This is a genomic window from Brucella sp. GW823-FHT04E01, from assembly GCF_058796175.1.
In genome coordinates, this window is record NZ_JBXAIK010000002.1 from 282899 (window position 1) to 398241 (window position 115343).

Sequence of the window (115343 nt, forward strand, 5' to 3'; positions counted from 1 at the left end):
CCTGTTCTGGTAGCGCGCGCATTGCGGAACTGCCTGGCGCGTGGCACGGAGCCGATGATTGCCAATATCAGCAGCCGGGCCGGCTCGATCTCAGAGGGTCTGCTGGACGATGACGACGACGATTATGCCTATCGGTGCTCTAAAGCCGGATTGAACATGGCGACCGCCCAACTGGCCTTGGATCTTCGGGCCGAAGGCATAAAGGTGATTGCACTTCACCCCGGCTGGGTAAAGACGGATATGGGCGGTGAAGGAGCAGTCGTGAATGCGGAGAACAGCGCGTGTGGATTGAGAGCGTTAATCGCCGGTGCTCCCAAAACCGGGGCCTTCCTGTCCTATGATGGTGACGAAATCCGCTGGTAAGCTGAAAGATCAGGACACTACGCCCGGCCATCATCTTCGAAAAGAAGTTGGCGACGGCCACTGCAATTCTCCGAGGTTGGTTTCTCAGCTCCTTTAAAAGGAGTTTGAGCCGGGCATTTTCGGCTTCCAACGCTTCCGGTTCTTCAACCCTGCAACGAGACGCTTACCCAGTGTTGCATCGTCGGGCGACCTTCCTGCTCGCGCCGGGATGGATTGCATAGATGCTGTTTGTCTAAGACAGGCGGCACCACGGCCTCAGCGACGATAACCGATCACAGCTGCTTGAGCGGAACGCAAGGAACGTGTTGGTAGAATTTGTCTCCATTGAGAAGATACCGATTCAATCGCAATATTTATGATTATATCGATTTCATTTTAATGTATTTATTCAATATTATTGATATAATTATTAGTAATTTAAGTTTTATAATAGAATTATTTTTTATTGGAATGGTGGATTTAATTCATATACATTGATAAAAAATCAATTATTTTCTCTGGAAATATTATGAGCAAATTATATACTTTCTTCTTAAATAGTACATCATATTTGGCTCTGACCATTTCCGTTGTGTTTCCACTGACGGTTACGCCTCTCATTGGCGGTGTCAGTATCGCTCACGCCGACGATCTGCCGGGGAATGCCGGAGGGGCGGGAACGACAAATTTTGCGGACGACACATCGAATGTCATAACGGCCACTGGTGGTCGAGGCAACGGCTATGGAGGCGGGGGAGCTGGCGGTAGTATAGGCGCCACCAATACTCTGGGCGGGGATCCATCAATGGATGGCGTTGGTGGAGACGGTGCCTTCGCTATTGTTAACGATCAGATTTATGCGGGTGGCGCAGGAGGGAGTGTCGGCCAGACGGCTCTTGGAATGGATACTGTATATATAACTGGCGGAGCCGGCAGTCAGGGTATTGATAGTCAGGCTTCGGGCGGCGGCGGTGGTGGCGCTGGTCTGTTTCTCTCGGGTAGAGGCTCCTTCTCGCTTGCAGCCAATTCGACGATTGCGGGAGGAACCGGAGGCAATGGTGGCGCCGGTATTTATGGCACTGCTAACGGAGCAGGTGGTGGTGGCGGCGCCGGTGTACTATTGCGTGGCGCAACCCTGATGACATCAAATGCGACAACGGTTGTCGGAGGCGATGGCGTCTATGTCAGTCAAGGTAGGCTTGTAAACCGCGGACAGATCAACGGTGGTGTGGGTGGCCCCGCTTCTCAACACAGCACAGTTGGAGTTTCGGGCTCCGGTGTCCGGGTCGGATCGAACTCACATATTGTCAATGAAGGCACAATTTCTGCAGGAGGGGCCGACGCCAATGCAGTCGATGTTCTCGGTAGCAATAACACATTTGAGATCCATGATGGCTCGTCCATCACAGGAAACGTTGTGGTGGCAGGTGGCACACAGGGAAATACCTTTGTGCTTGGCGGTTCAGATGACGGCAGTTTCGACGTATCTTTGATTGGTACGCAGTATCAAGGATTTCAATCCAATCGCAAAGACGGTTCCGGTACCTGGACACTGACCGAAACAGGCAATTTTGCTCAAGGTTTTACTATTGCCGATGGTGTGCTTTCCGTTTCTTCGGATGCGAGCCTTGGTGCTGCTGCTGGCGGTCTGACACTTGATGGCGGCACGCTGCAGGTGACAGGTACGAACTTCACCTCCACCACCCGGTCGCTGACCTTGGGTGAGCATGGCGGCGGGCTTGATATCGCGGATGCTGGCAACACGTTCACGGTTACGCAACAGTTGTCGGGCAATGGGTATCTTCGCAAGCAAGGCGATGGCACTTTGATGTTGTCCGGCAATAACAATTTTACCGGTGGTCTGACCGTTGAGAAAGGGACTGTTCAAGCTGGAACTGCCGATCATGCTTTCGGTTCAGGTCTGTTGAACGTCAATGAAGGTGCGAAGGTCGATCTCGCGAATTTCAATACGACGACAGGTGGTCTTGCCGGTGCGGGTGATGTCGCCATGGGCGGCGGCAAACTCACCCTTGACCAGAGTTTCGATACGCTGTTCTCCGGTGTGGTCGATGGCTCCGGCGCTTTGACCAAAACTGGTTCCGGCACACTCACATTGGCTGGCGTCAATAGTTACACAGGCCAGACGGTGGTTTCCGACGGCACTTTGAAACAGGGCGCACAAGGCGCTTTCAACGCATCATCTTCGGGCTATGAAGTTGCCAGCAACGGCACACTTGATCTTGGTGGCTACTCCACTTCGCTTGCCAGCCTTGGCAACACCGGGAACGTCAATTTCGGCGGAACAGGCGGAACCGTGCTCAACATTGCTGGCAATTACACCGGCAATGGCGGCATAATGACCGTCAATACGGTTCTGGGTGGCGATGATTCCAAAACTGACATGCTGAAGGTCGATGGTGATACATCGGGGTCGACAAAGCTATATGTGAACAATGCAGGTGGTTTCGGCGCACAGACTGTCAACGGCATCAAGGTTGTCGATGTGTCAGGCTCATCGAATGGCTCTTTCTCGCTGGCAAACAGCTACAAGACCAAGGATGGTCAGCAGGCAGTTGTCGGCGGCGCTTATGCCTACACATTGCAGCAGGGCAGCAAGAGGACGCCAGTGGACGGTGACTGGTATCTCGTCAGCCATGTCGAAGGACCCAATTCCGGCTCCAACCCGAGACCCCGTTACAGCGCTGGTGTTCCTGTTTACGAGGGCTACGTTCAAAACATGCTGGCTCTCAACAAATTGCCCACCCTCCAGCAGCGTGTCGGCAGTCGTTACTGGACTGGTGAGAACGGCAATGGTTCAGACAACGGCGCAACGGTGAATGAGTATGGTGTCTGGGCACGCGTCGAAGGCGGGCACAATCGTCTTGAGCCAGACACGTCAACGTCGCAGATGAAGCAGGATATCAATACTGTCATCATGCAGGCCGGTGTCGATGGCCAGTTCTATGAGGGCGAGAATGGCAAGCTGATTGGCGGCATCACCGGACAATACGGCCATGCCCGCGGCGATGTCTCTTCCTTCCATGGCGATGGTGATATCAGCACGGATGCATGGAGCCTTGGAGCGACCGCGACCTGGTACGGCAATAACGGCTTCTATGTTGACGGTCAGGGTCAGGTGACGTGGTTCGACAACGACCTCAACTCCTGGACCGCCAATACCGGCCTTGCCGATGGACGCAAGGCGACTGGCTAGGCACTGAGCATCGAAGCCGGGCAGCGTATCCCGATGCAGGGCAGCTGGGCACTCACGCTGCAAGCACAGCTGATGTGGTCATCCATTGATGCAGATGAATTCAGCGATACATGGGGCAGTCGCGTCAGTTTGCATGATGGTGACAGTCTTTTGGGACGCCTGGGCCTCGCAGCGGATTATCGCTTGGACTGGAAAGGCAATGATGGAGTGATGGTCAATACCAGCGTCTATGGCATTGCCAATGTCTATCAGGCATTCCTTGGCGGGACGACGGTCAACGTGTCCGGCATCGACTTCGAAACCGACAATGACCGGACCTGGGCTGGGATCGGCGCTGGCGGCACCTATGCCTGGGCAGACAACAAATATGCTGTCTACGGCGAAGGCTCTATCAACACTTCCCTCAATCACTTCGCCAACAGCTATGCTGTCAAGGGGAGTGTTGGCTTCAAGGTGAAGTGGTAGGTGCTGGCTTCGACGATAACCGTCGCAGCATGAGACTCCCTATCTCCATCAATAGTATGGGAGTCTCATTCTCGCACTCTGGAAAGATTAAAAGAACAATGCACCGCCATCAACGCGATGGGGAGTACAATCTCGATACTGAAAGAGTTTGAGCGGGGGCAGCAACTACCTCGCTCTATTCAGCTTATCGAGACAAGCTCTTGTGAAAGAACGTTCATGGTTTCAGCGCCATCGGCGGTGATGAGGAACTGTTCTTCGATCATCAGGGCTCCTAGTCCGTTTGCGTAAAACGGCGCCTCCACGGCCAGCACCATGTTCGGTTCGATGGCCATGTCGTTGCCATGCGAGATGAAAGGCCATTCCTCGATCCCGAGCGCCGAGCCGACCGAGTGCCCGAAATGCCCGCGATAATATTCGCTGAAGCCATGACGACGCATGGTGGAGAGCATCGCTTCGTGAACCTGACCGAATGTATTGCCGGGTTTCAGCAGCGCTGTTCCGGCTTGAAAGGTCTCCTGGAGCGCTTTGTAAATCTGCTCTGCAAGAGGAGCAGGCTTGCCATAGACGAAGGTACGCGCGCCATCCGAAGAATAACCATTCACAAGCGTGCCGACATCGGCCTTGATGAGGTCGCCTTGCGCCAGTTGTGCGGCAAGGTTTTGAAGGTTCGGCCCGACCGAAATATAGGCCCAATGGCCGGACAGGCTCTGGCCGTTTGCTTTGGCAGCATTGGTCGCTCCGGTCAGCCAGGCATCGGAAAGCTCGGCGGCTGTGGAGCCCGACCGCGCCGCAGTCGCCATATTCTGCAACCCGCTTTCCGCATAACGGGCGGCATTGCGTAGATATTCAATCTCGCGGGGGCTCTTTATCAGTCGCAACCGCCTTACGATGCTGGAAGCATCGCGCCATTGGGCAAAAGGCAGAATTTCTTTCAACAGCACAAAATCAGCCACAGGCATGAATTCAAGGTCGACGCCGAGGCTGGCTTGAGCGAGGCCACGTTCGGCAATCATATCTGCAAGCAGTTGAAAGGCTGCTTTCTGGTCGAAGGTTTCCGGGCGGGGACCGATATTACCACTGTTGCGATAGGCAGCGTTGAGGTCTTCTATCGAGTGGGCGTCGCGAACCGCGACGGCGTCGATCCAGATTCGATGCGAGCGGAAGTCGATCTCATCAGCCGTTGCGCGTGCTGCTGTCAGCGCCTGATCGCTGACAATGGCGCCAGCACGTGTCGAGGCATCCGCTGGAACCAGCGCTATGGCCGAACCGGCGCGCCCCCACATTGTCGCCACGCCCGCAGCAATTCCGGTGGCATAGCGAAAGTTTTCCGGCTGAAAAAGCACCAGTGCATCCAGTCCTTCTGCAGTGAGCAGATCCTGTACGCGGTTCCGATCCATATAAGTCATGGCTGATCTCTTGAGGTTATGCTTTGTCAGTGCGCCTTATATCGGACGGCTTGTGCTGCAGTCCGGATGGTTTGTCCAATAGATTGACTCTTTATGGAATAAATTTCTAATAATTCTCGCTATCTCATGGTGCCACCGCTTACCGATGCTCTCGCGGTCGCGGTATAAGCGTTGCTAACGGAGAGCCTGATAGGGCGCTTTCCACGCAGGAGAATAATATGGGCGGCTTCAACATTCGTGATCGCAAATCTGGATTGGCTTACTGGAGCTTGAGCGCGGCATTGGCCGTGACGCTCGGTATCGGATCGTTCAGCCAGGCGTTGGCGCAGGAAAGCGACCCGGACGCGACAATCAATATCGGCTCGCTCTACGAACCGCAAAACCTCGACAATACCGCCGGTGCGGGGCAGGGCATCAACGAAGCCTTCAACGGCAATGTCTATGAGGCCCTGTTCCGGCTTGCTGATGACGGCAAGGTCGAGCCGGTCCTGTCGAAGGATTACAGCGTCAGCGACGACGGGCTGACATATACGTTCAAGCTGCAGCCGGGCGTGACTTTTCACTCTGGAGCGCCGTTGACTTCCAAGGACGTCAAATTCTCCATCGATCGCGTTGCCGCGCCGGAATCGAAGAGCTCACGCAAAAGCAGCCTCAAGACTATTTCGGCCGTTGAGACTCCGGATGATGAAACCGTTATCGTCAAGCTGTCTTCGCGCTCAATCTCGCTGCCGTACAATCTAAGCTATGTATGGGTGGTGAACGACGAAGCGAAGGATCTGCAGTCGAAGGAAGACGGAACCGGACCTTACGAGCTGGAAGACTGGCGTCGTGGGTCGTCCCTGTCGATGAAGCGCTTCGATAAATATTGGGGCGCCAAGCCGAAAAACGGCGAGGTGGTCTTCCAGTATTTCACCGATGCAAGCGCGCTGAACAATGCTTTGCTGACCGGTTCGGTTGATATCATCACGTCGGTTCAAAGCCCGGATTCACTAGCCCAGTTCAAGGACAATCCCGATTTCACCGTCAGCGAAGGGCAGTCGACCACCAAGCTACTGCTGGCCTATAACGACCGTATTGCGCCATTCGACAATGTCAAAGTGCGCAAGGCGCTCGCCCGTGCAATCGACGACCAGAAGCTTTTGAAGGCTGTGTGGGGCGATTATGGCACGCTGATCGGCTCATTCGTACCGCCGACCGATCCGTGGTATGTCGATCTCACCAAAGTCGACGCCTATGATCCTGAAAGTGCCAAGGAACGTCTCAAGGAAGCTGGTTACCCGGATGGCTTCACCTTCATTATCGATACGCCGAATTACGATCCACACCCGATTGCCGCGCAGTTCATCCAGAGCGAGCTGGCCAAGGTCGGCGTAACCGTCAAGATCAACGTCATCACTGCCAATGAGTGGTACACGAAGGTCTATAAGGCACACGATTTCCAGGCCACCTTGCAGGAGCATGTGAACCATCGCGATATCGTGTTCTATGGCAATCCCGATTTCTATTGGGGTTATAACAATCCGAAGGTTGTCGAGCTCATCAAGGAAGCGGAAGCAAGTGCTACGACGGATGAACAGACGGCCAAGCTGACCGAGGCGAACAAGATCATTGCCGAAGATGCGGCCAGCAACTGGTTCTACCTCTATCCGCAGATCGTTGTTTCGAAAAAATCAGTGAGCGGCTACCCGATCAACGGCCTGAACTCCCAGTTTTCCGCCTATGACATTGTGAAAGCGGAATAATAACCGCCTGTCGATATCGAGAACATCAGCTCGACAGACTGCGCCGCCTGAATTAATTTCCGGCGGCGTTGTCGCATTTGCATGAGGGTCCGAGCGCTGCCCTGACATCGGAGAGGTAAACGCTATTTTCGCCTATATCATACGCCGTTCAGCCATATTGGTTCTGTCGGTTTTCATCGCATCGATCGTGTTGTTTCTGCTGTTGCGCCTTCTGCCGGGCGATCCCGCAAATGCGCTTGTTTCTGTCGGCGCGGATGCGGCGCAGATCGAGGCCGCGCGCAAGCAGGTCGGTTCGGACCTGCCTCTCTACGAGCAGTTTCTGCGTTTTATCGGTAGCCTCCTGCGCTTCGATCTTGGTAATTCCTTTGTGAGTGGAGCACCGGTTCTTGCCGAAATCGGCAAGCGGTTGATTGTGACCGTGCCCTTGACGCTGATGGCATTCGTCGTTGCGATCATGATCGCGGTGCCACTCGGCATTCTGTCGGTCGTGCGCCAGAACCGCTGGTATGGAACGGTGATATCCGTCATCTCCCAGCTCGGCATCGCCGTGCCGGTGTTCTGGATAGGCATTCTGCTGGTCTGGTTTTTTGCAGTTAAGCTGCGGTTGTTTCCTTCGGGTGGGTTCCCATCACGAGGATGGCAGTCGGCGCCGGCTGCTTTTCAATCGCTGGTATTGCCGGTCACAACCATTGCCATCGTCATGTCGGCATCGTTGATCCGTTATGTCCGTTCGGCCACGCAGGACGTGCTTGGCAGCGACTATCTTCGTACCGCACGGGCGCTTGGCGCGACATTCTCGCAGGCTCTTGTCCGTCACGGTATTCGCAACGGCGCGGTGCCGGTGATCTCGATCCTCGGTATCGAGCTTGCCTCGACTTTGCTTGGTGCTGTGGTGGTCGAACGTGTCTTCTCGTTGCCGGGTCTCGGTTCGATGCTTCTGCTCGGCATAGAGCAGCGCGACTATCCCAATGTTCAGGGGGTTCTGTTTGTATCGACGCTTCTGGTGCTGCTGGTCGGCTTTGCCGCAGATCTCCTGCAACGACTGATCGACCCGCGCTTGCGCCAGCGGTCTGCGGGAGGTCGTGCATGACGGAGCCTGCTGATATGACGCCTGCCGTCAGGGATGAAAAGCCGGCTTACCGATTGCCATGGCCCCTTATTGTGGGTGGATTGCTGCTGGGGTTGCATCTGGCTGTCGCTCTTCTCTCGCTGGTCTGGACACCTTACGGTGCCGGCGAAATGGTCGGTGGACGACTGGAGGCTCCGTCCTGGCTGCATTGGGCCGGTACGGATCGTCTGGGACGCGATTTGATGACACAAATCATGATCGGTTCGCGCATTGCGCTTATCGTCGGCTGTGGAGCCATCGCGCTCAGCGCAGTGATTGGCGTCACGCTGGGTGTGCTTGCGGCGTTTGCAACGCAGACGCTTGATGACGTGCTGGCGGCAACGCTCGATATTCTCATTGCCTTCCCAACCCTGTTGCTGGCCATGTTGATCGTGGCTTCCAGCGACGGTGCAAGCCTGACGACCGCCATCGTGGCCATCGGTATCGCCGGATCGGCCATCGTGGCACGTCTGACCCGCATCCTCGCAAAGCGGGTTCTGGCGATGGATTACATTACGGCATCGCGCATTTCCGGCACATCACGGCTCGGGTTGGTCCGCATCCATGTGCTGCCGAACATCTGGCCGACGCTGATTGTCAATTTTGCGCTTCAGTTCGGTCTGGCGGTGATCGCGGAAGCATCGCTTTCCTATCTTGGTCTTGGCGCTCCACCGCCCAATTCATCCTGGGGACGGCTTCTGCAGGAGGCGCAAGCGTCGGTTTATACGGCGCCGTTCGGTGCCATAGCACCCGGTCTGGCGCTTGTCTCATTGGTGATCGGGCTCAATCTGTTTGCCGACGGGCTGCGTGACGTGGCCGACCCAACACGGAGGAGACAACGTTGAGTATTTTGCTGAATGTGGAGAACCTCCAGATAGAAACGGCAGGCAGGTCTCTGGTTTCCGGCGTCTCGCTATCGGTTGGACAGGGTGAACGGGTCGGTCTGATCGGTGAATCCGGTTCAGGCAAGTCGTTGACGGCTCTTGCTATCATGGGACTGTTGCCGGACGGCATGCGGGCAAGCGGATCGATCACGCTCGACGGCCACCAAGTGATAGGGGCGCGAGACCGTGAGCTGGTGCCATTGCGCGGGCAGAGCATTGCAACGGTTTTTCAGGAACCGATGACGGCGCTCGACCCGCTGATGCGGATTGGCAAACAAGTCGGTTTGGTCGTCCGTCGCCGTGCGCTTCGGGATGGTCACCGAACCGGGAAAACTGAAGTCAGTGCTGAGGTCCACTCACTTCTGGAACGCGTATCCCTGCCAGACCCGGAGCGCATTGCCCGATCCTGGCCCCATGAAATATCGGGTGGTCAACGCCAGCGTGCGGCTATCGCAATGGCTCTCGCCTGTCGCCCCAAGCTTTTGATCGCGGACGAGCCGACGACGGCGCTCGATGTCACCACGCAGGCCGAGATTTTGAAGCTGCTGGAGCAACTGGTGCGGGACGAGGGAATGGGGCTTCTGTTCATCAGTCACGATTTGCCGGTGGTTGCGGCCGTCACCGAACGCGCGCTGGTCCTGCGACACGGAAAACTTATAGAAGAAGGGCCGGTTGCGGCGCTTTTCACCGATCCGCAGCAGCCCTATACGCAGGGGCTCGTGGCCGCTGCACGGGCGTTCGATGCCGCTCTGGAGGTTGCGCGATGACTTTGATGGACCTTTCGGGCGTTTCCTTTGCCTATGCCGGCGGTAAGACGGTTTTGCATGATGTCGATCTGAAACTTGAGACCGGAAGCAATCTGGGCATTGTCGGTGAGTCCGGTTCCGGCAAAACGACCATGTTGAAACTGCTGCTTGGACTGCAGCGCCCATCTTCGGGGAACGTTTCGTTTCGCGGCAAGCCTCTGGATATTGGCAATCGCGGTTTCATGCGCGATTTTCGCCGTTCGGTGCAGGCGGTGTTTCAAGATCCCTATTCATCGCTCGATCCGCGCCAGCGTGTCTTCGACATCATTGCCGAGCCGCTGCGATCTTTGAAAATCGAGACCGATATTGCGCAGGCAGTTGCGCAGGCGCTCGATTCCGTCGATTTGCCAGCGGATGCCGCCCGCCGCTATCCGCACGAGTTTTCAGGTGGCCAGCGCCAGCGTATAGCCATCGCTCGGGCAATTGTCTCTAAACCCGAGCTCGTCATCGCCGACGAGGTGGTCAGCGCGCTTGATCTGACGACGCGCGCCCGCATTATCGATCTCATGCGGTCTCTTTCAGAGCAAACCACTTTCGTGGTGGTGTCGCACGACATTGCGCTGGTCGCGCTGTTGTGCGAGCGGTTGATCGTTCTGGAAAAAGGCCGGATTGTGGAGCAGGGCAATACGCGGGATATTCTGGCCGATCCGCAGCATGCCTATACGAGAAAACTTCTCACCAGCTTGCCGAGAATGCCCCAACCGGCTTGAGGATGGAAGCATCATTATATCATCGCGATGCCGGCTCATTGATCTGCAAATGATGTGATATTTTAGGTACATCCGGACAACAAAGTTTCCGGCGCCGCCCTCTTGTTTCCAATGAAAGCGGGCGCGAGGTCCCTGCCGAAGCCAATGTTTTAAAACGATAAAAGATGAGTATTTGATACATGTTTGTTTTCTCTGCCTGGAATTCTTCTAAATCATTGTGATTGCGCGATATTTTCCGGACCTTTATGGCGTGAATGAGTGTCTGTTCGTCCGCAGATGCTGGAGCATATGTTTAGTTCGGAGCACGCGAACAAATGACTTCCCGGTTGTGGGATCTGGCAGAACTCTATGAAAGCGAGCAGATCAGTCTGCGGGCTTTTGTGCGTCGTATTGTCGGAAATACCGCCACGGCTGAAGATGTCGTTCAGCAAGCCTTCCTGAACCTGCTTTCCCGCTATGAAGATACGGCACAGGCGCCAGGTCCTGCTTATGTAAAGAGCACAGCGCGCAATCTCGCGCTCAATCACTTACGCGATGCCCGCCGCAGGGCGGATGTCGAAATCGAGGTCGATGAGCCCGAGCGCTTTGCCGATGCGAGACCATCGCCGGAAATGACGGTGCTTTATCGCAGCGAGCTTCATCGTCTTTTACATTCCGTTGCGCAGCTTCCGCCGCGTCGGCGCGAAGCCTTTGTTCTCAACCGGATCGAGGGGTTGAGTTATGACGAAGTTGCCGAGCGTATGGGAATCTCCCGAAATACGGTTATAACGCAGATCGTGTCAGCGCTGGCTGAACTCGACAGGCGGCTTTCAGAGTAATTATAAGCGGGAACATCAAGACGCCCATGAAGGAGTTTGAAACCGATCCGGTTTACATGAAGGCGCTGGAATGGTTTGTGCTGTTACAGGACAAAACCGTCAGCGCCGATGACCGGCGTGCGTTTTCAGCCTGGATTGCATCTGACCCTGCGCATCGAGTGGCCTATGAGCGTGCGCAGACGCTGTGGCAACGCTTCGATGCCGTGAAGCCTGAATATGACCGCTTCCGCCAATCGGGCCATAAATCGGACGGTCGTGTGGGCCGGCGCGGCGTTGTTCTGGGTGGCCTTACCGCTCTCGTTCTTCTGCCTGGCGCTTATCTCTTGTCGCGTCCCGGTCTGTTTGCGACTTATCAAACGGGTGTCGGTGAACGTCGCAGCTTTACGCTTGCCGATGGAAGCACTGTCGAGCTTGGCAGCTATTCGGCGCTTTCCCTCGATTTTTCGGGCAACGGGCGCAACCTTGTGCTCCATGAAGGGCAGGGGTTCTTTCAGGTCGCCTCCGATCCGTCGCGCCCCTTTGTGGTTAGCGCCAATGGCGGCACGATCACCGCGCTCGGGACTGCTTTTGACGTGAAACTGATCGATCGGGCGGTCACTGTTTCAGTGGTTGAGCATGCAGTTTCAGTGGCTTTTGGTCAAAGCGATCCGGTGCGCCTTGATGAGGGCTGGCAGATAACTTATAGCGGTGATGAAGCGGCTTTGCCGCAACGGGCCGACCAGCAGACGGTTGAAGCCTGGCGCAATGACAGGATTATCTTTGAGGACGTTCCGCTCAGCCGAGTACTGAGCGAGCTGGAACGCTATCGTCGCGGCAGGATTTTCCTCACCGACACAGAAATCGGCAATATGCCGGTTACGGCAATTTTTGATACGCGTGATGCCGAAGCGGCTCTTGCAACCATTGCCGAAACCTTGCCGGTCAGGGTCCTGAACGGTTCCGGCTGGGTGACCGTCGTTACACGGCGATAATAACTGGATTAAAAAAATCAAATTTTTTTAAGCTACCGATCATTAGATCGCGTTTCCGAGGTGTCTAATCCTCTGAGGGGCTGCGTGGCAGCCATGAAGTAACAGGAAAATCCTGCCAAAAGCAGGGGCATCAGACATCGGGGATTAAACTATGCGCGTCGATATGAAGAGCCGAACTCAGACTGGTCGTGGCCAAGGTTCTCAGGCTCTTCTTAAAACCGGGCTGTCAGCGCATCTGCTCGCGGCAAGTGCGCTGGTTGCGGTCGCGGCATTCGCGCCAAGTACGGTTTGGGCGCAAGCCGCTGCCAACAGCCAGGTGCAGCGCACGTCGTTTGATATTGCAGCACAGCCGTTGTCCAAAGCGCTGGTGCAATACTCAAACAAAACCGGCGTTCAGCTGTTCTTTGACGCAAATATTGTGCGCGGCAAGAACTCCGGCGGTGCACAAGGTTCGCTGACACGTTCGGAAGCACTAGGCCGGATTCTCTCCGGTTCTGGCCTCACATATAGTTTGCGCGGCAATACCGTCACGATATCGGCGCAGCAATCAGTCGATGCTGGCGCGGTTGCTCCTGATGGGTCTTTGCTCCTCGATACGATTACCGTTGAAGGCAATAGTGGCAGCGACACGTCGAGGAGCGTTGTCGTTGAAAGCTCTGGCGGAGCCACCAAGACCAATACGCCGCTTATCGAGGTGCCGCAGTCAGTATCTGTTGTCAGCCGCAAGCAGATCGAGATGCAGAATGCGCAAAGCGTCACGGAAATGCTGCGTTATGTCCCCGGCGTAAGCATTGAAACCTACGGTCCGGACCCAAAAGGCTATGACTGGATTTTCATGCGCGGTTTCAACGCGCAGTCGACCAGTTCCTATCAGAACGGCCTGCGTCAGCTCTCCAATTCCTACACCTTCTTCCGTACCGATCCGTACGAACTGGATTCCATCGAAGTGCTGCGTGGTCCTGTTTCGTCGCTTTACGGACAGAGCGATGCTGGCGGTCTGGTCAATCGCGTTACCAAGAAGCCGCAGGCTGAAGCTTCGCATGAAGCATCGGTCGAATATGGCAGTTTCAATCGCAAGCAGATTGGCGTCGACCTGACCGGGCCGGTCAATGAAGACAAGACACTGCTCTATCGTCTGGTCGGCGTGGTTCGCAAGGGCAACACGCAGTTCGAATATTCCAATGGCGACGAGGTCAAGGACGATCGCTACATGATCGCGCCTTCGCTCACCTGGGCACCCGATGCGGATACGTCGTTGACGGTTTCGGGCCAGTTGCTGCGCGACGATAGTGGCGGCAGCGTGCTGCCTGCGACGATCAGCAGCCTTTATCCGAATTACCCCAATATTCTGGTTGGTGATCCTGATTTCAACCGCAGCGTCCAGAAGCAGGGCAGCATCGGCTATGAGTTTGAACATCATATCAACGACACCTGGACGGTGAAGCAGAACCTTCGCTACGGACAGGTCAGCTTCCTGCTCGACAATGTGCTGGCGCTTGGGCTCGGGCCGACCGGGATCACGCGTCAGGCGCGTCGCTTCGATGAGAATATGAGCGGGCTGGTGGTCGACAATCAGGCCATTGCGGAATTTGAAACCGGCAACATCTCCCATCAGGCACTGTTCGGCCTTGATTACTCCTATTCGGATTCCGATGTGACGCAGTATCGTGATCCGGCCCCAACGCTGAACCCGTTCAATCCGTCTTATGGTATTCCGATTTCTGTTCCGACGACGGTAACGCAAAGCTATCGCCAGAAATACAATCAGACCGGGCTTTATGCGCAGGATCAGATCAAGTTCAACGACAACTGGATTGTCACTTTGGGCGGGCGCTATGACTGGCTGGACCTCAACAGCCATAATCGTCTCGATTCCAGTGATACAGATCAGAGCATTGGGAAATTCAGCGGTCGCGCGGGTATCACCTATGTGACGCCATGGGGCATCGCGCCCTATGTCAGCTATTCGGAATCCTTTGTGCCCAATCTCGGCGCGGATAACAGCGGCAACACTTTCGATCCGTCGGAAGGCCGTCAGTGGGAAGTCGGCGTAAAATATCAGCCAAAGGAAATCGACGCGCTGTTCACGCTGGCGTGGTTCGACATCGTGAAATCGAATGTCGTTTCCTACAGCTATATCGATGGGCCACAGGCGACGGGCGAGGTGCATTCGCGCGGGCTGGAACTCGAAGGCAAGGTCGATCTGAGCTATGGCTGGGATTTCGTCGGTTCCTACACCTATACCAAGGCGGAAATCACCGAAGATGCTGCGGCGTTTATCGGCAAGCAGGTGACGATGGTGCCGGAACACCAGGCTTCGGCATGGCTCAATTACACGTTCAACAGCGGCATGCTTGAAGGCCTCAGCCTTGGTAGCGGCGTGCGTTATGTGGGTGCAAGCTATGGCGACAAAGCCAATACGATCAAGGTCGATGGCCGAACGCTCGTCGATGCCGGTGTGAGCTACAAGTACAAGGACATGACCTTCCAGGTGAATGCCACAAACCTGTTTGACAAGAAGTATTTCACCACCTGCGAGGATGCGTTCAGCTGCTACGAAGGCGATCGCCGCTCGGTCATAGGCCGTGTGAAGGTCAGTTTCTGAGGCGAGCGTTTTGCTGACACGTCGCCAGATAATGTTCGGTTCGGGCCTCGCGCTTTGCGCGGGGCTTTCTGGCTTTGGTTTCAGAGCCGCCGCCGCATCTCCTCCACGTGTGGTGGCGATCGACTGGGCAGCGGCAGAAGCCATGCTTTCATTCGGTATTGTTCCCGTAGGGCTTTCCGATACAGCGTTCTATCGTCAGCGCATGGCGGCACCGGTTTTACCGGAAACGGTCGTTGATGTCGGGCCGTTCTGGGAGATCAATCTTGAAGCCCTTGCAGCGCTGAAGCCCGATTTTGTGATCGCAACGGACTATAATCTCGTGATGACGCCGCGCATCGCGGATGTTGCGCGTGTCGAGCTGGTGCCGAGCATCACAACGCCGAATGTCGAACGATACCGGCTGGCGATCGAGATACTGAACCGCGTCGCGGACTTATGCGGTGTTTCGCCTTCCGTGCCGTCTTCTGTGGTTGAGGACGCGGAAAGCCGTTTTGCAAAGGCGCGCGAGACTGTCTCGAAGCATGATTATGCGGTGGGTATCATGCTGCCTGATATCGGCGGGCGTGAAATGACCATGTATGGCGAAGGCACGCTTCCCGATGCCGTGTTGCGAAAACTCGGACTTTCCAATGTCTGGGAAGGCCCGGTCAATGGAACCGGCATGGCGCGTGTCGGACTTGATCGGCTGATGGAAAGCGCTGATGCGGCGTTTCTCGTCGTGGATATTCCTTCGCAGCGGGTTCAGACCGAACGCTCCTTACAACAGAACACGATGTGGAAATTGCTCCGACCAGTGCGCGACGGGCGCGTGGCATGGCTCAATCAATTCCATCCTTTTGGCGGTGTACCTTCTGCGGCCCATCTGGCGGATCTCATCGCCTCGGCATTGGAGAACATGGCGTGAGCAGCGTTGAAGTAACCCACGGCCGCACGCGAGCTTCCCCGCTGCGCTGGGCAATGCTGGGTTTGTCGGTCGCATTTGTATTGTTGCTCATTGTTCAGGGCTTTTTCAGCATTGCTGCGCCTTCGGAATGGCTGCGCATCGTGGCAGCTCCCAATCTGGACGATCCACGCCATGTGATCGGTTATTACAGCTTTCTGCCGCGTCTTGCGGTTGGCCTGCTTGTGGGTGGTGCGCTCGGGCTTGGCGGCGCAGTGTTTCAAACCGTTCTGCGCAATCCGCTGGCTGAACCCGGACTTCTTGGTGTTGCCTCCGGCGCGCAGATTGCACTGGCTTTCACGCTGGTTTTCGCACCCGGCCTATGGATGGCGGGCAACGAAGCCATCGCGCTCATCGGTGCTGGACTGGCACTCAGCCTTTCGCTGTTTATCGCCTCTCGCGGACGGTTTTCATCGACAACTGTCGTGCTGGCCGGCTTGATGGTCGGGCTTTATTGCAATGCAATCTTCAGCCTGCTCGTACTCTTCAATCATGATTACCTCATCAACCTGCTGACCTGGCAGGCAGGTTCCCTGCAGCAAGGTGGCTGGGAAGTCTGCCTTTATCTTCTCCCGCGTCTCCTGCCGCTTGCAGCGCTTATCTTCATCCTGCAACGGCCGCTCAATCTTCTTTCGCTTGGCGATAATCAGGCAAAGGGACTCGGTATTTCGCCAGCAATGATGCGGCTGGTTCTGCTTGCTGCCGCAGCGGCGATGGCTGCGGTTATCACCAGCAGTCTTGGACTGATTGGTATGATCGGACTTGCCGCACCAAATCTTGCACGCACTTTTGCGCCCGGACAGGATGGGCGCAGGCTCTTATGGTCGGCCTTGCTTGGTGCGTTGCTGCTGGTCGGTATCGATCAGCTGCTGCGGGCCATAGCGCCTTTCGTCGGCAACATTCCCGCGGGTGCCGCTGCAGGCCTTTTCACAGGACCAATTCTTGTCATTCTGGCAAGCCGCGTTCGTCTGCCTGCTGTGCCTTCAACGCAGGCAATCACCCCGGCGAGAGAGCAGATCAAGAAACCGCTGCACCTGCTTTTAGCGCTTTCATGCGCTCTTGCCCTTTGCATGATCATATCGGCGCTGGTGTCGAAAACACCTGAAGGCTGGAGCCTTGGCGCACCAGAGGCCGTAACATGGTGGCGTGTGCCACGTATTTTTACGGCGGCCGGCGCAGGCATATGTCTTGCGGTTGCGGGCCTTGTTCTACAGGGTACGCTCCGAAACCCGATGGCCAGTCCCGACTTGCTTGGCATTGGTTATGGCGCGGGCTTCGGGCTTGCAATCGCAGTGCTCTTCATTGGCGATGCGGGTGGCTTTTCCAAGCTTGTTGTGGCCTCCATTGGCGCTTTGGTGGTGCTCAGCGCCATTGCCGGGATCGGCTGGCGTATGGCGTTCCAGCCAGAGCGTGTTCTTCTTGTCGGCGTAGGCTTGGGAAGCATGTTCCACGCGCTGATGATCCTGCTTCTTGCCAGCGGCAATCCGCGTGTGGCTGGCCTCCTGAACTGGTTTTCCGGTTCAATGGGCAATATCGGCTGGAATGACGCGGCTTTGGTTTGCATCTGCGCGATTATCGTTCTGCTTGCGGCTCTTCTTTTCAGGCGCCCACTCGACCTCTTTCCGTTGGGCGATGTGACAGCGCGCGCTGTTGGCCTCAAAGTCTCGTCAAGCCGCGCGATCCTTCTTGCTCTTGCAGGTGTTGGAACAACAGCGGCAACGATCACCATTGGGCCTGTCAGTTTCATCGGTCTTATGGTGCCGCATTTTGCTGCCCTGCTCGGGTTCAGAAGCGTGACGATGCGCCTGCTCGCCAGCGCTCTGCTCGGCGCATTGCTGCTCGTTTTTGCGGATTGGCTTGGGCGCAATCTCGCTTATCCGTGGCCCATGTCTGCCGGGTTGCTCGCATCCCTCATCGGGGGCGGCTTTTTTCTCAGGTTACTTTCCAAACCAAATTAGCCAAATCAAACTAGCCAAGTAAAACTAGCCAAGTAAAATTGGATCGACCTTTAGTCTGAAAACCATTCCGGCTTTCAATCATTCCAGGCAGATTGAAGAAGTGGGTGACACTATTCGCTTTTCGCGTAAGTTCGACTGACTTCTATTGGATTTCTAGAACTCGCATTCATCGGCAAAAAATCCGTGACGAGATAATCCATCGGAGGGGCTTGACTGACAAGGACCCGATACAGAAAACCTAAACCATAAAAAGATGCATGCCTTCTGAGAAACGGGAGAAATAAACTTTGGCAGTCGGTCGTCAATCCATGCCGCCGCTCAACGCGCTGGTAGTTTTCGACAGTGCGGCTCGGCTCGGGAGTTTCTCTCGCGCAGGTTTGGAGCTCGGCCTCACCCAAAGCGCCGTCAGTCGGCAGATTGGCAAGCTGGAAGCCTTCATAGGCTCGAAACTGTTCAATCGTCTGCCTGTCGGCGTGCAGTTGACTGCTATCGGGGAGAGCTATGCCTCGGAGGTAAGCCGACTTCTGGGCGATCTGAGCGCTGTCACAGACGGCTTGCGGGCATGGATTGGGCCGCGACAAATCACGATCGCCTGTTCACGCGGGATTGCCGACCAGTGGTTCCTATCGCGAATAGGCAGGCTGAAGGCGGAAATTCCCGGAATCGAAATCCGGTTGCGTGTAACGGATGACGTGGCACATCTGCGCCTGGACGAGTTTGATCTTGCGCTATTCTATCGCAAGGAGCGGCCTATCGGGGTCAATCTGACCGTGCTGGGCCGGGAGGAAGTCGTACCCGTCTCAGCGCCAGGCGTGCCCGGCATCATGGAACAGGAGGCACCGGTTCTGCTCGCCATCGAAGATACAATGCGCGAGTGGCAGGGTTGGCCGGAATGGTGGCATGATGCCAGACTTTCTCGTCCAGCCGGTGCACTGGAATGGCGGCTCGGTGACTATGGTCTTTGTGTTGCCGCCGCAACGCAGGGCATCGGTATCACGCTTGGCTGGACTTGGCTTATCAAGGAGCAGCTTGCGAGCGGAACATTGGTCCCGGCGCACAGCCACATGATGCGGTCGGACGCCTATTTCTATCTCATGCGACCAGCTGATCGTCACCAGCGCAAAATCGTGCGGGAAGTGTCCGACTGGCTGATAGCAAGCAATGGAACAGATCCAATCACATAAAGATGATCGGATCTGTTAAACATATCATTCCTGCGGAAGAGCGACGCGGCGACGCGCAACCATGCGGAAACGGATGTATCCGATAACGGTGATTATCAGCCAGGCAACCTGTGAGATGAAGGAGCCGAGGTTGAAATTCCAGGCAAGCGAATAGATCAGCGCGACCCCGCCCAAAACATTCAGCAACGGAATGACCGGATCATCGACGGAAAAAATACGCAATTGAATCAGCGCATAGCCCAGAAGGTAAAAGAACGCGCCCACCAAGCCGATCACATCCGGCAAACCCATTTTCGATCTCCAGGATCATCAAAATCTGAAAAAGCGGGGATTGCTTTCCTGAACGAAAAGCACCCCTGCCATCACTGTTGAACGCTCCTTTATTCCTGTTCGCGCAAATGCCAAGACACACATTTCGCATGGGGGTATGCACAAAAGTCATACCCAGAAATTCGACATCAACCCTTGAAAATAAGGGGTCCGGTGAGCTACCCCACCCGCAAAAGCCAATAAGCTATGACTTAAACACAGGGGTACAGAATGCCTGAGCAAAAAAGCCAGTTTCAATTGACACGCCGCTCTTTCATGTCGGGCGCAGCGGGCTTTGGCCTTGTTGCGGCAAGTGGCATGAGTGGCCTTATCAATTCTGCAATGGCCGCAGAAGGTGATGGCACACCAAAGAAAGGCGGAGTGCTCAAGCTCGGCATTGGAGGCGGCTCTACCACAGACAATTTCGATCCGCGCCTGCTGAAGGATTGGGTTCCGGTCAATCAGGCTTACATGCTGATGAACGGCCTTGTCGAAATCGACGCCAACAACAAGGCTGTGCCTGAGCTGTTTGAAAGCTGGGAACCGTCTGCCGACGCCAAGGAATGGACCTTCAAGGTTCGTCAGGGCGTGACCTTCCACAATGGCAAGACGCTCGACGCTGACGATATCATCTATTCGATCAACCTGCATCGCGGCGAAACCACATCCGGTGCTCGTTCGCTCGCTTCGGAATTTACCGATGTCGTCAAGGTTGATGCCGCTACAGTCAAGATTGCGCTGACGAGCGGCAACGCTGATCTGCCTTACATCCTGTCCGATTATCACTTCCTCGTGGTTCCCAAGGACTGGACCGATTTCAACAAGCCGGTCGGCACCGGTCCTTTTGTCTTCGAGCGTTTCCAGCCGGGCGTGCGTTCGCGTTTCACGCGTAATGAAAGCTACTGGAAGCCCAATACGGCCTGGGTCGATGCAGTTGAAGTCATCGTCATCAATGATGTGTCGGCCCGTACCAACGCCATGATGTCCGGTCAGGTTCACGCTATCAACCAGCTTGATTTCAAGACGGTCGATCTGCTCAAGCGCAATCCGAACCTCAACATTGTCCAGTCGTCTGGCGGCCAGCATTTCTCCTTCCTGATGGACTGCACGCAGGCGCCGTTCACCGACAACAATGTTCGCCTTGCCGTCAAGCACGCCATCGACCGGGAGCAACTGCTCAAGACAGCCTTGCGCGGCTACGGACGCTTGGGTAACGACAATCCGATCCCGAGCACCGACCCGTTCTTCGACGCTGCACTGCCGCAGCGTGCCTATGATCCGGAAAAGGCAAAGTTCTATCTGAAGCAGGCTGGCATGGATTCACTGAAAATCCAGCTTTCGGCTTCTGACGCAGCCTTCACTGGCGCCGTCGATGCAGCCGCGATCTTCCGCACTGCTGCAGCCAAGTCAGGGATAGAGATCGATATCAAGCGTGAGCCGGCCGACGGATATTGGGACAATGTCTGGATGAAGGCACCGTTCTGCATGTCTTATCGTGGTGGTCGCCCGACTGCTGATCAGGCCCTGTCGGTCGCTTATGCATCCAACGCTTCGCAAAACGATACACATTGGAAGAGCGCTGACTTTGACGCCAAATTGCTCGAAGCCCGTGCAATGCTCGATCAGGCCAAGCGCAAGGAAATCTATGCCGAGCTGCAGGCCATGATCAGCAATGATGGCGGCGCGCTTATCCCAATGTTCGGCGACTATCTCGACGCCACCTCCAAGAAGCTCAAGGGCGTCACCACGCATCCGATGTTCAATCTGATGGGTGCGCGCCTTGCCGAAAAAGTCTGGCTGGAAGCATAATGTTCGTTCTAATTCTCAAGCGTGTGGGGCTCGGGCTCCTCACGCTGTTCCTCGTGTCGGCGTTGATTTTCGCCGGCACGCAGATCCTGCCGGGTGATGTGGCGTCCGCCATTCTCGGTCAGAATGCCACGCCGGAAGCGCTTGCCACGCTGCGCGAAAGCCTCGGTCTCAATCAACCGGTCCTCGCACGCTATTTCGCGTGGCTTGCAGGTTTCGTGACCGGTGATCTTGGCACCTCGCTTGCCAATCAGCAGCCGGTTGCAGAACTGCTTTGGCCACGTTTCTGGAATACGATGGCACTGGCAGCCTTTGCCGCGGTCGTCAGCGTTCCAATCGCCATCCTTCTCGGCCTTGTCACCGCGGTCAAACGCGGCGGTATTTTCGACCGTGTTATCAACATTGTGGCGCTGGCTTTCGTTTCTCTGCCCGAATATTTCCTCGGCCTGTTGCTGATCCTGTTCCTGTCGATCCGCTTCAACCTGCTGCCAAGCCTCGCCGACACCTATGAAGGCATGACCTTCCTCGAATGGATTCAGGCCACGGCCCTGCCCGCACTGACGCTGGTTCTCGTGACGGTCGCGCAGATGATGCGCATGACCCGCACGGCCGTTTTGTCGGTGATGGATCAGGCCTATGTCGAAACGGCATATCTCAAAGGACTTCGCACCAAGCGCGTTGTGACCAAGCACGCGTTGCCCAATGCGGCGGCGCCTATCGTCAATGTGGTGGCGTTCAACATCGCATACCTCATCACCGGTGTGGTGCTTGTCGAAGCTGTTTTCAACTATAACGGCCTTGGCCGCTTCATGGTTGACGCCGTTTCCAAGCGTGACCTTCCGCTCGTGCAGGCTGCGGCCCTCGTCTTTGGCGCGGCCTATGTCATTCTCAATATCATCGCCGATGTCGCTGCCATCGCGCTCAATCCGCGTCTGAGGCACCCCCGATGAAAAAGTCTATTCCCCTGACGGCGTGGGTCGGTCTTGCGATCGTCACGCTCTGCCTCCTGATGTTTCTGTTCGGCCCGCTAATCGCGCCTTATGGTCAGGAAGAAATCGTTGGTGCACCGTTTGATCCGCCATCGGCACAGTTCTGGTTCGGTCTCGATCAGAATGGTCGCGACATGCTCTCGCGCTTGCTCTTCGGTGCGCAGATGTCGATCGGCGTCTCGCTCGCAGCGTCGCTCCTGTCGTTCAGCGTTGGAGTACCGCTCGGCTTCCTTGCAGCCATCTTCGGCGGCTGGGTCGATACGATCCTTTCGCGCATCGTCGATACCGTCATGTGCATTCCCGTGCTCATTTCGGCGCTCGTCATCCTGCAGGCGCTCGGCTCGTCACTGCCGGTTCTGATCATCACCATCGCATTGCTTGATTCCACCCGCGTGTTCCGCTTAGCACGCATCGTGGCGCAGGGCGTCAATGTGCTGGAATATGCTGAAACCGCCCGTCTTCGTGGCGAAGGTCTCGGCTGGCTGATCTGGCGTGAAATCCTGCCGAATACGCTGCCGCCGCTGATTGCGGAATTCGGCCTGCGTTTTTGCTTCACCTTCCTTTTCGTGGCCGGTCTGTCGTTCCTTGGCCTTGGCATTCAGCCGCCATTCGCGGACTGGGGCGGCATGGTGAAGGACAACCAGCAGGCTATTCTCTACGGCCTCTACGCACCGCTTTTTCCGGCGGCTGCAATCGCCATCCTCACCGTTGGCGTCAACCTCGTCGTTGACTGGCTTTTGGCCGGACGCACGACCACGCAGGGAGCTGATCGATGAGCAAGGATATCGTTCTTTCAATCTCCGACCTCGTCGTCAAAGCACCCAATGACGCAACGCTTGTCGATCATGTCGATGTGACGCTGAAGCGTGGCGAAGTGCTTGGCCTTATTGGCGAGTCCGGCGCAGGCAAATCCACCATTGGCCTTGCCGCGATGGGCTATGGCCGTGGCGGCTGCAGGATCGCTGAAGGCACCGTTGTCGTTGACGATATTTCGCTGATGGATGGCACCCGCGAGACCCGTGAAAAGGCGCGCGGCGCACGCATCGCCTATGTGGCACAAAGTGCGGCGGCGTCGTTTAATCCGGCGCACCGCATTGGCGATCAGATCATGGAAGGCCCGCTCTATCATGGCCTGATGACCAAGGCAGAAGCCAAGGCATGGATGCTGGAACTGCTGCATACATTGCAGCTTCCGGATGCCGACACTTTTGGTGATCGCTATCCGCATCAGGTTTCCGGTGGTCAGTTGCAGCGTGCCATGGTCGCCATGGCCATGTCCTGCCGCCCGGATATTCTGGTGCTGGACGAGCCGACAACCGCGCTGGACGTCACGACCCAGATCGAAGTGCTGGCACTCCTGCGCAGCCTGATCCAGCGTTACAACACTGCCGCTCTTTACATCACGCATGACCTTGCAGTCGTGGCCCAAATTGCCGACCGCATCATGGTTCTGCGTCACGGCAAAATGGTCGAGCTTGGTTCTGCAGAAGAAATTCTCGAAGCGCCAAAGCAGGACTATACCCAGCGTCTGGTGTCTGAGCGTGAATCGAGCATTTCGGGCGAACAGGCCGAACACAAGACCGGCGAAATCCTGCTCGAAGTGAAAAACGCAACCGCCTATTACGGCAAGAAGCTCGTCCTGACCGATGTGGGTTGCTACATCCGTCGCAGCGAAACGCTTGCGGTCGTGGGTGAATCCGGTTCCGGAAAATCAACGCTTGCGCGCATTATTGCAGGCCTGCCGCCACACTCAAGCGGTATCATCACGCTTGCCGGGCAGCGGCTGGAAGCGAACTACAAAAAGCGCTCGCGCGAAGAACTGCGCCGCATTCAGCTGGTTTACCAGCTTCCGGACGTGGCATTGAACCCACGCCAGACCGTTGGTGAGATCATCGGTCGTCCGATGAAGTTCTATTTCGGCATGAATGAGGACCAGCGCGAGATCGAGGTCCAGCGTCTGCTTGAACTGATCGGCCTGCCTGCCGACTTTGCGAACCGCCTTCCGGGCGCACTTTCAGGCGGACAGAAACAACGCGTGTGTATCGCCCGCGCGCTGGCAGCAAAGCCTGATCTTATCATCTGCGATGAAGTCACCTCGGCGCTTGACCCGCTCGTGGCTGAGGAAATTCTCAGACTTCTGCGCAAGTTGCAGGACGAATTGCACGTGTCATATCTCTTCATCACCCACGACCTTGGCGTCGTCCGTCGGCTCGCCGACCGCACCATGGTGATGCAGAAGGGCAAGGTGGTCGAAACCGGCACCACGAAGGCAATCTTCGAACCGCCTTACGAGCCCTATACGGAGCAGCTCATCACATCCGTTCCGGAGCTGCGCCGCGACTGGCTGGACGACATACTCAAGGCTCGCGCCGCCAGCTAAACTACCGATGCGGCGCTAATGCCGCACCGGCTCCTCTTTATTGAAATTGGAACCGATCATGACCGTCAATATCACCGAGCACCTGTGGATCACTCTGAAAGATGGCACCCGTCTTGGCGCGCGCCTGTGGCTGCCTGAAGGCGCTGAGGCAAATCCCGTTCCTGCCGTGCTCGAATATATTCCATACCGCAAGCGTGATGGCACCCGTGGCCGCGATGAGCCAATGCATGGCTATTTCGCACAGAACGGCTATGCCGCGATCCGTGTCGACATGCGTGGTACGGGCGAATCCGATGGACATATGGCTGACGAATACATCCAGCAGGAACAGGATGACGCGCTGGAAGTCATCGCCTGGATCGCTGAGCAACCATGGTGCAGCGGCAATGTCGGCATGATGGGCAAGAGCTGGGGGGGCTTCAACGGCCTTCAGGTCGCAGCCTGCCGTCCACCAGCATTGAAGGCGATCATCACCGCCTATTCGACCGACGACCGTTTCCGCGACGACATCCACTACATGGGCGGCCTGCTGCTCAATGATAATCTCTGGTGGGGCACCATCATGCTCGCCTATCAGTCGCGTCCGCTCGATCCGGCGATTGTGGGTGCCGGTTGGCGCGATGCATGGATTGAACGTCTGGAACGCCTGCCATTCTTCCCGGCGCTCTGGCTTGAACACCAGCATTACGATGAATACTGGAAGCATGGCTCGGTCTGCGAAGACTGGTCAGCAATCCAGTGCCCGGTTCTCGCCATTGGCGCATGGGCCGACAGTTACACCAATGCTGTTCCGCGCCTGCTCGAAAACCTGCAGGTTCCTGCGCGCGGCATTATCGGCCCTTGGGGTCACGTCTATCCGCAGGACGGCCTGCCGGGTCCGGCAATCGGCTTCCTGCAGGAAGCAGTGCGCTGGTGGGACCAGTGGCTCAAGGGCAAAGACACCGGCATCATGGACGAGCCGAAGCTGCGCGCCTATGTCTGCGACACCATCGAGCCGACTGGCTCCCGCTACTTCACCAATGGACGCTGGGTTGGCGAACAGAACTGGCCGTCGACGGAAATCACGCCTAAGTCCTTCGCGCTTGGTGCAGATTTCACGCTGGGCAAGGCCGATGCCGCCAAGGCTGTGCTTTCGATTTCCTCGCCAAACAGCCACGGTAAGGCTGGCGGCGAATGGATGGCAACGGGTTGCCCCGGCGAACACCCGACCGATCAGCGTCTTGACGATGGCGGCTCGCTCAACTTCGACACACCCGTCCTGACCGAAGATCTTGAAATTCTGGGTGCGCCGGTTGCTCGCCTGACATTTACCGTTGATCAACCGGTTGCACAGGTTTCGCTGCGCCTGAGCGACGTTCTGCCGGATGGCCGCATCACTCGCGTCAGCTATCAGGTCTTCAACCTCAACCACATCAACGGCCATGACAAGCCGGAAATGCTGGTGCCGGGCAAGACCTATGAAATCGCGATCAAGCTCAACGATAGTGGCTATAGCTTCAAGAAGGGCCATCGCATCCGTCTTTCGGTTGCAACGGGTTACTGGCCGATGGTCTGGCCATCGCCAAAGCGCGTGATGCTGACGCTCGACACCGCCACATCGGTTCTCGATCTGCCCGTGCGCCTGCCGTCTGCTGACGATGCGAAGGTTTGCTTCCAGAAGCCAGCGCATGGCCCGGCAACACCGATGACCCAGCTTGATCCGGGCAGCGTACGCCGCTGGACCGAACAGGATCACGTCACCGGCGAAACGCTCTATGTGACGGAAGGCATCGGCGGTCTGTTCGGCGAAGGTATCTTGCGCTTTGACGATCTCGACACACAGTTGAGCCACAGTCTCAAGCGCGAGCTGCGCGTCAATGACAATGACCCGCTGTCGGCATCCTATGTGCTGACACAGGCCTATCAGATGGGTCGTGAAGGCTGGATGATCGACATCAAAAGCATCACGAAGATGCATTCAGATGCTGAGAGTTTCTACATTTCCGGCGTACTGACGGCGAAGGAAAATGGCGAGACGGTCAAAATCCGCGAATGGAACCAGACTATTCCGCGCGACCATCTTTAAATGGTCACCACCAGCGTCAGTCCACTTTATTGGATTGACGCTGGTGATGAAACATATGCCGGACGGCACAATGCCAGTTCAATTCAGCTGAACAAAACGTCGTCGGACGTCAACTCGCTCAGCAAGACACCTTCAATTACAATCCCATTCGTTGCGCCATCGATGCTGACGAAAACACCGTCTGGTGTATCAACTGACGCCGCGACGAAGCTGGCGAAATCAGTTATGACCTCAGTATCCCGGAACAAAAGCACATCGCCACCTTGGACATCAAAGTCGGTGACGTGATCAATATCGTTGGATTGCAGTGATGCATTGTCCCAAATGAATGTATCGGCTTCAGTTCCACCGCTGAGAGTGTCTGCACCGGTTCCGCCCAATAACCGGTCAGAGCTTGCGCCACCGTACAGTTTATCATCGCCCTCGCCACCGAGAAGGCTGTCCAGCCCAAACGCTCCATGGATCACGTCGTTGCCCCCGCGACCATTATAGGTATCGTTCCCACTCAAACCTTCACGATAACTCTCGATGCTGACGATGCGGTCATCGCCGTTTCCGCCGAATACCTGAGCACCCTGATAGGCGGAGATGACACTGATGTTGAACACCTCGGTCGAGGTATAGTCGGCGGCGTCGAACTTGAAACCGGCTGCCACATCGTCGAAAGTGACGGCCAATGTATCAATACCGTCGCCTCCATCAATGGTGCCAAGTCCTCCATCCGAATAGATCGAAAACGTGTCGTTTCCGGCACCGCCGTGCATTTCAAACCAATAGCCACTATAGCCACTGTCTATTGATCCTGCGGTGAAGTAGTCGTTTCCGTCGCCTCCAAACAAGATATCGCCGTCCGTGTCCGTGTTCTGTAAATAGTCGTCGCCTGCTCCACCCAATAATATGTCGGTTCCAGCTCCGCCGTAGAGACGGTCATTGCCATCTCCTCCATTCAGCGTGTCGTTACCTTCGTCGCCCATCAGGGTATCGTTTCCCCTGCCGCCGCTGAGCTTATCGTTGCCATCATTACCGGACAGCGTGTCATTGCCATTACCGCCGTCGATCACATCATCACCGCTGCCGCCCTTGATCTGGTCGTCACCATCCCCGCCCAGTAGATTGTCGTGGCCCGCTCCACCGGTTATCTGGTCGTTGCCAGTACCGCCTCGCACATAATCATTGCCCGCGCCTGCATGTATGTTGGCAAACTGGAAGCCCGTAGCATCTATAGTATCATTGCCCGCGCCGGTCTTGAGGTTGAGGCGTTCCAGATCGGTGAAGTAGAGGTGATCAAAGCTTGAGCTGCCATCTCCCCAATAGGCATGTCCCTGCATTGCGTTAAACGCAACTGAGTCTGAACGATTGGATAAATCGGTAACGAGCGTATCAACCCCTTCACCACCTCTTGCCGCACCGCCCGAAAAATTGAATATGAGGCGGTCGTTGCCGCTGGCGCCGTTTAATTCATCGAACTCCGGCACATTGCGCCATGTTGTTGTCAGGACGTCATCGCCCGCACCGCCGTCGATGATATCGCTACCAAGACCTCCGTCGACGATGTCATTTCCCGCAAGGGCCCAGATGCGGTCATTCTCTTCCGTGCCAACTATAGTATCGGCATCATTGGTTCCAACGATCTTCGGCATCGCATGTCCTCCTACTGAATATAGCAGAAGTATGGGCGAATATTTTATCATAGTTAAATAAGATAATATTACATTCAAAACTATTTTGATTATCAAAGTAATTTAATGATAGATATTATGGTATATGGAAGATAATTGTAAATTATAAATCGACTTGGTTGTGAGCCGATATTCTCATCGAAGCGAAGTGCGATTTGGAACGGAAGCTTCGATTATTTTCATCCAGATGGATGCTTCCTCGACCGTAACTGACCGGTGTATGGACGGTACGATTAGGCTTCGTACTCAGTCCCTATTGCAATAGCAGTGCGCGCTTGCTTAATTGAAAAAATGGCGTTTACCCTGCGGCAGTTACAATACTTCATCGCTGTGGCCGAACAGGGGTCTGTGACCCGTGCGGCGCAGAAACTATCCATTTCCCAATCGTCCGTTACAGAAGCCGTCAAAGAACTTGAGACGGACCTGAATGTAGAGCTTTTCGAACGGCACCCTCGCGGCCTTACCGTTACACATAACGGTCATCAGTTTTTGCGCCACGCAACGAAAATTCTGGCAGACGTATCGGATGCCCGCCGCTCCTTCACGGACAATCGCATTCAGGAAAAAGGTAAACTCAATCTCGGCGTCACCTCGCTCGTCGCGGGTTATGTGCTGTCGGACCTGCTTGCCCGCTATCGCCGGGCTTTTCCCGGCGTTGAAATCAGCGCCATTGAGGATAATGGTTCCTATCTTGAACATCTCCTGGTCGGTGGTGAACTGGATGTGGCAGTGATGGTTATCTCCAATCTCCGGGACCGTATGGCACTTCACGCGGAAATTCTCGAAACCTCGCCCTATCGGCTGTGGCTGCCTCTGGGCCATCCGCTGGTCCCGACGGACAGCATTTCGGTAAGCGATATCGCGAAGGAACCTCTGATCATGCTGACGGTTGATGAAATCGAGGAAAATACCGGCAAGCTTCTGGCCGCCCTCGGCGCCCGTCCGCATGTGGCTTTTCGCACGCGTTCAGTGGAAGCCGTGCGCAGTTTGGTAGCCACCGGTGCAGGCATCGCGCTCCTTCCCGATCTCGTCTATCGCCCATGGTCGCTGGAAGGTGATCGGATCGAAAGCCGCGATGTCTCTGGGTCACTGCCTGTCGTGCAGGTCGGCATGGCCTGGCGCAAGGGATCGAGCCTGCCCCAATCCGCGCGTGACTTTATTGGCATTGCCGAAGCGGCCCGTTCCGGCAGACTGCGTTAGTCTTCGATATCGGGAAAACCGATATCAGCTTTTCGATAAATGAATTTGCGAAAGGCAAGGTTTCAGCACACGATCCGTTCCGGGAACAAAATCACTGAATGTGAAAAAACGGGAGTGGTCGATGAAAAAGATTCTGCAATCCTGTACCGCTTTGATGGCTGTCGCAAGCTTTGCGACGCAGGCCATCGCCGCCGAACCGCTGAAAGCGATCGGCGAAGGTGAAGGCGCGCTGAGCATCGTGGCCTGGGCGGGCTATATTGAACGCGGCGAGACCGACAAGAACTACGACTGGGTTACGGATTTCGAGAAGGAAACCGGCTGCAAGGTCAGCGTGAAGACCGCCGCCACTTCCGATGAAATGGTCGCGCTGATGAATGAAGGCGGCTTCGATCTGGTCACCGCTTCCGGTGACGCCTCTCTCCGCCTCGTGGCTGGAAAGCGTGTTCAGCCGATCAATACTGACCTTATCCCAAGCTGGAAGACCGTAGACGAACGGCTGCAAAATGCGCCGTGGTTCACCGTCAAGGACGTGCATTACGGTGTGCCCTATCTCTGGGGGCCGAATGTGCTGATGTACAACACCGACGTCTTCAAGGACGAAGCGCCGAAGAGCTGGAACGTGGTGTTCGAAGAACAGAACCTGCCGGATGGCAAGTCCAACAAGGGCCGCGTGCAGGCCTATGACGGCCCAATCTATATTGCGGACGCCGCCCTCTATCTCATGAAGCACAAGCCGGAACTTGGTATCAAGAATCCGTACGAACTCAATGAAGACCAGTATAAGGCAGCACTTGATCTCTTGCGTGGACAGCGCAAGCTCGTCAGCCGTTATTGGCATGACGCCATGATCCAGATTGACGATTTCAAGAATGAAGGTGTCGTGGCTTCCGGCTCATGGCCGTTCCAGGTCAATCTTCTGAAATCGGAAAACGCAAAGATTGGCTCGACTTTCCCGGAGGAAGGTGCGACCGGCTGGGCCGACACCACCATGCTGCATGTGGATAGCGAGCACCCCAATTGTGCCTATAAGTGGTTCGAGCATTCGCTAAAACCGAAAGTTCAGGGCGATGCCGCAGCCTGGTTCGGTGCGGTACCGTCGGTTCCGGCAGCCTGCAAGGGTAATGCGCTCCTGACCGACGAAGGCTGCGCGACCAACGGCTTCGATAATTTCGCCAAGATCAGCTTCTGGCGCACGCCGACAGCCAAATGCGAAAGCCAGGGCGAATGCGTGCCCTATCATCGCTGGGTATCGGATTATATCGGCGTCATTGGCGGTCGCTGACATCGACTATCATAAGCTCGAAGATCGCCCTTCCTTCTGTTGAAGGAAGGGAACGGAAAGACGTGCCCGCCCGCCAACAGAGGCTGGCGCTCCATGATGGATAGAACCATGACAGCAGCAGTTCGTTTCGAAAATGTGAGCCGTTACTTCGGCGAAGTCCGTGCCGTCGATCATGTCAATTTGACCATCGCGTCCGGTGAATTCTTTGCCATGCTGGGCCCTTCCGGTTCTGGCAAGACAACCTGTCTGCGGCTGATTGCAGGCTTCGAGCAGCCGACTGACGGCAAGATTGAGATCTTCGGCGAAAGTGCTGGCGGCGTTCCGCCCTATCGACGGAACGTCAACACGGTTTTTCAGGATTACGCGCTGTTTCCGCATCTCAGCATTCTGGACAATGTGGCCTATGGGCTGATGGTACGGGGCGCCGGAAAGACCGAACGACACCGTGCCGCCGAGGACATGCTGGAACTGGTCAAGCTGCCCGGTTATGGCGCACGCAAGCCGAGCCAGCTTTCCGGCGGACAGCGACAGCGCGTCGCGCTGGCTCGCGCCCTCGTCAATAAGCCCAAAGTGCTGCTTCTCGATGAGCCGCTCGGTGCTCTCGACCTCAAACTGCGCGAGCAGATGCAGGAAGAGCTGAAGAACCTGCAAAAGGCGCTCGGTATCACCTTTGTCTTCGTGACCCATGATCAGGGCGAAGCGCTGTCCATGGCGGACCGTATCGCTGTCTTCAACAATGGTCGTATCGTTCAGGCCGGAACGCCACAGGAAATATATAACCGCCCGCAAACCCGGTTTGTTGCCGACTTTGTCGGCTCCTCCAATGTGGTCGCGCCGGAGGTTATGGCTGCATTCGGCGGCGAACGACGTTGGGCAAGCCTCCGCCCGGAATCCATTCGCCTTGCAGACAAGAGTGATAAGGTCGGGGTCGCGGCGCGGATCGAAACCGCCAGCTTCCTTGGGTCCGCTACACGTCTCGGTGTTGAAGCTGAAGGCGCCAGACTGCATGTCATGCTGCCTGCTGGTGCAACCGTTCCCGAGACCGGATCGGATATCCGTATTGTCTGGAATCCGGGTGACGTTCATTATATGGATCAAGCAGCATGACCGGCGTGCAGGCTTCCACACTCGCGAACTCCGGGACCAATCCGGCGGCTTCCATCTTGCCGCAGCGCGGCGGAATGCTCGGTCGCCTCTCTGACCTGTTCTGGCGTCGTCCGGGATTGCTGCTGTTTCTCATGATTACGCCGCCGCTTTTGTGGCTGGGCATCATCTATATCGGCTCGCTGATCGCACTTCTGTTGCAGAGCTTCTTCTCGGTCGATGATTTCTCCGGTCTGATCGACTATAATTTCACGCTTGCCACCTATGCGCAGCTCTTCAACTCGGCCAATCTCGACATCATCATACGCACCGTCTCGATGGCTGCGCTGGTCACGGTCGCATCGGCCTTCATCGCCTTTCCCATCGCCTATTATGCCGCCCGCTACGCACGTGGGCGCTGGAAAGCACTGTTCTATCTCGGCATCATGCTGCCGCTCTGGTCGAGCTATCTGGTCAAGGTCTATGCGTGGAAACTGATCCTCGCCAAGGAAGGCATCCTGACCTGGATATTTGCAAAACTGCACCTGTCCTGGCTGCTTGACGGCATCCTGTCCTTACCCGTCATCGGCGGCAATTCGCTGTCGGTCAGCTATCTCGGCACGTTCATCGTCTTCGTCTATATCTGGCTGCCCTATATGATCCTGCCGACGCAGGCAGCACTTGAGCGTGTGCCCGGCAATCTGGTCGAGGCGTCGTCCGATCTCGGCGCAACGCCGGCGCAGACTTTCCGAACCGTGCTTATGCCGCTTGCCATGCCGGGCATCATTGCGGGATCGATCTTCACTTTTTCGCTGACACTTGGCGATTACATCATTCCGCAGATCATCGGCTCGTCGCGCCTGTTCATCGGGCAGGCCGTCTATACCCAGCAGGGAACGGCAGGCAATGTGCCGCTGGCGGCTGCCTTCTCCGTCGTGCCGATCGTCATCATGGCCATTTATTTGTGGATCGCCAAGAAACAGGGGGCTTTCGATGCGCTCTGATCGTAACAACCGCGCTTCCTTCGGATTGAAGCTTGCTGCCGGACTGGGTCTCGCCTTCCTGCATCTGCCGATCCTGCTCATCTTCGTCTATGCCTTCACGACGGAAGAGAAGAGCTATCAATGGCCGCCGCCGGGCTTCACGCTGCAATGGTTCGAAGTCACCTGGAATCGCGCCGATGTTTGGTCGTCGCTGGCGCTCTCCGTGCAGGTGGCGACGATTGCGACCCTGATTGCGCTCGTGCTTGGAACGTTGTGCGCCGCCGCTGTCAGCCGAACGCATTTCTTCGGACGCGAAAGCATTTCGCTGCTGGTCATCCTGCCCATAGCTTTGCCCGGCGTTGTAACCGGCATCGCCTTGCGCTCGGCCTTCTCGCTGTTCGACATTCCGTTTTCGATGTGGACCATCGTGCTCGGTCACGCGACCTTCTGCGTGGTGGTCGTCTATAACAACGCGGTTGCACGTTTCCGGCGCACCTCCGGTTCGCTGATCGAGGCCTCGATGGATCTTGGCGCCAACGGGTTCCAGACGTTCCGCTATGTCATCCTGCCGAATATCGGAACGGCCCTGCTCGCAGGCGGCATGCTCGCCTTCGCACTGTCCTTCGATGAGGTGATCGTCACCACATTTACTGGCGGCCAGCAGATGACCCTGCCGATCTGGATGCTTCAGGAACTGATCCGTCCGCGCCAGCGCCCCGTCACCAATGTGGTGGCCATGGTAGTGGTTCTGGTGACCTTCCTGCCCATCCTCGCAGCCTACTATCTCACCCGCGATGGCGATCAGGTCGCCGGTCACGGGAAATGACACAAGGGAGAACGACATGAACACCGAAATGCTGATTGGCTCGCGCTTTGAAGCGGGTACGGAGACGGAAGAAAACGTCCTCAATCCCAAGACCGGAGAGACCGTTCTCAAGCTGCCCGAGGCATCGCTAGGACAGGTCGACGCTGCAGTCGCCGCCGCCGACAAGGCATTCAAGACCTGGTCACGCACCACACCCGCCGAACGTTCCAATTATCTCCTCAAAATCGCCGATGCAATTGAGCGGGACGCTGAAGGGTTCGCCACGCTGGAAGCGCTCAATTGCGGCAAGCCGATCAATGCTGTCATCAATGACGAGATTCCGGCCATCGTGGATTGTTATCGCTTCTTTGCGGGTGCAGTGCGTAATCTTCATGGACCGCTTGCCGCCGAATATATCCCGAACCACACATCGATGATCCGTCGTGATCCGGTTGGCATTGTCGGCTCCATCGCTCCTTGGAATTATCCTTTGATGATGATGGCATGGAAACTGGCGCCAGCCATTGCAGGCGGTAATACGGTGGTTTTCAAACCGTCCGAACAGACGCCTCTGACCGCGCTGAAAATGGCCAGGCTGCTGGCGGATATTCTGCCCGAGGGCGTTGTCAATGTCGTTCTGGGGCGAGGTGAAACCGTCGGCAACGCGCTGATCAACCATCCGCGGATCGACATGGTGTCGATCACCGGTGATGTCGCCACCGGCAAGAAGGTCTTGCAGGCCGCGGCCAAAACCGTGAAGCGCACTCATCTGGAGCTTGGCGGCAAAGCGCCGGTCATCGTCTTCGACGATGCGGACATAGAAGCGGTCGTCAACGGTATCCGCACCTTCGGCTATTACAATGCCGGACAGGACTGCACCGCTGCCTGCCGCATCTATGCCGATGCACGCATCTACGACCGTTTCGTCGCTGACCTGTCGTCGGCCGTTTCCAGTATTCGCTATAATCTCGACGACGACAGCCAGAACGAGATCGGACCGCTCATTTCCCGCCGACAGCGCGACCGTGTCGGAAGTTTCGTCGCCCGCGCTCGCGAGCACAAGCATATCGAGGTGACCGCAGGTGGTAATACGTCCGGTGCCAATGGCTTTTTCTTCGAACCGACCGTCATCGCCGGAGCATTGCAGGAAGATGAAATCGTGCGCCGGGAAGTCTTCGGTCCGGTTGTATCGGTCACACGCTTCAGCGAAGTCGATGAAGCCGTGCGATGGGCCAACGACAGTGATTACGGCCTTGCCTCGTCGGTCTGGACCAAGGATGTCAGCAAGGGCATGCAGGCCGCAGCCCGCCTGCAATATGGCTGCACATGGATCAACACCCATTTCATGCTGACAAACGAGATGCCGCATGGCGGCCTGAAACAGTCGGGCTACGGCAAGGACATGTCGATTTACGCGCTGGAAGATTACACCGCCGTGCGTCATGTCATGATAGCTCACTAGGGGAAATGCCGAGAAGTGAAAGGCATTTCCCCTAGTGAACAAGATCTGCGCCAAAACAAACAGTTAGAACGCCGATCTGATTCAATCAGATCGGCGTTCTATTACGCACCACAGATGTATTGTTCCGTCGCTGTTCGCATGTCGCTTTGAAGCTCTTCAAACAAGGCTGACATAAAGTATGGCAGTGCCTATGATTATTCATCAATATTGTTGAACGATATCTTCCATGTTAGAACTTGTCCGTCATGGAATGCGCGGTGGCGTATCGTGGCGATCCAAACGCAAGAGAACGACAGAGCGCTTCATGAAGACAAACTCGATCACGCCGCGGCCTGCCGATGCCGCTGCTCGCATGGCCGTCAAACCAGTGATCTGTTATCCGGTCGATACGCTGCCACGACCTGATCTCGATGCCTATCGCGCCCTTCGCGACAAACTTGTTCTTGTCGAGCGCATCACCGTGCAGCCGAGGGATGCAGAGTGCTGGTCCGTTCTGGCCGGGCATTTCTGCCGTATCGTATGCAGCGAGGGACCGCAGGTCGGTGATCTCAACCTGTTCAATGCGGACGACCTCAACGAGAAATTCTATAGCGGCAAGACGCGCGCGCTCAACGGAACCCATGTGGGGCTGGGAGACCAGCTGTTCTCCAGTTTTCCTTACTTGCGTCCGATGGCCACCATCACTCACGACAGTCTGGACTGGTATGGTTTCGACGAATTTGGCGGCGCGGTGCATGACGTGATCGGCACGCGCTGCGATCCTTATACCAATAATCTTCTGAGTCATGGCGGGCAGTACCATCACTGCTGCCATTCCAACCTCACGCGCGCTTTTGCGAAGCAGACGGGCAAGCCGCTGCACGAGGCCGAAACCTATATTCACGACGTGCTCAACGTGTTCATGTGCACGGGCTTCACCCGGGATACTGGGCAATATTTCATGAAGGCAAGCCCTGTTCGACCGGGCGACTATCTGGAATTCTTTGCCGAGATCAATCTTCTTGGCTGTCTGTCGGCCTGTCCCGGGGGTGACTGTTCGGCAGAACATTCTTCCGATACTGCCGCCTGCCATCCGATGGTGGTAGAGATTTACAAGCCAGAACGTCTGCCGGAAGGCTGGGCGCCGCCTGCTCTCAACGGATATGATCGCACACACGGTTTCTGAACCAACAGCAGATCAACAAAAACGCCGCGATCAATCGCGGCGTTTTCTTTCAATTGCCGAAACTCTATACTTCAGTCGGCGGGAGCGTAGCTGCCATCTTCGCGGTGCACTTCATTGCCAGCCAGCGGTGGCGTGAAAACACAGACCAGCACAAGGTCGCCCTTGGTCGCGCGCAGGATATGCGGGTCGTTTTCGTTCAGCGCATAGATGGTGCCGGGGCGGATCGGAAACACTTCGCCGCTCAACTTGTGTTCGACTTCGCCTTCACCGGAAAAGCAATAATTGGTTTCGAAGTGGTTCTTGTAGTGCAGGTGCAGTTCAGCGCCTTCCTTGACGCGGGTTTCGTGGACCGAATGGCCCATGCCGTCGTCACGCACGATCATGCGGCGGCTTTCCCAACCGGGTCCGGAAGCATCGCGTGCGGTGCCGGCGATTTCATCGGATGTCACGACAATCATAGTATTCTCCTCATTTCAGTGTCAAAAAAGGCTGTTAAAACTTGGCGGCCAGCGGCTCGAGTACTTCTGCGATGGCCAGTAGCGTCTCGTCCTCGCCGCGCAGTCCGGTCAGCATGAGACCGGCAGGGTGCTTCCCGATTGGTAGCGAGATGCTGGGCAGATCAAGACGATTGGCGAATTCTGTCAGCGAGAATGCACGCCGGTTGAGCGCCAGATAGGTTTCCTCGTCTGCAAGCGTGGCCAAGGCGGGCGGCAGCATGGGAACGGTCGGCAGAATGAAACCGTCAAAACCCTCGATTTCCGCGTCGAACTGCTCACGGCAGGCAGCAAGGGCGTTCAATGCATTCACATAGAGATAGGCGGGATTTTCCCGACCTTTTTGAATGCGCGTTCCGACCAAGGGATCATAACTATCGAAATCGACGGCGAGCCGCTCGCGATGAAGCGCGTAAGCCTCGGCACCGATCATCCCGCCATCGACGGCAATCCTGGCACTCTCGATCAAGCTTGGAAGTTCGATATCCTGGACGACAATTCCTGCTGCTTCCAGAGCGGACCGGCAAGCCCCGAAAAGATCTTCAACGGTATTGTCGAGAGCGGTTTCCGAAAGCAGGCGGGGAACTGCCAGTCTTATCTGCTTTGAGCGCCGCGGTTTCCTTGCCGGGATGCCGGTGGCAACATCATCGATCAGGCGACAATGGGCGACCGAAGTGCTGATGATCCCCGGCACGTCAAAGCTGGTCGACAACCAGTGCATTCCATCGGTTTCGTGGCGTCCGCGGCTTGGTTTGAAGCCCACGACGCCACAGAAAGCCGCTGGAATGCGCGCTGAACCGCTGGTATCGGAGCAGATGGCGAAATCGCTATATCCGCGCGCGACGGCCACCGCTGCACCAGAACTAGAGCCGCCAGCGATCGCCTCTCCGGCAGGGTCGAGCGGCGTGCGTGGCGTGCCGAAATGTGTGTTGACCCCGAGCGCGCCATAAGCAAATTCGGTCATGTTTGTCTGCGCGAGCAGTGTTGCGCCACCCATGCGAAGCCTGCGCACCAGAGCGGCGCTTGCACTTGCAGGAGCTGCCTCTTGTAATGCTTTCGAACCACAGCTGGTCACCCAGCCTTCAGTGTCGAAGCAGGCCTTGACCGTCATCGTCAGTCCTGCAAGCGGCGGGAGTTCACGATTGGTTTCACTGAGCGCTTGCCAATGGCCGAGCTCGGTGCGGGCCGCCTCGAACCGCCGGTTGAGAAAAACCTCTCGCGCATTCCAGTCACGCGCCGCATAGTCGGACAGCGCCAGGTCGAGCTTTTCAACCCGGTTGCAAGCCATGGCAGATCCCAATCCGGATTTGTCTTGCGGATCGTGTTTCATAAAGCATGTCCCGTTAGAGCATAATCCGACCGAAGTGAAACGAGGATCGATAAGATTATGCTTGAAATATAAGAGGTTAGAGCGCCGATCTGCTTCAATCGAAGCGAAACGCGCTCTATCGCAATCGGCTGCGATCAGTTCCGGACCAATGCCGTCAGCATTTTCTCTGAATCCGCGAGATAGTTCTCAAGCTGACCGGAGGCGGCTTCGCAGTCACCCGCTGCGATGAGGCGGCAGATTTCGGCTTCTCTTTTCAACCAAGGTTCATGGAAAGCCTGTTCGTTGCCGGTGACGAAAACCAGACGCAGCTGGGTCACGAGCAGGGAGAACATCTGATCGAAGATAGGACTACCATGCAGCGATACGATTTCCTGGTGAAAGAGAAGGCTCTGGCGGGCCACCGCCGTCCAGTCCGCGCGGGCGGTCGCTTCACTTTCATTGCGGATCACCTCGTTGAGCCTTTCCAGCCAGTCGGCGGGAACCGAGTTTCGCCCACGGAGTGCGCCGAGCTCGACGACCCGGCGCACCACGAAGATGTCGCGAATGTCCGTTTCCGTTAGCCGTTTCACGCGGACGCTCTTGTTCGGCTCCTGCGAGACCAGCCCCTGCTGACGCAGAAGCTGCATGGCTTCGCGCAGGGTGTTGCGCGATACATCGTAGACATTGATCAGTTCGGCCTCGATCAGGCTCGTGCCGCTCAACAGGCGGCCTTTGAGAATGTCGTCGCGTATGGCATTGGCGACGCGAATGAATGCGGGATCACGAAGGGTGGCAGGCTGGTTCATGTTTCAGACCGTCATATTCTTCAGGAAAGGTTTCAACTGCGGATAGATACCGGATTTGAGTTTATCCGGCGTATCGTCGCAGACGACCTTGCCCGCGTCCATAAAGAGAATTCTGTCGGAGACTTCGAAAGCGAAGTTCATTTCATGGGTTACGATGACCATCGTCACGCCTTCGCTTGCGAGCGAGCGGATAACGCCCAGCACTTCCTCGACGGTTTCCGGGTCGAGTGCCGAAGTGGGTTCATCGAACAGAATGATGCTTGGCGACATCATCAGGGCGCGAGCGATTGCAACGCGCTGCTGCTGACCGCCCGAAAGCTGGTGCGGATATTTTTCCGCATGGGCGGCCATGCCCACCTTGTTCAGATAATGAAAGGCTTGCCGCTCAAGGTCGGCTCGCGCACCGATCTTGTGGTACAGAGGCGCAAGGAGCATGTTTTCAAGCACAGTCTTGTGATTGAAAAGATTGAAGCTCTGGAACACCATGCCGACATCGCGGATCAGGGAAACGTCTTCCCGGAAAATATGCTTGCCCGATTGCGTCAATTCGGCCGAGATGAACGGCGAGCCGTGCAGTTTTACTTCACCGGCATCGAGACGTTCCAGTCCGTTGAGCAGGCGAATGAAGGTCGTCTTGCCCGAGCCCGAACGACCGATGATGGAGATGACCTCACCGGATTTCACCGTCAGGCTGACGCCCTTCAACACTTCATGCGAACCATAGGCCTTGCGAAGTTCAGTTGCTTCCAGGGCAATGGTGTCGGCTTGCTGGGATTTGCCTTGCGCGCGATCGACGGGAGCTTCAGTGCCGGACAGTTTTGCCGCAACCTCCTGTGGCGACAAGGTGCGTGCCTTCTGACCGCGCCGTATCACATCCGAGCGGCGTTCCAGCATTGAAAGACCGCGATCAAACAGCGTGACGATGAGGACGTAGAAGAAGGCGACGACGGTGAGCGTCTCGAGCACCAGAAAATTCTGCGTATAGAGCCGCTGGCCGACAAGCAGGATTTCGGCAAGCGAAATGACCGAAACCAGAGAAGTGAGCTTGACGATGGTGACGAGTTCATTCGACATTGCGGGTAATGAAACCCGGATTGCCTGTGGAACGACGATCAGGCGCTGGATACCGAGGAAGCTCAGACCCAGCGCACGCCCCGCCTCGATCTGGCCTTTATGAATGGCGAGCAAACCACCCCGATGGATTTCTGCCATATAAGCGGTTTCACTGATGACAAGCGCGATCAGGCCAGCCGCGAAAGCATTCGACAGGAGGGTGCGAAGGACCGGAAAGACCTGCGGCAGGCTGTAGATGAAAATCAGCAGTACCAGAAGCGGAAGGCTTCGGAAGAACCAGATATAGGCCCGTGCGGGACCGTTGATCACCGACCATGATGATTGCTTTGCCAGTGCCAGACCGAAGCCCGCAATCGCCGCCAGAAGCCAGCTCAGCAGGCTAAGCTTGATCACAACCCAGCTCGCCTCCCAGAAATCCCGGTCTGCAAGCAGACCGAGCGCGTAATGCCAATCGTAGTTCAAGCGAAGCCTCCCGTTTCGGCCATGCAGAGGGAAATGGGGCCAGTCCGCCCCGCTTCCGGTTTATTGAGCCGTGGAAACGACCGCTTTGATTTCATCGTCGGTGACAGGCTCCATGCCATAGGTTTTGACGAGCGCGTCATAGGAACCATCCTTTCGCATCTGGGCGAAAGCATCGTTCATGGCATTGAAAAGCTCTTTGTTCTGCGGGGTGGTGGCTACACCCACCATGATCGGATAGATGAGCGCACTGGATGTAACGGCATAATCGTCGGGGAACTTCTTCAGCAGTTCGGCAGCAACGACATTATCCATGAATTCCACGTCGACCGAGCCGCTGCGCAATGCCTGCGTGACCTGCGCATCCGTATCGAATTCGCGTGTCTCGATGGCGCCGAGATTGTTCTTGGCGCAATAATCTTCCGACAGTGCCTTCAGCTTCGGGAGCCAGGACGCTCCTTGCATCGACCCGATGATCTTGCCGCACAGCTCCTTTTCGTTCGCCGGGCGGAACTTGGCGTCCTTCAGCACGAGCAGGGACGAGCCAGCCTTGATGTACGGGATGAAATTGAGAATCTTCTGCCGCTCAGGCGTGACGTAAAGCGCCGATGCAATGACATCGAAATGGTTGGCGCGTGCACCAGTGATGAGGCTGGTGAAGCGCGTGTCCTTGAACTCTGCAGCAAGCCCAAGCTGCTTTGCCACCCCTTCCATCAGCTCGACATCGAAACCTGCCGGCTTGCCGTCCTTCATGTAGACGAAGGGAGGATAGGTCAGGTCAGATCCGACCGACAGTGTGTTTTCCTTGACGGTCTGAGGCGCGGCTGCGGCCTCATGCGGGGCCAACGCAACGACGGCAAATGTGGCAGCGAGCAAGGCTGATTTCAGTTCAGTCACGCGTTTTGAGATTGTTGGAGCAGGCATATCGTTCCCTTTTTTGTTCAATAATATTGTTGAACAATTAAGAGATGGGCCGTGCGATGTCAATATGTCTTCACGTGGGAGCGATGAAGACACGTATGCTCATCTCTTCCGATGCGATTAGGCGGTATCGGAGTTTCATTTCTCGGAACTGGTTTCCAAAACTGGTCTTTGCAAGTTTTGCAGACTTTTGAAGGGTAGCTTTTCGCCAGAGCGCTCCCAGTTAAAACGGAGTCGCTGAAACCGCCCTAAGTATTTGGTTCATTGCATTTGCCTCATGCAAAACCGCTCCGCACGTTTGCTGGAAATGCTTTAACTCTCGAAATCGCCAAAAATATCCTGGAGACGGGTCAAACTCTGCACTCTTTCATCCACCTGACTACCGAGCTGTATGATGATATGCGAAAGCATGAGATCCATGATGGCAGTCATCGTTGCCGCGCCGTCCCAAAGTGGACCGTGAGAACCGGGTACGATCAGCGCAATATCGGCCACCTCGCTTGCCCACGGGCAAAATTCATCGGTAAAAAGTATCACTTTTACGCCCATTCGGCGCGCTTCAATGGCTAGAGGGCGGGCTTTTGACGCGAAACGGCGGACATCGTGCAGAAACAGAACGCGGTTTTCCCTGGAGCCATCCAGGACTTCTGCATAGGTGCCGTTCAACCCGTCCATGAAGGACACTCCCGGACGCGAATAGGAGAGCTGTGACGCAAAATATTGCGCTATGCCGCGCACATTCTGATAGGCTGCAACATAGACCTCGCTTGCACCGATCAGTGCGTCGATGGTCTCCTGCCATTCAGGACGGGTAGTCAGTTCATAGACGGTGCCGAGATTTTCGATCTGCTGTTGCACCAGACCGGCAAGTAGCTTGCCTTCGCGAAAATCCTGCTGGAGCCGGGCAACCGGCCCCTTGACCTGCCATGCGGGGTTGGAACGACCGCGCCTTAACGCTGTTTTTAACTCCTCCAGCCCGTCGAAACCGAGCCGTCGCAAATAGCGACCGACCGTCATCTGGGAAATGCCAAGACGCTCGGCGATGGACTTTGCCGTTTCGAATGGCAGTTCTGCCAGATTACGCTCGATATAGCTTGCGATCAGCTTGTCGGCCTTGGATTTGCGTAATTCCGCACTTTGGAGACGTATGAGAATTTCTTTGGACAAACTTACCCCTCCCGCTTTGGCTCCGACCCTGATGATGAAGACCGGAGCCAGCACAACAGCTTATTGCGCTGTTTTTACCTTTGTCCATGCCCGGTCGAGCTGGCGCACGCCGGAACCCAGATCCTCGAAGATCTGGAGTCGTTTCATCGTTTCGTCTGTCGGATTGATTTCCGTGCTGTTCTTGATGTTGTCAGGTGTCAGCTGACGTGCCGGCACATTGGGCGTCCCGTTGGTCTGTTGGGCTACGTTGAGCGCGGCGATTTCCGGGCGCGTGTAAAACTGCATGAACTTGATGGCATTGTCCTTGTTCGGGGCTGTTTTGAGAACGCACATATCTTCTTGGTACATGGTCGCACCTTCTTCCGGAATGACGTAACCCAAATCTTTCGGATTGCCTAAAACATCCACCATGCTGCCGATAAAATAATGCGCGGCGGCAACGTCGCCCGCGCCGACCATGGGACGGGAATCATAGGTGAAAGCAGCCACATACGGCTTCATTTCGATGACAGTGTCTGCGGCCTGCTGAAGTTGCTTCGGGTCGGTGGAGTTTACGGAGTTTCCGTTGAGAAGAAGCCCAACACCCAGCACTTCACGCATGTCATCGAGAAGCGTGATCTTGAGACCCTTTTCCTTGACCGTCGCAAGAAGATCCTTCCAGCCGGTCACGTCCTTGCCGAGCACGCGACGGTTATAGAGAATGCCCACCGTGCCGAAGGCGTAAGGCAGGCAATATTCTCCGTTGAGGTCGCTTTTGGCGCGCAGAAAGCGCGGGTCGATGTTCTTGAAGCCCTCATATGTATTGATATCGGTTTTCGCAAGCAGATCGAGCTTGGCCATGATGTCCTGCATATGCACGGACGGAAACACGATATCGTAACCGCTGGCACCACCCTGAATCTTGGCCAGCATTTCCTCATTGGAGGAGTAGGTCGATAGATTGACCTTGACCTTGGTCTCTTCTTCGAATTTCTGAAGCACCGCAGGATTGATGTATTCGCCCCAGTTATAGATGTTCAAGTCATCTGCGAAGCTATTGCCTGCAGACATGCCCAGAACGGTGAGCGCAATCAATCCAAGGCGCGGAACAGCACCATTGAAGATCGTCATTGTAGTTCCCCTTGTCATATTTTTCCCCGCGGCCCGCTTTCATTTCTCTGCCTTGGCAGGGATGCAAAGTACGGTCTTCGGGGCGTTGACTTGTACTGGAAAATGATATCAACATAACCAAATCACGCAAGAGTTAATTAAATAACATTTCGGGGAACGAAAATGCGGGATGCGATTGTACGGCTGGTTTCCGCGGCCAAGACCTTTGCGAGTCCGGAGGGCGGCGAGGTCAAGGCATTGGACGGTATCGATCTGGATATCGGCCGTAATGAATTCATCACTTTGCTGGGCCCTTCGGGCTGCGGCAAGACGACTTTGCTCCAGGCGATCAGCGGGTTCGCTGCGTTGGATGCCGGACGGATCGAGATTGACGGCGTCGACATGACGGACCGTCCACCTTATCGCCGCCCGGTCAATACGGTCTTTCAGAACTATGCGTTGTTTCCGCATATGAGTGTGGGGCAGAACGCCGGATATGCTCTGGAAGTCGCTGGTGTCGGCAAGGCGGAGCGCACGGAGCGTGTCAGGGCTGTTTTGCAGATGGTGGGGCTGGCTGGTTTGGAGGCCCGCCTGCCGCGACAGCTCTCGGGTGGCCAACAGCAACGTGTGGCTCTGGCCCGGGCCATCGTGGCCCGCCCGAAGGTGCTGTTGCTCGATGAGCCGCTATCTGCACTTGATAAGAACCTGCGCGAGGCGATGCAGTTCGAACTGAAGACCTTGCAGCACGAGCTGGGCATTACCTTCATCTTTGTCACGCACGACCAGCAGGAAGCGCTGACAATGTCGGATCGGGTGGCGGTGCTCTCGAATGGGCGCATCCAGCAACTGGACGCGCCGCGGGTTGTGTATGATCGCCCGGTCAATGCCTTCGTCGCCAATTTCGTCGGTGCGAGCAATCTTCTGGAAGGACAAGTCGACGCCAACGGCTTTGTGCTGCCGGATGGAACGGTTCTGCAGCACGATGGTGAAGGCAAAGCCAAAGGCAGGGGCACCGCACTTCTGCGTCCAGAAAACTTCTCGCTTATCGCGCGCAATGAAAGACATGGGGCGCTTGATGTCACGCTCGACCAGATTGCCTTTATCGGTTCGTCTTTCGAATTGCTCGGACACCTCGCTTCCGGGCGCAAGCTGACGGCGCAGATTCCGGCGGTGGACCGAAACTCGGTCAATGATCTGCAGCCGGGGCAGGCCGCGCGCTGGTATTACGATCCGGCTACGGTCCATCTTCTTTGCGAAGGGGAGGCTGCGTGATGAACCTCGCGAGCTTGCGGCGTCTTCAGCTGGCAGTTCTTCTCGGACCGGCGACACTGTTCCTGATCGTTTTCTTTGCCATTCCACTCGCGATCATGGTGGTAACGAGTTTTCTCGCGCCTGGTCTTTATGGTGGCGTCGAATGGGAGTTCTATCCTCATAATTTCGGGCGTATCCTTGGTTTCGCGGATCCGGCATTCGAGGAATTCGACCCGATCTATCTGGCGATTTTCTTCCGCTCGGTGAGGATAGCCATCGTGACGGTCATTGCCGCCTTGCTGGTCGCTTATCCGGCCGCCTTTTATATCAGCAGGCTTCCCGACAGGTGGAAGAACTTCTGCATCTTCCTCATTACCTTGCCATTCTTCGCCAGCCTGATTGTGCGGCTGTTCGTATGGGTGATGATCCTGCGCCCGACAGGGTTGCTCAACGAGACCTTGATGTCGCTCGGCATTATCTCGCGTCCCCTCGACATGATCTATACCGACGGCGCTATCGTGCTGGGCATGGTCTATGTGTTCCTGCCGTTCATGTTCATGCCTATCTATGCAAGCATTGAAAAGCTGGACTGGCGTCTGGTACAGGCGTCGCTTGATCTGGGAGCCGGCCCGGTGCGGACATTCTTCCGGATTGTCCTGCCGCTGACCACGCCCGGCATTGCTGCGGGTTCGGTAATTGTCTTCATTCCTGCGCTCGGAAACTTTGTTGTGCCTGCAGTGCTGGGTGGAGCCAAGGTGATGATGCTCGGCAATCTGATCGAAGGACAGTTCCTGTCGGCGCGCAATTGGCCGTTCGGGTCGGCGCTCGCGATGATGGTGATGGCCGTCATGTTGCTGCTGCTGTTTGGTTATGTGCTTTTGACAAACCGGCGCAATGCCGCCGAAGCGTTGTAGCGGTAAGGGAGACGCAACCATGAAAATCGCCCGGTCTCTCTTCAATGGCGGATTGCTGCTCTACGTCGCGTTGTTCTTCGCCTTCATCTATATCCCGCTGGCACTTATCATCGTCTATTCGTTCAACGCCAATCCGGTGAACATGATGGTGTGGAGCGGCTTTACGACCGACTGGTATGCGCAGGTTCTGGGCTTCAAGACAGTGGTTTCGGAAAGCGCACTCTATATTGAATCGACGGATCAGCTTGTGGCAGCCGTGTTCAACAGCCTGAAGATTGCGACTTCAACGACACTGATATCGACTGTTCTCGGAACTGCGCTGGCGCTGGCCATGCATCGCTACAATTTTCTGGGAAAGCGGTTCTATCAGGTGACGCTTTTCATGCCCATGTTGATGCCGGATATCGTGCTGGGCATTGCGCTCCTGATCTTCTTCGTCAACGCGGGTATTCATCTGGGGCTGACCACGATTATTATCGGCCAATGCACTTTTCTGATCTCTTATGTCTTCATTGTTGTTTCGGCCCGGCTGGCCAGTATGGACCGCACGCTGGAATATGCATCGGCCGATCTTGGCGCCAATGAATGGACCACGTTCCGCAAGGTCGTCATGCCCCAGCTCATGCCCGGCATTCTCGGTGGTGCGTTACTTGCCTTCATCATTTCCATGGATGACCTCGTCATCACCTATTTTATCGCAGGCGTTGATGTTACGACCCTGCCGATGTTCATCTTCGCCATGCTGCGTCGCGGCATCAAACCGGAAATCAATGCGATTGCCGTGATGATGCTGACCTTCTCATTCGTTGTGGCTTCGCTCGGTCTCTATCTTCGTTCTCGGCAGAAATAATATGACTTCACAAACACCTACACGTAAACCGCGCGCTCGCGATCTTGGGCTTCCTTTCACTGGTGTGACCGGTCCGTACAACGCGATCACCGATGTCGATGGCGTTGGCGTCGGCTTTCAGACCATTATCGAGAACGAGCCGCGCCCCGGCCGCAAGCGTCCGGCGCGTAGCGGCGTGACCGCCATTCTGCCGCATAAGCAGTCTGAAACCCCGGTTCCGGTTTATGCAGGCGTCCATCGCTTCAACGGCAATGGTGAGATGACCGGAACGCACTGGATCGAAGATGGCGGCTACTTCCTGGGCCCTGTCGTTATCACCAACACGCACGGTATCGGCATGGCACATCATGCGACAGTGCGCTGGATGGTTGACCGCTATGCCTCGACCTACCAGACCGACGATTTCCTCTGGATCATGCCGGTTGTCGCAGAAACTTATGACGGTGCACTCAACGACATCAACGGCTTTCCTGTGACGGAAGCGGATGTGCGCAAGGCGCTCGACAATGTTGCATCCGGCCCGGTGCAGGAAGGCAATTGCGGCGGCGGCACCGGTATGATCACCTATGGCTTCAAGGGCGGTACAGGCACGGCATCGCGCGTCGTGGAGTTCGGCGGTCGCAGTTTCACCATCGGTGCGCTGGTGCAGGCCAATCACGGGCAGCGCGATTGGCTGACCATTGCCGGTGTGCCGGTGGGGCAGCATATGCGGGATGGCACGCCGCAGAGCCAGTTGCAGGAGCGCGGCTCGATCATCGTCGTGCTGGCGACCGATCTGCCACTGATGCCGCACCAGCTGAAGCGCCTAGCGCGTCGTGCAAGCATCGGCATCGGCCGTAACGGAACGCCGGGCGGTAACAATTCGGGCGATATTTTTATCGCTTTTTCCACCGCCAACCAGAGACCTATGCAGCATCGTTCCGCGCCCTTTCTGGACGTCGAGATGGTGAATGACGAGCCGCTTGATACCGTCTATCTGGCGGCGGTCGATAGTGTGGAAGAGGCAGTGGTTAATGCGATGATCGCGGCTGAGGATATGGGTGGAACACCCTTTGACCGGCTGCTTGTTCAGGCCATAGATCACGAACGTCTTCGTGCCGTGCTGCGCCAATATGGGCGTCTTGCCTGACTCTTCGTAGGATAAGGATTGGAACTCCAGTTCCATCGGATAGCGATCCGGTTCGTTCCACGCGGTTTCCGTCATGCAGGACGGAAATCGCGAATGTCTCCCTTTATCTTGCCGTCTTGACAGTATTCTATCGACGGCACTACGCTACAGTAACACGGCAGATTTTACTGAAGTGAGGGGAGGAATTCATGACTAAAAGTTCAATTATTACAGGGCTGGGTCGGGTTTCAATTTCACGACGCCAGTTTATAACATCGAGCGCACTGGGCGCCGGTGCTCTGCTTCTACCGTGCCTGCCATCTTTTGCAGCTGACAAGCCCAAAGTCGGTCTGGTCATGAAGTCGCTCGCCAACGAGTTCTTCAAGCAGATGCAGGCAGGTGCCGAGGACTACGCCGCCAAGAACACCGACAAGTTCTCCTTTGCCGCTGTTGGCATGAAGGACGAACGTGATTTTGCCGCACAGGTCGATGCTGTGGAAAATTTCATCACGCAGCAGTTCAATGTGATCGTGCTGGCTCCGGCGGATTCCAAGGCCATGGTGACGCCGGTTAAAAAGGCTCTGGAGGCCGGCATCAAAGTCATCAATATTGACGTGGCGCTCGATGAAGAGGCGAAAAAGCAGGCGGGTGTCGACCTTGCCTTTTTCGGTCCGGACAATCGCGAGGGCGCAAAGCTTGCCGGCATGGCGCTTGCCAAGGAACTCGGCAAGGGCGGCAAGGTGGTTATCCTTGAAGGCAATCCTGAGGCAGACAATGCCAAGGAACGCAAGAAGGGCTTTGACGATGCCGTGGCCGAAGGCGGTTTGACACTGCTCGATTCCAAGACTGCCCATTGGGAAACGGAAGAAGCCAACACGCTGATGACCAATTTCCTGACCCAGTATCAGGACATTCAAGGTGTTATGGCGGCCAACGATTCCATGGCGCTCGGCGTCGTGAAGGCGCTGGATGCCGCCGGAAAATCGGGCCAGATCAAGGTCGTGGGCTTCGACAACATTCCTGCTGTCCAGCCTTTGATCAAGGACGGCAAGATGCTCGCAACCGTCGATCAGTTCGGCGCACAGATGGCGGCCATGGGCATTGATTACGGCCTCAAGGAACTGGCAGGCGAAAAGTTCTCCGGTTGGGTCAAGACGGACATCAAGCTCATCACGGCCCAGGATCTCTGAAAACCGGGATCTTCCAAACATTGCCAATTATGGGGCGGCGCTCCGAGTGCCGCTCCTCTTCACCTGGCAGGCAGGAACAGATATGCAGTCAGCCGACGCCATTTTGAGATTGGAAAATGTCGGCAAGACCTTTCCGGGGGTGGTTGCGCTAAACGGTGTCACGCTGGAGCTGCAGCGTGGCGAGACACATATCATTCTGGGTGAAAACGGTGCGGGTAAATCAACTCTCATCAAGCTTCTTGCTGGCATATATCAGCCCGACACGGGCGAGATTTTTCTGAACGGCCGGCCCTACAAGCCAAAGACCCCGCATGACGCGCAGGTTCAGGGAATCCGCATCGTTCATCAGGAACTCAACCTGCTGTCGCATCTTTCCATTGCCGAAAACCTGATGCTGGAAAGCCTGCCGAGACGCTTCGGCATCATGGACCGAGCGACATTGAACCGGCGCGCCGAAGAGCTTTTGGCTGAGGTCGGTCTGGCGGTCGATCCGCGTATGCCGGTTTCGGAGCTGGGCGTTGCGCAAATGCAGTTGGTCGAGATCGCCAAGGCGCTCGGTTATGACAGCAAACTACTGGTTCTGGACGAGCCGACGGCGACATTGACTCCGCCGGAAATTGAACGGTTGTTTGCGATCATCCAGCGGCTGAAGGCGAAGGGTGTCACGATCATCTACATTTCTCACCGTCTGCACGAGGTCTTTGAGATTGGCGACCGCGTGACGGTGTTGCGCAATGGCCGCCTGGTCGAGACGCGCGACCTGCAGGGGCTGCGCGTGCCGGATCTGGTACGCATGATGATCGGTCGCGACATTGCGGATGAGTATGGCTTTAATGCCGATATCAAGCTTGGGTCCGTCGCTCTGGAAGTGAGGAACGTGAAGCGCAACAGCGGCGCTCCGCCGGTTTCGTTTTCGGTGCGTCATGGAGAAATTCTGGGTGTCGCCGGTCTGGTCGGGTCGGGCCGCACCGAGGTGATGCGTGCAATCTTCGGCGCCGATCCAAGGTCGGCAGGGGAAATCGATATAGATGGAAGGCCGGTGACTATCCATGACCCGCGCGATGCCGTGCGTAATGGTCTGGGTTTTCTGACAGAAGACCGCAAGAGCCAGGGGCTGCTGCTAGACATGCCCGTGTCTATCAACACCACGATCACCGACCTGAAGAAAATCTCGCACGGTGGCCTGCTGGATAGCCGGGTGGAGAAAGGCGCGGTAACTGAGCTGGTCGAGCGGCTGCGCGTCAAGACTGCGTCTATCGATACGCCGGTGCGTAACCTCTCCGGTGGCAATCAGCAAAAGGTGGTTCTGGCAAAATGGCTGTTTCGCGGGTCGTCCACACTGATACTCGATGAACCGACACGTGGGGTCGATGTCGGCGCCAGGCGCGAGATTTATCAACTTCTGTGGATGTTGGCTGCGAACCAGAAGGCAATTATCATGATTTCCTCGGATCTGCCCGAGTTGATCGGCATGTGCCACCGCATCATTGTTTTCTCGAACGGCAAACTGGTTGGGGAGCTGGACCGATCTCAATTCGATCAGGAGCGTATTCTTTCGCTCGCCTATCAGGAGCATGTTCACGCATGACGGAACCCATTTCTCCATCTGCCCAACACCCCGGTGCTGCCGACCGCCAGAAGCTGAAGCGCTTCCTGTTGCGTGATGCCGGCGTATTCTTGGCGTTGATCCTGATAACGCTGGTATTTTCCGTCACTGCGCCCTATTTCGCAACATCGGGCAACGCGCTGAAGATCTTCGTTCAGATCGCGATCAATACGGTCCTTGCGGCAGGTATGACTTTCGTCATCCTGACTGGTGGCATTGACCTCTCGGTCGGCTCTGTGCTCGCCTTATGCACGGTCGTTGGCGCTCTTATCATGACGTCCGGTCTGGAACCGGCCTTGTCAATCCCGCTGGCAGTCCTGGCATGCGTCGCCGTTGGCGGGCTTTGTGGCTTCATCAACGGCAAGGTGTCAACCTACTGGAAAATCCCGTCGTTTATCGTCACGCTGGGCATGCTGAACATCGCCGCCGGTGCGGCACGGGTGGTTTCCAATAATTCTACCATTACCGGACTTCCGCAGGGTTTTGTCGACTTCGGCAATCTGATTGTCGGAGGCTTTCTGCCGTCGATTTTCCTGATCGCAGTGGCCGTGATTGCTGTTGGCTGGTTCGTTTTGCGCTTTACGGTTTTCGGTCGCATGATCTATGCGGTTGGCGCCAATGATGAGGCTGTGCGCCTGTCGGGACACAATCCCGACACATACAAAATCGCTGCATTTGTCATTTCCGGCGTCACCGCTGGTATTGCTGCGATTGTTTATCTCCTGCGCCTGAACATCGGCAGCCCGATTGCGGGCGTTGGCTATGAACTGAACGCGATTGCAGCCGTCATCATCGGCGGGACAAGCCTTTTCGGCGGTAAGGGCTCAATCGTTGGCACGCTGGCCGGGGCCTGTATTTTGCAGGTGCTCGCGACCGGGCTGCAATTGCTTGGTATCGGCGATAATTACAAGCCAATCATAATTGGCACCGTGATCATCCTCGCCGTGATTGTCGATACCTATCGTGAGAGGCTGTTACGGCGTATTCGCTGAATGCATAATGAGAAAGTGAAGGCGCGGCCGGGTCAAGGTTGGACAGGATTTGTTACCCGGCAGCCATGCTCTGGATACAGCAAGATTGCCTTTGGGAGCCGTCTTCTCTGGTTATGAAACTCGCCGGCCCGTTGAGGTTGATCCATTTGGAATGGTAGCGTCACATTAAATTGCGCGCAACGCTTGGGTGGTATGTCAGGAGAGATGAAGCAACAGGTACGGCGATAAGGGTGAAACAGACTGCAAAGCGAAAGATGAAGCCGAAACTGGCAAAGCGGCAGGCGTCAGCATCACACTCCCATGTCAATCCAGCAACGCGGCATCAAGATTCGGTTGTGCGGATCATAGCATTCGATTCAACTAACCGACAGGATCGCTCGCTTACCGGTATCCCTGATATCACGGCAACGCGATGGATGTGTTTTGGCATTGCCATGCTCCTGTCGTGTGTTGCGTTGGCGCTTCCTGCACTCACGATTCTCATCCGACCCAGCCCTGACCTCGATCCGATAGCCCTAATTGTATCGACACTCATCGCAGCAATGCTTCTTGTTCCGGCCTTCATGTTTGCACGCGCTGGTCTTTTGGCTGGCGCCTGGATCACCATTACACCGGAGAGCGTTGAATACGGTTCAGGTAATGGAATTGTGGAGAAGCAAGGCACCAAGATCGAATGGGCGCGCATAGCGTCCGGTCAGATGGCACGTTATGACGTTCGTCTCATTTTGAAAGGGCCTGTGCGGGAGCCTCGGATAGCGTTCGGTTATAAAATGCCCGACGGAACGCAGAACGAGTATTCGCTTCCAATGTCATTGCGGGAACGTGGCATGCAATGTCTGTGGTTCGTCAATGCTGACGCCCTGCGTATTGCTCTGCTACAGAACATGGCAGCTCGCTCGAATTTGTGTTTCGACCCGGATATTTTCGTTGAAGCCGGTATTGATCCGGAGACGTGGCATCTGATGCCAAAGCCCCGCAAGATTGAGTGGGCGATAGCCATAGCTTCGATGGCAGCGGTGTTGATATTCGGCAGTTTTATATCGGCGACGACATCTGTCGTGTTGGTCGTTGCGGGTGTTTTCGCAATTCTGGGATTGGGCCTTCTTGCAACATTCAGTTTCAGGAAGAGAGCTTATCCGGGCTTCGATCACGTCATCTGTTTTTGTGAAAACCGATAGTTCGTGCTGGGTTATTGTGGTTCTTCCATATCCGCATAAACCAGATAGCGGAGCGGCCCAGGCGTGATAGCATCGAATGGATAACAGGTCGACAGCACAACATGACGGCCTTCGCTATTCACGGCGATCTTCGCTTCATCCCAACGCGCGACGGCCATATGACTAACACGATAGGAAATCGCCTTACCGTCGCTGCGGGTGACGAGTATCTGATCGTTCTTCTCGATATTCTTCAGAAAAGCGAAATGTGTATCGCGATGCGCAGCATACACGGCTGTTCCCCGTTCCCCGGCCATCGGCGTATTGTCCAGATGACCGGGGCCGAAAGCCAATGCCTGACCGCTGGAGCCTTTCAGCGCGATGGCGGATTCATTAAGTCGTGGAGCTTCGATGCGGGCAACCGGCCATGTATCGACCCAGCTCCAGGGTTTGACTGGTGCGCCAGTTTCAATGCTTTCCGCAAAAGCTCGTTCGAGGAGGATCTGTGCCACAAATGCCTTCGCATGGATCCAGATTCCCTGACTGGCAATTATCATCCCGAGCGCAATCAGCACGATGCCCACCGTGGGGAGTAAGGAGCGCCACAGTGCGCTCCCCGTCATAATCGGATTGATAGACATCACGCATTCTCCTTGCGGCGGAAGAACCAGAAGACGAACAAGCCAATCAGTATCAGACCCAAGCCTTGCATGAGCAGTAGTGTCGCTGGCGTTGCCGTTTGCGGCAGCGGGATCGACTGCGATGGCGATGATGGTGATGCAGGGCTTTCGTGGCTGCGGACAGCGTCATTTACACCATTCATGTCCATGTTTGCGTGATCCCCGACGGTGCGATCCGCACGGATGTCGAACAGCTTGTCATAATCCCAGCCCGCGGGCAGTTGCAGAGGAATATCGGCACGGGTCAGCGGCGCATTTGCCGGTCGCGACGGTGTCTTGTCGACAGCTACGAGGCTCGTCAGACGGCTGACCAGATGATGCTCCAGCGCAAGGTGGAGAATACGCGCATCGGCGGCGTCCTGGGAAATTTTCCCAAGGGTAAGTTCCACTTCCGCATCATCGATCTTGCGACGTGCCCACAGTTTTGAAATGCCTTCAGCATTTATTGCCTGATCGAGTGGCAGATTGACTGTCCACGGACGGCCATCAATCTGGCCTTCAATAGCAAGGTTTCCGATCGCCTTGCCCATTCGCGCTGCGATGACAAGTGGTTCACCACGATAAAGATCGGGCAAAAGGGAGGGCGTCATGCTCACATTCTTTTCCGAGAAACTGGTCTTCAGATCGGTAACAGCCGGTTTTTCAAGCTTGTCGAACAGAGCCCGCATGCGTTCGTTCACTTCAGCCGCCGACCCGATATGGGTGAAGGTTCCACGTCCAAGTTCAGCCGCACGGTTCATCAGATAGGAGTTCGGGGCAGAGCCGATGCCGACCATGAAAATACGCGAGCGCCCCCGACGTGCTGCAACGGCATCTAGCAATTGCTGCTCATTGCTGATCTCGCCGTCGGTCAGAAACACGATCTGGCGCAATCCATTACCCTGATTACTGTCATCAAGCGCGGCATGAAGGGCAGGCAACATTTCCGTGCCGCCTTGCGCTTCAAGGCTCGTCACGAAGCGGCGAGCGGACGTGATATTCTCCTGATTGGCATCGACTGAATCTTCGAAGAATTTGGTCAATGTGTCGTCGAAGCGGATTACGTTGAAACGATCTCCGGGTTGAAGTTGCGACAGTGCATAATCCAGGCTGGCCTTCGCCTGTTCAATGGAAGTACCACCCATTGATCCGGAATTATCGATCACGAAGATGACCTCACGCTGGACCTTTTTTGGGCTGGCAAGCGCCGGTGGCGTAACATAGGCAAGCACATAGTCATCCTTGCCGATATGTTCGCGGAACAGCCCGACCTGCGGTGCATCGCTTGCGACGGCGCTCCATTCCAGAACGAAATCACGATCTGCAGCTGCCATTCCGTCCAGCGTGATTTCCCGTGTCGCGTCGTTCGTCGTATCGATCCTGACCTTGTGGAAAAGGCTCTCAACCTTTCCAAGCGGGAAGCCTGCCTTAAGTTTGACTGAGATGCTCACAGGATTTGTTCGCAGGGCAGCCGGTGGGGCCAAAGGCGTCACGAGTGGCGCATTGTAAGTATCAGGCTTGCCCGTATCGCTCGACTTGCCCCAGCCGTTCTTCATTTCGACTTCCTGGACAACCGGGTAGGCATTGTCCGGGTTGTAACGCGGTGCGACGACTAAAGGCACACGCAGCGAGAAACGCTCATCGGAAAGCCGTACCGCCTGCTGATACTCGATCTGGATAACGACTTTCTCGTGCGGACCGATATTGGCGACCGCATTGGTAAACACGTTGGGTCGCTGCTGTTCGATCAGCGTTGCTTTTTTGCCTTCGCTTTTCGCCTGTTCATATATTTCGCGGGCTGTCTGCTTCTCCTTGATGTCAGCGACAATCACACGATCACCGATGACCATCTTCAGCGAATAGACCGCACTTTCTTCTGGCAATGGGAAAACATACAAGGCTTCAACGAAACCGTCGGTCGGATTCTCGAATGCCTGCGTCAGCCGGGCTCGGACCGTCGGTCCACTCACATCGAGATCGACGTCCGTTGCGAGCCGAGGCGCTTCGACGTAACGTCCGGCTTCGTTTGTCTCCAGCAGAAGGCTGCCGGATTGAACCTCGTTTGGCGTGACCAGAGCGGGTGTTTCAGCGCGGGCCTGCACGATCTGCAACAGACAGAAAATGACAGCCAATGCGGGCAACAACGCCATGTTGCAGAACCAGATGAACGAACAGAAGCGGGAGAGTACCCGACCTCTATTGCTATGATTTGGTAGATTTATCGCGGGTGACATGACGTGCTCCTTGTTCACCTCGAAGAACTGGAGCCATTGTCGCTGGAGCCACTGTTTCCACTCCAGCGTAAGCTTTGCCAAGTTTCAGCCGTCACTTTCCGCAAATCGCCTTGCCGGTTACGCATATGTGTGGAATTGTGCAGAAAAGTACGCAGTTCAGGATAAGCCATGTCCGATCAGAACTCTCATCTGCCCGACCAGATCAATGCCCGTGTTGCAGTCCGGATTCGTGAGGAAATCGCCCGACGGCGTATTTCGCGCCAACTTCTGGCCGATGAAGCGCGGATCAGCCTCTCGACTTTGGAAAAGGCGCTGTCGGGTCACAGGCCCTTCACGCTCGCAACAATCATCCGGCTCGAACAGGCAATGGGCGTCGCCCTGCGCGAACAGGCAGGTGAAGCGCCCGCCCAGTTGGCCAGAAATGGCAACAGTCACGCAGCGGAAGAACTGGGCGCCTACTCGCGCGCCTCGGTTTCATGGCTTGAAGGTGATTACCTGACCTTGCGTCCGTCCTTTGGGGAGGACAAGGCCATCTTCGCTTACATCACGGAAATCGGTTGGGATTTCGATGCCGGGCATCTCAATTTTCGTGAGCGTGAACGTTCTGACGTCTCGTTCTCACAACAGGGAGCTGTCTCCGTTCCACATCTTTCGGGACACATCTATCTCGTCACGAATACATCTGGCCAGTACCGTATGGCCGTGCTCTCCCGCCCAAGCATCACAGGCGAAATGTTCGGCATCCTGACGACATTGCGTGCCGGGCAGGGTGCACATCTGACACCAGTTTCGACACCGCTTGCGCTCGTGCCCATGAGGCAATTTGTCGAGTCGTCATTTGGGCGTGTGCGACCTGGCGACATATCCTTTGCAGCTTATTCGGCAATTCTGCACAAGACATTGGACGACGGCTATGCGGGTTTTATTTCGGGGTAATTTTACAGCGAAATCCAATTCGTTTTGGCCTTACTCCGTTCAATCCCTCTGTCTGTAAACGTTGTCGTTATGATAATTAAGTGTACTTTCGTAGCCATGAAATCTCGTATACTTTCCGCTGGATAACTCCTAACCCGGAGGATTGTCGCGTTGAAAAATTTATTGAGCGCAGCATTTTGTGTCCTGCTACTTGGGGCTTTCAGCCAGTCCGCGTCCGGTGCGTCAATCGGTGCTGGCAATCCCTATCCTGTTAGCCACTACAAGTGTGAGGATGGCACTCAGTTGGCGGTACGCCTCTTCGGTGATCGCGCTTCCGTCTCTGTTAACGGCAATGCGGCGATTGATTTACCTTCTATCGGCAAAGAAGGTACGACCTATTCGAACGGCCGACAAACGCTGACCATCATACAGGGACGTCTCTCATGGGGCGTGGGCCGCGCTGTTCCTTCAGCATGCAAGGGCGGTTGAAGGGCAGGTCTTGCCACGAGGGAATTGGCAGGCAGAGGAAATCAGTCCATTGGACTGATTTCCTTCGTTAGGTGCTTTGCGTGTTTACTGGAAATGGCCTAGCTCGGACTGTGAATAATCCAAAACTTCTCCAGATCACTCGGATTATCCCATGCTGCTACAGCGCCGGGACGAACGAGGAAGATATCGCCCGCCACGAATGTCACGCTTCCCTCGTCAGGGTTTGACAATGTCACCTCGCCCCTGCGCAGCATCATCAATTCCGAGAATGAATAGGTGATCGGATGACGAGCATAAGGCGTCGTGGCCCAGATGCCCCAGGCGATTGGATCGTCACTTTGGAACTCGTGACGGGAAGTCGTTGGTGCAGGGGTGGTCAGAAGTGCCGGATTGGGCGCTCCGCCAGGTGACATGGGATGGTCAAGATCAAGTTTACCGAAGGATACGCTTAGGCTCTCCTGATGTATCGTGAGGATGACACAATCTGCCGCATGTGCGCGCCATGAGAATATGCCTGCAGGCAGACTTGCTACCTCACCGTTGGTCAGTGTGATTTCGAGACCATTATTGTCCCGGATATTCAAAGCACCATCACACAGCATTATGATGGAGGAAAACAGGCTTTCTACCCCTGTTCCTTGGCCAGAAAGGATTGCGCGTCCGAAGCCGAAAGGCTCCGTCGACTGACCGTCCAGGCTGATGGCTCGGAAAGCTGTTTCCAGATCGGAGCCGCAAGCAGGTGCAACGCCCAGATTGATTACGTTTCTCAGCACGTTAGGTTCTTTCTGCATGGGATTTATTTCGATGCGAAACCAAGGCTGTCCTTGATCCAGTACCAGCGGATGCCGAGGTCCATGACAGGCTTGCGGATCGCATGCCAGGCAAGGCGGGGTATGCTGGTGGTCGGATAAACCATGGGGCGGCCTTCGGCGATATATTCGGCATACATCTTGCCAAAGGCAGTGGCCATGGCCACGCCCCGGCCATTATAGCCAAGCATGGCATGCAAGCCCGCAGCGGGATTGTGAAGATGTGGCAGGCCATCCATGGTCAGCGCCACGTGCCCGGACCAGTGATAATCGATGCCGATACCTTCCAGCTGTGGAAACAGCCGCACCATTCCGGCTTTCAACGCTTCCATCAGCGCTTTCTTTTCGTTCATTCCGACGGCGCCGCGTCCGCCAATAAGAAAACGCCCGTCTTCAGATTGGCGCATATAAAAAGCGATCTTGCGTGTTTCGGATAGAACCACTCCGCCTGGCATGATCTCCCGCCGCTGCTTTTCTGAAAGCGGCTCTGTCGCGATCAGCATGCTTTGCACCGGAAGAATGCTTTGAGCGAGACCCGGTACAAGGTTGTCAGTGTAAGCGTTGGTGGCGACAAGTGCTTCGCGTGCGCGAACCGACCCATTTGCGGTCTTTGCAATCCAGTCGCCATTCTCCGGCATCAGAGAAGTAACGGAGGAATCTTCAAAAATCTGAACGCCGCGTGCCGTGGCGGCGCGGGCAAGCCCACGGGCATAATCCAGCGGCTGCAGGGCACCTGCGCGGGGATCGCGCCATCCGCCGAAATAGCGCTCCGTGCCGGAAAGCTCAGTAATCTGCGCGCGATCCAAAATCTCGACTTCGACGCCTTGCGCCTGCCATTGCCGCGCACGCTTATGGACGGCAGCGGTTGCAAGCTGGGAATGGGCGGCCTGTATCCACCCGGCTCGAACAGGAGAGCATTGGATATCAAGTTCGCGTACAAGGCCGAAAACAAGATCGCCTACACCACCCACGAGGTCGATCATGCGCTTGCCGTGCTCTGGACCATAGGCAGCCAGAAGATCTTCGGGGTCATGCTTCAAACCGGGGATCACCTGTCCGCCGTTGCGTCCTGATGCGCCGAAGCCGACATGGCGCGCCTCAAGGACCACTACAGTTTTCCCGCGTTCGGCAAGGAACAACGCGCTGGAAAGGCCTGTAAAGCCGCCTCCAACAATAACGACGTCCGCCTCGTGCACGCCATTCAGTTTGGAATGGTTCGGTTTTGCCTCGCCAGCTGCGTTCCACCATAATGAGCGTGAGAAGCTCTCAGGGCTGCTTGCCATTTTCATCTTTCTCCAGCGTTTTTTCGGCCTGTCGAGCGACTTCACTCGGGTTTGTTCACCCAGAGCACGAAGGCTTCGGCTTCACCATTATTGAAGAATCTGTGGCGGGTCGTTGAAGGCAGTGCAAATCCGTCACCTGTTGAAAGCAGGTACTGTGCGTCTTCAATCTGCAGCGTGAAACTGCCCGAAATGACGTAACCCAGCTCCTCGCCGGAATGCGTGTAGCATTCCTCACCGGAACTCCCGCCCGGAATGATCCGCACTGCGAAGGATTTCATGGTCTCAATGAGTTCAGGCGAAGCACGGTGCTTGATGACGCCACCAGCGTTCAGCACTTCTGGCTGTTCTCCAGCACGCAATACATAGGGATTAGCTCGGGCAGCCGCGGCGAAGCCTTGCGGGTCGATGAGCTGGGCCGGGCTCATGGAGAGCACCTCGGCAATCGTATAGAGGGTACGCACAGTCGGCGATACGAGGCCCCGCTCGATCTGTGACAAGGCACCCGTCGACAGACCAGAGACTTCCGACAGATAACCGAGAGTGAGACCCAGTGTCTGCCGTCGCAAGCGAATGCGCGCTCCAATATCCCCTGCGTCGTTGGGCGCAGGCTCGCTGGTCGGGGCGGTCGGGGATATTTCTGCCTTGTTCACTTTTGGCATCCTTTGATGGCTCTCGCTACAAACAGGATTGAATCGGGGTTGATTAGTTTTCACTATTCTGCTTCATATTTGATCTACGTTCAATAAACTAAAAACAAAATCCATCCAAAACATGGAGGGGGACATATCGGACATGGCTCACAAGGATACACCTTATTGGTGGGAAGCCGCTCCGCCGCGTAGCATCGAGAACCACGAAATCGAGCGGGATTGCGACGTTGCCATTGTTGGTGCGGGTTATGCGGGGCTTTGCGCTGCTCTTCATCTGGCGCGCGCAGGGCGAAAGGTTCAGGTTTTCGAGCGGGAACAACTGGGGTTTGGCGCTTCCAGCCGCAACGGCGGCTTTACCAGTGGCAATATTCGTCCCGACGATAAGACACTGGTGCGCAAGTTCGGCTTGGAACGTGCGGTCAAGATTGCTGCTGAAGGCCATGAAGCGCGTCGCTTCATGATCGATTTTCTGGCTAATGAAGGCATCGACGCGGATTTCCAGCTTGTGGGACGGTTCAGCGGTGCGATGACGCGCGCCGAATATGACGATATGGCGCGAAGCGCTGAAGCTATCCAGCGCGCGACCGGCATTGAATCCTATGCGGTTCCCTTGAACGAGGTTCGCCGCCATATCGCCACGGACCTCTATGCTGGCGGCAGCGTGCGTATGGATATAGGCGGTCTGCATCCGGCAAAATTTCATGCGGAACTGGTGCGGCTTGCACTCGCTGAAGGGGTGCTGATTCACGCCGAATGCCGCGTAGAAGGGATCGACCAAGGCGCTGATAAAAAGACAGTAATTACCGCGCGTGGCCGCGCTCAGGCACGCGAAGTCCTTGTTTGCACGAACGGTTATACCGACCATTCGGACCGTTGGTTGCGTCAGCGGCTGGTGCCTTTGCGTTCACGAATCATCGCAACCGAGGATCTGGGTGAGGAACGTGTGCGCGACTTGGTGCCGGGGTTGAAAATGCTCACCGACACCCGTGCTATGACTTACTATTTCCGCCCATCGCCGGATGGACGGCGCATTTTGTTCGGTGGGCGTGACGTAACAAGCCGAGGCGACCCGGATAGTGCCACGCAGCGCAATTATGCAGAAATGTGCAGGGTTTTCCCTCAACTTGAAGGCGTTGGTATCTCGCATAGCTGGTTTGGCTATGTGGCGATGAATCGGGACATGGTGCCTCGAATTTTTCAACGTGGAGCGGTTCATTATGCAACCGGTTTCTGTGGCTCGGGTGTCGTCTGGGCTCCCTGGCTCGGCCTCAAGGCAGCGCAGAAAATACTGGGCGTACCGAACAGCGAGAGCAGTTTCGATTTTCGTCCCCCACGTCTTGTTCCTACGTGGCGCGGAAAGGCCTGGTTCATGCCGCTGGTTTTCGCCGACCTTGAACGGAAGGATCGTAAGTTGGAGGCAACAGCATCCAGTGAGCGAGCATTGAGAAACAGCACAGGTTCTCAGGGTGGCCACGAGTGAGAAGCCGCAACGCGGACGCTGGTCACAACGAATTTCACTTTATCAAACGCGGTTTCACAACCGGCGTTACGAATAACAGGCTTATCGCTGCATTTAGGAAGGAGAATGTCATGCGTCTCAAGAAAATTTTCGGTCTGGCGGCTATGGCGGTCATCATGGGGGGCGCGATGCCTGCCTTGGCCCAGGAGGTCGTCAAAGTAGGCTCTTCGCCCACCGGTTTGCCGTTTACTTTTGTGAACACGGAAACCAAGGCGATGGATGGCGTATTGGTCGATGTGGTCAAGGCCATTGAATCGGATATCGGCATCAAGCCGGAATTCGAAGCCGTGCAGTTTTCGGCGCTCGTGCCATCGCTAACCTCGAACAAGATCGACATGATTGCTTCGGCAATGTTCATCACGGAAGAGCGGGCAAAGGTCGTGGACTTTTCTGATCCTGTCTATGGTTATGGCGAAGGCGTCTTCGTACCGGTTTCGGATGATACCGCATACAAGACCTATGCGGATCTCAAGGGCAAGACCATCGGCGTGCAGGTGGGGACCACTTTCGTCGATCTCTTCAAGAAGAGCGGGCTGTTCAGCGATGTTAAGGTCTACAAGGGCATTCCCGATATCATTGCCGACGTGAACGCCGGGCGTATCGATGCCGGTTTCGGGGATGGTCCGATGGCTGCCTATTACCTCTCTCAGGGCCGGTTCCCCAAGGTGAAGATGGTCGAGAGTTATGAAGCTTCGGCTGGCGGCGAGTTTGGCCTGGCCCTGCGTAAAGGTGATGAACGTATGCCCAAGATCAACGCGGCCATTGCCCGCATCAAGTCGGACGGTACGCTTCAGAAAATTCTTGCGAAATACGGACTGAAATAATTCCAGTGCGAGCATGGGGATCAATCCCCATGCTCGAAATTTCAGGTGTGCTCCACGCGCGCGTCCGAGCTGAAGCTCTTCATGCTTTTCGGTCTGCGCACGAGACGGGGCCTACCGGCCGCAAGGCCTAATCCCCGTTTAATCGCGCCAAATAAATAGAGTTAAAGCCAATGCAAAATTTTCTCATGGACATCCGCGAGTTCTTCCCGATCTTGCTGGAAGGCGTGAAATACACGCTTCTCGTGACCCTGGGTTCCCTTGTCCTTTCGACGCTTCTGGGGCTCGTTTGGGCGCTGATGCGGGTATCGGGGATTCGCTGGGTGTCGGCTATTGCCGCAGCTATCGTTAATGTGATCCGCGGTATCCCCATTCTGGTGCAGCTGTTCTATATCTACTTCGTTCTACCGGAATTCGGCATTGCGCTGTCCGCTCTTCAGGCTGGTATCATCGGTCTCGGCATTGCCTATTCGGCCTATCAGGCAGAAAATTTCCGCGCTGGTATCGAAGCCATCGACCATGGACAGACGGAAGCCGCGCAGTCCATCGGTATGGGCTGGTTCATGACGATGCGCCGCGTGATCCTGCCGCAGGCTGTTCGCGTGATCCTGCCGCCTTACGGCAACATCATGGTCATGCTGTTGAAGGACAGCTCGCAGGCATCGGCCATCACCGTTGCTGAACTAACTCTACAAGGTCAGCTGCTTGCCTCTTCGACCTTCAAAAACATGAGCGTCTATACGCTGGTTGCCATGTTCTACCTCTGCCTGAGCTTGCCGTTGATGATGGCTGTCGGGCGCCTCGAAAAGCTCTTTGGTAAAAGAAACGGACACTGATCATGGCGATGATTGAAATAAAGAACGTCACCAAATCCTATGGTCCGCTTCAGGTTCTCAAGGGCATCAGTGCTGATGTGCAGAAGGGTGAAGTGGTCTGCCTCATAGGTCCCTCCGGTTCGGGAAAATCCACGATGCTGCGCTGCCTGAACGGGCTGGAAACCTATCAGGGCGGCGATATTCTGATCGAAGGCCAGCGGGTCAACGCGAAGGATCGTTCGATCCACGATATTCGCACGCGAATGGCGATGGTTTTCCAGCGGTTCAACCTGTTTCCCCATCGAACCGCACTTGAGAATGTCATTGAGGGGCCGGTCTACGTCAAAGGTGAAAAGCCGGCCGAAGCGCGCAAGTATGGCGAGCATCTGCTTCAGCGCGTGGGTCTCGGAGACCGGGCCAACCATTATCCGGGCCAGCTTTCCGGAGGTCAGATGCAACGTGTTGCGATTGCCCGCGCCTTGGCGATGCGGCCGCAGGCAATCCTTTTCGATGAGCCCACGTCTGCGCTCGATCCTGAATTGGTGGGCGATGTGCTTGATGTCATGCGCAGTCTTGCCGATGAGGGGCTCACCATGCTGGTAGTGACGCACGAGATGGGCTTTGCCCGCGACGTAGCTGACCGTGTGCTTTTTCTCGACGGCGGTGTCATCGTTGAACAGGGTAAGGCCAAGGACGTGCTCGGCGCACCCCAGCATCCGCGTACACAGGACTTCCTGCGCCGCGTTCTCAATCATTGATCCAAATTTACGCGTGACACATGCCTTGTGTCGCGCTGGAGGCGTCATGGCTTTCTATTGTTATCTGGATGCGGCGCGGACCGAGCAGATTCGCGACGTGTTTGCCCACGAACTGCCGGAGATGGAGTTCCTCTCCGGCGCGTTAGATGCAGACACTGCGGCAAGGGTTCGTCATTTGCTATGCTGGCAGGCTCCTGAAGAGCTGTCGGAGCGCTTCCCTGCATTGGAAATCATTTTCTCAAGTGGGGCGGGTGTAGAGCAATTTCTTGAAGCAGATATCCCTTCTCACGTTCGCATTGTCCGCATGACCGAGCCAGGTCTTGCACGGATGATGCAGGAATATGTGACGCTCGCCGTGCTGTCCGTATTCCGGCAATTGCCCGCTTATCTGAAACAAAGCCGTGACGAGATTTGGCAGACGCTTCCTCAGCCAAGTGCGCATCGCCGCCGGGTGGGTGTAATGGGGCTTGGATATCTTGGCCAGGCCGCGTTGACAGCGCTCAAGCCTTTCGGTTTCCCATTGTCCGGCTGGAGCCGCAGCGAGAAGAATATTGAGGGTGTGCAGTGTTTTTCCGGTGAGGATGGGCTTCACGAATTCGTTGCACAGACAGATATACTTGTCTGCCTTCTGCCGCTCACGGCGGAAACGAAAGGCTTGATCAATGCCGGGTTTATTGCGCGCCTGCCGACGGGGGCAAGTGTGGTTCTGGTCGGTCGCGGGCCGCATACGGATTATGATGCCCTTCTTACAGCTCTCGATAGTGGACATCTTTCGTCGGCTTTCATTGACGTGACTGCACCTGAGCCACTTCCATCGGCGCATCCCCTTTGGTCGCATGCAAAAGTAATCCTTACACCCCATATCGCTTGCGTGACTGACAGCCATGGAGCGGCTGACATACTCGTTGAAAATCTGCAGCGGCTGCAGAAGGGCGAAGCGCTTATGGGGGAGATTGACCGCAAGCGAGGCTACTGAAGCAGAGGGGAGCCATAACGTTGGCGATCGATCAATGAACCTCCATCGTGGCGGGGTGCAGTTCGATATTGTTCACTCCGTTGCGGCAACAAGGCGTTTGCATGCGCTGACCAGATCAGGCTCCGACAGCAGTGCACCGCCGACGAGGTACATGATGTCATTGCCGTAAGCTTCGCGCATTTCCGGGATGCGGGCGAAGGTCATGCCACCGCCGGGTGCCGCGACGATGGCCTTGGGACCACCCATATCCACGGAGCAGGTCTTTGCGATCGATTGACATTCCTCGCGAGTAAAGCCGAAACGGCCACCGAAATTTGGATAGACCACGGCGTCAGCGCCCATCAGGCGGTGCAGTGTGCCAAAAAAGGCACGGTGCGAGAAGCCACAATCAGGTGAGACGACGTTGGCGCCGGAAAAGGCCGGGTGCGAGACGATGTGCAGGGAAAAATCCGGATCTGCAGCAAGTGTACGCACGATATCATAGCCTGCAAGCGCTGGAGCGATCATTACACCGCCTGCGCCGTATTCCTGCGCCTGTTTTGCCCGCTCGATGATCGCGGTTGCAGGGCCTGTGATGTTAGGAACGAAACTCGTGCGACCGCCGCTCTTCGCATTCGCCTCGCCGATCGCCTCAATACAGGCCTTCAGCCGCTCCTCGAAGGGAGCGGTCTTCTGGTCGACGAGACCGTGGTCGTCCTTCACAAAATGCATACCGCCCAGCGCGAAATCATGGGCGAGGCGGGCAAGCTCCGTAGTCGACAGGCCGACCGGCTTGATGGCGGACATCAAGAGCGGCTTTTCGCCGATGCCAGCGCGGGCACGCAGGCCTACTATGCCGTGGCGTGGTCCCTTGCACAGATCAAGCAGGCCCGGCGACAGGCCGATATCCTCGACCTTGATGCCGGGCTTGATGGAGCTGTTACCAAAGACGATGTTGAGAAACTGCAGGAAATCCCCGCCGATATCGTCCTCCGAATAGGAGATTGCGGCGAGAAATCCCGGTCTGCCTTCGGGATCCTGGAGCAGGCTTTCCAACCGACCGAGTATCTCGTCCTCGACATAGCCTTTCGGCACGACGTTGCGCGGGATTTCCACGGTCTGTTCCAGCGCGATGTCGAGCGCACGCGCTTTGGCCTCCGCCTCGTCGGCGGCGCGCACGAAATAGGTAACCGTAAAGCGCGGTGCCATCAAAGCGCCTCGGCCTTCTGTGCGGAATGCACATGATCGAGGCGCACTTCCACCAGTTCCTCTTCGCCGATGGCGAGATTCTTGCCGACAAGTTCTTCAATTGCCGAAACCAGAGCGCCAGCATCCAGCCCATATTTCTTCATGAGATATGGCTTCGAGGCGCCGTGCGCAAAAGTGTCGTTGAGACCAAGGCGCTTGAGGCGGATACCAAGCCCTTCTTCCGCAAGGATTTCCGAGACCAGCGAGCCGAGGCCGCCGATGATGGTGTGGTTTTCCAGCGTGACGATACCTTTCTTGCCGCGCGCGGCTCTCAGGAGACCGTCCTTATCGAAAGGTTTCAGCGTGGAGGCGTGAAGATGATGGATCCCGACACCACGCGCGGCAAGTGGGCCAGTGGCGCGCAGCGCTTCCTCGGTACATACGCCGGAAGAGACGACGAGGATGTCATCGCCTTCCGAGAGCGTGCGTAGCTTATTGAATTCAAAAGGCGTTGAAAACAGACGAGGTACTTCGCCGCGCAGGATGCGCACATAGACCGGGCCGTCGATGCTGTCGGCGACTTCCAACACAGTCTCGACTTCCGTCGCATCGCCCGTTTCGAGGATCGTCATGTTCGGTACCGCGCGTAACACGGCAATATCCTCAATCGCCTGATGCGTAATGCCGCCCGGTGTGGTGATGCCGGGAAGGAACCCCATTAATCGCACCTTGCGGTTGGAATAGGCAATCGAGTTGATCAGCTGGTCGTAGGGCCGTCGATAGAGGAATACCGAAAAGGTATGGATGAACGGCCGGAACCCCTGCATGGCGAGACCGCCAGCAAAGGACAACATGTTCTGTTCGGCCATGCCGAGAGTGAGAAACTGCTCCGGATGCCGATCGCGAAAACCATCGACTTCGCAAGACGAGGTGAGATCAGCTGAAAGGCACAGAACTTCCGGACGCGCGGTGGCGAAGGCTTCGAAAGCCTTGGCGTAAGGGCGGTTGACGATTTCGACCATTGTCAGGCCCTTTCCATCGCAGTGAGATCGATACCGAGTTCGATGGCAAGTGCCGTCTGCATTTCCTGCCTCTCTTCCGCGCTCTTGAATCGGACATAGTGCAGGCGCGGGAAACGCTTCTTCAGAAAATCCATGCCCTGGTAAGGCGAGGTGTTGGCGAGGATGACAAGTGGCTTGTCAGCCTCCGCGCTCTCGGCAGCTGCACGTAGTGCGCCCAGATCGTGGCCATCCATCGAACGGCAGGTGACCCCAAAGGACGCCACACGGGACGCAAGGTCGCCAAGGTCGAGCACGGAAGACATGGCGCCGTCGCATTGCTGGCGGTTTACATCGACGATCACGCGGATGTTGTCGATCTTGTGATAGCTCATTGCCGCAAGACATTCCCAGGTCTGGCCTTCCTGGAATTCGCCGTCGGACATATAGACCCAGACTTTGCCGGGCTCCTTTTTACGCAGCCGCGCCCAGGCGACGCCTGACGCCATGGAAAGCCCCTGGGCCAGCGATCCTGTGGTCACTTCCATGCCGGGGCTATGTTCGGCGCCGATCATTTCGACGGAGCCGCCATCCTTGTTGAAATGATCAAGCGCGTGTTCGTCCATCCGTCCCATTTCGATCAGCGCGGAATAGATGACGAGCGCATAATGGGCAGGCGAGATAAAGAAGCGGTCGAAGTTCGGACCGACGGGACCATGATATCCGGCGCCGGTGAAGGCATCCGGATTATGCGCCGAAGGCACGCCACGGAAAGGCAACGGCACTTTCGGCAGGGTTGGCTCGCCGAGCGTCAGCAACTCATTGTAGAGCAGCGCAAGGCTCTCGGCGGCGGAGCAGGCCTGGCTCAGATAGCCGCCATTGTTCTTCATCGTATGGAAGAAGACCCGTCGACGGATGCCGAGTGCGATTTCCTCGGTGGATTTTTCGTTGGTCAGAACCATCGTCTCAGCTCCTTTCCGGGAAGAGCGCCTTCAGGCCTTCAGGCGACGGCGTTGCGATGCCGCGCTCCGTGATGAGGCCGGTGATGAGGCGGGCTGGCGTGACATCGAAGGCGGGATTGGCGGCAGGGCTGCCTTCGGGCGAGATGCGGACGCTCGCAATGGATCCATCGGCGGCGCGGCCCTGGACGAAGCTCACTTCGTCGGCGGTGCGTTCTTCGATCGGGATTTCCTTGACACCGTCATGCACCGTCCAGTCGATGGTTGGCGAGGGGAGTGCAACATAGAACGGCACGTCGTTGTCACGCGCCGCGAGCGCCTTGAGGTAGGTGCCGATCTTGTTGCAGACATCGCCGTTTGCAGTGGTGCGATCTGTGCCGACGATCACCATATCGATATCGCCGTGCTGCATCAGATGTCCACCGGCATTGTCGACGATCAGCGTGTGCGGCACACCATGGCCGTTCATTTCCCAAGCCGTCAGATAGGCACCCTGATTGCGCGGACGCGTCTCATCGACATAGACATGGACCGGGATTCCTTCCTCGACGGCCATATAGATCGGCGCGGTCGCGGTGCCATAATCGACGGTAGCAAGCCAGCCTGCGTTGCAATGGGTAAGGATGCGCACGGGCTCGCCCGGATTCTTTTTCGAAGCGATCTCGCGAATGACATCGAGGCCGTTCGCGCCGATTGCGCGGTTGAGCTCAACATCTTCTTCGGCGATCTCGGCGGCACGCTTATAGGCAGCATCCGCACGTTCCGCCTCAGGCAATGGACGCAGATATTCGCGCATCGCATTCAGCGCCCAGCGCAGGTTGATGGCGGTGGGGCGGGTCTCGTTGAGTTCTTCCCATACGGCATCGAGGTGAGCATCCGAGGGGTCTTTCGCCATCGCGATGGCGACGCCGTAGGCGGCGGTGACGCCGATCAGCGGCGCGCCGCGTACCCACATGTCGCGGATTGCATCGGCGACATCGGCGACGGTTTTCAGTGTCACGACACGGAATTCATGCGGCAGCCAGCGCTGGTCGATGATGTCAACGGAGCGACCGTCTTCGTTCAGCCAGATCGTATGGTAGTGGCGTTCTCCGACTTTCACGCGAGAATCTCCTTTTCAAGCCGCTCCACGGTCTCTCGGATATCCCGAAGACTATGGATGCGCTGCCGGTTGACGGCGAGGTGACGCCCGAACTTCAGCGCCTTGCTCTCGCAAGAAGCGCGGCGGTCGGGGTCGGTGATGGTTTCAAAATCGGCATTGTGGGCAAGGCCCAGGATGCGGCGATGGGTTTCGATGCCAGCAAAGCCCAGCATTTCGTGCCAGATCTCGTCGATGACGATGTTGAGTGCCTGTTCGGCGGCAAGCGGGTCCTGGCGATCTTCGAAGAGGCTTGCCTGATAGAGGATACCCTTACGCTCCGTACGCCACAGGCCAGCGAATTCGGCGCGGAACGTTTCCCAAAGTGTGTCGATCGTATCCAGAAGGTAGGCACGCATGCTGTCGCGAGCGCCGGGTGCAGTCTCATGACCAGCCTGTGAAAAATAGCTCATCCAGAAATTGGCGATCAGCATACCGACGTCGAAGCTGATCGGACCGTAAAAGGCAAATTCCGGATCGATGACACGGGTCTCATCGTCGGTCACCATGACCGAACCGGTGTGCAGGTCGCCATGGCATAGTGTTTCAGTCTTGGCAGAGAAGAGGTGTTTCAGCCGCTGCGCTTCCACCTTGAGCTCGCGGTCGGCGCGCAATTCCGCCACGATTGGATCGAGCTGCGGTGTGGTGTGGTGATTGAGCTTTGCCTCAAAATAGGGATCGGAAAAGACGAGATTTTCCGTGATGTCGCAAAGCTCGACATTGTCAGAGAACAAAGCGACATCCGCCTTCTTCTCGCGGGTCACCATGGAAAGGTCGGACCCCCGGAAAAGAGTACGAGCAACGAAGAGGCCGAGGTCACGACCGATCTTGGGAAGTTCGCGACCGTCAATCAAAGCGCGGCGCAGAATGATGTGTGGGGTCAGGAATTCCATGACGATGATTGCCTGGGCTTCGTCAAAGAACAGGATTTCCGGTACCATACCCGGGTCACGCGCGCCCTGGCGCTTGAGAGCGTGATATTCGAAAAACGAGCGCTTGAGTGGAAGCGGCCAGCTTTCGCCGACGAGGCGCACGTAAGGCAGCGCCTGCTTGACGATCACAGCGCCCGCTTCGCCTGTGACGATGAAGACCAGATTGAGATTGCCATCACCGACTTCCCGGATGGCCCAACGCGACGAATCGCTTCCGACCTTCTCTTTCAGGGCGGCATTGCCGCCAAGCCGAACTGGCAATGTCTCTGTACTCAGCGCCTCGAAGACGTGGCTGTCCATAATGCTCTCCTCCTGCGCATGGGCCGCCTCCACCATGCGCCGCCATGCCGTCTTTCCCACAGCTAAGGCATCATTCTGTCAAATGTCAATGGCCTTGACATTTGATGGTGGCCTATCTTAACGTGGCGTCAGTGGGAGGAATTTATGAGCGAACAGCCAGTGTTTCGCATTGAGGACGTGCGCAAATCCTTTGGACCGGTGACGGTCTTGCAAGGTGTTGACCTCGACCTCAAAGCAGGCGCAGTGACGGTTTTGATGGGTGCCAACGGCGCCGGAAAATCGACGCTCGTGCGCATCCTCTCGGGCGTCTACACGCGTGGTGGCGGCACCATCACGCTGGCAGATGCTACCTTTGATCCAGCGACGCCCGCCGAGGCAATCCGTGCCGGCGTTGTCACAGTGCATCAGAACATCAATGACGGCGTCGTCGCCGATCTCGATGTGGCGACCAATCTCACGCTCGATCGGTTGAACGGGCGTGGTGCGCGGCTTTTTTTCAATCCGCGCCGGGTGCGTCGCGAAGCGGCGGCGGTCGCCTCGCGCATGGGCCTTGCCATCGACCTTTCGGCCAATATCACTGACCTGACACTTGCGGATCGCCAGATGGTGGCGATTGCGCGTGCCATGGCGCATGAACCGAAAGTGCTGATCCTCGACGAACCGACGTCGTCGCTTTCCAGTGCCGAGGCGGATCGTCTGTTCGACCTCGTTGATCGGTTGAAGGCGCGGGGTGTCGCCATTCTCTATATCTCGCATCGCATGTCGGATATTCGTCGCCTTGCCGACAGCATCGTGTCGCTGCGCGACGGTCGCATCACGGGCCGTTTCGAGGGGCCGGAACTCGATTACGAGGGCGCGGTCAATGCCATGTTGGGGCGCAAGGTGTCGGCTGGTGCCGTTGCCGTGCGCGACGCAAGTCGCCCGGTCTTCAGCGTGCGGGGCCTTAAGCTTTCCGAACAGGCGCGACCCTTCGATTTCGATCTCGGCGATGGCGAGATCGTCGCAGTCACGGGTCTTGTTGGAGTCGGCAAGACGGCACTTGCTGAAACGCTGTTTGGTGCGCGGGCCCCGGAAGCAGGCGAAATGACGCTGGATGGCGTGAACTATGCACCGAAGACAACGGGTCAGGCGATTGCTAGAGGCGTTTTCCTTGTCGCCAAGGACCGTGCGATCAGCGGCATCGTTCCGGACTTCAATATCTACGAGAATATCAGCTTGCCATTCTTACGCCGGCTTTCGACTTTCGGCATTTCAAGCCGACGGGCAGAGAAGGCAACGGCGCGCCAGCAGATTTCGTCGCTCGGTGTCGTCTGCCGCAATGAGCGTGACGAGATGCAGACGCTGTCGGGCGGCAACCAGCAGAAGGTTATGGTTGGCCGCTGGCTTTCCGAGCCATCGCGACTGCTCATCCTCGATGAGCCCTTCCAGGGCGTCGATATCGCCGCCCGTCGCGACATAGGTGAGAAGCTGCGTGCTTCTGCGGCAGGGCGCACCACAATTCTTTTCCTGACGGAGCTCGATGAAGCCTTCGAAGTCGCCGACCGCATTCTCGTGATGTCGGAACACACCATCGTAGGCGAGCACCGTAATGTCGACGTCGATGTCGAGCGGCTGCTCTCCGAGATTGCCGGACAATCCCATCAACAGGTCAGTGCATGATGATAAGTGAACAGAGCAAATCCGCCGCCACCGGCGCAGTTCCGCCTGCGGGCCTGAATATCCGGGAAACCGCGATCAAATATGGCTTCCTCGTGCTGCTTGCTGGCATGGTGCTCTATTTCTCGGCTGTAACCGGTGGTTTCGCTTCGCCCCAGAGCGCGGTCTTTATCCTGCAATCCGTGTCGATCACCGGTATTCTTGCACTTGGTGTCACCGCGACACTCGTTGTCGGCGGTTTCGATCTTTCCATTGGCTCGGTTGCGACTACCGCCATGATGGCTTCGTCCTATGTGATGGTGGTCATGGGTGGTGACGCCCTGACAGCGACACTCGTCTGCCTAGCCGTGGGCGTGCTCGTCGGTTTGGTGAACGGGATCATCATCGTCTATATGCGCGTGCCAGATCTTCTGGCGACGCTTGGAATGATGTTCCTGCTGCTCGGCCTGCAACGCATCCCGACCGAAGGTCGCTCGATTGCAACGGGCATGACGTTGCCGGATGGCTCGACGGCAACGGGCGCTTTCAGCCCGGCCTTCCTCGCGCTTGGCCGTCATCGTTTCGATTTCATCCTGCCCAATCTGGTGCCAGTTTCGGTGGTCGTGTTGATCGTGCTGGCCATCGTCATCTGGTTCTTCCTTGAATATACCCGCTTCGGCCGGATGATGTACGCTGTCGGCTCCAATGAGCGCGCGGCAAGCCTCGCCGGCGCGCCGGTCAATGCCTACAAGATCTCGGCCTATATCATCTCCGGCGTCTTCGCCTCGATCGGCGGCATTCTGCTTGCCGCCCGCCTCGGGCGCGGGGATATCGCCTCGGGCAATAATCTGCTTCTCGATGCCGTTGCCGCAGCCCTCATTGGTTTCGCAGTGCTTGGCGCTGCCAAGCCGAATGCGTTCGGCACTGCCGTTGGCGCTCTCTTCGTCGGCATTCTTTTGCAGGGCCTGACGATGATGAACGCGCCTTACTACACCCAGGATTTCGTCAAGGGCGCGGTGCTCGTCATCGCCCTGATTTTCACCTTTGCGCTCTCGAAAAGAGGCAAACGCTGAGGCGGGAACCTTCAGCGGGCTAACAATATTGATCAGTGGAGGAGACTGACATGAATTTCACGCGTAGAACCCTGGGCAAGCTGACGCTCGGGCTGATGGCTGCAGCAACATTTGCCACGCCGTCCCTTGCGGCGGATATGCCGAAACCTTTCGACAAGCCGGGTGAGGTGAAGATCGCACTCGTGCGCTATCTGTCGACCGGCGACTTCTTCCAGTCTTACCTCGCGGGCGTTGAAGCACAGGCCAAGGCGCTGGGCGTCCAGCTTCAGGTGTTCGACAGCCGTCAGGATGCAGCTCTGCAGGCCGATATGGTCGATCAGGCCATTGCGCTTGGTGTGCAGGGCATCATCATCCAGCACGGCCTGACTGAATCTATGAAGGAAGCCGCCAAGCGTGCGGTCGACGCGGGCATCAAGGTGGTGGCTTTCGATGTGAATGTCGAGAACGAGAAGATCCCGCAAGTCGAGCAGTCCGATCATGACCTCGCTCGTTTGGCACTTGAACAGGCGATCAAGGACAATGGCGAGAGCTTCAAGGCTGGCTATGTCTATGTCGCAGGCATCGCGCCGCTCGACCGTCGTGACGAGAAATGGAAAGAGTTCAAAGCGAAATATTCGGGCATCAAGGAAGCTGCCCAATTCGGCACGATGGATAATCCCATCGCCAATTCGGTTGCCAATCAGGCGCGCTCGGTGATTTCTGCCAACCCCGACATCACCGTGATGTTTGCACCCTATGACGAATTCGCCAAGGGCGTGAAGATTGCGGTCGACGAAGCGGGCATGTCTTCCGACGTGAAAATTTACTCGGCGGATATCTCGACCTCCGACATCGCCGCCATGCGTGAATCCGGTTCTGCATGGGTCGCGACAGCAGCGACCAACCCGGCTGTGGTTGGTCAGGTTTCCGTGCGCTCGCTCGCCATGCTGCTGGCCGGTGAAAATCCGGGCAAGCAGGTCATCGTGCCGCCGACGCTGATTACGCAGAAAGATCTCAACGATCAGGACATCAAGAATATGGAAGAGCTCGGCACGAAACTGCCGCAGTTCGCCCATGCCGATGTTGCCATGCCTGCATGGATGCCGAAGCCCTGATTTAGAGCATTTCCAGCAAAGGTGCGAAGCGGCTTTGCGTAGGATAATGCGGTGAAACAACCGCTCTAGGCATGACGGAATGAAGAAGGGGCGGTCCATCGGACCGCCCCTTTCTATATGTCTGAAAGGCTGAGGAAGTTGTCTGCACCAGCCCGAAAAATCAACGCATGGCTGCCGCGATATTCCCGCCATCGACGGTAGTCACGTCGGCCGTCGTGCGTTCGGCTAGTGCATGGTGCACGAAGGCACGGGCGACATCTTCAGCCGTCACTTCAAGGCCAAGCAGATTGCCGCCCATATAGTCCTTGACGGAGAGGCCGCGAGCCGCAGCCCGATTGGCAATCATCTCATCGTTCAGCAGGCCGGAACGGATGCGATCGGCATTAACCGCATTGACGCGGATGTTGTCGGCACCGTGTTCCAGCGCGTACTGGCGTGACAGGAAGAGCGTTGCCGCTTTCGGCAGGCCGTAGGCACCGAATTTTGCGCCCGGATTGACCGCCTGCTTGGAGGCATTGAACAGCAGTACGCCGCCGGTTTTCTGTGCCTTCATGATGCGCACGGCATTTTGTGCGACAGTCTGATGAGCGAAGAAATTGAGCTCGAAACTCTTGCGCAGCAGCGTGTCGTCCATCGTGGCGATAGGGCTTTCCCAGGCCGCGCCGGCATTTGACACCACAATATCGACGCCGCCAAATGTTGCGACTGCCTTATCAAAGGCGGCTCGCACAGATGCGGGATCGGTGATGTCGCAGGCAATGCCGATGGAACTGTTTCCGGCAGCCTTCGCAACCGCCGAAGCCTTCTCGCCATCGAGATCGAGCGCAACGACATGAGCGCCCTCGGCTGCAAAGGCCTTGACGACGGCAGCACCGATGGCTCCCGCACCGCCAGTGACGACAGCGACCTGCCCAGTGAACGGTTTCGGCTTGGCGCCCGCGAGCTTTGCCTGTTCGAGCGACCAATATTCGAGATCGAAGAGATCGGGACGGCTGACCGGCTCAAAGCGACCAACGGATTCTGCATCGCGTGCTGCTTCGATCCACATCTCGCCGACATCGACGGCGATGGTCGCATCCTTGAAGGTGCGACCGTGGCCAAACATGCCAAGGCCGGGCACCAGCGTCAGGCGCGGCATGGGATCGAGCATGGTGCGCTTGACATCGTCGCGCGCATCGTTGCTACGGAAATATTCGGTGTAATTGGCGACGAAGGTTGCGACGTGCTGGTCGATGACGGCACGGTAGCCGGCGAGATCATCCGTGGCCGGTGCGGGCAACACCATAGGGCCGGTCTTGATGCGGATTGAAAGATCGGGTGTGGAGACACCGCGCGCCGCCATGTCCGCGACCTCGCGGGCATTGACGAAATCGAGAATAGCCGGAGTTGTGCGGAAAACGCTGACCATCCGGTCGTAGCGACCTTCTCCCTTGTCGACGGCAACTGCGCCGCGCAGCATGGAGGCGATATCGCCGGGCCTTGCCAGCGAAGCAGGGAGGGTGGCGGGCGTGAACGGATTGCGACCGTGGTTCTTGACGTGATCCTCCGCGACCGTGACATAGTGGATCATCCGGTCATAGGCTTCCTTCGCAGTGTCGCCAAAGGTGAAGATGCCGTGCTTGTCGAGGATCAGGCCCTCAACCGTCGGGTCCTGTTCGAACACTTCGGCGGCCGCCTTGGCGAGCGCGAAGCCGGGCATGATATAGGGCACAAAGCCCATTTTCTTGCCGAAGAGTTCTGTGCTCATCTTCTGGCTCTCGGCCTGATCTGCAATGGCGAGAATAGCCGTCGAATGCGTGTGGTCGATGAACTTGTGCGGGAGGAAGGCATGCAGTAGCGCTTCTACCGAAGGGTTCGGAGCGGCGGGTTCGATGAGATTGGCGCGCAGCAGCGTCACCATATCCTCGTCCGAAAGCCTGTCGAGTTTGCGGCTCTTGAGAAGGGCGTCGATTTTCACAGCGGGCAGGCCTGCCGGTTCGATAGTTCCCATGTCCCAGCCGCTGCCTTTGACGCAGAGCACCGCATGCGTGTCGCCGACGAGGTCTGTTACCTCGGTTTTTACCGACGTGTTGCCGCCGCCATGTAGCACCAGTCGTGGCTCGCCACCCAGAAGCCGCGTCGTATAGGTACGCAGCGCCAAATCGCGGTTGACGCCTTTCGCGGCGTATTCGGCGATGACCTTTTCCGCTTCGTCATCGCGCCAGAGATTTTCCATGGTAGTCAGCCTCCCGATAAACCGGCCCGACCGGCATCGGCGGACCCAAACTTTTCTGGCTCAAGCCTTGCTTGAACCGCCTTTGCCGAGCCCATCCTCGCTCCAGCGATCCAAAATCCGACGCGCCATGGAGGTGGTAATGACGAGATGGGAAGCAAAGTCGCCCTTCAACGCCGCCACCAGGGGCTCGAACTTGTTGTCTTCCTGCACGACAAGCATGCGTTTCTTGATGGCGCGAATGGAGGCGAGGTCGGCGGAAATGCAGCGCCTGTTGTGATTGCAATCCAGCCATTGGCCATCGCGATCTATGAGCTGACCGGCAATGACCCCGGCAGCGCCCTTTTCGCCCATGGCATGCATGTCGGCAGCCGAAAGCGCGCCGCATTTAACGAGATGGCTGTCATCCTCAATACCGCCGACGGAATAAAGCGCCAGATTGCAGTCCGGGATTGTAGCGAGCTGTTCTTTGATGACAGGTTCACCGCGCAATTCGTCAGCGAGGCGCTCGGAAGAGAGAACGAGCGGCGCGTAGAAGTTGATGCCTTCGGCATTGAGGCGGCGAGCGATTTCCGTAGTGCATTGGTCCGGCCTATAGGAATAGGGCGCACCGAGATTGCCGCAGAGCTGAACAACGGTAACGCTGCTCAGATCTGCGAAAGGCATTACGTCGGCAATGTGATAGACGGTGCGGCCCCAGGCAACGCCGACGCGGTCGCCCTTGTTGAGGAGTTCAAGGAAAACAGAAGCTGCGACGACAGGCATTTCAGCAGCTGGATCCATCGCTTGTCGGTCTTCCGGCACCAGCCAGACAGTGTTCAGGCCTGTCGCGTCTTCCAGTTCACGCGCCAGCACATCGTCTGAAAACAGTTCTGAGGAGGTCGAGATCGTGACGATCCCCATCTCGCGGGCCTTGCGCAGATACATCGCAATCGAAGCGCGGGAGATTTCAAGCCGCTGCGCTACCTCGTCTTGGCGCAGGCCGTGCGTATAATATAGCCAGGCGGCCTTATGGATGATCTGGTCAATCGGTCGGACGGGCATTGGGGTTCTTTCCTCGGTGTTCTGACATTAGTCATCGATACTGACAAAAGTCAATGCTTCAGCGCTGGCGAACGACGTGACATAATTAAAAGAGAATTTAGCCTGACGAACCGAGTGAACATCACGGGAGTCTCGGAAGGGCATTTATAGAGTTTTCGAAGTCCATGCGAACTTGGTTTTTTACGTTCAGTGACTTTCAGTTCCGCTTATTGCGGAGCGAATCTTTAAAACAATCGAGGCTTTTGGCATTCCGTCTGCCTGACCATTTGACGTCGCCCCCTGATTAGATTTGATTGAAGATGGCCTTAGAAACTCGCCCGATCCTCTGTTCGTTGTATCTTCCCCCCGCCAGATGTTCGGGGGTGTATTGCTGGAATGTTCCGATCGCAACGTCCTTTTTTGGTGATCGTAGCACGTTCATCAAACGCTACCTGATCGAATTGGCCGAGCCGTTTGAAGCAGTAATGAAGCCTTCGATGACACCAGTTTTAAACCATTTGCGCAGGTTATGGCGGCATCGTCAGCTGTTCCAATCACCCGCGCGAAAGTGCATAGCTCGTGCCGTGCTGTCCGTGTGTGCCGGGCAAAAGTCCACTTATCTCCGATAAGTGGATCGTTTTGGTTGCCGGTTGATATAGCTTGGCGGAAAGTCTGGCTTTGGGTAATCATAGTTGAGGGGTTGCCAAGCCCTGGAAACCTAATATCTGCCGAGACGGAGTGAACATGGCCATAGACGATATTTCATCTCTCCCGGTTTCGCAGTCCGTTGTCGGAAAACTGACGAGAGCAGCGATCTTTCTGGTCGTGACTATGAATGACGGTCATGAAGCAGAAAAGACTGTGCGTGGTCTGTGCGCTGATCTTTCGAGCCTGGTGCGAGGTGTCGGTTTCCGGCGATTGAATGGGCAACTCTCCTGCGTCACCGGTTTTGGAGCGCGGGCCTGGGACCGTCTCTTCGGTTCACCGAGGCCGAAGGAGTTGCATGTATTCCGTGAGATACGCGGCGTTCATACCGCCGTATCGACACCCGGTGATATTCTATTCCATGTCCGGGCAGACAGCATGGACCAGTGCTTTGAGTTGGCAAGTCATATCATGTCGCGGCTTGTAGGTTGTGTTTCCGTTGCCGATGAGGTGCACGGCTTTAAGTTTTTCGACGACCGCGATCTCTTGGGTTTCGTCGACGGTACCGAAAATCCAGTCGATCAGGCCGCTCTTGCAGCAACTCTCATTGGAAACGAGGATCCTGAATTTTCCGGCTGCAGCTACGTGATCGTCCAGAAATATCTTCATGACCTCAATAGCTGGAACAGAGTCCCGATCGAGGAACAGGAAAACATAATAGGTCGGCACAAGCTGTCTGATATTGAGCAACGCGATGAGCAAAAGAAGCCTTATGCTCACAATGTACTTACGAACATTGAAGAGAACGGAGAACAGCTTCAGATCGTGCGTGACAACATGCCTTTTGGCGCAGTAGGCAAAGGAGAATTCGGCACTTATTTTATCGGCTTCGCCCGTTCGCCGTCTCGTATCGAGAAAATGCTGGAGAATATGTTTATCGGCAATCCACCCGGCACTTACGATCATATTCTCGATTTCAGTCGTGCGGTAACAGGCTCACTGTTCTTCATTCCTACTGTGACTTTCCTTGATGCTGTTAGCCCCGACACAACCTCGGCGACACTTGCACTCACACCTGATTGATCTCCAGTTTGGCTCCGTCGGGCCGGCTGATAGCCGCAATAGGTTGGCAGGCCAGAAAACCTGTGCTGGTGGCGGGTGGTGTTGCCGCGCGCTTCGATATTCTAAAGAACATCTTCTCGGGGCAAGATTTGCTACTTCGTGAAAGCGTCCGCTTTTACCAGCGGGTGCACTGTCGACGTGATCGCAAATGAGGTTGATCCGGACGGACGCAGCTTATTGGTATGTCATCGGGTAGGCGTGGATTGCTGTAAAACTGGTACGACTGCATCGGCTTCCTGAGCTGGTTGTAGACAATCTATCGCCCCCATTGAGAGCGAGTGGTGAACGATGTACTTGATCCAGCAACCAAACAAAAAACGCGGCGCTGATCTCCAAAGTCATTCAGGCATGAAAATCCGTAACAGGTGACTTGTGCAGGAGCCACCTGTCTGGATGGGTCTCTGGTGCAGATACTGGCAACGGCTCGTCTCAAGCCCGGCCGAGACGTTTACGCAATTCCTCATTCTCGGCGCGCAGTTTTGCAGCAAGTTCCTTGCGTAGTTTGAGGTTCTCCGCTTCAAGTGCAACCAAACTCGAAAGATCATCGCTGGACAAGCCCGTAGATGACACGGGTCTGTGCTTTGCAGCAGCGTTTTTCCAGTTGTAGTAGGTTTGTTCGCTCACTTCAGCCTGCTGCAAAGCAACCTTGAGAGTGGATTTTCCACCCTTTGTTGCTTTCTCGATAGAAGCGAGAATGGAGGCACGCTGAGCCGGCGTGTACTTGTTGCGCTTGCGCTCCAACGGCGGTAGTGTAGCGGGCTCAGCCTTTGAAGCAGCTTTGACCGCTTTAGCGGCCTTGATAGCAACTTTGGTTGCAGCTGGAGAAGAGGCGGTTCCAGTTCGTTTTGATTTTGGTGCGGCTTTTTTCCGCGGAGCGCGCGTCTTTGGTTGGTTGCCGACAGGTTCAGCATCATCAGTTTTCGTTACAGTCGGATTTGTGTCTGTAATCGTTTCATTAGCCACGTGGATTTTCTCCTGGTTTGCTAGTCGGAATTGGCTCGATCGTAGAATATATAGATCAATGCTTAATGTGGAAATAAGATCAAGCATTTCGTGGAGCGAATATTTTCGTAATCATGCCTTGGTCAAGCAATGGATTCGGAAAAAACAATCTGTAGGTAGTGATAAAAACTCCGCGAGCCAGCAGTTGACATAGTTCCTTGGATAGTTGTCACGGATGGCAACTCTGGTGTGCCATTTCATCGTCGCATATAAGAACAGGCGTATTGGGTTCTGTTGCAAACTTTTCGTCAATGGATGAACTGATAGGATACGGGCTTTTAATCAGCTGAGTGTTTTAGATGTTCAAAGGCCGCCATTTTGATAAATCAGTCATTCTCCTGTGTGTTCGGTGGTACCTGGCTTACAATTTGAGCCTGCGCAATCTCAAGGAGATGATGTCGGAGCGTGGCATTGGTCTCGATCATTCAACGGTCCATCGCTGGGTCATCCGCTTCAGCCCAAAACTGCTTGAACGGTTCAATCGAAAGAAGCGTCAGGTCACACGCAAATGGAATCTTGATGAGACTTACATCAAGGTCAAAGGCGAGTGGCTGTACTTATATCGTGCCATCGATAGCAATGGCGATACGGTTGAGTTCTATTTCAGCAAACATCGTGATCTGACTGCTGCTAAACGCTTTCTGCGTAAAGCTCTGGCCCGCCACGGTAGGCCGGAACGCATCACCATCGATGGAAGCGAGACCAACAGAATAGCTATAATGCAATGTGATGCTGAGAGCCGACTCAGACAGACTGGCAAACCTATTATCATTCGCTCCAGCAAATATATGAACAACACGATTGAGCAGGATCATCGTCGGATCAAACGACGCACACGCTGCATTCTTGGGTTCAAGTCAGAAACCGCTGCCGGCATCACACTCGCTGGTATCGAACTCATTCACATGATGCGTAAGCAGCAAGGCGTCTTTGAATATCAAAAAGCACTCTCTATCAAACAACAGTTCGAAGCACTCGCAGCATAATTACGTCCAGAGTTAAGCCGTGCTCAATTCAAATCAGATCTTTGCAACACAACCCTATTCGGTACGTGGAAAAACAGAGCGTCCTGAACTTCCGTTTAGCATATGCAGATCTTGCCGCGATGGGTCTCCTTACCGCGGTACCTGAGCAGGAAATTTATGTTGAGAACTACCGTGAGAAACAGAGGCCAACGGGGAAGATAGCTGGGTACGTTCCTTCGGAGCTCGGTAAATTTGTTGTCCAGTACATCGAGCCTTTGCAAACGCCTAATACCGTATAACGTTGTTTACATCACAGAGACAAATAGACCTTTTATCTACTAATTTGTGGAAACCTTACCCGTGTTCACGTCGAGATAGACTCGCTTTGCGCCTCCGTTGCAATAAGTAAAATAGATGCCGACACCTCTGCTTTTTTGTGTCGAGCGCATCCAGCCACCCTCATCAATAAAGTCTTGCAGCGTGCATTGGCCTGAGACCATTAATTCTTCAGCTGCCGCGAGGAAACGGTCCCTGTGTTCTTCGTATCTGTCGGAATCTTTCAACGCTTGTTCAATGGCTGAACTTCCAGCTTCGGGTTTCGGTGGCCTATCCTTGGATAAGCCATCCAGTTTGACCCACTCGGCGAACTTGCCGCCAACGATCCCATTGGTTTTGTCACAAACCGCTCGTCCTGAATCCACATACTGGGATTTGCCGCCTGAACACGAGGCATCATAAAAATGGGTTACGCGGCCCCATCCATTTTTCGTTTCCAGGACTTTCGCCGATTCACGGAAGAGCAGCTTTCCGACCGTTCCACACTTAACGCTAGGACAGGTTTTGCGCTCGACAGCTTCGACTTTTACCCAGAACTGGTCCTCAGCTTGCGCTGATCCGGAAACGAGCGTTGCGGCCGACATCGCAATGGCGAAACTGATCGTTTTCATGTCGCGCTATCTTAAAACTTGAATTCTGGTGTCGATGCAGCCGCATCAGCTTCCATGTCAACGCAGCCCTTCAGGATAACGTATGAGCCATCACTGTACCGAGCAACTTCCTCACAGTGATTTCGTGTCTTTGAGGAGAGAGCCGCCCATTTTGGTTTCAGCTCATTGTAAGAGCTCTGCTCCATCTCGATGCATCCTTTGTAAACGACCGATGAGCCGCCGCTGTAGTCCGAGACGCCTTTGCAATAAGTTGCGGGGTCATAGCGGGGTAAGGACTGCGCGAGTGCAGATGTCGCGGTAGCCGCGAGCAGCATAATTCCGATTGCGGTAGTAAATTTCATGATTCCAACTCCAAGCCCTCGTTGGATTTTATCGGCGTGAGTATTTAATTCAACTCACGGAAAGCGAGACCAGAACTGGAAATTCATTGTTTCAGAGTTTCGCTTGAACGGATTACGCAAAAGAGGGCCGTAGCCCTCTTTTGTCTGATATCGAACATAATATCAGAAGCTAACCTTCAACGAAGCATTGAAGCCATTTCGTTGTGCACCAGAGCCAAACTGGCCACTATAAGACACTCCGAGAATAGCATCTTTCGATAGCGCGAAATCCAGCCCGGCTTCAATGATTGCCGCGTCCTTGGCTATCGGCGCGCCCGCCACAGTGAAAGCGTTCGAGCCGACAAAGCTGGCCGTTGAAACGGGGTTCACGTCACCCGATGCATGCCTCCAGCCGATATCGGCGCGGGCTGTTGTCGGGATGGTTCCAAGATCGAAGCCAGTCGATGCCCGAACGCCGAGAGTGCTGAACGTGGTGCTCATCGTATCGGAATTCATGGACAACGCCGCTGCGGTCTGGCCATCTTCATCAAACCCGTCAGTTCCCAAACGGACATAAGACAGATTGGCGTAGGGTTCGATCACTGCCTTGGGCAGACGGATCTTGTATCCGAGCTCACCAAATATCTGGAACGTTCCTGCGTCGTAGTCCGCATTCAAGTTATCGCCGAAAGCGGGGAAGGCGACAGATCGGTTCATTTCTATCTGATGCCAAGTGTAAGCGAGACCCGAGCTGAAGGCCAATGCGTTGCCGTTAGACAACTGCCATTCGGTGCCCGTGTAAGCGCCGAGGGTGTAGTTATCGCTGCTGCCAGAAGATGCTCGGCTGTCTACGTTAAACGAGGTATGGCTATAGCCAGCAAGAAGGCCGAGACGCCAGTTTTCATAAACAAGCCTATCGATACCCGTGACGAAACCACCGACCGACGATTTCATGCGGCCAGTGTTGCTGGTCGAATCCTGTTCGCTCCAGGCTCCATAAGCGTATCCCCATCCCGTATAGAGATCTTCAGTATCCGTTTGTGGCGTCACGACATCGAAAGCCTGAGACTGCTTGGCTTCCGACACATAGTTCATCGTTGCCACTGGGGCTGTCGGCGTGGAGCCGTTTGCCTGCTGAAGTCGATTAGTTATAGCGCTGTTGATGAACTGCGACTGATTGATCAGCGCACCTTTCGCAGCCGCATATGCTTCACCAGACAGATTGTCATAAGCAGCACGGGCTTCGTCGGCCGAAAGCATCAGGAGCCTGTTGTAAAGCGCCAGTGAACTTCCGGTCTGTGAGAGAGAATCCAGTGCCTGAGCGGTTGCGAACTGGTTGTTCGTGTTTGCAACTGTCGTGAACAATGGGCTTGGCTCCGGCTTTTCGCCGGGTTCGGGCTTGTTTGGTTCCGGCTCCGTAGTTTTCGGCGTCAATGCAACGTTAAAGGCATTCAAACTCTGTTCTGGATCGAGTGTGAAGGTCAGAAACGCTGAGTTCGAAGTCACATCAGCAAATTGACCACTGACTAAACTGCCTGCTGACAGAATATTGTATTTTTGGCCTGCCTGGTAGCTGACCTCGGGGTCGAGCGCCGTGATAACGAGATGCGAACCGACAATGTTCGCACGACCGGTGACATTCACGAGGTCGGCACTGCCATCGCCTGCCAGCTCGGTCATGAGAAAGGAGCCAGCTTGCAGTGTCAGGTCACCATTGATCGTCAACGTTCCAATCGAGTTGCCAGGAGACAGAATGCCACCGGATTGGATGCTTACAAGAGAGCCAGCGCCAGAGCCAAGCGTACCATAACCGCCAAGAGTTGCGCCGTCAGAAACGGTTACATCGCCCCCGAGCTTACCGTTTCCGAGTGCGTCTCCAACAATCAGCTTACCGCGCTTAACCGTAGTAAGCCCATCATAATTGGAACTGTCACCCGTCAGCGTGAGCGTATTGGTTCCTTCTTTGATGATTTCACCGTTGCCAGCATAGATACCTTTCCAGGAAACGGCATTCGAGCGGTCATAAATCAAGGTGCCCAGGTTGATAATTGTTCCAGTGAAATTGGTGCCGCCAATATGTCCAGTCGTGCCGCCGCTACCCAGCTGAAGTGTGCTGTCAGGTCCAATAAGGACGTCGCCTCTTGAACTACTGGTGGTGGTAAGAGTGAGCTTTCCGCTGCCGACGTGGGCGAAAAGACCATTGCCAGTAATTTCTCCATTGTAGAGGACGTCATCTGAGCGATTGAAAACAACCGCGCCATAATTGGTTATGCTGCCAGCGACTGATCCTTCAGTACCGCCATTTCCTAACTCCAGGACCGCACCAGCCATGATGCCTGTCCCGCCTGTATAGCTATTGGTACCAGTGAAAACTTGTTGTCCACTACCGATATTTACGCCGCCAACGCCGGAGATCACACCGCTAAACGTTCCAGCGGCGTTATTGATTTGCAGGTAATTGCTGCCAAGCGCGACATTTCCATGGCCTGAAAGGTTGTTAATCTGTGCGGAACTGGCATTGGAAACGTCGAACGTTCCATCAACTTGAACGCCGCTTGATTGGTTCACGCGCCCTTGACCAGATAAAGCTAACGTCGCGCCGTCGGCAATCGTGGTTGCTCCAGTATAATCATTCATGCCCTCCAAGGTCAGCGTACCATTTGCGGAATTGCTACTATCCTTGACTGTCAGGCCACCGCTTCCTGATATTGCCCTTCTGATCGTGCTCTCGTTCCCTGCCATGTCGATGGTGCCACCACCTGCCGACAGATTGATTGCCCGCGACGTCGACAAATCAAAGGCTGAGCCAAATTTGAGTTCGCCGCCATCGAAGGTTAGTCCTCCATTGACGTCACCGAGATTGCTATCAGAGGAAACAGAAAGCGTACCCTGGTTGAGAACCGTGCCGCCTGCATAAGTGTTGTTTCCTGAAAGCGTAAGCGTGCCCACACCGTTCTTAATAAGCCGCGCCGCCGAACCACCGCCTGAATTCGCCTGAATTCTGCCCGTCAAAGATATCTGATGTCCGGCCGTGTCTACCGCGAGATCGGCATCGGTGTTCAGACTGAAATTGTTGGCTAATGTTACGTCTTTGTTGGCAGAGAGAGTGCCTGTAGCAAAAGTTGTCGTAATTCGCGCTGTTGAAAGGGCATTATTATCGCCTGCTACGATAGTGCCGTTGCTAAGAAGGATGGACCCTGAGCCGCCGCCAAATGTGTTGGCATTGTTAAGGACGAGTGTCCCTCGCACTGAGATTCCCGTGCCAACGCCGCTGATCTGACCATCAATTACAAGTGTTCCAGAGCCTGTTTTATCGATGAGGCTGGATCCGCCATTAATATTTCCGGTAACCAGCCCCGTGCCTAACGTAGAGAACGTCAACATATTATTATTTGTAACGATATTCCCAGTTAGCGTTGCATTGCCGCCGCTGTTTATTTGAACCGTCCCCGATGTTAACAAATCAAAATCATCCGAGACGGTTTGTTCACCGGAGATAACAAGCGTACCACCTGAAAATACACTCTGAGCTAGCGCTGATGAAATGAATGTTGTCGAAGACAACAAGAGTATGGACGCCGCGATAACGCAGCGCGAAGTATTTCGCGATACTGACATGTTTCCTACCCCAAGACGCCTTCCGACCGCAGCGTCTGTGTCCCCAAGTTTGATCTTCGCATTCGAATGGACGAGACGAAGATATTGCCCATTTTCATATTCTCTAATTTATGAAGTACTATTAAGAGGAAATCCACGAAAAACAGCGGGTTGTGTGCAAAAAACCCCCATAAATTGCGAGAGACGTTACCTGACTATACTTGCGAAGCTTACACAAAAAGCCGCCCAACCATCATGGTTGGGCGGCAAGTGAAGGACCCAGGAGCAACCCAAAGTGTTGATTTTCGCTGAGAACTGACCCGGTGGGGGTGCGGATAAAAACTTGGGCTGGTTTTACGTTACAATGCCGAGACAGTTTCGATATTCGATTGGGCTTCGTGCGCCAAGTGACATTTTGATCCGTTTCTCGTTGTACCACCGAATGTAGCCGTCAACTTCATTGATAAACTGTTCGAGCGTGGCGGTCTTCCAATCACGGGGGTAGAAGAGCTCTGTTTTCAGTCTTCCGAAAAAGCCTTCGCATGCAGCGTTATCCGGGGAACAAGCCTTGCGGGACATTGATCGTACCAGCTTCGCATCACTGATCCGCGATAGCCAACCCGGCCAGCGATAGTGTGCACCCCGATCAGAATGTACTATTGGTCGTTCATCTGTACCTGTGACAGTTTCTATGGCGGCATCAAGCATCATATTGACCAATTCCGCATCTGGTCTCGTTCCGATTGGCCAGCTTATAACCAAACCATCAAAACAGTCGATGATGGGTGAGAGATACACCTTGCCAGCCGGGATATGGAATTCAGTGATATCAGTCAGCCATTTCTCGTTTGGGGCTGAGGCCTGGAGGTTGTGTTGCAAAGATCTGATTTGAATTGAGCACGGCTTAACTCTGGACGTAATTATGCTGCGAGTGCTTCGAACTGTTGTTTGATAGAGAGTGCTTTTTGATATTCAAAGACGCCTTGCTGCTTACGCATCATGTGAATGAGTTCGATACCAGCGAGTGTGATGCCGGCAGCGGTTTCTGACTTGAACCCAAGAATGCAGCGTGTGCGTCGTTTGATCCGACGATGATCCTGCTCAATCGTGTTGTTCATATATTTGCTGGAGCGAATGATAATAGGTTTGCCAGTCTGTCTGAGTCGGCTCTCAGCATCACATTGCATTATAGCTATTCTGTTGGTCTCGCTTCCATCGATGGTGATGCGTTCCGGCCTACCGTGGCGGGCCAGAGCTTTACGCAGAAAGCGTTTAGCAGCAGTCAGATCACGATGTTTGCTGAAATAGAACTCAACCGTATCGCCATTGCTATCGATGGCACGATATAAGTGCAGCCACTCGCCTTTGACCTTGATGTAAGTCTCATCAAGATTCCATTTGCGTGTGACCTGACGCTTCTTTCGATTGAACCGTTCAAGCAGTTTTGGGCTGAAGCGGATGACCCAGCGATGGACCGTTGAATGATCGAGACCAATGCCACGCTCCGACATCATCTCCTTGAGATTGCGCAGGCTCAAATTGTAAGCCAGGTACCACCGAACACACAGGAGAATGACTGATTTATCAAAATGGCGGCCTTTGAACATCTAAAACACTCAGCTGATTAAAAGCCCGTATCCTATCAGTTCATCCATTGACGAAAAGTTTGCAACAGAACCGACACCTGTTACCTCTGTCGCATCCCGACGAAGTTGTCGACCTCATTGAAGAGGCCGCCGTCGCGGCAAAGTAGTAGGTATCGTTACAGGTCTTTGATTCTTCTGGGCGAGGCGAAACGTGCTTTAAATCGAGGTGATAACCAAGACTCTTGACTGGTTATCAATGTTGTCATCCATTTGAATAACTGAACGGTAGAGTTCAAAACCCGTGAAACGCCATATCGAGCGCGGATACGATCTCGTCATGTGAAGCAGAAAGGTTTGTGACTGGGTTCTTTAATACGGACACCGGAATTGCCGACATAAACTGTGTAACCAACACATGCTCCTCTCCTTCAATCTCGAAGCTCGGATTGAGCCGCTTCGCCGGGATCGGGGCAAGCGCTTTAATAATTAGAGGAATGACAATACGTGTTTTCAGCTCTTCCAGTAGGTCAGCCTGTACGTCGAGTACATAGCCGCCACCCGGATTGGAGTAAACGTCATATCTCGCCATTAGAATTGACGATAACGTCCAAGAGGTAAGCCATTTGCTTCGACGTAAGCATTAGAACTTTGCATCGCTGGACGATTTTCTTCTTTCCAAAGTGCTGACTTGGCAGCAGCTAGCGCCTGCGCAATTCCACTCTCGGCGGCACGCGAAATATTTATCTTATGTCGGCGCGCTTCAGAAAGAAGCTCATTATCGATTGAAAGATTGGTTGCGCGCTTGAATGTCCGGGCAGATTCCAGTTGTGGCATAAGATATGCTCCTTTGGTCGATAAATATATGCGCATATTTATGTGCATTCAATCGGAATCTGTATGTAACTCGTAGGCAGATGATGGCTCCGGACCAGTCGCATTTATGTGCATGGTCACTGTCTCACGTTGTATCGCCCGCGTCACGATGAAGACGTGGGGTTGCTCGATATAGGAACAACTGACGCGATCTGGTCGGGCGCGAGATACGCGAAGCTCTGACTGGCAATCAAAACCACAAATGACCGCTTCGAGTCTTCATTCCGGACATTGGATTGCTTGTCGTGCGCGCAAAAAGCGGACCGACTGCCGACACATCAGTAAGATATGTGACGGTTGGGAAGCTTACAGGCATCTGTATGAGCGAGAAGTGGCGGGAGCGCACCCGCAAGTGCCTTGACATACTTCGAACTCCATTATTTATACAGTGTATAAATAATGGAGTTCGAAATGGTCACTGGACATGTATTCATCGCCACGAGCCTCGATGGTTTTATTGCTCGTGAAGACGGGGATATCGATTGGCTACTGGAGCATGATCAAGTCGGGGAGGATCATGGGTACAATGACTTCATCAGGGATATCGACGTCATTGTGATGGGACGGGGCACCTACGAGGCGGTCCGAAGCATGGGCGAGTGGTTCTATACCCGACCGGTACTGGTCCTATCGGAACAGCTTGCACCACAGGAGGTGCCATACGAGCTCAGCGGTAAGGTTCGCTTTTCGGACAAATCTCCCGGAAGCGCAATGGCGATGCTTGCCTCCGAGGGCGCTCGACGCGCTTATGTGGATGGAGGGCGCGTCATTCGATCTTTCCTCGAACTTGACATGATCAGTGACATGGTGATCACGAGAGTGCCGATCTTGCTCGGTGCCGGACGCCCCCTTTTTGGTGGGGGGCATCGCGATGTGGCCCTTGCACACAAAGGCACAAGGTCCTTCCCTTCTGGATTGGTCCAGTCTCATTACGAAGTCATGAAATGATGGCAAGGGGGCGAGGGAGGCCAGCAGCGAACGGAAAGCCCGTTTCGCCGGAGAGTATTCTTTCGGAGGCTTTGAGCATACTCGATACCGACGGTCTCGACGGCTTGACCATGCGCGCATTGGCAACACGTGTGGGCATCAATCCCATGACAATCTATCACCATTTCAAGGATCAGGACGGACTTATCAAAGCGCTTGCGGAGCTTGTGTATGCTGACGTCGCGGCGTCTGAAACAGGCGAAGCTCTTGCGCGCGTCCACAGTCTTCTCACAGCATACTACTCTAAGGTTGTTCTCTATCCAGCCTTGACCTTGGCCATATTTGCGCGGCCAGCGATTTTTCCCGATCATGCCGTGAGGATTACCAATGAGTTGACCCGCTTGTTGAGCGAGCGCAGCAACGCCGTTCGTTGGACGCACATACTGATCGACTACACGCATGGTGCCGCTCTCGCCGTGGCGAGCCAGAGCGGGCGCGGAAGGCGCCAGCACTCAAATGAAATAGTGCTCAACGATTATGAGATGGGACTTACAGAACTGCTAGGGGCATTTGGAGAGTTTATTGATCGTCATAACGCTTAGATCGAGCGTAGCCCTTGAGTTACCCGATGCAAACCGCCTTGCGAACGTTATCGATCGCGCGGAAGCGAGAGTGCAAAGCTACGCTTACCTTTCTTACTCCTAAATGTTTATGATAGATGGCGTATTCTCCATTTGAATCGGAACGCCAAGAGAGAATTCTGACGCCGAATCTTTCCTTGGGCGTTCCCCTGATTGGGGAGAAGGCCAAAGGTTCCGTGCTTCAGGGCCGCGCCAAGCCCTTTAGAATACAATTGGCTCTTGGGCTGGGCGCATAGCAACCTGTCCTTCACTTTGCCTGATTGACGGTTATAGCGATCATGTGGAGGACATCGTCAGCGCTGCACCCGCGTGAGAGGTCATTAGCGGGTTTGGCGAGGCCCTGAAGCACGGGGCCTATGGCCTGCGCCCCACCAATACGTTGGGCAATCTTGTAGCCGATATTGGCGGCTTCGAGATTGGGGAACACAAAGACGTTGGCATTACCCTTGAGTGGTGAATCCGGCGATTTGGCATGGCTGATTGCCTCGACGAATGCCGTGTCGAACTGTAATTCTCCATCGATGCACAGATCAGGCTTACGCTCCCGCACCGTCCGGGTTGCCTGAACGACCTTTGACACACGCTCATGCGCAGCGCTGCCGCCGGTGGAGAAGGACAACATGGCAACGGCCGCATCTTTTTCCGTGAGCTGGCGGTATGAATCTGCCGACTGTATGGCGATGTCGGCAAGTTGTGCGGAATCCGGTTCCACCACGAGGCCGCAATCGGCAAAGACGAAAGCGCCTTTCTTCTGATGATGTGATTGGCACAGCAACATCAGGAAGAAGCTTGAGACGAGCGATGCGCCTTCGGCCTTACCAATGATCTGCAGGGCATGGCGCACCACATCGGCAGTCGTTGCGACTGCGCCAGCCACCGTCCCATCCGCATCGCCTTCGCGTACCATCATGGCGGCGAAGCCGAGTGGCGTCTTCACCATCGCCTCGGCCTGTTCTTCCGTCATGCCCTTGGCCTGACGCAGCCGATAGAGTTTTTGCGCATAATCCGCGCTTTTGCCCGATACTACTGGATTTATGATCGCGATCTTTGAGCCGTCAATCTGCCTGCTGATGACGCTTTCGGAGCCCAGAAGCGTGATGCGGGCAATGGCTTCGCGTTCGGCACGGAGCGCCGCATCGATGATGCGCGGATCTTCGCCCTCGGCCAGCACGATGTGACGTGGCCTCGAACGAGCTTTCTCAAAAATCTTTTCCAACGGCAGCATGGCGCAATCTCTTCAAAAGGCCGGGAGTTGCGCTCCCGGCCTGATCACTGACGGACTGGTTCAGACGGGCATTTGCTGGCGCATGTCGGCCTTGTCGATGCCGGCCACGACAACGGGTTTCTTCATCGCATCGCGGCGGAATGGTTCGCCCAGTTCCTGATTGAGCACGACTTCGATGAAGGTAGTCACCCCCTTGGCCTGCTCGTTGATTGCCGTCTGCAAGGCTTCGGTCAGCGCCTGCTGGCTATCGACGGTCACGCCTTTCAGGCCGCAGCCATCCGCCACCTTGGCGTAGCTCAGGTTCGGATTGAGTTCGGTGCCGACGAAGTTGTTGTCGTACCACAGCGTCGTATTGCGCTTTTCAGCACCCCACTGATAGTTGCGGAAGATGACCATGGTGATCGCAGGCCAGCCCTTGCGACCGATGGAGGTCATCTCGTTCATGGATATGCCGAACGCACCGTCGCCTGCAAAGCCGACCACTGGCGTGTCAGGCTGGCCGATCTTGGCGCCGACGATGGATGGGAAGCCATAACCGCAGGGGCCGAACATGCCCGGCGCCAGATATTTGCGTCCGTGTTCGAAGCTTGGATAGGCGTTCCCGATGGCGCAGTTATTGCCGATGTCGGTGGACATGATGGCGTTCTTCGGCATTCCAGCCTGAATGGCACGCCATGCCTGCCGCGGCGACATGCGGTCCTTCTCGCGCTCGCGCGCACCGGCATTCCAATGCGTGCCCGGATCGTCATCCTCATGATCCATCGAGGAAAGTTGCTGCAACCAGGCGGATTTACGCTGATGGATGAGCTGCTTGCGCTCGTCGCGACCTGCATTGCCCGCATTGGCTCCCATCTGGTCGAGAATCTGCTGCGCAACCTGCTTGGCATCGCCGCAAATGCCGACCGAGATCTTCTTGGTGAGGCCGATACGATCAGGATTGATGTCGACCTGAATGATCTTTGCATCTTTCGGCCAATAATCGATGCCGTAGCCGGGTAGGGTCGAGAACGGATTGAGACGGGTGCCGAGCGCCAGAACCACATCGGCCTTGGAGATCAGCTCCATCGCGGCCTTGGAACCATTGTAGCCGAGCGGACCTGCGGACAGCGGATGGGTGCCGGGAAAGGCATCATTATGCTGATAGCCGCAGCAGACCGGCGCATCGAGCCTTTCAGCAAGCGCGATGGATTCAGGGATCGCACCGCCGATAACAACACCGGCCCCGTTAAGGATGACCGGGAATTTCGCATTGGTCAGTAGTTTTGCAGCCTCGGCAATGGCATCGCGTCCGCCGCTCGGGCGTTCCAGTCGAACGATCTGTGGCAGGTCGACGTCGATGACCTGGGTCCAGAAATCACGGGGAACGTTGATCTGTGCCGGTGCACAGCCGCGCCATGCCTTCTCGATCACGCGGTTCAGCACTTCGGGAATGCGGGTCGCATCGCGCACTTCTTCCTGATAGCAGACCATCTCTTCGAACAGGGCCATCTGGTCAACTTCCTGAAAACCGCCCTGACCGATGGTCTTGTTGGCAGCCTGTGGAGAGACAAGCAGCATCGGCGTGTGGTTCCAGTAAGCAGTCTTGATGGCAGTCACGAAGCCGGTTACGCCGGGCCCGTTCTGAGCAATCGCCATGCCCATCTTGCCTGTCACGCGGGTATAACCGTCGCAGATCAGCGCCGCATTCGTCTCATGGGCGCAATCCCAGAAGGTAATGCCCGCCTTCGGAAACAAATCCGATACCGGCATCATCGCGGAGCCGATGATCCCGAATGCATGTTCTATCCCATGCATCTGCAAGACCTTAACAAATGCTTCTTCCGTCGTCATTTTCATGGCAGTGAATTCTCCTAAGCTACTTTTTCGTAGGTCGGCGTAGCGGCGTTTTGTGCCGTTAAAGCGCGTTTCCTGTCTTCCAGGACCATCTGAGCCAGTTTCGCGCCGATCATCATCGCCGGAGCATTTGTGTTACCGGAGACGATTTCCGGCATGATCGAGCAATCCGCGACGCGCAGACCTTCAATGCCGCGAACACGCAACCGGTCGTCGACAACATTGCGTTCGTCGACGCCCATCCGGCAGGTGCCGGTTGGATGGTAGATCGTGGTGGAATTGCGTCGCGCCCAATCCAGCAATTCGTCATCGCCATTCAGATCGGCTGTCGGTCTGAACTCCTGTGCAATGGCAGATTTAAGGGGTTCAGTCCGTGCTATGCGGCGTGCGATGCGAATTCCCTCGACCAATGTCTGCTGGTCGTTTCTGGTTGCTAGATAGTTGGGCTGAATGACTGGATGGTCGAAGGGGTTGCGGGAACGCAAAGTGATTGTTCCACGACTTTCCGGCCGTAACTGGCACACCGACTGGGTGAAGGCAGAGAAAGGATGCACACCTTCGCCGGGGCTGTCGGCTGACCATGGCTGGATGTGAAACTGAATATCCGGCGTGGCGAGCTCTGGCCGCGTCTTGACAAATCCGAAGACGAGGCTGGCGGCCATCGTCATGGGGCCGGTCCGAAACAGCGCATACTCGAGACCAATGGCAGCCTTCTTGATGAGACTGCGAACTTCATCATTGAGCGTCGGTTCGTTACATTTGAAGACCAGCCGGGCCTGCAAATGGTCCTGCAGGTTCTGGCCCACTTCCGGCGCGTCGTATTGAACAGAAATGCCGTGAGCGGCCAGTCGTTCAGCCGGGCCGATGCCGGACAGCATGAGTATCTGGGGCGAGCCGATAGCTCCAGCGCACAGGATGATTTCATTTCTGGCATGGATCGTGTGGCGGGTGCCGTCCGGACGCTGATATTCCACACCTGTCGCGCGACCATTCTGGACGACGACACGCATGATGTGGGCATCGGTTTGGATGGTCAGATTTTGTCTATGACGAATCGGGCGCAAGAATGCGGCTGCGGAAGAGCATCTGCGTCCTTTGTGCATGGTCAGCTGAAAATGCCCCACGCCCTCCTGCGTTGCCCCATTATAGTCGGGGTTGTAATCGTAGCCATTCGCACGGGCGGACTCGATCCACTTTTCGCAGATCGCCCGCTTCAGGCGTGGGGCCGACACCTGCAACTCACCCATGGTTCCACGGTCTGCGGCTGCCGGGCGATGGAACGTTTCGAAACTCTCGAAAATTGGGCCAACATCCTGCCAGGACCAGCCGGAATTGCCGAACTGTGCCCAACGATCATAGTCTTCTTTCTGTCCACGCACGTAAAGCAGACCATTGAGCGAAGATGAGCCGCCGAGCACCTTCCCACGCGGCCAGCTGAGGCTGCGTCCGTTCAATCCCGAATCCGGTTCTGTCTGATAACACCAGTCGTAATTGGGGTCGTGCATCGTGCGAAAATAACCAACCGGAATGTGAATCCACGGATTGCGGTCCTTGCGGCCGGCTTCCAGCAGGTGAACGGTGACCGAGGGATCCGCACTGATCCTGTTGGCGGCGATGCAGCCCGCCGAGCCGGCACCCACTATGATGTAGTCTGCTACTTCATTCATAAAGAACTTCCTCCTAACAGGGTCCGTGTCGCACGACGGAGCCGGATCCCTGTCTTGCTGCCCGCTGGGGTGTGCTGGTTCCGCTAGAGCCGCTTTCGCCTGCGCTCGATTGCAACAGCGGATGCCAACGACACCGCAGCTGCAAACACCACGTAGACGCATACCCAAAAAGGATCGTTGTTATTGATGGACATCAGGTAAGTGGCGATCATAGGTGTCAGACCGGAAGCGATGATGCCCGAGAACTGATAGACGAAGGATATCCCAGTATATCTGACAGTCGGATCAAACAGGTCTGCAAACAGGGCAGCTTCCGGTCCGTAGCACATGGGATAGATAATGCCGAACGGCAGTACGATGCCCAGAACGATCAGCACGGGAACGCCTGTCGACATGAGCCAGAACGCCGGGAAGACGCTCAAACCCAGCAGGAGAGATCCCCATGCATAGGTAACAGGTCGTCCGACCCGGTCGGACAGGCGTCCAAACAGGGGAATGAATACGATCATGACCACGGCGGCGGCGCAGACTGTCCATAATGCTGCCGTCCGATCGAGTCCGGCAAAACGGGTCAGGTACAGGATCGAGAAAACGGCAAAGATGTTGAAGAAGACGCCGTCAATGTAACGGGCACCCATGCCGAGAATGACGTTACCCGGATAGCGCTTGATCATGGTGGTGAAAGGCAGACCTGGATCCCGACCGCGAGACGCAGCCTTGGCTTTTTGAAACTCGGGGCTTTCCTGAATGTTGGACCTGATCCATGTCCCCAGAAAGACAAGAACGATTGATCCAATAAAGGCAGCACGCCAGCCCCATATCATGAACTGTTCGTCGGGCAGAAGTGACAGGAGCGCCATGACACCTGACGACAGGAATAGGCCCAGAGACAGGCCGATCTGCGGCAGGGAAGCGTAGAAGCCACGCTTGTCCTTGGGCGCATATTCATAAGCCATCAGCACCGCACCGCCCCATTCACCTCCAATGCCAATGCCTTGGAGGATGCGAAGGAACAAAAGCGTCACGGGTGCCATCAGGCCGATAGTTTGATAGCCGGGCAAAAGACCGATGGCGACGGTAGCTCCGCCCATCATCAGCAAGCTGATGATCAACATCGCCTTGCGCCCTATCCGGTCGCCGAAATGTCCGAAAACGAGGCCGCCCATAGGTCGGGCGACAAAGCCTACCGCAAAAGTCGCATAGGCCAGCATAATGGAGACAGTTTCGTTATCCGATGGAAAGTAGAGGTGGTTGAAGACGATGCCCGCCACCACACCATAAAGAAAAAAGTCATACCACTCGATGGTGGAGCCGATCAGACTGGCAAAGACGACTTTCCTAACATCATTCGCCTGGCTGCCGCTCCTCACAGCGTCCACTGTTGTATCCGACATGACGCCCTCCTGCGTTTTGACGGTTATGGCCCGATCCACACTCCTCCTGTGGATCGCAGTGTCGTTACCCTTGTTTCAAAATGCACGAGAGTCAATAATTTTTTGAGACAGTTTGTCTCGAAAAATATCAACTTATTGAATTCACCGGGTATAAATTCGCTTGGTTACGTCTCCGGGCTGGGTTAAACCACTAGGAAACCTCAGTGTGACGTAGTGTTTTCATGAAGAATGAACCCAATAATCTGATTGCCAGCCCAAGTATAAGGAACCTGCAGATTCTTGAGTTGCTGGGGCGTCAGAGACGCGCAATGACCCCTGCTGAAATCATTGAAGAACTCAAACTGCCCAAACCGACAGTTCACCGTCTGCTCGCCTATCTGGAGGAGCAGGGCTTTCTCACCAAGAACATTGATGGGAAGAGCTATCTGCCCGGTGCACGCTTCCGCGAAATGGCAATCGGTGCGATGCACGCTTCACTGAGTAGTCTTCCGAGCAGAAATGTTCTGATCTGGCTCAATCAGCAGATCGGCGAAACCTGCAACCTCGCGGTTCCGGACAATGATGCGATGATTTATGTCGATCGCGTGGAAACACAGTGGCCGTTGCGTATAGCGCTTCATATTGGTTCGCGTGTGCCGCTCCATGCCACTGCGTCAGGGAAAGTCACACTCAGCTTGCTTCCGGAAGAGGAGTTCGAACGCTATCTCCTCACCGGAGACAAGCAGTCCTTCACCAAAAAAACCATTGTCGATACAACGATGCTTCGCGTGGAAATCGAGCGTGCAAGGGTGCGTGGGTTTGCAACGGATCAGGAAGAGCTCGTTGACGGCATGATTGCTGTTGCAGTGCCTGTCATGGATGCGCGGCACAATTTTTGCGCCACCTTGTCGTTCCACGCACCGACCCAGCGGCTATCTCTGGAACAGGGGCTTGCCCATCTTGATGACTTGCGACTAGCAGCAGAAAAGCTCGGCAAGTTTATCTGAATACCGCCCAAATGCTAACCTGTCATCATTGACAGAACGTTTGCAACACGTCCATGCTTCACGCATTAGAGCAGTAAGGTCCGCTTGGAACGCAAGCAATTGAGAGTACTGCTGGTTCGCTGCCGCATCCTCTAACACTAAACGCGTCTGGCGTGGCCCGGCAAGCACGGCGCACGATTGCCAGCAGGGAAAGCCGAACCAAATGGCTGCATTTTTTTGACTTCTGCGTACCGGGTCAGGAATGCCCAACAGGGATCTGGTTCAACAGTGCGAACAAAATGGCCGAGAGGATTGCGGCAGCAGGAACCGTTACCACCCAGGCGGCTGCAATCGTGAGCGCGTGAGAGCGGCGAACCAGCTTTCGACGGCGGCGCTCCTCAACCGGAATGGAATCCAATGGCAGGGCTTGGCGCGCTTTCTTCAATCGTCGTTCCGTGTCCCATTCGCGGAAGAACCCAACGCCAAAGATCGAGCCTATGGCTATATGGGTCGAACTGACCGGTAATCCCAACCAGCTGGCCAGAATGACAGTGATTGCGGCTGACAATGACACGCAATAAGCCCGCATCGGGTTCAGCTTGGTGATCTGGTTGCCAACCATTCGAATGAGCTTGGGGCCAAACAGGCACAAGCCTAAAGAAATGCCACATGCACCGATCAGCATAACCCAGAGCGGAATCACGACGCCGTGGTTCAACGCCTCGGTTTGCGATGTCTGGACAATTGCCGCGAGCGGTCCCACAGCATTCGCCACGTCATTTGCGCCATGGGCAAAACTCAGCAAAGCCGCCGACACAACCAGAGGAATGCTGAACAGGATCTTGAGTGACTTGTTGCGGTTTTCGAGCCCATATGACTGGCGGTGAATGACCGGGATCAAGATCAACCAGCTTCCAACACCAACAGCCAATCCAAAGATCAGAGCTACCTCAGTCGACACATCGATCAACTGTTTCAGCCCTTTCATGATCAGATATGTCGCAAAGGTTCCCGCCATGAGGCCAACAAGGATCGGGACCCACAAACGAGCAGCAGCAATCTTATCCACGCGATAGATAATACGGGATTTGATCAACCAGAGAAAACCAGCAGCTATGATCGCACCCAGCACAGGCGAAATAACCCAGCTTGCCGCAATAGCCGCCATTTGAGACCAGTTCACTGCTCCGAACCCAGCTGCGACAATGCCGGCGCCCACGACACCGCCGACAACCGCATGCGTGGTTGAAACAGGAGCGCCGATCCATGTCGCAAGGTTGACCCAAAGCGCCGAGGCGAGCAACGCTGCCATCATTGCCCAGATGAACATGATCGGTGTTGCAAGTGTGTCTGGCGCAATTATGCCGGTAGCGACCGTCGATACAACATCGGCTCCTGCGATGAGTGCGCCAGCACTTTCAAACACCGCGGCAATCGCAATCGCACCACCCATGCTCAGCGCATTGGCACCGACGGCCGGTCCCATATTGTTAGCCACGTCGTTGGCGCCGATGTTCAAAGCCATGTAGGCGCCAAAAACGGTCGCGGCCACAACAATAAGCATCTGAGTGGTCTGGTCCAGCAACATGGCAGCGACGAGCCCGGCCAGCATGATGAATACAAGAGCAATGCCTGGAGCCACGAGCGGACGTGAGACGTAACTCGTTGCTGTTTCCAGCTGAACGAAGCGGCTCAAGTCCCGGTCCAGTGTCTCCAGATGCCGAGCTTCGAGATCTTCGTGTGCCATGATTTACTCTTGATTTCTAACGCAGCGCACCCGGCCAAAGCGGACGCTTGGGAATGATCCAGTTCAGGAACTTGACCGGTGTTTAAATGCGGCCGTTTTGAAAAGTCAATGGTTTGAGGTTGAGACGATCAATATGGAGCGCTGTTCTGCTGGCTTTGAGGGAACCTTAATCTGATGCACGATCCGACAACGGAATAAAGCTCTGTGTCAATTAAGTCGGCTTATTTGCTGAGATAACGCCCCGGTGCAAGGAAATTTTTTGACAGCTATTGATACTGGTTCGGACATAATGAGCTGGTGACAGTTCTGCGCTTGTGTCACGTGAATTTTCTAGCCGAGATTATTGCAGAGGCGGTGTGGCTGTATTTCCGGTTTCCGTTGAGCATTCGCATGGTCGAAGTTATGCTGGCTTCCAGCGGGACCTTTGTCACTCACAAGACAGCGCACGAATGCGCTGAAAAGTTCAGACGAGACTATGCCAATACCATCCGTTGCCGTACACCGCGCCTTGGTGAGTCCAGAAATACCAAGATACCAGGGCCGCCAATACTCATTTCAGGAGTTGCTATAACGCTTGTCATTCGATGTCGACGCACATCAGAGCGTGGAGTTTCACCTAGATTGCCCTCCATCCAGTCATTCATGACTACCATAGATTCAGCTGCGAATCTGGACCGGCAATCAAACATCTCGGTCCGCGTGGGTAGCTGGCTGAAGAGAATAATACGACGCCAGGACTCCAACCTACGATATTTCCATGGCGGCCACTGCTACAGCAAGTAGACGTCAAAAAGCCATCCGACGGTGATCTTCGCACGGACGGCGCTGATAAAACTCAATCTGTACTGACAAGTGGCTGGCACATGCAAACTGGAAAGCAAGGTTTCGTTGTTCTATTTGTCGGCGTTAACGCTCGCGATCAAAGGGGCCATAAATATAGCTCTCGCAGAGCGATATCACCTGCAACGCAACTTCAACTTCATCCCATCCGGAAGCAACAGCTTTACTCATAAGATTCCTAACGGATAGATCAAGTGCCTGGGCACATTGTCTGCCATAGTCGGAGTTGCCTGATTTTACCTTCGGTCGTTCGATTGGAAAGGGCATCGGCTGAATTATATCCCACAGTTTAATCGGCAAAAGCGGTGAGCGGAGCGATCTTAGTTTCCATTGAACTAGATACATACTTTCGCCAATTGGGGTTGATCGTGAGGGCGCCTTTTCGCGAATTTTTTGCGCAAATGACGTGATATTTTCTCACGATCATTATCACGCATGACCTTGTGAATGCAGCGAGCGCTGAAAAACTCTTTCAGTCTCAGCCTCTGGAATGTGTCTTTACCTGTCGCTTTCATGAATACCCTCGTGGCGACACGATTAATTTCCCCATTAGTTGGAGGGTCTTACGCCGCCGGTGCATGCGATAGTGTTCTTCGGAATTGCCCCACGATAGCTTATGCAGAAGCCGAATCCATCAATTTTCAGGTCGATCCCTTTACCATACTTTGGTAGGTAGCAGGAGCGGTGTAAAACTCTAGCCAAAAGTAGACTATCCGAGCATTGCTGCCATTTAAATACGACACCTGCCGTATAGCATTGCGTTTGAGTGAAGCTTAATGCTCCCTCATCGGGCCAGGGGGAGAAGCCGTCATGTTGTCGATGAACTTATGGATACCTTTTGCGGTCGCTACGCTAACGTTTGCTTGCATGCCAGGACCCGCAATACTTTACATGACCGCGCAGACCCTTGCGTATGGTCGTAATGCGGGCCTAATGGCTGTACTCGGCGTTCATCTAGGATGTTACGTGCATATCGTGGGTGCCACGATCGGCCTTGCATCGTTGATGGAACATGCACCGCGGGTCTATATGATTATAAGATTTATCGGCGCCGCATATCTGATCTGGTTGGGAGCCGCCATTTTCTTCGAGTGGAGTAAGAAAGATCAATCCACCAGCCCGACATCAAAAACGTTTCGCGACAGCATTGTAGTTGAAGTTCTCAACCCGAAGACGGCACTTTTCTTCCTCACCTTCCTACCGCAATTTGTACAACCCACAGCCGAAATTCCACTCTGGCTCCAGTTCCTTGTGCTGGGGATGATAGTGAACCTGATTTTCTCAACTGCCGATGTTGTGGCAGTCGCTATTGCTTCATTTGCCTTGGAGCGACTTCGCCACAACAAGGCTGGTTGGTTGGTGCCAAAGGCGTGTGGTACGATACTTGTAGCGTTGGGTGCGTCCCTCGCCAGCTATCACATTTAGCAGAGACAAATGGCGGTTTCTGCGGCAGACAAGGCGACGCTGTATTAAAGTGGCACTGAAGAAGTCAGAAGAACTCCGGTTTGCATCATGCCGGTCATCCCGATTGGGATGAGGATCAGCGGCTGGAGGAATGGTAGATGGTCTGCACGGGATTGATGGTTTGGTAAAAGAACAGAGGAGTTGAAAATCTCACGCTCTCATGAGCAATATCAATCAATGTTTGGGTGACGGTCGGCCAATTTTTCACGCTGCGCAGATAGCTGAGCGATCTTCGCCTGGAGCGTGGCGATCTCCACGTCGATATCCTCAATACGTTCTTCAATAATATCGTAGGATTCTTGTAGTAAAACTTGGGCTTCTGCTGGGTTAGAAGCATTCGGCGTATCACCCCGTAGTGGCTGGTTGGCGGTCTCGGGCAAGAATACGCTGGTGACGATGCCGATTACTGCTGCGCCCATCAGATAATATGCTGGCATGAGTAAATTATTGCTGCTTGCGACCAGCCATGCTGCCAACGTCGGAGTGAGCCCGGCAGCTATTATAGCTATATTGAAGGAGCTCGCCAGGGCGCTGTATCGAATTCGGGCGGGGAATAGAGCAGGTAGGGTTGCCGCCATCACTCCGATCATACAGTTGAGCGCGATTGCCAGGAGCAGCAGCCCGAGGAAGATCTGGGCAGTTTCGTTGCTGGCGATCATCAGAAAGGCGGGAATAGCAACTACGAACAGGGCGATACTGCCAATCAGAATGAAAGGCCGTCTCCCAATGCGGTCGCTAGTGAAGCCGATGAGTGGCTGCACGAAAAGCATGCCGATCATCACTGCGATGATAATCATCACGCCATGATTTTCTGAGTAACCCAAATTACTGGATAGATAGGTCGGCATATAAGTAAGGAGCATGTAATAAGTGATATTGGTCACCAGAACCATGCCTATACAGACGAGCAAGGACCTGCGATACTTGGTGAATATCTCGGTAAATGGCACCGTAGGCCGCTCTTGCAGTGCTGATTTGTCTTCCTGCTCCAAGCGTTCCAATTGCTGGGTAAAAGCCGGGGTTTCTTCGGCAGCATGGCGCAGATAAAGGCCGATAAGTCCAAGCGGCGCCGCAACCAGAAAGGGTACACGCCAACCCCAGCTCAAAAATGCTGCTTCGGACAAGAAGGTCTGTAAAAGAACCACAAAACCCGCACCGAGAACGAAGCCTGCAATAGAACCGAAATCGAGCCAGCTGCCCAATACACCACGCTGGCGGTCAGGTGCATACTCCGCCACAAAAATAGCCGCGCCTGTATACTCCCCGCCTACGGAAAACCCCTGTGCCAGTTTACACAATAATAGCAGTATAGGAGCAAGTATACCAATGCTGTTGTAGCCGGGTATCAGCCCGATACAGAATGTGCTTGCTGCCATGATGATTATAGTGAGCGACAATACTTTTTGTCGGCCAAAGCGATCACCCATGATGCCGAAAAACAGTCCACCGAGTGGACGTATAAGAAAAGGCACCGAGAAAGTCGCGAGCGCTGCAATGGTTTGAATTGCAGGAGAGACTTCAGGAAAAAAGACTTTGCCCAGTGCGAAAGCCACAAAACCATAAACGCCGAAGTCGAACCATTCCATGGTGTTACCTAAGGCAGCGGCCGTGACAGCTTTCTTCAACTTCGATTGATCGACGATTGTGATGTCATCGATTGTCAATGGGGAGGCTTGATTTGTCATATTCAGGTCTCACGGCCGGGGAGTCCAACAGTATCAGTATTTAACACATTTTCCTAACATCAAGCATAAGACTAGAACAGTTGGTTATGTATTCTCGGTGATTGGTGCGCAACGCCCGATGCCGTGCAGAACCAATATGTATTGTCCGGCCTGAACAGGTCAGCAGCACTCAAGCAAGTCAACCGTTAAACACGGAAGTCCATTGCTCATGTCGGCGGTATCGTCGCACTGACTGATACGGTTCACCGCAACTGCTACCAATGTCTAGTCAATTGCCGGCTATTTTCTTGCATGTGAAGTTGGTCTGGCTGCCTTGTCCGGCTGTGGGGCATGCTTCGTTTGGCTGCTGCCGAGGGAAAGGCATTGCCGCCGGGGCTATCATAGTCACTATCGCTGGTGGTTTGCTTTTGGCTTTCCATTATTTGCAGCAGTTTTGACCATCATATTGTTGATGCTGACAAAGCCGTCATTTTAATAGAATGCCACCTTAATAGTGATTGCAGTCTTGCCCTAGCTACCGTTGTCACGGATCAAATTGATCGAGCTGTTCTTTGTTCTTGGCCTTACGTCGAAAGGATCGACCAGGCTCCCTTCGTTCTTCTCGTCCTTCCAAAGAATGCTGCGGCTCTTCAATCTGGTGTTCTCTGGTGCTACTCAAAAACGGACTGGATTCGTCGGTCTGTTTCATCGGAGACCGTATTGATCCGGTGTTCGCTTATCAGTTCGCTGATTATCGCCAGAAAGCGCTTCAGTGTCGGTGACATGTCACCGGCGCGATAGGTAGCATATAAAGGGATTTCCGGTGGCGACGGATGAATTGGTTTGAAAACCACTTCCGGCTGCGCCAGCTGTCGCATGCTGGCGGGCAACAGGGCGACGCCAATATTGGCGCCGACAAGGCTCAGAAGCGATTGCACCTCTACGACCTGCTGGCGAATTGTCGGCGTGAACCCTGCTTTGACACAACACTGATAGAGGAAATCTGCAAATCTCGATTGATGCAGGCCGAACATGACGAACGGCTGATCTTTCAGTTGCATCAAGGAGACGCTGTTCTGGCTGGCGAGAGGATGCGATCTTGGCATGGCTACCATGAGAGCTTCCTTCATGATGATTTCCCGGTGCAGGCCGTCCTGATGCGGCGGCATGCGAAAAAGACAAACATCGATGCGACGCTCAAGCAGTCCCTGTATCTGGAGCGCTGGCGTTAATTCATGGAGCTGCCAGTCGACATCCGGATAACGGCTGGTGAAGATATCGAGCGCTCTGGGAATGATGCCGACCAGCGAAGAACTGATTACGCCAATGTCCAGTCGACCGATGGAGCCTGCTGCTGTCATACGGGTCGTGACAACAGCTTTTTCCAACTGCTGGAAGATCAGCGGAACCTGCTCTTTCAAAGCCATTCCCGCTGCAGTCAGTTCGACATTGTGATGGCTGCGTTTGAACAGCACGACGTCGAGACGGTCCTCCAGTTGTCTGATCTGCTGACTGAGAGGAGGCTGCGACATATTCAAACGGACTGCGGCGCGACCGAAATGGAGCTCTTCCGCGACGACCAGGAAATAACGCAGTGTTCGCAGATCGAACGGTTTCAGATGATTGTAAGCCATATCGAAAACCTCTCGCCAACCGGAACAAACAACACTGTACGTCTCAAAGGGGGAGGGGCGATAGTCCTTGAAAATACGAAACTCTGTTGCCGGACGCGGCTTGATTTCACTGCCGTCTTGCGTTTATGAGACCCATGTCAGGCGTGGGGATGAAGATCTGGGAGATCTTCAAGGGATGCTGACCGGTAAATTCCTTGCCCGTTCAACAAGGCCAGCGGCTTCCCATTTTCGAGGTTTACGTGTTCGATATCATTCTTATCTTCGCTGTTCTCAGCGCAACCATGCTGTTTGACTGGACCAAACAGTCTCCAAACTGATCGCCTGCGGCGGCCACCTTCCCAGAAGAGCTACAGCCGGCCTCAGGGTCGGCTTTTTATTGTGATTTGCTTTCCTGATGGGCGTTTCTGAGCTTCGGCGCCGGATTCGACCATATCGAAATCGTCTCACCATGCGCTGAAAGCGATATTGTACGTCTTACCATCAATGCGGCGATAGTGGGCAGTGACGAAAATCACTGCTGTCGAAATATAAGCCTGCCGTCGCCTGGCGAACGGTTGCCGCACCAAAGGGGGACGCAGTTGGTTTTCTCGAGGATCGGTCCTTCACGACCGGGAAAAGGAGACCAATCAATGATCATCGATACCAGTTGCTATCCGACCAATCTGGTCGATCTGGCCTGGCAGCATGATGGCGATCCGTTCAGCGGCGAGCGCCTGATTCAAATGATGGACGGCCCTTATACGATCAACGGCAAACCACGTCGCATCGACAAGGCGTTCATCCAGCCGCCGCAGGGCAACACCATCTATACGTGGACAGATGGGGAGCTAGACGGGCGTCAGTCCATCGATGCCTATATGGCCTATACGCTTGAAATGGTTCAAAAATACCCGGACCGGTTCATTGGCTGCTTCGTCTATAATCCGCGTTGCGGCGTGCAGAACGGGGTCGAGGCCATTGAGCGCTATGTGAAGGAACATGGTTTCCGCATGATCCAACTGCAAGCCAATATGCATGCATATCGGCCTGACCGTGCCAAGGACTGGCTGCGCCCAGCGCTCGACAAATGCCGGGAACTGGGTGTGCTCGTCAAGCTGCATACCGGTGATGGCCCCTACAGTATTCCGACGGAGTGGATTCCGCTTATCAAGGAATATCCGGACATCAATTTCATCATGGCGCACTTCGGTGTGCAGACCGGAGGGGTCTACTGTTTCGAGCCTTTCCAATGGGCAATGGAATATCCGAACGTGTTCTGTGAAAGCAGCTGGTGTCTGCAGTCGCGTATCGTTGAATTTGCCAAGGATTTGCCGACGCACAAGATCCTTTACGGTTCAGACACGCCGCCTAACGAACCAGGCATGTGGCTGAATCTGCTCGAAGTGCTTTGCCATGAACCGCCGCAAGGGATGAATCTCGACGAGGACACGCTTGAGGATTACCTCGGCAACAATCTCGCCCGAATGTTGGGCATGGAGCCAACTCCTCCGCCCGCCACCTATCAGAATGCAGTCGCAGAACTTGAACGTCATGGCATCGAAAACAAGCACTACCTGGCGACCCTTGCGTAGTTCAGCGGAGAATCCACATGATTATCGATACCCATCTGCATCCAACCAATCTTGTCGATGAGGCCTGGCGTCATACCGGTGAGCCGTTTACCGGCGAACGCATGCTGAAGCTCATGGACGGTCCGTATATGATCAACGGCAAGCCGCGCCGGATCGATATGGGCTTCATTCAGCCGCCGCCCGGAAACACGGGCTACCGTGATGGTAACCGCCGCGGACGCGACGGCATTCGTGACTACATGTCCTATGTCGCCGAGCTTTGCCAAAAATATCCGGACCGCTTCATCGGCAACTTCAACTACAATCCTCGGTGGGGTCCGGAAAACGGCGCTGCGGAACTGGAATTCCATGTCAAGGAATATGGCTTCAAGATGCTGAAGCTGCATTCCAACATGCATGGCTATCGCCCGGACCGCGCACTGGAATGGTTGCGGCCTGCCATGAAGAAATGTGCGGAGCTGGGCGTCGTCGTGCTTATCCATACGGGTGACGGCCCCTATTCGATCCCGACGCAGTTCTATCCCATCATTCGCGAATTTCCGATGGTCAACTTCATCATCGGCCATTTCGGGATACAGACGGGCGGCAACTATTCGTTCGAAGCGTTCTGGATGGCGATGGACACGCCGAATGTCTATTGCGAATCCGGCTGGTGCTTCCAGTCGCGCATCGTGGAGTTTGCAAAGCAGTTGCCGCCGAACAAGATCGTATTCGGTACGGATTCGCCACCGAACAATCCGGGTATGTGGTTGCGCGAGCTGGAGGTTCTGTGTTCGCCGGAGCCGCAGGGTATGAACCTCAGCGAAGATATTCTTGAAGACTATCTGGGCAACAACATAGCCCGTCTCATCGGTATCGAACCCACCAAGCCTCCCAAGGATCTGGCGGAAGCGGAGAAGCGTCTCAAGGCCACCTACGTCTGAGGCGCTGTGCGGGGTGTGCATGCGCACCCCGCACATTTCAGGAAATGACATCGGGAGGAGTCATGAACGGGCTGCATTCAGTCACCAAGACGGGAACACAGGATTTTCAGAGTTTCGCGAACGTCTACCGGCAACTTTATCCCGATGACGTCGTTCATATCCGCGAACCTCTGCAGGACGGCCGCGATGTTACCGCACTGGTGGCGACGCTGGCTGAAAAGGGCAGGACACCGATGCTGGTCTGCGATCAGGTTCCGGGCAGCGAGGTGCCGCTGGTCACGAATGTGTTTGCATCGCGCGAAAGGATCGCCCGCATTTTCGGAACGCGTATTTCCGAGCTGCATGGCGAGTACCAGAAACGCGCCAATGCTCTGATCGAGCCTGAATATGTCGCCGACGGCCCGGTGATGGAACAGGTCGACGAAAGCAAGGACGTCGATCTCGACAAACTTCCGATGATCCGGCATTTCGAGAGTGATCGCGGCCCCTATATCACAAATGCGATCATTGTTGCGAGTGATCCTGAAACCGGCATTGCCAATCTCAGTTATCACAGGTCGATGCGGCACTCCCAGTCGACACTGGCAACGAGCCTGCACTCACGCGGGCATCTATGGCGCATGTATCAGACGGCGCGTGAAACCGGTCGGCCGCTGCCGGTGGCGATGGTGGTTGGGGCGCATCCGCTTTTCATGCTGGCTGCTTCCGCGCGGTTGCCATTCGGTGCAGATGAGCGTGCTGTTGCCGGCGGACTGATGCGCGAGCCGTTGCGTCTGGTCAGAACACCACGCTACGCTATCGGTGTTCCGGCGGCGGCAGAATATGTGCTGGAGGGGTATCTTGATCCCCATGCACATGTCGAGGAAGGACCATTTGGCGAGTTCTCTGGCTATTCTTCGGATCGGTCGACCAATACGCTGTTTCACGTAACGGCTGTCATGCGTCGTCGGACGCCTTGGCTGGTCGATGTCGTGGGCGGTGCGACGGACGAGCATCTCAACCTTGCCCGCCTGCCGCGGGAAGCTGAAATGTTCGAGAAGCTGAAAGCGCGGTTCCCCTCGGTAACGAGGCTGCACTATCCCACCTCCGGAACGCATTTTCACTGCTATGTCGCGTTGAAGCAAAGTCGGCCCGGCGAAGCGCGCCAGGTGATGCTGGGCCTTCTCGGCTGGGACCCCTATCTGAAAACGGTCATAGCCGTCGACGACGATATAGACGTCACGCAGGACAGTCAGGTGTTGTGGGCAATGGCCACACATTTCCAACCGCATCGTGATCTTTTCACGATTGACGGTCTGCCCGGCAGTCCGCTCGATCCATCGTCAAGTTCTGACGGTACGACGTCGCGGCTGGCGCTCGATGCGACGCGAAGCCCTGATTTTCATGGCATTCGTGCCGTGATTGGCGACGATGCGCTCAGGCGTGCGCGCGATCTTCTGGGCGGTCTGACCGGAATAAGACCAACGGGAACACCGTCATGAACGCCGTCTCTCCACGACCACACGACTACCGCCCGCGCATGGTGGTTGGGATCAGCGGTGCGTCAGGCTTCGTCTACGGCTTTCGCCTTCTCGAAATCCTGCAGCAACTCCAGATAGAAACGCATGTTGTGGTGAGCCGGTCGGCGCTTCTGACCATGACCCACGAGACCGACTACAAACTCGCTGATATTCGCGAGCAGGCAAGCTATTTCTACAAATCCGACGATATGGCTGCCAGCATTTCGAGCGGGTCCTTCAGAACCATGGGTATGGTCGTGGTGCCGTGCTCGATGAAAACGCTTGCGGAAATTGCACATGGCCTGTCGGGGAGCCTGATCAGCCGGGCAGCCGATGTCACGTTGAAGGAGCGGCGAAAGCTGGTGCTGCTGGCCCGCGAGACGCCGCTGACGCAGACTCATATCGCCAACATGCTGACCGTCACCCAGATGGGCGCCATCGTGACGCCCCCTGTTCCCGCCTTTTATGCCAGACCCGCAAGCATCGCGGAGATGGTCGATCACACCGTTGGTCGGGTTCTGGATCTTTTCGATCTGGAGACGGGTGGCGTGCGGCGATGGCTCAAAATGCCCTGACAACGATAATCCAAGGGAGAAGAACGATGTTGAAGACAGTCAAGGACAAGATTCCGGTCACCGTGCTTACCGGCTTTCTCGGCTCCGGCAAGACAACGTTGCTGAACTACATTCTGAAGGAAAATCACGGCATGAAGATCGCTGTGATCGAGAACGAGTTCGGGGAAATCGGCATTGATGGCGATCTGGTCGTCGGCAGTACGGAAGAAATCTTCGAAATGACCAATGGCTGCGTCTGTTGTGTGGCCGAGGCACGTGACGATCTTCTGCGGGTTATACGCCAGCTTCTGGCAAGACCGGAACGTCTCGATCATATCATTATCGAGACGAGCGGACTTGCCGATCCTTATCCGGTGGCCCAGACTTTCTTCCTCGATGATCCGATCCGCAATGAAACCAATCTCGACGGAGTCATAACGCTGGTCGACGTCAAACATATTCGCCAGCATCTGGACGATATCCATCTGGATGGCATCGACAATCAGGCGGTCGATCAGATCGTCTGTGCAGACCGTATCGTGCTCAACAAGGTGGACCTGGCACAGGACGCAGATATTGCCGATGTAAGCAGACGCATCCGCCAGCTGAACGAAACTGCGGATATCGTGCTGTCGAGCTATGCGCAGATCGATCTCACCAAGATCCTGGGACTGGCGGCCTTCGATCGCAATCGCAAGATGGCTGCCGAGATCGATTTCGACTGGCACGTGCACAATCATAATCACCATAGTGATGGGCACGTTCATGACCACGAGGATCACGGTCATGAACACGCATGGCTCGGGGATGCCAGCCATACCCATGACACGTCGGTCACGTCCGTCGGTATCGAATTTCCGGGCAATATGGACCCGCAGAAAATTTCGCGATGGGTGCAGGAACTCAAGCGACAGAACAACGAGAATCTGTTTCGAATGAAAGGCATCTTTTCCGTTCAGGACGATGACTATTGCTATGTCCTGCACGGCGTCCACAACGAGATCGAATTCCGCCCCAATCATCCATGGGCAGGGGATGAACGCTCGAACAAGATGATCTTCATCGGGCGCAATCTCGACCGGGCTTCGTTGCAGGCCCGCATAGAAGCATGTCGGGCATAATAACCCGCAATCGACCGGCTTCGGAGCCGGGAGTTTATCTGCTGCATCGCTTGATGCGGGGATAATTTCCGAAGCCGGTTTGATGGAACAGGCAATGAAAACGTCAAGACAAGACGTCACGAAAGGAACGGCCACAAGTCGTTGGAAATTGACTCAATAAGGGGAACAACGATGACATCTGCAATACATCCAGTCGATGAAATATTACCTGCCAAGAAAACACTCACTCTGGCGCTGCAGCACGTTGCGGTGTCCTATGTGGGATCGGTTGCGGTGCCGCTGATTATCGCTAATGCGCTCGGCTTCAGTTCCGAGGAAACTATCCTCCTGATCAGTGCCACCTTCTTCTGTTCAGGTATTGCGACGCTACTGCAAACCATAGGATTCTGGCGTTTCGGCGTCCGTCTTCCGATCATGAACGGGGTCGCCTTTTCCAGTGTCTCGGCCATCATCGCCATCGGCTCCATGCCGGGGGTGGGGATAGCGGGCATTTGCGGTGCCGTGATTGCAGGCGGTATCTTCATCATGCTGATCGCACCGGTTACCGGGCATCTGCGTCGCTTCTTTCCGCCCGTCGTCACGGGCTGCATCGTCACCGCCATCGGCGTGCAGCTTCTGCCGGAAGCCTATCAGTGGGCAGGCGGCGGACGCGGCCAGTCCGATTTTGGCGATCCCGCTTTTCTGGGCGTGGCGTTGCTGGTGTTAATCGTAATCCTTGCCTTCAATCGGTTTGGATCGCCGCTCCTGAAAAACCTGGCTGTGCTTTTCGGTATGGGTGCGGGCGCTCTGGTCGCCTTTCTTCTGGGGATGGGCAATCTCAACGCGGTCGGGGCCGCTCCATGGATGACCGTGCCGACGCCGTTCCATTTCGGACTGCCGACTTTTGCCGTCCTGCCATTTATGACGATTGTGATCGTGATGATCGTCCAGACAGTGGAATCCATGGGGCTGTTCATTTCGATCGGTGAGATTGTCGACAAGGATGTAACGCCTGAACAGGTTGCCGATGGTGTGCGCGCCAACGGCCTTGCTAGTGCAGTTGCGGGCATCTTCGCGGGCTTTCCCTTCATTGCTCACATGGAGAATGTCGGCCTCGTCATTCTAAGCGGTGTACGCAGCCGCTGGGTTGTGGCGCTTTGCGGTTTCATGCTGTGCGTCATCGCCTTCTTTCCTAAGTTTGGTGCAGTCCTTGCGGCGGTGCCTGCACCGGCACTCGGAGGCGCAGCGGTGGCGATGTTCGGCATTGTCGCTGCGGCTGGCATCCAGTCGCTGTCCAAGGTCGATTACGCGAATAATCAGTACAATATCCTGATCGTCGCGTTGACGCTGGCCATCGCTTTCATTCCGATCATGTCACCCAATCTATTCCAGCAACTGCCGGACTGGACGCAGTCCATCCTGCATTCGAGCGTTGTGGTGGCTTGCGTGGTTTCCGTTACGCTAAATCTCGTCCTCAACGGATTGGGCAACAGTAACCAGGCCCATGAAAGCCATCATGACGGTCATCTGGCCGAGGCGAAGTCCCAGACCAACGGTAGTTGAGCATAATCATCTGCGGCGCCGGGCAGAAAGCCCGGCCTGCACACCAGAGGTTCGCACCCGCCCGCTATAGAAGCTGTGGAATACAGGCCTGCGGGGCGGACCCGTTTTAACTTTTCAACTCCATTCAGATAGTGAGGTTCACGATGGATAATCTGTTCCAGCAATCCAACGCGCCGTGCCGCCGCCTTGTCCGGGGAGGTGTGGTTGCTGTCGGCGCCCGCGATGTCCGACAGGCCGACATGTTGATTTCCGAAAAGGGCGTCATCCTGGATATTGCGTCCGACATCGAGCTTGAAGACGACATGCAGCTCATCGATGCGGAAGGCTGCATTGTTTCGCCGGGTCTGGTGGATATGCACCAGCATCTCGACAAAACAGGCGTACTGCGTTTCGCGCCCAACCCGTCGGGCACTTTGCAGGGCGCGCGTGACGCTTTCGCAAAATATGCACGGCAGGCCCCGCCCGACGATATTTTCAAGCGGGCATCCAGAACCATCGAGCGTTGTCTCAGCCGAGGCACCACGGCTATCCGCAGCCATGTGAATGTGGACAAGGATGCGGGCTTCAACGGTATAGAGGCGCTAGCGAAACTACGATCGGACTGGGCCGACCGGGTGAAGCTGCAGCTCGTGGCTTTCATGATCCCGCATCCTGGGCAGGATCTGGACTGGCTGGAGGCCAACATCGATCGCGCGGTCGCGCTGGCCGATGCCGTTGGGGGCACGCCCGCAGTGGCGGAAGACCCGGAGCGTTATCTCGATATCCTGTTCTCCGCTGCGGCGCGCCATGGCCGTCCGATCGACCTGCATCTCGATGAACATCTCAACCCGCAACGCCCGCTTTTTAATGCTGTTTTCGAGCGGGTCCGCCGCTATGGTCTGGAGGCGCGCTCCGTGCTAAGCCATGCTTCGGTTCTGAGTGCTATGGACCGGCCTGATTTCGAAGCGATCCTGGAGCAGATCATCGCGCTGAAGCTCGGTGTTGTCACGCTGCCTGCGGCCAATCTTTATCTACAGGCGCGCGATTGCGACAAGCTGCCGCCACGCGGACTGACGCGGGTGGCCGAGATCGTGCGGGCCGGTGTGCCTATTGCCACTGCTTCCGACAATATCGAAGACCCTTTCGTTCCGACCGGCTCCGGTGACATGCTGGAAATCGCACGATGGACCCTGCTTGCAGGTCATCTCAAGGGCGACGAACTTGCTACCGCCTACGCGATGATTACGGCAATCCCTGCAAAACTCATGGGGCTTAAGGAATATGGCTTGCATCGGGGCGCATGGGCTGATTTTTTTCTCGCCAAAGCCGAAAGCATCGAAGGCTTGGTGGCTGGCGGAACAACGCATTTACGAGTTTTCTCCAATGGAACGCTTGTATCGGAGACACAGATCGCCACGAGGACCCGGGCGAAGACGCAATCCGTCGTGCGTGAACCGGCCTGAAACGTCGCACGCGCCGGGCAATCGCTTGATTTGGAGGAGGACTTGCCATCATTCCCATGAGACGGCAGATGGACCGCGACGGCAGTAGAACAGATTACTCCAAATAGATTATCATACTCACTGCCCGCCATGGCGCTGCGCGTGAAGCCGAGAGCATTCCCTGAAGCATCAAGAATGCGCAAATAAACGCCACGACGGTAGTCGTTATCTGATTATCGCGTAATGAAGCCCGGAGTGTTCTCTTCATTCTTTCTTGTCACAGGCTCGACATAGTGTCACTGCGGCTGAAGCTAGCGAGGAGACGCTTTCTTTAGGATGAACCAGGCACAGTGAAGGCGACCAACAGAGCGGATCGTGCCATATTTCTGCTTGACTGTGAATGGGCTCAAAAGGGCCGCGCCAGCTTTCTGGGTCGCTACCTACAGCCGCGTGTCCAGCGGAGAGGGTCGTCAGGCTGGCAAGCCCGCCTGCTTCGAAATATGCAGTCTGGAACTTTACAATTCCGATATGCCCTCAACAGTATACAGAATGAAGTTGACGTACCGAATTATCCAGCGCCCTTATTCTCGCTCGAAGAGTTGTGGGGCATCAGATGGGGAGGGTTCAATGCCTACGTCAGCATTCGACACTGAGATATTTCATCTGGATGGATTTTGAGAACAAGGTGCGATTAACGCAACTCGGTATCCGAAAAACCGGCAGCAGACCATTTGTTATGTCAAGCCGAATATGGTCCATACCCGAAAGCTTTCAAAGAAAAAGACAAACTTTCTCCCCCAGATCCTACCGCAAAAAATCTAGAACTGGCTTATAAAGAGCGGAGAGTTGGTTCACGAAGTCCTTTATTTGACTGGAGATTCTCATGATAAAGCTTATCACGCTTACCTCGATGGCCGTCACCTTGCTCTCCTCAACGGTTTTGGCTTCAAGCTCAGAATCCATTGACGCAATTACTTTGTCTTCTGGTGGCGTGGCAGAAATATCCAGAAAGCCTACAGTTTCCAACGATGGAATTGTCGAGATTGAAGTTCCTCTCAATCAGGTCGATGATGTACTCAAAAGCCTTGTCCTCAAAGGTGGAAAGGGTGCGATAATCAGCATTTCTCTCGCTGGCCCAAATCTGCTGGAGGAGACTTTCAGACAGCTTCCATTTTCACCGTCGAGCCTTTCGTCAATGTCTGCCTTCTTGTCTTCGATACCAGGAACGTCAGTTACGGTTTCGAGTGCAGGAAAAACCGTCAAGGGTAAAATCCTCGGCGTTGAAACATTGAATAAATCCGACGGTGAAAACTTTCACGTGCTGAGCGTATTTGATCAGGATGGGCATACTCAAACCATCAAAATTGGAGAAGACACCTCTTTAAGTATCGATGACGCTGAGATGAAGCTAAAGCTCACAAATGCTGCAACAGCCTTGGGGCGCGCGAGCAACGATAGTGCTCGTGTCATTCGTATTACTGTCCGCGATCTTTCAGCCTTGGATTCCCGTCTGGCTTATGTCGTTGCAGCGCCTATCTGGAAAACAGCTTATCGGATATTAACGGAGCCAGATGGCAAAGCCCGACTTCAGGCCTGGGCTGTTGTTGAAAATGCGAGCGGCGAAGATTGGAAAGACGTCAAGTTGACGCTTACTTCTGCTGATCCCGTTACCCTAAAGCAACGTCTGCACCATATCTATTGGAAGGATAGGGCTGAGGTAATTGTAGACACGGCGACCAATAATGTTGTTGAGGCGGATACCGGAAATCTGGCGAATAGAGTGAGGTCGCGCCCCACCGCGAGCGAGAAGGCCGCACTCTTTGAAAGTGATGAACAAGCGGGAGAGGCGGTACACGCGCCTGCGCCGGTCATTAGCGGCTATGGGGGTGGTTCTATGGCGGTAAATCCGAGCGGTGAGATTGCTGCGGTCTCCGAGAATGACACCAGTGCAATTTTTGAGCTTCCAGGCACATTTAGTCTGATCAATGGTGATAGCTTGTCTGTGCCTATTGCTGATGCGCAAATTGAAGCGGAAATGATCTCAATCTATCGAAACGGTAGCAGCAATATTCATCCAGTTGCCGCGATAATGCTGAAGAATTCAACAGGCTACAGCCTGCCAAGCGGTATCCTGACCGTTTACGACAGTGGTGCCGGCTACGTTGGTGATGCCCGGCTATTGAACCTTCCAAAGGGGGATACGAGAATTGCTGCTTTCGCGACAGATCGTAAGGTAGCTATAACGCAGGAGCAGGAACCAACGAGACAGATTACCGATATCAAAGTGGTGGATGGCATCGTTCGTATTTCTGAAAAATTGCGTGAAACCATTACCTATCGTATATCGGGCGCTCTCGATGCTGACAGGGCCATTATTATTGAACACCCTATTCGTGTAGGCTGGTCGTTTTCCTCTCAAGCTGACGATGGCAAGACAGTTTCCCACC

At 55.4% G+C, this 115343-nt stretch carries 93 protein-coding genes and 3 pseudogenes (2 of these 96 running past the window's edge); 59 read left to right on the forward strand and 37 right to left on the reverse strand.

The genetic code is table 11. From position 1 onward, the window contains the following. Positions 1 to 363 carry the 3' portion of an SDR family oxidoreductase gene (locus tag AC1RHM_RS06790; RefSeq protein WP_029928623.1) on the forward strand. The gene continues 324 nt to the left of window position 1, outside the view, so 363 of the gene's 687 nt are visible here — the last part of the coding sequence; its start codon lies off the left edge, out of view; its stop codon occupies positions 361 to 363. 784 nt (positions 364 to 1147) lie between these two features. Next, a pseudogene (locus AC1RHM_RS06795) lies at positions 1148 to 4021 on the forward strand (autotransporter family protein). A 179-nt stretch (positions 4022 to 4200) separates the two neighbouring features. Here AC1RHM_RS06795 and AC1RHM_RS06800 read toward each other — a convergent pair. Continuing rightward, a complete protein-coding gene (locus AC1RHM_RS06800; RefSeq protein WP_029928618.1) occupies positions 4201 to 5427 on the reverse strand; it encodes a M24 family metallopeptidase in 1227 nt (408 codons plus the stop codon). Between the two features lie 218 nt (positions 5428 to 5645). Here AC1RHM_RS06800 and AC1RHM_RS06805 point away from each other — a divergent pair, with 218 nt between their 5' ends. The 11 genes from AC1RHM_RS06805 to AC1RHM_RS06855 all read left to right on the forward strand — a co-directional run bounded on the left by AC1RHM_RS06805 (position 5646) and on the right by AC1RHM_RS06855 (position 19153). Continuing rightward, positions 5646 to 7169 (forward strand): ABC transporter substrate-binding protein, encoded by a 1524-nt coding sequence (locus tag AC1RHM_RS06805; protein WP_492332498.1) that lies wholly within the window; start codon positions 5646 to 5648, stop codon positions 7167 to 7169. 157 nt (positions 7170 to 7326) lie between these two features. After that, positions 7327 to 8259 (forward strand): ABC transporter permease, encoded by a 933-nt coding sequence (locus AC1RHM_RS06810; RefSeq protein WP_010660521.1) that lies wholly within the window; start codon positions 7327 to 7329, stop codon positions 8257 to 8259. Further along, the gene (locus AC1RHM_RS06815; protein ID WP_010660520.1) at positions 8256 to 9122 is read left to right on the forward strand and encodes an ABC transporter permease; all 867 of its coding nucleotides are present in this window, start codon (positions 8256 to 8258) and stop codon (positions 9120 to 9122) included. The genes AC1RHM_RS06810 and AC1RHM_RS06815 overlap by 4 nt, the downstream gene beginning before the upstream one ends. Beyond that, on the forward strand, positions 9119 to 9928 hold the full coding sequence (locus tag AC1RHM_RS06820) for an ATP-binding cassette domain-containing protein (protein WP_029928616.1): 810 nt from the start codon (positions 9119 to 9121) through the stop codon (positions 9926 to 9928). The genes AC1RHM_RS06815 and AC1RHM_RS06820 overlap by 4 nt, the downstream gene beginning before the upstream one ends. Then, positions 9925 to 10677, forward strand: a complete 753-nt coding sequence (locus tag AC1RHM_RS06825; protein ID WP_010660518.1) for an ABC transporter ATP-binding protein — start codon at positions 9925 to 9927, stop codon at positions 10675 to 10677. Before AC1RHM_RS06820 ends, AC1RHM_RS06825 begins: the two co-directional genes overlap by 4 nt. A 314-nt stretch (positions 10678 to 10991) precedes the next feature. Continuing rightward, complete coding sequence (locus AC1RHM_RS06830; RefSeq protein WP_492332499.1) at positions 10992 to 11495, forward strand: RNA polymerase sigma factor; 504 nt, start codon at positions 10992 to 10994, stop codon at positions 11493 to 11495. 26 nt (positions 11496 to 11521) lie between these two features. Continuing rightward, entirely contained in the window at positions 11522 to 12466 is a 945-nt protein-coding gene (locus tag AC1RHM_RS06835; RefSeq protein WP_029928612.1) for a FecR family protein, read from the forward strand. A 151-nt stretch (positions 12467 to 12617) separates the two neighbouring features. Next, positions 12618 to 15071: a TonB-dependent siderophore receptor gene (locus tag AC1RHM_RS06840; RefSeq protein ID WP_029928611.1), complete on the forward strand. Its 2454-nt coding sequence runs from the start codon at positions 12618 to 12620 to the stop codon at positions 15069 to 15071. A 10-nt stretch (positions 15072 to 15081) separates the two neighbouring features. After that, positions 15082 to 15975 carry an ABC transporter substrate-binding protein gene (locus tag AC1RHM_RS06845; RefSeq protein WP_226622698.1) on the forward strand — a complete coding sequence of 298 codons (894 nt, stop codon included), beginning with the start codon at positions 15082 to 15084 and terminating at the stop codon, positions 15973 to 15975. Then, complete coding sequence (gene fhuB / locus AC1RHM_RS06850) at positions 15972 to 17969, forward strand: Fe(3+)-hydroxamate ABC transporter permease FhuB (protein WP_010660513.1); 1998 nt, start codon at positions 15972 to 15974, stop codon at positions 17967 to 17969. The genes AC1RHM_RS06845 and fhuB overlap by 4 nt, the downstream gene beginning before the upstream one ends. A gap of 287 nt (positions 17970 to 18256) precedes the next feature. After that, positions 18257 to 19153 (forward strand): LysR family transcriptional regulator, encoded by an 897-nt coding sequence (locus AC1RHM_RS06855; protein ID WP_010660512.1) that lies wholly within the window; start codon positions 18257 to 18259, stop codon positions 19151 to 19153. Between the two features lie 24 nt (positions 19154 to 19177). On the opposite strand, the gene AC1RHM_RS06860 is transcribed toward AC1RHM_RS06855, so the two are convergent. Beyond that, complete coding sequence (locus AC1RHM_RS06860) at positions 19178 to 19444, reverse strand: CBU_0592 family membrane protein (RefSeq protein ID WP_010660511.1); 267 nt, start codon at positions 19442 to 19444, stop codon at positions 19178 to 19180. Positions 19445 to 19693: 249 nt separating this feature from the next. Between AC1RHM_RS06860 and AC1RHM_RS06865 the strand changes: the two genes are divergently transcribed. Genes AC1RHM_RS06865 through AC1RHM_RS06885 form a run of 5 tightly spaced genes read left to right on the forward strand, consistent with a single transcriptional unit; the run spans position 19694 to position 26702 of the window. After that, on the forward strand, positions 19694 to 21271 hold the full coding sequence (locus AC1RHM_RS06865; RefSeq protein WP_010660510.1) for an ABC transporter substrate-binding protein: 1578 nt from the start codon (positions 19694 to 19696) through the stop codon (positions 21269 to 21271). Further along, positions 21271 to 22218 (forward strand): ABC transporter permease, encoded by a 948-nt coding sequence (locus tag AC1RHM_RS06870; RefSeq protein ID WP_010660509.1) that lies wholly within the window; start codon positions 21271 to 21273, stop codon positions 22216 to 22218. Before AC1RHM_RS06865 ends, AC1RHM_RS06870 begins: the two co-directional genes overlap by 1 nt. Further along, positions 22215 to 23033, forward strand: a complete 819-nt coding sequence (locus AC1RHM_RS06875; protein ID WP_010660508.1) for an ABC transporter permease — start codon at positions 22215 to 22217, stop codon at positions 23031 to 23033. Before AC1RHM_RS06870 ends, AC1RHM_RS06875 begins: the two co-directional genes overlap by 4 nt. Continuing rightward, on the forward strand, positions 23030 to 24637 hold the full coding sequence (locus AC1RHM_RS06880) for an ABC transporter ATP-binding protein (protein ID WP_010660507.1): 1608 nt from the start codon (positions 23030 to 23032) through the stop codon (positions 24635 to 24637). The genes AC1RHM_RS06875 and AC1RHM_RS06880 overlap by 4 nt, the downstream gene beginning before the upstream one ends. A 58-nt stretch (positions 24638 to 24695) precedes the next feature. After that, positions 24696 to 26702 (forward strand): CocE/NonD family hydrolase, encoded by a 2007-nt coding sequence (locus AC1RHM_RS06885; RefSeq protein WP_029928603.1) that lies wholly within the window; start codon positions 24696 to 24698, stop codon positions 26700 to 26702. 83 nt (positions 26703 to 26785) lie between these two features. On the opposite strand, the gene AC1RHM_RS06890 is transcribed toward AC1RHM_RS06885, so the two are convergent. Then, positions 26786 to 28342 (reverse strand): calcium-binding protein, encoded by a 1557-nt coding sequence (locus tag AC1RHM_RS06890; protein WP_029928601.1) that lies wholly within the window; start codon positions 28340 to 28342, stop codon positions 26786 to 26788. A gap of 330 nt (positions 28343 to 28672) precedes the next feature. Here AC1RHM_RS06890 and AC1RHM_RS06895 point away from each other — a divergent pair, with 330 nt between their 5' ends. The 7 genes from AC1RHM_RS06895 to AC1RHM_RS06925 all read left to right on the forward strand — a co-directional run bounded on the left by AC1RHM_RS06895 (position 28673) and on the right by AC1RHM_RS06925 (position 36361). Then, positions 28673 to 29581: a LysR family transcriptional regulator gene (locus AC1RHM_RS06895; protein WP_029928592.1), complete on the forward strand. Its 909-nt coding sequence runs from the start codon at positions 28673 to 28675 to the stop codon at positions 29579 to 29581. 121 nt (positions 29582 to 29702) lie between these two features. Further along, the gene (locus AC1RHM_RS06900; RefSeq protein WP_094515482.1) at positions 29703 to 30863 is read left to right on the forward strand and encodes an ABC transporter substrate-binding protein; all 1161 of its coding nucleotides are present in this window, start codon (positions 29703 to 29705) and stop codon (positions 30861 to 30863) included. Positions 30864 to 30971: 108 nt separating this feature from the next. Next, the gene (locus tag AC1RHM_RS06905) at positions 30972 to 31970 is read left to right on the forward strand and encodes an ATP-binding cassette domain-containing protein (RefSeq protein WP_166942413.1); all 999 of its coding nucleotides are present in this window, start codon (positions 30972 to 30974) and stop codon (positions 31968 to 31970) included. Next, positions 31967 to 32950, forward strand: a complete 984-nt coding sequence (locus AC1RHM_RS06910; RefSeq protein WP_010660501.1) for an ABC transporter permease — start codon at positions 31967 to 31969, stop codon at positions 32948 to 32950. The genes AC1RHM_RS06905 and AC1RHM_RS06910 overlap by 4 nt, the downstream gene beginning before the upstream one ends. Further along, positions 32940 to 33755: an ABC transporter permease gene (locus AC1RHM_RS06915; protein ID WP_010660500.1), complete on the forward strand. Its 816-nt coding sequence runs from the start codon at positions 32940 to 32942 to the stop codon at positions 33753 to 33755. Before AC1RHM_RS06910 ends, AC1RHM_RS06915 begins: the two co-directional genes overlap by 11 nt. Positions 33756 to 33771: 16 nt before the next feature. Continuing rightward, complete coding sequence (locus AC1RHM_RS06920) at positions 33772 to 35196, forward strand: gamma-aminobutyraldehyde dehydrogenase (protein ID WP_029928586.1); 1425 nt, start codon at positions 33772 to 33774, stop codon at positions 35194 to 35196. A 304-nt stretch (positions 35197 to 35500) separates the two neighbouring features. Beyond that, the gene (locus AC1RHM_RS06925; RefSeq protein WP_010660498.1) at positions 35501 to 36361 is read left to right on the forward strand and encodes an urea carboxylase-associated family protein; all 861 of its coding nucleotides are present in this window, start codon (positions 35501 to 35503) and stop codon (positions 36359 to 36361) included. Between the two features lie 71 nt (positions 36362 to 36432). On the opposite strand, the gene AC1RHM_RS06930 is transcribed toward AC1RHM_RS06925, so the two are convergent. The 7 genes from AC1RHM_RS06930 to AC1RHM_RS06960 form a co-directional block, all read right to left on the reverse strand. Beyond that, positions 36433 to 36819, reverse strand: a complete 387-nt coding sequence (locus AC1RHM_RS06930; RefSeq protein WP_010660497.1) for an ectoine synthase — start codon at positions 36817 to 36819, stop codon at positions 36433 to 36435. 34 nt (positions 36820 to 36853) lie between these two features. Continuing rightward, positions 36854 to 38185, reverse strand: a complete 1332-nt coding sequence (locus tag AC1RHM_RS06935; protein WP_166942416.1) for an amidase family protein — start codon at positions 38183 to 38185, stop codon at positions 36854 to 36856. Between the two features lie 134 nt (positions 38186 to 38319). Beyond that, entirely contained in the window at positions 38320 to 38970 is a 651-nt protein-coding gene (locus AC1RHM_RS06940) for a GntR family transcriptional regulator (RefSeq protein WP_010660495.1), read from the reverse strand. A 3-nt stretch (positions 38971 to 38973) separates the two neighbouring features. After that, positions 38974 to 40506 (reverse strand): amino acid ABC transporter permease/ATP-binding protein, encoded by a 1533-nt coding sequence (locus AC1RHM_RS06945; RefSeq protein WP_010660494.1) that lies wholly within the window; start codon positions 40504 to 40506, stop codon positions 38974 to 38976. A gap of 60 nt (positions 40507 to 40566) precedes the next feature. Then, complete coding sequence (locus AC1RHM_RS06950) at positions 40567 to 41427, reverse strand: ABC transporter substrate-binding protein (protein WP_010660493.1); 861 nt, start codon at positions 41425 to 41427, stop codon at positions 40567 to 40569. A gap of 309 nt (positions 41428 to 41736) precedes the next feature. Beyond that, the gene (locus AC1RHM_RS06955; RefSeq protein WP_010660492.1) at positions 41737 to 42591 is read right to left on the reverse strand and encodes a MurR/RpiR family transcriptional regulator; all 855 of its coding nucleotides are present in this window, start codon (positions 42589 to 42591) and stop codon (positions 41737 to 41739) included. Positions 42592 to 42651: 60 nt separating this feature from the next. Then, positions 42652 to 43701: a polyamine ABC transporter substrate-binding protein gene (locus tag AC1RHM_RS06960; RefSeq protein ID WP_010660491.1), complete on the reverse strand. Its 1050-nt coding sequence runs from the start codon at positions 43699 to 43701 to the stop codon at positions 42652 to 42654. Between the two features lie 162 nt (positions 43702 to 43863). Between AC1RHM_RS06960 and AC1RHM_RS06965 the strand changes: the two genes are divergently transcribed. The 8 genes from AC1RHM_RS06965 (at position 43864) to AC1RHM_RS07000 (ending at position 52769) form a co-directional block, all read left to right on the forward strand. Further along, positions 43864 to 44952 carry an ABC transporter ATP-binding protein gene (locus AC1RHM_RS06965; RefSeq protein ID WP_010660490.1) on the forward strand — a complete coding sequence of 363 codons (1089 nt, stop codon included), beginning with the start codon at positions 43864 to 43866 and terminating at the stop codon, positions 44950 to 44952. After that, positions 44952 to 45845, forward strand: a complete 894-nt coding sequence (locus AC1RHM_RS06970) for an ABC transporter permease (RefSeq protein ID WP_010660489.1) — start codon at positions 44952 to 44954, stop codon at positions 45843 to 45845. Before AC1RHM_RS06965 ends, AC1RHM_RS06970 begins: the two co-directional genes overlap by 1 nt. Positions 45846 to 45864: 19 nt before the next feature. After that, positions 45865 to 46695: an ABC transporter permease gene (locus AC1RHM_RS06975; protein ID WP_036578988.1), complete on the forward strand. Its 831-nt coding sequence runs from the start codon at positions 45865 to 45867 to the stop codon at positions 46693 to 46695. Between the two features lies 1 nt (position 46696). Continuing rightward, on the forward strand, positions 46697 to 47824 hold the full coding sequence (locus AC1RHM_RS06980) for a DmpA family aminopeptidase (RefSeq protein ID WP_010660487.1): 1128 nt from the start codon (positions 46697 to 46699) through the stop codon (positions 47822 to 47824). A gap of 188 nt (positions 47825 to 48012) precedes the next feature. Beyond that, positions 48013 to 48993 (forward strand): substrate-binding domain-containing protein, encoded by a 981-nt coding sequence (locus tag AC1RHM_RS06985; protein WP_166942419.1) that lies wholly within the window; start codon positions 48013 to 48015, stop codon positions 48991 to 48993. A gap of 82 nt (positions 48994 to 49075) precedes the next feature. Then, the gene (locus AC1RHM_RS06990) at positions 49076 to 50581 is read left to right on the forward strand and encodes an ATP-binding cassette domain-containing protein (protein WP_166942421.1); all 1506 of its coding nucleotides are present in this window, start codon (positions 49076 to 49078) and stop codon (positions 50579 to 50581) included. Beyond that, positions 50578 to 51591: an ABC transporter permease gene (locus AC1RHM_RS06995; protein WP_010660484.1), complete on the forward strand. Its 1014-nt coding sequence runs from the start codon at positions 50578 to 50580 to the stop codon at positions 51589 to 51591. Before AC1RHM_RS06990 ends, AC1RHM_RS06995 begins: the two co-directional genes overlap by 4 nt. Positions 51592 to 51821: 230 nt before the next feature. Further along, a complete protein-coding gene (locus AC1RHM_RS07000) occupies positions 51822 to 52769 on the forward strand; it encodes a hypothetical protein (protein ID WP_492332500.1) in 948 nt (315 codons plus the stop codon). A gap of 11 nt (positions 52770 to 52780) precedes the next feature. Here AC1RHM_RS07000 and AC1RHM_RS07005 read toward each other — a convergent pair whose 3' ends face one another. Beyond that, positions 52781 to 53389, reverse strand: a complete 609-nt coding sequence (locus AC1RHM_RS07005) for a class GN sortase (protein WP_010660482.1) — start codon at positions 53387 to 53389, stop codon at positions 52781 to 52783. Beyond that, a complete protein-coding gene (locus tag AC1RHM_RS07010) occupies positions 53389 to 55641 on the reverse strand; it encodes a marine proteobacterial sortase target protein (protein WP_036563893.1) in 2253 nt (750 codons plus the stop codon). The genes AC1RHM_RS07005 and AC1RHM_RS07010 overlap by 1 nt, the downstream gene beginning before the upstream one ends. A gap of 168 nt (positions 55642 to 55809) precedes the next feature. On the opposite strand from AC1RHM_RS07010, the gene AC1RHM_RS07015 reads away from it, so the two are divergent. Further along, positions 55810 to 56577 (forward strand): helix-turn-helix domain-containing protein, encoded by a 768-nt coding sequence (locus tag AC1RHM_RS07015; RefSeq protein ID WP_010660480.1) that lies wholly within the window; start codon positions 55810 to 55812, stop codon positions 56575 to 56577. Between the two features lie 150 nt (positions 56578 to 56727). Further along, positions 56728 to 57045: a hypothetical protein gene (locus AC1RHM_RS07020; RefSeq protein ID WP_011983120.1), complete on the forward strand. Its 318-nt coding sequence runs from the start codon at positions 56728 to 56730 to the stop codon at positions 57043 to 57045. Positions 57046 to 57143: 98 nt separating this feature from the next. On the opposite strand, the gene AC1RHM_RS07025 is transcribed toward AC1RHM_RS07020, so the two are convergent. From AC1RHM_RS07025 to AC1RHM_RS07035, 3 genes are read right to left on the reverse strand one after another with little or no spacing between them, the layout of a single operon-like run. Continuing rightward, entirely contained in the window at positions 57144 to 57836 is a 693-nt protein-coding gene (locus tag AC1RHM_RS07025; RefSeq protein ID WP_010660478.1) for a cupin domain-containing protein, read from the reverse strand. A gap of 5 nt (positions 57837 to 57841) precedes the next feature. Next, entirely contained in the window at positions 57842 to 59137 is a 1296-nt protein-coding gene (locus AC1RHM_RS07030) for an NAD(P)/FAD-dependent oxidoreductase (RefSeq protein WP_029928571.1), read from the reverse strand. A gap of 41 nt (positions 59138 to 59178) precedes the next feature. Then, entirely contained in the window at positions 59179 to 59796 is a 618-nt protein-coding gene (locus AC1RHM_RS07035; RefSeq protein WP_010660476.1) for a cupin domain-containing protein, read from the reverse strand. A 133-nt stretch (positions 59797 to 59929) separates the two neighbouring features. Between AC1RHM_RS07035 and AC1RHM_RS07040 the strand changes: the two genes are divergently transcribed. From AC1RHM_RS07040 to AC1RHM_RS07060, 5 genes are all read left to right on the forward strand, one after another. Next, positions 59930 to 61267, forward strand: coding sequence for an NAD(P)/FAD-dependent oxidoreductase (locus AC1RHM_RS07040; protein ID WP_010660475.1), 1338 nt, complete (start codon positions 59930 to 59932; stop codon positions 61265 to 61267). 110 nt (positions 61268 to 61377) lie between these two features. Next, positions 61378 to 62130, forward strand: coding sequence for an ABC transporter substrate-binding protein (locus AC1RHM_RS07045; protein WP_010660474.1), 753 nt, complete (start codon positions 61378 to 61380; stop codon positions 62128 to 62130). Between the two features lie 170 nt (positions 62131 to 62300). After that, entirely contained in the window at positions 62301 to 62963 is a 663-nt protein-coding gene (locus AC1RHM_RS07050) for an amino acid ABC transporter permease (protein ID WP_011983115.1), read from the forward strand. A gap of 8 nt (positions 62964 to 62971) precedes the next feature. Continuing rightward, the gene (locus AC1RHM_RS07055) at positions 62972 to 63700 is read left to right on the forward strand and encodes an amino acid ABC transporter ATP-binding protein (RefSeq protein ID WP_010660472.1); all 729 of its coding nucleotides are present in this window, start codon (positions 62972 to 62974) and stop codon (positions 63698 to 63700) included. A gap of 46 nt (positions 63701 to 63746) precedes the next feature. Then, positions 63747 to 64676, forward strand: a complete 930-nt coding sequence (locus AC1RHM_RS07060) for a 2-hydroxyacid dehydrogenase (RefSeq protein WP_166942424.1) — start codon at positions 63747 to 63749, stop codon at positions 64674 to 64676. A gap of 72 nt (positions 64677 to 64748) precedes the next feature. Here the strand turns inward: AC1RHM_RS07060 and AC1RHM_RS07065 are convergent, their stop codons facing one another. Genes AC1RHM_RS07065 through mtnK form a run of 5 tightly spaced genes read right to left on the reverse strand, consistent with a single transcriptional unit; the run spans position 64749 to position 70170 of the window. Next, entirely contained in the window at positions 64749 to 65864 is a 1116-nt protein-coding gene (locus AC1RHM_RS07065) for a RuBisCO large subunit C-terminal-like domain-containing protein (protein ID WP_010660470.1), read from the reverse strand. Beyond that, entirely contained in the window at positions 65864 to 66865 is a 1002-nt protein-coding gene (locus tag AC1RHM_RS07070) for a transketolase family protein (RefSeq protein ID WP_011983111.1), read from the reverse strand. Before AC1RHM_RS07070 ends, AC1RHM_RS07065 begins: the two co-directional genes overlap by 1 nt. A gap of 2 nt (positions 66866 to 66867) precedes the next feature. After that, positions 66868 to 67803: a thiamine pyrophosphate-binding protein gene (locus AC1RHM_RS07075; protein WP_166942430.1), complete on the reverse strand. Its 936-nt coding sequence runs from the start codon at positions 67801 to 67803 to the stop codon at positions 66868 to 66870. A 4-nt stretch (positions 67804 to 67807) separates the two neighbouring features. Next, a complete protein-coding gene (mtnA, locus tag AC1RHM_RS07080) occupies positions 67808 to 68902 on the reverse strand; it encodes an S-methyl-5-thioribose-1-phosphate isomerase (protein ID WP_010660467.1) in 1095 nt (364 codons plus the stop codon). After that, on the reverse strand, positions 68899 to 70170 hold the full coding sequence (gene mtnK / locus AC1RHM_RS07085; protein WP_029376151.1) for an S-methyl-5-thioribose kinase: 1272 nt from the start codon (positions 70168 to 70170) through the stop codon (positions 68899 to 68901). The genes mtnA and mtnK overlap by 4 nt, the downstream gene beginning before the upstream one ends. Before the next feature lie 144 nt (positions 70171 to 70314). Here mtnK and AC1RHM_RS07090 point away from each other — a divergent pair, with 144 nt between their 5' ends. Genes AC1RHM_RS07090 through AC1RHM_RS07100 form a run of 3 tightly spaced genes read left to right on the forward strand, consistent with a single transcriptional unit; the run spans position 70315 to position 73972 of the window. Beyond that, positions 70315 to 71829: a sugar ABC transporter ATP-binding protein gene (locus AC1RHM_RS07090; protein ID WP_010660465.1), complete on the forward strand. Its 1515-nt coding sequence runs from the start codon at positions 70315 to 70317 to the stop codon at positions 71827 to 71829. Beyond that, positions 71829 to 72878, forward strand: coding sequence for an ABC transporter permease (locus AC1RHM_RS07095; RefSeq protein WP_029376150.1), 1050 nt, complete (start codon positions 71829 to 71831; stop codon positions 72876 to 72878). The genes AC1RHM_RS07090 and AC1RHM_RS07095 overlap by 1 nt, the downstream gene beginning before the upstream one ends. 50 nt (positions 72879 to 72928) lie before the next feature. Then, complete coding sequence (locus tag AC1RHM_RS07100; RefSeq protein ID WP_010660463.1) at positions 72929 to 73972, forward strand: substrate-binding domain-containing protein; 1044 nt, start codon at positions 72929 to 72931, stop codon at positions 73970 to 73972. Between the two features lie 160 nt (positions 73973 to 74132). Here AC1RHM_RS07100 and AC1RHM_RS07105 read toward each other — a convergent pair whose 3' ends face one another. Beyond that, entirely contained in the window at positions 74133 to 76187 is a 2055-nt protein-coding gene (locus AC1RHM_RS07105) for a bifunctional aldolase/short-chain dehydrogenase (RefSeq protein WP_010660462.1), read from the reverse strand. Between the two features lie 60 nt (positions 76188 to 76247). Beyond that, positions 76248 to 77228: a sugar-binding transcriptional regulator gene (locus AC1RHM_RS07110; RefSeq protein ID WP_029928557.1), complete on the reverse strand. Its 981-nt coding sequence runs from the start codon at positions 77226 to 77228 to the stop codon at positions 76248 to 76250. A gap of 723 nt (positions 77229 to 77951) precedes the next feature. Between AC1RHM_RS07110 and AC1RHM_RS07115 the strand changes: the two genes are divergently transcribed. Continuing rightward, on the forward strand, positions 77952 to 78935 hold the full coding sequence (locus tag AC1RHM_RS07115; RefSeq protein ID WP_010660460.1) for a Dyp-type peroxidase: 984 nt from the start codon (positions 77952 to 77954) through the stop codon (positions 78933 to 78935). Positions 78936 to 79403: 468 nt separating this feature from the next. Here AC1RHM_RS07115 and AC1RHM_RS07120 read toward each other — a convergent pair whose 3' ends face one another. After that, positions 79404 to 79937 (reverse strand): transposase, encoded by a 534-nt coding sequence (locus AC1RHM_RS07120; RefSeq protein ID WP_029928555.1) that lies wholly within the window; start codon positions 79935 to 79937, stop codon positions 79404 to 79406. A 338-nt stretch (positions 79938 to 80275) separates the two neighbouring features. On the opposite strand from AC1RHM_RS07120, the gene AC1RHM_RS07125 reads away from it, so the two are divergent. Beyond that, the gene (locus AC1RHM_RS07125; RefSeq protein WP_029928553.1) at positions 80276 to 80962 is read left to right on the forward strand and encodes an IS6 family transposase; all 687 of its coding nucleotides are present in this window, start codon (positions 80276 to 80278) and stop codon (positions 80960 to 80962) included. Between the two features lie 317 nt (positions 80963 to 81279). Here AC1RHM_RS07125 and AC1RHM_RS07130 read toward each other — a convergent pair whose 3' ends face one another. The 7 genes and pseudogenes from AC1RHM_RS07130 to AC1RHM_RS07160 all read right to left on the reverse strand — a co-directional run bounded on the left by AC1RHM_RS07130 (position 81280) and on the right by AC1RHM_RS07160 (position 88225). Beyond that, positions 81280 to 81888 (reverse strand): hypothetical protein, encoded by a 609-nt coding sequence (locus AC1RHM_RS07130; protein WP_010660458.1) that lies wholly within the window; start codon positions 81886 to 81888, stop codon positions 81280 to 81282. A gap of 11 nt (positions 81889 to 81899) precedes the next feature. Further along, entirely contained in the window at positions 81900 to 82229 is a 330-nt protein-coding gene (locus AC1RHM_RS07135) for a hypothetical protein (protein ID WP_010660457.1), read from the reverse strand. A 162-nt stretch (positions 82230 to 82391) separates the two neighbouring features. Continuing rightward, positions 82392 to 85826 (reverse strand): autotransporter domain-containing protein, encoded by a 3435-nt coding sequence (locus tag AC1RHM_RS07140; RefSeq protein WP_152413181.1) that lies wholly within the window; start codon positions 85824 to 85826, stop codon positions 82392 to 82394. 333 nt (positions 85827 to 86159) lie between these two features. Continuing rightward, positions 86160 to 86684: pseudogene (locus tag AC1RHM_RS07145) on the reverse strand (IS3 family transposase); the annotation flags it as partial. Positions 86685 to 86725: 41 nt separating this feature from the next. Beyond that, entirely contained in the window at positions 86726 to 87412 is a 687-nt protein-coding gene (locus AC1RHM_RS07150; protein ID WP_036577813.1) for an IS6 family transposase, read from the reverse strand. Positions 87413 to 87683: 271 nt separating this feature from the next. Next, positions 87684 to 87980: a CcdB family protein gene (locus AC1RHM_RS07155; RefSeq protein WP_010660454.1), complete on the reverse strand. Its 297-nt coding sequence runs from the start codon at positions 87978 to 87980 to the stop codon at positions 87684 to 87686. Beyond that, a complete protein-coding gene (locus AC1RHM_RS07160) occupies positions 87980 to 88225 on the reverse strand; it encodes a type II toxin-antitoxin system CcdA family antitoxin (protein WP_010660453.1) in 246 nt (81 codons plus the stop codon). Before AC1RHM_RS07160 ends, AC1RHM_RS07155 begins: the two co-directional genes overlap by 1 nt. Before the next feature lie 450 nt (positions 88226 to 88675). Between AC1RHM_RS07160 and AC1RHM_RS07165 the strand changes: the two genes are divergently transcribed. Next, on the forward strand, positions 88676 to 89212 hold the full coding sequence (locus tag AC1RHM_RS07165; protein WP_010660452.1) for a dihydrofolate reductase family protein: 537 nt from the start codon (positions 88676 to 88678) through the stop codon (positions 89210 to 89212). Beyond that, entirely contained in the window at positions 89212 to 89793 is a 582-nt protein-coding gene (locus tag AC1RHM_RS07170) for a TetR/AcrR family transcriptional regulator (RefSeq protein WP_226622713.1), read from the forward strand. The genes AC1RHM_RS07165 and AC1RHM_RS07170 overlap by 1 nt, the downstream gene beginning before the upstream one ends. A gap of 286 nt (positions 89794 to 90079) precedes the next feature. Here AC1RHM_RS07170 and pta read toward each other — a convergent pair whose 3' ends face one another. From pta to AC1RHM_RS07190, 4 genes are all read right to left on the reverse strand, one after another. Next, complete coding sequence (gene pta / locus AC1RHM_RS07175) at positions 90080 to 91057, reverse strand: phosphate acetyltransferase (protein WP_492332501.1); 978 nt, start codon at positions 91055 to 91057, stop codon at positions 90080 to 90082. A gap of 60 nt (positions 91058 to 91117) precedes the next feature. Beyond that, positions 91118 to 92893 carry a sulfoacetaldehyde acetyltransferase gene (gene xsc, locus AC1RHM_RS07180; protein ID WP_043063076.1) on the reverse strand — a complete coding sequence of 592 codons (1776 nt, stop codon included), beginning with the start codon at positions 92891 to 92893 and terminating at the stop codon, positions 91118 to 91120. A 14-nt stretch (positions 92894 to 92907) separates the two neighbouring features. Next, on the reverse strand, positions 92908 to 94557 hold the full coding sequence (locus AC1RHM_RS07185) for a GMC family oxidoreductase (RefSeq protein WP_492332502.1): 1650 nt from the start codon (positions 94555 to 94557) through the stop codon (positions 92908 to 92910). Between the two features lie 83 nt (positions 94558 to 94640). After that, positions 94641 to 95951, reverse strand: coding sequence for an MFS transporter (locus AC1RHM_RS07190; RefSeq protein WP_051129071.1), 1311 nt, complete (start codon positions 95949 to 95951; stop codon positions 94641 to 94643). Between the two features lie 221 nt (positions 95952 to 96172). Between AC1RHM_RS07190 and AC1RHM_RS07195 the strand changes: the two genes are divergently transcribed. Then, positions 96173 to 96937, forward strand: coding sequence for an IclR family transcriptional regulator (locus AC1RHM_RS07195; protein WP_029376148.1), 765 nt, complete (start codon positions 96173 to 96175; stop codon positions 96935 to 96937). Between the two features lie 235 nt (positions 96938 to 97172). Here the strand turns inward: AC1RHM_RS07195 and AC1RHM_RS07200 are convergent, their stop codons facing one another. Beyond that, complete coding sequence (locus AC1RHM_RS07200; RefSeq protein ID WP_492332503.1) at positions 97173 to 98663, reverse strand: inorganic phosphate transporter; 1491 nt, start codon at positions 98661 to 98663, stop codon at positions 97173 to 97175. A gap of 294 nt (positions 98664 to 98957) precedes the next feature. On the opposite strand from AC1RHM_RS07200, the pseudogene AC1RHM_RS07205 reads away from it, so the two are divergent. After that, a pseudogene (locus AC1RHM_RS07205) lies at positions 98958 to 99179 on the forward strand (IS6 family transposase); the annotation flags it as partial. 1134 nt (positions 99180 to 100313) lie between these two features. Then, on the forward strand, positions 100314 to 100928 hold the full coding sequence (locus AC1RHM_RS07210) for a LysE family translocator (RefSeq protein ID WP_492332504.1): 615 nt from the start codon (positions 100314 to 100316) through the stop codon (positions 100926 to 100928). Between the two features lie 209 nt (positions 100929 to 101137). On the opposite strand, the gene proP is transcribed toward AC1RHM_RS07210, so the two are convergent. Beyond that, positions 101138 to 102652, reverse strand: a complete 1515-nt coding sequence (proP, locus tag AC1RHM_RS07215) for a glycine betaine/L-proline transporter ProP (RefSeq protein ID WP_010660441.1) — start codon at positions 102650 to 102652, stop codon at positions 101138 to 101140. A 313-nt stretch (positions 102653 to 102965) separates the two neighbouring features. Here proP and AC1RHM_RS07220 point away from each other — a divergent pair, with 313 nt between their 5' ends. Next, a complete protein-coding gene (locus tag AC1RHM_RS07220) occupies positions 102966 to 103127 on the forward strand; it encodes a DUF2269 family protein (protein WP_226622774.1) in 162 nt (53 codons plus the stop codon). 175 nt (positions 103128 to 103302) lie between these two features. Here the strand turns inward: AC1RHM_RS07220 and AC1RHM_RS07225 are convergent, their stop codons facing one another. Then, positions 103303 to 104265, reverse strand: a complete 963-nt coding sequence (locus AC1RHM_RS07225) for a LysR substrate-binding domain-containing protein (RefSeq protein ID WP_122241733.1) — start codon at positions 104263 to 104265, stop codon at positions 103303 to 103305. A gap of 629 nt (positions 104266 to 104894) precedes the next feature. Here AC1RHM_RS07225 and AC1RHM_RS07230 point away from each other — a divergent pair. The 8 genes from AC1RHM_RS07230 to AC1RHM_RS07265 form a co-directional block, all read left to right on the forward strand. Then, the gene (locus tag AC1RHM_RS07230; protein ID WP_010660439.1) at positions 104895 to 105836 is read left to right on the forward strand and encodes an amidohydrolase family protein; all 942 of its coding nucleotides are present in this window, start codon (positions 104895 to 104897) and stop codon (positions 105834 to 105836) included. Between the two features lie 17 nt (positions 105837 to 105853). Further along, complete coding sequence (locus AC1RHM_RS07235) at positions 105854 to 106759, forward strand: amidohydrolase family protein (RefSeq protein ID WP_010660438.1); 906 nt, start codon at positions 105854 to 105856, stop codon at positions 106757 to 106759. Between the two features lie 62 nt (positions 106760 to 106821). Further along, positions 106822 to 108240, forward strand: a complete 1419-nt coding sequence (locus AC1RHM_RS07240) for a UbiD family decarboxylase (protein ID WP_151612459.1) — start codon at positions 106822 to 106824, stop codon at positions 108238 to 108240. Then, entirely contained in the window at positions 108237 to 108833 is a 597-nt protein-coding gene (locus AC1RHM_RS07245) for a UbiX family flavin prenyltransferase (RefSeq protein ID WP_051129070.1), read from the forward strand. Before AC1RHM_RS07240 ends, AC1RHM_RS07245 begins: the two co-directional genes overlap by 4 nt. A 26-nt stretch (positions 108834 to 108859) precedes the next feature. Further along, complete coding sequence (locus AC1RHM_RS07250; protein WP_036577799.1) at positions 108860 to 109933, forward strand: CobW family GTP-binding protein; 1074 nt, start codon at positions 108860 to 108862, stop codon at positions 109931 to 109933. A 171-nt stretch (positions 109934 to 110104) separates the two neighbouring features. After that, complete coding sequence (locus AC1RHM_RS07255; RefSeq protein WP_010660434.1) at positions 110105 to 111475, forward strand: nucleobase:cation symporter-2 family protein; 1371 nt, start codon at positions 110105 to 110107, stop codon at positions 111473 to 111475. A 143-nt stretch (positions 111476 to 111618) separates the two neighbouring features. Beyond that, positions 111619 to 112917: an amidohydrolase family protein gene (locus tag AC1RHM_RS07260; protein WP_122241737.1), complete on the forward strand. Its 1299-nt coding sequence runs from the start codon at positions 111619 to 111621 to the stop codon at positions 112915 to 112917. 862 nt (positions 112918 to 113779) lie between these two features. After that, positions 113780 to 115343 carry the 5' portion of a DUF4139 domain-containing protein gene (locus tag AC1RHM_RS07265; RefSeq protein ID WP_151612461.1) on the forward strand. The gene runs 431 nt beyond the window's last position, so only the first 1564 of its 1995 coding nucleotides appear in the window; its start codon is at positions 113780 to 113782; the stop codon falls past the right edge of the window.

Coding starts and splice junctions, on each gene's coding strand:
- AC1RHM_RS07100 (WP_010660463.1), top strand. CDS start 72,929: ATGAATTTCACGCGTAGAACCCTGGGCAAGCTGACGCTCGGGCTGATG.
- AC1RHM_RS07190 (WP_051129071.1), bottom strand. CDS start 95,951: ATGTCGGATACAACAGTGGACGCTGTGAGGAGCGGCAGCCAGGCGAAT.
- AC1RHM_RS06925 (WP_010660498.1), top strand. CDS start 35,501: ATGAAGACAAACTCGATCACGCCGCGGCCTGCCGATGCCGCTGCTCGC.
- AC1RHM_RS07135 (WP_010660457.1), bottom strand. CDS start 82,229: ATGAAATTTACTACCGCAATCGGAATTATGCTGCTCGCGGCTACCGCG.
- AC1RHM_RS07200 (WP_492332503.1), bottom strand. CDS start 98,663: ATGGCACACGAAGATCTCGAAGCTCGGCATCTGGAGACACTGGACCGG.
- AC1RHM_RS07155 (WP_010660454.1), bottom strand. CDS start 87,980: ATGGCGAGATATGACGTTTACTCCAATCCGGGTGGCGGCTATGTACTC.
- AC1RHM_RS06830 (WP_492332499.1), top strand. CDS start 10,992: ATGACTTCCCGGTTGTGGGATCTGGCAGAACTCTATGAAAGCGAGCAG.
- AC1RHM_RS07045 (WP_010660474.1), top strand. CDS start 61,378: ATGCGTCTCAAGAAAATTTTCGGTCTGGCGGCTATGGCGGTCATCATG.
- AC1RHM_RS06940 (WP_010660495.1), bottom strand. CDS start 38,970: ATGAACCAGCCTGCCACCCTTCGTGATCCCGCATTCATTCGCGTCGCC.
- pta (WP_492332501.1), bottom strand. CDS start 91,057: ATGCTGCCGTTGGAAAAGATTTTTGAGAAAGCTCGTTCGAGGCCACGT.
- AC1RHM_RS07060 (WP_166942424.1), top strand. CDS start 63,747: ATGGCTTTCTATTGTTATCTGGATGCGGCGCGGACCGAGCAGATTCGC.
- AC1RHM_RS06875 (WP_010660508.1), top strand. CDS start 22,215: ATGAAAAAGTCTATTCCCCTGACGGCGTGGGTCGGTCTTGCGATCGTC.
- AC1RHM_RS07075 (WP_166942430.1), bottom strand. CDS start 67,803: ATGGTTCTGACCAACGAAAAATCCACCGAGGAAATCGCACTCGGCATC.
- AC1RHM_RS06970 (WP_010660489.1), top strand. CDS start 44,952: ATGAACCTCGCGAGCTTGCGGCGTCTTCAGCTGGCAGTTCTTCTCGGA.
- AC1RHM_RS07165 (WP_010660452.1), top strand. CDS start 88,676: ATGGTCACTGGACATGTATTCATCGCCACGAGCCTCGATGGTTTTATT.
- AC1RHM_RS07115 (WP_010660460.1), top strand. CDS start 77,952: ATGGCCATAGACGATATTTCATCTCTCCCGGTTTCGCAGTCCGTTGTC.
- AC1RHM_RS07105 (WP_010660462.1), bottom strand. CDS start 76,187: ATGGAAAATCTCTGGCGCGATGACGAAGCGGAAAAGGTCATCGCCGAA.
- AC1RHM_RS07090 (WP_010660465.1), top strand. CDS start 70,315: ATGAGCGAACAGCCAGTGTTTCGCATTGAGGACGTGCGCAAATCCTTT.
- AC1RHM_RS07195 (WP_029376148.1), top strand. CDS start 96,173: ATGAAGAATGAACCCAATAATCTGATTGCCAGCCCAAGTATAAGGAAC.
- AC1RHM_RS06950 (WP_010660493.1), bottom strand. CDS start 41,427: ATGCCTGCTCCAACAATCTCAAAACGCGTGACTGAACTGAAATCAGCC.
- AC1RHM_RS07260 (WP_122241737.1), top strand. CDS start 111,619: ATGGATAATCTGTTCCAGCAATCCAACGCGCCGTGCCGCCGCCTTGTC.
- AC1RHM_RS06870 (WP_010660509.1), top strand. CDS start 21,271: ATGTTCGTTCTAATTCTCAAGCGTGTGGGGCTCGGGCTCCTCACGCTG.
- AC1RHM_RS06815 (WP_010660520.1), top strand. CDS start 8,256: ATGACGGAGCCTGCTGATATGACGCCTGCCGTCAGGGATGAAAAGCCG.
- AC1RHM_RS07035 (WP_010660476.1), bottom strand. CDS start 59,796: ATGCCAAAAGTGAACAAGGCAGAAATATCCCCGACCGCCCCGACCAGC.
- AC1RHM_RS06860 (WP_010660511.1), bottom strand. CDS start 19,444: ATGGGTTTGCCGGATGTGATCGGCTTGGTGGGCGCGTTCTTTTACCTT.
- AC1RHM_RS06975 (WP_036578988.1), top strand. CDS start 45,865: ATGAAAATCGCCCGGTCTCTCTTCAATGGCGGATTGCTGCTCTACGTC.
- AC1RHM_RS06805 (WP_492332498.1), top strand. CDS start 5,646: ATGGGCGGCTTCAACATTCGTGATCGCAAATCTGGATTGGCTTACTGG.
- AC1RHM_RS06840 (WP_029928611.1), top strand. CDS start 12,618: ATGCGCGTCGATATGAAGAGCCGAACTCAGACTGGTCGTGGCCAAGGT.
- AC1RHM_RS06965 (WP_010660490.1), top strand. CDS start 43,864: ATGCGGGATGCGATTGTACGGCTGGTTTCCGCGGCCAAGACCTTTGCG.
- AC1RHM_RS06880 (WP_010660507.1), top strand. CDS start 23,030: ATGAGCAAGGATATCGTTCTTTCAATCTCCGACCTCGTCGTCAAAGCA.
- AC1RHM_RS06990 (WP_166942421.1), top strand. CDS start 49,076: ATGCAGTCAGCCGACGCCATTTTGAGATTGGAAAATGTCGGCAAGACC.
- AC1RHM_RS07250 (WP_036577799.1), top strand. CDS start 108,860: ATGTTGAAGACAGTCAAGGACAAGATTCCGGTCACCGTGCTTACCGGC.
- AC1RHM_RS06935 (WP_166942416.1), bottom strand. CDS start 38,185: ATGAAACACGATCCGCAAGACAAATCCGGATTGGGATCTGCCATGGCT.
- AC1RHM_RS06825 (WP_010660518.1), top strand. CDS start 9,925: ATGACTTTGATGGACCTTTCGGGCGTTTCCTTTGCCTATGCCGGCGGT.
- AC1RHM_RS06980 (WP_010660487.1), top strand. CDS start 46,697: ATGACTTCACAAACACCTACACGTAAACCGCGCGCTCGCGATCTTGGG.
- AC1RHM_RS07185 (WP_492332502.1), bottom strand. CDS start 94,557: ATGAATGAAGTAGCAGACTACATCATAGTGGGTGCCGGCTCGGCGGGC.
- AC1RHM_RS07150 (WP_036577813.1), bottom strand. CDS start 87,412: ATGTTCAAAGGCCGCCATTTTGATAAATCAGTCATTCTCCTGTGTGTT.
- AC1RHM_RS06885 (WP_029928603.1), top strand. CDS start 24,696: ATGACCGTCAATATCACCGAGCACCTGTGGATCACTCTGAAAGATGGC.
- AC1RHM_RS07140 (WP_152413181.1), bottom strand. CDS start 85,826: ATGTCAGTATCGCGAAATACTTCGCGCTGCGTTATCGCGGCGTCCATA.
- AC1RHM_RS06985 (WP_166942419.1), top strand. CDS start 48,013: ATGACTAAAAGTTCAATTATTACAGGGCTGGGTCGGGTTTCAATTTCA.
- AC1RHM_RS06920 (WP_029928586.1), top strand. CDS start 33,772: ATGAACACCGAAATGCTGATTGGCTCGCGCTTTGAAGCGGGTACGGAG.
- AC1RHM_RS06960 (WP_010660491.1), bottom strand. CDS start 43,701: ATGACGATCTTCAATGGTGCTGTTCCGCGCCTTGGATTGATTGCGCTC.
- AC1RHM_RS06900 (WP_094515482.1), top strand. CDS start 29,703: ATGAAAAAGATTCTGCAATCCTGTACCGCTTTGATGGCTGTCGCAAGC.
- AC1RHM_RS07170 (WP_226622713.1), top strand. CDS start 89,212: ATGGCAAGGGGGCGAGGGAGGCCAGCAGCGAACGGAAAGCCCGTTTCG.
- AC1RHM_RS06800 (WP_029928618.1), bottom strand. CDS start 5,427: ATGACTTATATGGATCGGAACCGCGTACAGGATCTGCTCACTGCAGAA.
- AC1RHM_RS06910 (WP_010660501.1), top strand. CDS start 31,967: ATGACCGGCGTGCAGGCTTCCACACTCGCGAACTCCGGGACCAATCCG.
- AC1RHM_RS06895 (WP_029928592.1), top strand. CDS start 28,673: ATGGCGTTTACCCTGCGGCAGTTACAATACTTCATCGCTGTGGCCGAA.
- AC1RHM_RS07230 (WP_010660439.1), top strand. CDS start 104,895: ATGATCATCGATACCAGTTGCTATCCGACCAATCTGGTCGATCTGGCC.
- AC1RHM_RS06930 (WP_010660497.1), bottom strand. CDS start 36,819: ATGATTGTCGTGACATCCGATGAAATCGCCGGCACCGCACGCGATGCT.
- AC1RHM_RS07015 (WP_010660480.1), top strand. CDS start 55,810: ATGTCCGATCAGAACTCTCATCTGCCCGACCAGATCAATGCCCGTGTT.
- AC1RHM_RS07065 (WP_010660470.1), bottom strand. CDS start 65,864: ATGGCACCGCGCTTTACGGTTACCTATTTCGTGCGCGCCGCCGACGAG.
- xsc (WP_043063076.1), bottom strand. CDS start 92,893: ATGAAAATGACGACGGAAGAAGCATTTGTTAAGGTCTTGCAGATGCAT.
- AC1RHM_RS07235 (WP_010660438.1), top strand. CDS start 105,854: ATGATTATCGATACCCATCTGCATCCAACCAATCTTGTCGATGAGGCC.
- AC1RHM_RS07050 (WP_011983115.1), top strand. CDS start 62,301: ATGCAAAATTTTCTCATGGACATCCGCGAGTTCTTCCCGATCTTGCTG.
- AC1RHM_RS07125 (WP_029928553.1), top strand. CDS start 80,276: ATGTTCAAAGGCCGCCATTTTGATAAATCAGTCATTCTCCTGTGTGTT.
- AC1RHM_RS06865 (WP_010660510.1), top strand. CDS start 19,694: ATGCCTGAGCAAAAAAGCCAGTTTCAATTGACACGCCGCTCTTTCATG.
- AC1RHM_RS07160 (WP_010660453.1), bottom strand. CDS start 88,225: ATGCCACAACTGGAATCTGCCCGGACATTCAAGCGCGCAACCAATCTT.
- AC1RHM_RS07210 (WP_492332504.1), top strand. CDS start 100,314: ATGTTGTCGATGAACTTATGGATACCTTTTGCGGTCGCTACGCTAACG.
- AC1RHM_RS06995 (WP_010660484.1), top strand. CDS start 50,578: ATGACGGAACCCATTTCTCCATCTGCCCAACACCCCGGTGCTGCCGAC.
- mtnK (WP_029376151.1), bottom strand. CDS start 70,170: ATGGACAGCCACGTCTTCGAGGCGCTGAGTACAGAGACATTGCCAGTT.
- AC1RHM_RS07005 (WP_010660482.1), bottom strand. CDS start 53,389: ATGTCTATCAATCCGATTATGACGGGGAGCGCACTGTGGCGCTCCTTA.
- AC1RHM_RS06915 (WP_010660500.1), top strand. CDS start 32,940: ATGCGCTCTGATCGTAACAACCGCGCTTCCTTCGGATTGAAGCTTGCT.
- AC1RHM_RS07255 (WP_010660434.1), top strand. CDS start 110,105: ATGACATCTGCAATACATCCAGTCGATGAAATATTACCTGCCAAGAAA.
- AC1RHM_RS07130 (WP_010660458.1), bottom strand. CDS start 81,888: ATGAAAACGATCAGTTTCGCCATTGCGATGTCGGCCGCAACGCTCGTT.
- AC1RHM_RS07240 (WP_151612459.1), top strand. CDS start 106,822: ATGAACGGGCTGCATTCAGTCACCAAGACGGGAACACAGGATTTTCAG.
- AC1RHM_RS06905 (WP_166942413.1), top strand. CDS start 30,972: ATGACAGCAGCAGTTCGTTTCGAAAATGTGAGCCGTTACTTCGGCGAA.
- AC1RHM_RS07025 (WP_010660478.1), bottom strand. CDS start 57,836: ATGCAGAAAGAACCTAACGTGCTGAGAAACGTAATCAATCTGGGCGTT.
- AC1RHM_RS07010 (WP_036563893.1), bottom strand. CDS start 55,641: ATGTCACCCGCGATAAATCTACCAAATCATAGCAATAGAGGTCGGGTA.
- proP (WP_010660441.1), bottom strand. CDS start 102,652: ATGACAAATCAAGCCTCCCCATTGACAATCGATGACATCACAATCGTC.
- AC1RHM_RS07110 (WP_029928557.1), bottom strand. CDS start 77,228: ATGCCCGTCCGACCGATTGACCAGATCATCCATAAGGCCGCCTGGCTA.
- AC1RHM_RS07040 (WP_010660475.1), top strand. CDS start 59,930: ATGGCTCACAAGGATACACCTTATTGGTGGGAAGCCGCTCCGCCGCGT.
- AC1RHM_RS06835 (WP_029928612.1), top strand. CDS start 11,522: ATGAAGGAGTTTGAAACCGATCCGGTTTACATGAAGGCGCTGGAATGG.
- AC1RHM_RS06890 (WP_029928601.1), bottom strand. CDS start 28,342: ATGCCGAAGATCGTTGGAACCAATGATGCCGATACTATAGTTGGCACG.
- AC1RHM_RS07225 (WP_122241733.1), bottom strand. CDS start 104,265: ATGGCTTACAATCATCTGAAACCGTTCGATCTGCGAACACTGCGTTAT.
- AC1RHM_RS07030 (WP_029928571.1), bottom strand. CDS start 59,137: ATGGCAAGCAGCCCTGAGAGCTTCTCACGCTCATTATGGTGGAACGCA.
- AC1RHM_RS07055 (WP_010660472.1), top strand. CDS start 62,972: ATGATTGAAATAAAGAACGTCACCAAATCCTATGGTCCGCTTCAGGTT.
- AC1RHM_RS07095 (WP_029376150.1), top strand. CDS start 71,829: ATGATAAGTGAACAGAGCAAATCCGCCGCCACCGGCGCAGTTCCGCCT.
- AC1RHM_RS07245 (WP_051129070.1), top strand. CDS start 108,237: ATGAACGCCGTCTCTCCACGACCACACGACTACCGCCCGCGCATGGTG.
- AC1RHM_RS07070 (WP_011983111.1), bottom strand. CDS start 66,865: ATGGTCGAAATCGTCAACCGCCCTTACGCCAAGGCTTTCGAAGCCTTC.